Below are 109736 nucleotides of genomic sequence, written 5' to 3' on the forward strand. Positions count from 1 at the left end.
CCACTCGCTGCGGTCGAAATACACTTCGTTGCGGCGAATCTTGCCCGCATGGTCCAGTTGTACCAGGCATACGCCGACCACGGTCAACACCTCACCGCCGACCGGGATGTCCGCGCGCCATTTGTTGAGGAAGCCATCCTGCATGGGGATGCCCTCGACCTGCGTCCAGACCCACGCCGGATTGCGTGCCAACAGGCGCTCGAAATAGCCCAGCAACGCGGGCTTTCCCCGCAGCCCTTGGGGTACGGCAGGGTCGAGATAGAAGGCATCCTCGGAATAGAAGGCAGCCAGCCGCTGAGGATCGTTGCCGGTCCAGGCGGGCAGCCACGCCAGCGCAAAGCGCCGCGCCTGCTCCGCATCGAGGGCGTTCATCGTGATGTACCGGGCCGACCCGGAACGCGCGTCATCGGTGCGCCGCCTTGCGGGTACCGCTGTCGATGGCCTTGAGCAGCGCTGCACCAAGCACCGACTTGAGCACGCCGCCGAGGACGAAGGGGGCCACGCCCACGGCGATCGCTTTCTGCACGCCAACCATCGCGGCCAGCCAGGCGCCGCCGAGCAGCAGGCACAGGGCGTTGCCGATCAGCATCGCCGCGAAGGCCAACACGACGCGCCCGCCATGCCAGCCGCGTTCGACCAGCCAGCCGGTCAGCGCGCCGGCCACGGGAAAAGCCAGCAGGTAGCCACCCGTCGGTCCCAGGAAGCGCGCCAGACCTCCCGTGCCGCCGGCGAACACCGGCAAGCCGAGCGCGCCCTGGGCCAGCCAGACGAGGATCGTCAGGCCACCTAGGCGCCAGCCGTACAGTGCGCCGACCAGCGTGACGGCCAGCGTCTGCATGGTCATTGGCACCGGCACCATAGGCACGCTGACGTGGGACGACGCGGTGAGCACGAGGGTGCCGAACAGCACCGCCAGCACCTTGGTCGCGTTGGACTGTCCGCGCAGCCAGCGGGTTGTGTCGAGGGTCCCGAGGGTTTGGGTCGAGGTTGGGGTCATGGGTTCTCCTTCATGAATGGCGGCACTGGCCGCCGAGCGCATCCTTGCGCGGACACCGGAAACGTCATCGATCCTGCTTGCCCTGCAGGCAGATCAGGGTTTGCTGGCCGAGCGCCACCTGGGCCCGTCCCTGCTCGGTGACGCCGAAGACTTCGAGTTGGCAGATGGTCAGGGTGCGTCCGGAGCGCACCACCGTGCCGACCGCTTCGAGGTAGTCGCCCTGCGCGGGGGCGAGCAGGTTGATCTTGAACTCGACGGTCAGCACGGAGCTGTCCGGTGGAAACAGCGTGAAGCCCGCGTAGCCACCGGCCGAGTCGGCGATGGCGCTGGTGCCGCCGGCATGGAAGTAGCCATGCTGCTGGGTGAGGGTTTCGCGGAACGGCAACCGGATGCTGACCCGCCCGCGCGCAACCTCGTGCAGTTCGGCGCCCAGGTGGTGCATCAGGCCCTGGCGGGCGAAGCTGTCGCGGACGATTCGCTCGACCTGGGGATCGAGCGGCAAGGATGGGGCGGCTTGGGTCATCGTTCTAAGGTTCCTTTGCAGTGGAGAGGGGGTTGAATCGAGGTGGCCGCTTCTCCAGGAATGCACGCATGCCTTCCTCGTGGTCGGGCAGCGAAAGGGTGTGGTGGAAGGCGGCCCGCTCGCGGTGCAGTCCTTCGTCCATGGGCAGGCTGGCGCTGGCACGCGCGGCCTGCTTGATCAGGACCAGCACCTCACCCGACAGCGACGCCATGTCGGCGGCGAGCCGGCGGCCCTCTTCGAGCAGGTGATCGGGGGGCACGATGCGCGAGACCAGCCCGCTGCGTTCGGCCTCGCGGGCGTCCATGCGGCGCCCGGTCAGCAGCAGGTCCAGCGCCTTGGCCATGCCGAGCAGGCGCGGCAGGCGCTGCGTGCCGCCCGCACCGGGCATGGTGCCGACGCGAACCTCCGGGTGGCCGAACACGGCGTTCTCGGCCGCCAGCACGATGTCGCACATCTCGACCAGTTCGCAGCCGCCGCCGAGCGCGAAGCCCTGCACCAGCGCCACCACGGGCTTGGGGAACGTGCCCAGCGGCGCGCAGCAACCGGCGAAGTCAGTGGCCCGCGCCTGCTCCGCGCTGATGCCCAGCATTTCCTTGAGATCGGCACCGGCCGCGAAGTGTTCGCCTTCGGCGCGCAGCAGGACCACCCGCACGGCGGCGTCGGCCGCCAGCCTGTCGAGGTGCGCGGCCATCGCATCGGTCAGTGAGCGGCACAGGGCGTTGCGGGCTGCCGGCCGGTCGATGACCAACTCGGCATAGCCGTCTGGGTGCGACGCGCATCGAATGAAATCGGAAGACATGGGTTCTCCTGCGAGGAACCGCCCGAAGTGCCGGGCCGTCATCGATTCGGCAGCGCCGGGCAGTACCTGCGAAGTCTGCTGCGCGATGACGCTTGCGGCCAAGCGCGAATATCTCAGGTGGGACTGAAAATTTCTCGCTGGAGCCGACGCCATGCCCGGCCCAGAATCAATTCGCGGACGGGCCTCGTCTTTCCCTCAACGCCCCGGTACTCCCCGTCCCAGCGAACTCCCATGGAACATACCGCCCTCGTGGCGCTGATCGTCTATGCCTTCGTCATGTCGATCACGCCCGGTCCCAACAACGTGATGCTGATGTCCTCGGGCCTGCTCTTCGGCCTGGGCCGAACCTGGCCGCACCTGCTGGGCATCCCCGCGGGCGTGATGGTGCAGCTCGGGATCACCGGCGCCGGCCTCGGTGCGGTGTTTGCCCTCGAACCTCGCCTGCAGGTCGCATTGAAGGTCGTGGGCAGCCTCTACCTGCTCTGGCTGGCCGCGCGCCTGTGGCGCGCGGCCGAACTGGAGGAGACCGAAGCCGGCCGGCCCATCGGCTTCATGCAGGCGTTGGCCTTCCAGTTCGTCAATCCGAAGGCCTGGCTGATCTCGGTGACGGTGGTGTCCACCTTCCTGCCGCCGGGCGAAGGCTACGCACTGCGCCTGCTGGTGGTCAGCCTGGTGTTCGCCGCCATCGGACTGCCCTGCATGCTGGTCTGGGCCGCCTTCGGCGCCGGCCTGCGGCCCTGGCTGCGCGACCGCGCCGTCGCTCGCGTGGTCAATCGTGCGATGGCGACCCTGGCCGCCCTGACCGTTCTTCTCTTCTGGATGTGATGCCATGACGACACTCTCTCATGATCAACTCCGGGCCCATGCGCTGGCCTGGATCGACGACTGGAACCGGCGCGACGTGCCGGCGGTGCTGGCCGCCTACGCCGACGATGCACTGTTCGTGAGCGCGCTGGCCCAGCCCTATACCGGTGGCACGCGGGTACAAGGCAAGGACGCGCTGCGCCGCTACTGGCTGGCCGCGCTCGCCGACAGGCCGGACCTGCGGTTCGAACTCATCTCGGCCATCTGCGATGTCGAGGCGCAGACCGTCGTCGTCCATTACGTGGCGCAGGCCTGCGGCAAGCGCACGCGCATGTGCGAGATCATGCGCTTCGAGAACGGGCGGCAGGTCCATGGCGAGGCTCTGCACGGCGTCCCCGCCGAGGAGGACACACCATGACGGCACTGCTGCGCGCCGTCCGGACCGACGACGGCAACCGCTATGACTGGGGTGGGGTCTGCCTGGGCTGGCGACTGCTGGAACTGCAACACATGCAGGTGCGGCAGGAATGGATGCCCGCAGGCGGCGCCGAAGCACCCCACTGGCACGCCAGGGCGCACCAGTTCTTCTACGTGCTCAGTGGCCACCTGCGCCTGAGCACGCCCGACCAGGACGTGTTGCTGGAAGCTGGTCAAGGCGTGCATGTCCCGGCCGGCAATCGCCACATCGCCGCCAATGGTGGCGACGAGGATGTGCATTTCCTGGTGTTCTCCAGCCCAAGCACACAGGGCGACCGCATCGAATCGACCTCAGCCGCCGATCCGGATCGCCATCGCGGCGAGGAGTCTTCGTCATGACCGTTTTCGCCATCGCCCAACTCACCATCCACGACCGGACCGCCTACGACCGCTACCAGGCCCGCTTCATGGAGGTGTTCCGCCGCCACCGGGGACGTCTGCTGGCTGCGGACGAGCAGCCTCGCACCATCGAAGGCACCTGGCCGCACCAGAAGCTCGTGCTCATGTCCTTTCCCGACGAAGCCGCCTTCCATGACTGGGCGGAATCGGCCGAGTACCAACGCATTGCCCAGGATCGCAAGGCCGGCGCACAGGCCGTGGTACTGCTGGTTCAGGGTCTCGCGGTGAATGGCTGAGCCTATCAACATTCGCGCCGCCGACGGCTATGCCCTGGGTGGATTCGCCTGGCGCCGCCCCTGCGATCCACGACATCCGCATCCAGTCGCGGTCATCAACGCGGCCACCTCGGTGCGCTGCCGGTACTACGCGCGCTTTGCCGACTGGCTCCACAGCCACGGATGGGACGTGGTGACCTACGACTACCGCGGCATCGGCGAATCGCGACACCGTGGTCTGCGTCGGCTGCAGGCCGACTGGATCGACTGGGGGCAGCACGATTTCGAGGGTGTGCTGCAGTACCTCGCCTGGCGATTCCCCGGCCAGCCGATCGACGTGGTCGGCCACTCCGCCGGGGGCTTCGTGATCGGGCTGGCCGCGTCCGCACACCGCGTGCGGCGCATCTTCACCATGGGGGCGCAATACGCCTACTGGCGCGACTATGCGCCCGCCGCGCGCCGCGCCATGTTCCTGCGCTGGCACGTGGCCATGCCGCTGCTGGCGCGGGTGATGGGCTACGTGCCGGCCAAGCGCCTGGGATGGATGGAAGACACCCCCAAGGGCGTGGCGCTGGACTGGGCGCACATGGGGCCCCGCTTCGAGGGCACGGTGCGCCGCGGCCGGGAGACGCTGGAAGGCGAGCCCGAAGCCGAAATGCTGGCACGGCGCTTCGGCCAGGTGCGCGCACCGATCCTGGCGCTGGGCATCGAGGACGATCCATTCGGCACGGTCCCGGCGCTGGACCGCCTGCTGGATTACTACACCGGCAGCGAACGCCATCACCTGCGCTTGGCTCCCGCGGCCATAGGGCAGGCCGAAATCGGCCATTTCGCCTTCTTCCACGAGCGCTTCCGCGAAGCACTGTGGCCCCTGGCGCTGGACTGGTTGCGCACTGGCGAGCCACCGGCCCGCCTCCTCGGCGCACTGAAGCATCGACCTGCGGAGGATCCGCAAGCAACGGGAGGCACGACATGAACACGAACCACGCCCCCTCGACAGCATCGGCAAACGAGCGCCGATCGCTCTGGATTCCGATCCTGGCCGGCGGACTGATCATGGGTTTGGCCCTCGGTGTGCGGCACGTGCAAGGCTTGTTTCTGCTGCCGGTGACGATGGATCGCGGCTGGTCGCGCGAAATGTTCGGCTTCGCGATGGCGGTGCAGAACCTGACCTGGGGTCTCGCCCAACCCTTCACCGGGATGATTGCCGACCGCTACGGTTCGGCCAAGGTCATCGCGGGCGGGCTCGTGTTCTATGCGCTGGGGCTTTTCTTCATGGTTCAGGCGCACAGCCACGTGGCCTTTGTTCTGGGCGCTGGCGTGTGCGTCGGCATCGCGCTGTCGGGCACGGCATTCGGTGCGATCTACGGCGCGCTCAGCCGCCTCGTGCCGGCTGAGCGCCGCAGTTGGGCACTGGGGCTGGCCGGCGCCATCGGTGGCCTCGGGCAGTTCGCCATGGTCCCGGTTGCGCAGGCCTTGATCGGCGGTTGGGCCTGGACGGGTGCGCTACTGATTCTGTCAGTGGTCATGGCGTTGCTGCTGCCGCTGGCGTTCCCGATGCGCGACGCAAGCATCTCGAACGCGGTGGTCGGCACGGAGCTGTCGATGAAGGCGGCGATCGGTGAAGCCTTCCGCCACCGCGGCTTCTGGCTGCTGAACCTGGGCTTCCTGGCCTGTGGCTTCCAACTCGCCTTCATCGCCACGCACCTCCCAGCCTACCTGCTGGACCGGGGCCTGGCCGCCACCGATGCCGTTGCCGCGCTGGCGATCATTGCGCTGACCAATGTGGCCGGCACCTACCTGCTGGGGCTTTGGGGTGGCACGCTGCGCAGGAAGTACCTGCTTGCAGGCCTGTACCTGGCGCGCACGGTGGCGATGGCCCTGTTCGTCCTGCTGCCGCTCAGCACCTGGGGCGTTTACCTGTTCGCTGCAGTGATGGGGTTCCTCTGGCTCGGGACGGTTCCGCTGACCAATGGCCTCGTGTCTCAGATCTTCGGCGTGCGCTACATCACCACATTGTTTGGTTTCGTCTTCTTCGGCCACCAGTTGGGATCATTCTTCGGTGTCTGGCTTGGTGGCCGCATGTTCGAGGCCACTGGGTCGTACCTGAGCATCTGGCTGCTGGCGATTGCGCTGGGCCTGCTGGCGACGGTTCTGCACTGGCCGATCGACGACAGGACCATCGTTCGCGCCGATCCACGGTTGGCGACTTCATGAGGCAAGGCCGCGAATGGTTCAGGCGCTGGGCACCGCTGGCTGTGCTGCTGGCTGCGGGCGTGCTGGTGTTCCGCGCCTGGCTGTCGATGGAACTGCTGTGGGTGTGGTTGGAGCAATGGTCCTTCTGCGGGTGAGCGGGACCTGACGAGAACTTCGCACGACCATGAGCGCTGATCGTGTCGCTGACTGGCCAAGCTCAAGTGGCTGGCCGTTGCCTCAACCACTCGACGACATCGTCGGCATTCCGGTCCGGCGGGAACACCGGATAGAACACATGCTCGATCACGCCATCGTGCGTAATCAGGGTCAGCCGCTTGAGCAGCGCCAGGCCTTGCACCTCGAAGACCGGCAGACCGAGCGCGGTTGCAAATGAAAGGCGATGGTCGGACAGCAAGGGAAAAGGCAGGTGCAGGCGCGCCACCGCCTCGCATTGGTACGCGGTGTCCTGCGTGGACACGCCGAACAACTGGGCGACGCCCAAGGACTTCAGTTCGGCGAAATGATCCCTGAAGGCACAGGATTGCGGGGTGCAGCCCCGTGCTCCTGGAATCTCGTCCCAGCCTGGAGGCAGTGCGGCATCCGGCCGGCCCGTCATCGGGAAGAGATACAGCACCGTGCGTCCGCGTAGGCGGGAAGGATCGACACGGCCGCCATCCGTCGATGCCAGTTCAAGCGTGGGCAGGCGCATGCCCTTCAGGTGGCGAGCCCCTCCATCGTCCTCCGGCTGCGGAAGACGCGACCAATCGACCTGCTGCAGGTTGTTCATGGCTTCACCACCGCTCGTTACCGGCCAGCCAAAGCACGTAGCTCTTCCAGCCGGCGGGCTCGGCGAAGCGCGTGTAGGCCCGGATGGCATCGGGGTTGTCCTTGGGGACCAGCCAGCGCAGATGAATCCAGGTGCGTGATCGCCCGGTATCGGCGATGGCCGTGATGAGCCGCTGCGCGAGTCGTTTCCCGCGCGCGGCGGGCAGGACGTACAGGTCGTCGAGCTGGCCCGACCGCCCTCCGGAGATCGCCTCGGGCAGATCGAAGAACACTGCGAAGGCGACGAGTTCGTCGCCGAGAAAGCCACCCAGCACTTCCGCGATCGGATCGGCGATCAAGGCATTGGCACGGGCCAGTGCATTCGCCCCGGCGCCTTGCTCGTGACGCATTTCGTCGCCATAGGCGGCCAGCAGGGAGGCAAGCGTAACGGCGTCATGGGCAACGAGCCGTCGAAGCGTCACACTGTCATCCGACAGGGCGTGCTGATCGCACGGGGGTGCGGCATTCATGTGTGTCATGCCGTCAAGACCTTCGGATCGTCGGCGTCATCCTCCGGCGGACAGTGTTCACGCAGCCAGGCGCGCAAGGCGTCGAGGCGCCGGTCCTCGCCCAGGGCGGGTGGATACACGAGGTGGAAATCCCCACCGGCCGGGACCTCATGGTCGAACAAAGGCTCCAGCAAGCCTGCCCGCACCGAGCGCTCTGCGAGTTGTGCCACCACCAGGCACAGCCCCGTTCCTTCGCTGGCCGCCTGCAGCGCGAGGCCGCAGGAATCGACCTGGGTGATCAGGGCGGGGTGTTGCGGACCGGCCGGCAGGGTCTGCAGCCATTGCTCCCAGTGCAGTCCATAGCGGGAAACGAACAGGTGCGCCTGCGCCAGTTGCGCCAATCGTCCCTCGGGGGTGGCGGCCAGCGAGCCGGCCCTGGCATAGACGCCCAGGGTGCCGGCAAACAACGTCTCCGAAACCAGTCGGGGCCACGGCGGCTCGCCGAACCACAGGCCCACGTCGGCGGTGCCTGCCGCCAGATCGGCATGGCCTTGGACGGTGGTGATGTCGAGCGCCGATTCGGCGGTCCCGAACGGATAGGCGGCCAGCCGCGGCGCTAGCCAGTTGATGGCGATCGCCGGCAGCGTGTGCAGCCGCAGCGGGCCGTCCAGCCGTTCGTCCCGCAGCGTCTGAACCGAGGCGGCGATGTGGGAGAAGCCCGCATTCAGAGTCGGGGCCAGGCGGCGGCCGGCGTCGGTCAGCTCCACGGCGCCACCGACACGGCGCAGCAACTCGACGCCCAGCAGGTCTTCCAGCGTGCGTAACTGGTGGCTGACCGCCGAGGGCGTGACCGCCAGTTCCAGGGCGGCGTCCTTGATCGACAGATGACGCGCGGCGGCTTCGAAAGCGCGCAGGGCATTCAGTGGTACGGGGATGCGCATGGGCCCCTCATCTTCCGCAAGGCGTCGGCGTCATCGTTCTGTCCCGCCGCATCCGGCGACGGCGGCGGACTGCCGCGCCGGGGCGGGGGCCCGCTGGGGGCGCCGCAGGTACCAGGCCAGCGCGGCAATGATCAGCGCGCCCCCCGCCAGAGCCCCGCTCCCGGGCGCCTCGCCAAAAGCCAGCCACACCCAGAGCGGTCCCAGCACCACGTCCAGCAGGCTGATCAGTCCCGCTTCTCCCGCCGGAATGCGCCGGCCTCCTTCAAGGAACAGCAGGAAGGCCAGGGCCATGGCGACGATGCCCAGCAGCGCCAGGCTCGACAGCGCCTTCGGGTCAGGAATCTGCCGCGACATGAAGGGCAGCGCCGCCACGGCGCAGAGCAGGCACCCAAACGTGTTGATCTTCACGATGTCCAGCCCGGGATGGCTTTTGACGACGATCAGGAGTCCACCGAACGCAGATGTCATCAGCAAGGCAAGCAGGCTGCCGAGGAGATGGCCACTGCCGGTCGGGACCCCCACGACGATCGCCACGCCCGCCAGGCAGCATGCGCTGGCGGCGATGACGCGCGGGGAAAGCGGCTCGCCCAGGAACAACCGCGCCAGGCCGGCAGCGACCAGGGGCAGGCAGGCGTAGATCAGCAGGACGTTGGCCACCGTGGTCAGTGTCAGCGCGGCGATGTACGCCACCGTCGCCGTCGATACGAGGAGGGTGGCCCCCCATCCAGCGGCACCGAACGTGCTGCCTCGTTCGCCGCGTCCGCGCAAGGCCAAGACCGCGGCCAGCGCCAGGCCCGCGAACAGGGAACGCCAGCCGACGATGGTCCATGCGTCCAGATCCGTCAGCCGGACGAACAGCCCGGCCGAACTCCAGCAGACCGCCGCGAGCACAACCATGACGAAACCGATCCATCGACGAGACACCCCACTTCCTCCCTGTCAGGACATTGAAGCCACCGGGCTCGCGCAGGCGGCAGCGGATCGAGGCTTCGCCGCTGGCGACGCGGTGCTTTGCGCGGGCCCGTCCTTGGCACTGCCCGTGTCGGCCGTCGTCCGTTCTTGCCCTCCGTGCCGGGCTTGCTCATCGACCTGCTCGCGCAGCCAACCGCGCAGGTTGTCCAGCCGTCGGTCCTCGGACAGCGCCTCGGGATAGACGAGCCAGAAGCCGACGCCCGCGCTCACAGGGTGGTCGAAGACCGAGGCCAGGCGTCCGAGCCGGACGGCACTCTCGGCCAGTTCGCAGACAGCGATCGACACGCCGGCCCCATCGGCGGCCGCCTGCATCGTCAGGCCGCCCGAGTCCACGCGGGTCACGACAGCCGGCTCGAACGGTCCACCGGGCAGGCTGTCCATCCAGCGCCGCCAGCTGAGGCAATGCCGTGACACGAACAGGTTGGCGCGCGCAACCTGCTTGAGGCGTTCCCGGCGCGAGCCGGTGGCAAAGCCCGGGCGGGCGTACAGATCGATGGTGGCCTCGAACAATAGGTCAGCCTGCAGGCCGGCCCACTGGCCGTCGCCATACCAGATGCCGGCATCGGCCACGCCGGCGGCCAGATCCACGTCGTCCTGCGTGGTGGAGATGTCCAGCGAGAAGCCGCGCCGCTCGAACGGATACAGGCTCAGGCGGGGCGACAGCCAGTTGGTCGCGAAGGTCGGCAGCATGTTCACGCGCAGGGGCCCGTCGCGCCGCTCCTCGCGCAAGCTGCCCACACCCTCGGCGATCAGGGCAAAACCCTCGTTGAGGCCGGGCGCCAGCCGGCGGCCGGCGCTGGTCAGTTCCAGCCGCGTGCCGATGCGGCGCAGCAGCTCAACGCCGAGCATGTCCTCCAGCGTGCGCAACTGGTGGCTGACCGCCGAGGGCGTGACCGCCAATTCCAGGGCCGCGTCCTTGATCGAGAGATGGCGCGCCGCAGCCTCGAAGGCGCGCAAGGCATTCAACGGGACAGGGATGCGCATGGGGGATTCACCCTCCTGGAAGTCATTGGTCGTTCATGGACTCATTAAACCGGAAATCGTCGTCTCTACGCTCGCCGACACGAGGACCAAAACTCAGCATCGTCTGAGATTTGCTCACTCGTGCCGACGGCGAACCGGCCGCACACTGACGCCATCGACAACCTGTACGGCGGTGCGCACCATGCTCAATTCCCTTGACGATCGCGATGGCCTGATCTGGCTCGATGGCGAGTTGCTGCCCTGGCGCGAGGCGCGCCTGCACGTGCTCACGCATGCGCTGCACATGGGCGGGGCCGTCTTCGAGGGCATGCGCGCCTATGGCGGCCATGTCTTCCTCAATGCGCCTCACCTGGAACGCTTCCAGCAGTCCGCCGCGCTGCTGGACTACCACCTGCCGTGGTCGCAAGGCGAACTGACACAGGCCATCGAGGCGGTGCTGTGGGCCAACCAGCTCGACGACGCCTACATCCGCCCGGTGGCCTGGCGCGGCGCGGAGAGTGTTTCCATCGCTTCGCCGCGCGCCCGCATCCACGTGGCGATCGCGGCCTGGGACTGGCCCACGGCGGCATCCCAGGGCCGCGCCGAGGAAGGCATCCGGCTGCAGCTGGCGAGTTGGCGGCGTCCCCGCCCCGACACGGCACCCACCGCGGCCAAGTGCTCGGGGCTGTACATGATCGGTACCCTTGCGCGCCATGCCGCCGCAGCGGCGGGTTGCGACGACGCACTGCTGCTCGACAGCGAAGGCCGGGTCGCCGAGACCACGGCAACCAACCTGTTGATGGTCCATGACGGGGTGCTGGTGACCCCATTGCCGACCTGCTTCCTCGACGGCATCACCAAGCGACACGTGATGGGACTGGCGCGCCAGCGCGGGCTGCGGGTCGAGGAGCGGACCGTGACGCTGGACGAACTGCGCGCCGCCTCCGAGGTATTCACCGCCGGCACCTCGGTCGAACTGCAGCCGGTGGTGGCGCTGGTCGAGGACGCGGCGACCACCGAATGGCCCGTGGGGCCGGTGACGCGACAACTGATCCGGGACTTTCGCGCGTCCGTGACCGAGGCGAGCCAGGTCGGCCGGACGCTGCGGGAACGGGAGACCGGCTTGTTGGAACGGCGCCCCTGGCCCGCTCGCGTCGCCTCCGCCTTGCAGGCGCCGTAGCGCGCCATGGACCGGTACGCAGACGGACCCGCGAGAGGACAGGCACGATGCCATGCAGACTGGCTTCATACACGCCCCAGACAGTCGCGCAGTTGCGCGGCAAAGCGCGCCGCGTCCCCGGGTTCGAGCGTCGAGACCGTGACTCGCAGCGCGGGGGCCGCGGGCGCGATCGCGAAGGCATCGCCGGTTCGCACGGCCCAGCCGCAGCGTGCGAGGCTTTGCGCGGTGCGGTGAACGTCACGGTCTTCCGGCAACGGAATCCACACATTGAACCCGTCGCAGGGCTGCCTGGCGGCGATACCCACGGCGCCGAGTGCATCGATCAGGGCCTTGCGACGCATGGCGTAGGCGGTCTTGGCCGCATGCAGGCGCGCCATGGCCGCGTCGGATCCGAGCAGGCCGCGCACGGCCGCCTGCAGCAGGTGGCTGACCCAGGTCGTGCCGGGAGCCAGTCGCATGCCGAGCCTTGCGGCGGTCCCCGCATCGGTAGCGATGAAGGCCAGCCGCAGGTCCGGGCCGAAGCCCTTGGACACGGAGCGCACCAGCGCCCGCCGCGTGGTGGCCGCGGGCGCGATGGAGAAGTACGGCGTCTCGGACAGCAAGGCGAAGTGGTCGTCCTCGATCACCAGCACGTGCGGATGGCGGGCGAGCACGCGGCGCAGTTCGCGGGCGCGCTGCTCGCTCAGGCCGCAGCCGGTGGGGTTTTGCGCCCTTGGTGTGCACAGCACCGCCTGGGCGCCATTGGCCAGCGCCGCTTCCAGCGCCTGCGGGCGCATGCCGTGCGCATCCATGGCCACGGGCACCGCTGCCAGGCCCGTGCTGTGCAGGATGTTGAGGCTGCCGAGGAAGCACGGGTCCTCCACCGCCACCTTGTCGCCGGCGACGAGGTAGGCAGCCAACAGACGCTCGATCGCATCGACCGCACCATGCGCCAGCACCAGACCGTCACCCTCCCGGAGATCCGCTCCGAACCACTGCCGCGCCAGCCGTTCGAGTGCTGGGTCGAGTACAGGCTGGCCATACAGCGCGGGCCGGTAGCCGCTGGCTGCCAGCGCCTGCAATGGATCGGGCAGCCAGGCCGGGTCCGGATTGCCGCTGGCCAGATCCGCCAGCGCCGAGCCGGGCTGCAGGCCCTCCTGCTCACCGAGACGCGGCGCTTGCCGGATCACCGTTCCGTTGCGCCCCAGCGTCTCGGCAATGCCTGCGGCCACCAGCTTCCGGTACGCGGCGGCGACCGTGTTGCGGTTGACGCCCAGTTGATCGGCCATCTCGCGCACGGACGGCAGTGTCTGGCCCGCGGCAAGCTGGCCCGCATGTGCCTCGCGGCGAATGCGCTCAAAGATGTCCGATGCGGTCTTTTCTGCCATTCCCGTTTGTCCCGTGACAATGTATATTTTGTCCTATGACAATGTTAGCAGCACGGAGAACCCCTTGTCCATGAACGCGCAGACGCATCCCTGGCCCACCGCACACAGCGTCGAGGACTTTCGGCGCAATCTGGCGGCGGTGCATCGGCGCATCGCCGATGCCTGCTCCCGCGCGGGACGCGATCCGTCCGATGTGCGCCTGCTGCCGGTCAGCAAGACCGTGCCGGAGGAGCGCATCCGTCTGGCCTACGCCGCCGGCTGCCGCGACCTGGGTGAGAACAAGGTGCAGGAGGCGCAGCGCAAGGCCGAAGCGATGGTGGATCTCGCCGACCTGCGCTGGTCGGTCATCGGCCACCTGCAGACCAACAAGGCCAAGGTCGTGGCACGCTTCGCCAGCGAGTTCCAGGCTCTGGACAGCCTGCGTGTGGCGGAGGCGCTGGACCGTCGCCTACAAGCCGAAGGGCGCGCGCTGGATGTGTTCGTGCAGGTCAATACCTCGGGCGAGTCCAGCAAGTTCGGCTTGCCGCCTTCCGAGGTGGCCGGCTTCGTCCGGGCGCTGCCGGGCTTCTCCACCCTGCGCGTGCGAGGCCTGATGACACTGGCGTTGCTGTCGGCCGATCCGGCGCGGGTCCGTCCCTGCTTCGTGCTGTTGCGCGAACTGCGTGATCGGCTGCGCCAGGAGGCGCCGGCGGGCATCGGCATGGACGAACTGTCGATGGGGATGTCCGGCGACTTCGAGCTGGCCATCGAGGAAGGTGCCACCGTCGTGCGCGTCGGTCAGGCCATCTTCGGCGCTCGCGCGACGCCGGACAGCCACTACTGGCCCGACGACGACCGGGCTGCGACATCGACCGCATCGGAGCAGATCGCATGAAGACCGCCCTGGCCCTGCGCCACATCCATTTCGAAGACCTCGGCACGCTCGAACCGCTGCTGCGCGAGCGTGGATTCGACGTGCGTTACCTCGACCCCGCGACCGACGACCTGGCCCGTGAGGAGGCCGCGGCAAGCGATCTTCTCATTGCACTCGGTGGGCCGATCGGCGCCTTCGACGAGCGGGCCTATCCCTTTCTTGCCGACGAACTGCGTCTGCTCGAACGGCGCTTGGCCAGCGGCCGGCCGCTGCTCGGCATTTGTTTGGGCGCGCAATTGATCGCGCGCCTGCTCGGCGCCGCCGTCGCCCCCATGGGCTTCAAGGAGATCGGCTTCGGCGCGCTGACGCTGACGCTGACGGATGCGGGCCGCCGCTCGGTGCTGGCACCGCTGGCCGGCGTGCTGGTGCTGCATTGGCACGGCGACCGCTTCGAGCTGCCTGAGGGCAGTGAACTGCTGGCGAGCACCGAAAGCTGCGCGCAACAGGCCTACGCGGTCGGCAACCGGGTGCTGGGTCTGCAGTTCCACTTGGAAGCCGATGCCAGCCGAATCGAACGCTGGTTGGTCGGCCATTGCTGCGAGCTGGGCCAGGCCGGCATCGATCCGCGCACGCTGCGCGCGGATGCCGAGCGGCATGGGGCAACGCTGAAGGCTGCGGCCCACCGCACGATCGGCGCGTGGCTGGACCGGCAGCAGGACACGGGGGTGCGTCCTGAATGACAGTGACCCAACCTGTGCCCATCGATGTCATCAGCATCCAGTCCCAGGTGGTCTACGGGCGGGTCGGCAACAACGCGGCGATTCCCGCGTTGGAAGCCTGCGGGCTGCTTACGACCGCGGTGCCGACCGCGCTGCTCAGCAACACCCCGCACTATCCCTCGGTCCATGGCGGCGCGGTGCCCGACGCGTGGTTCGCTGGCTGGTTGGATGACCTGGAGGCGCGCGGCATCCCCGCGTGCGCTCGCGTTGTGCAGGTCGGCTTCCTCGCCTCGCCGTCGCAGGCACGGATCCTCTCATCCTGGTGGTCGACGATGCGCGAGCGCCACCCGCAACTGCGCCTGCACCTGGATCCGGTCATTGGCGACTACGACCAGGGCGTGTATGCGGCGGCCGGCATGGCCGAGGCCTGGCGCACGCTGCTGATTCCAGAAGCCCACGGCCTCGTCCCCAATCGGTTCGAGCTGGAACAGGTCACCGGCAGAACGCTGCAGGGTCTGGCGGATTGCCGTGAGGCCGCCCGTGCGCTGTTGCGCGGCCCCACCCAATGGGTGGTGGTGACCAGTGTCCAGGATGATCCCGAAGGCGCCGTCGTCCAGACGCTGCTGGAGACGCGGGAGGGGGTATCGCGCCTCTTCGAGCATCCCCACGTGCCCTGCGTGGTGAAGGGGGCCGGCGACTACTTCGCCGCGCGCCTGACCGGCCATTGCCTGCTTGGCATACAGATGCCTCAGGCCGTCGAGCGCGCCTGCGGCGATACCGCCGAGCAACTGACCCGCACCCGGCGCCTGGGCTGGGAGGAGATGGCGATACACGCGATGGACTGGAGTGTCCGGCCATGAACGCCTACCGCCTCGTGATTTCCCGGCATGGCCGGCTGCTGGGTCAGTTCTACAGCGAAACGCCCTGGGCGGGCGACGCGATCCGCGACTTGCTACAGCGACTTCCCGAATGCGATGGCTATCGCACCGAACTGTTCGTCGCGCGCGAAGAGCGCCGCTTGTTCGAAAGCGGTCCTGGCGGCCTGAAGCTCCTCGGTCGCGAGCCCTTGTTCCAACCCTTGCCGATCACGGCGCTGCTGTCCGGCACGGCGCCCGAGGAGCCGTTCGCGTGAATCAAGCTCCCGGCCTCACGTACGCGTAGGTGGCGCGATGGAGCTGAGACACCTGCGCTGTTTCGTGGCAGTGGCCGAGGAACTGCACTTCACGCGTGCGGCGGTGCGGCTCCATATCGAGCAGTCTCCGCTGTCGCGCACCATCCGGGAGCTGGAGTCCGACCTCGGCGCCACGCTGTTCGAGCGCAATCGGCGCGGCACCCAGCTCACCTGGGCGGGCCAGGTCCTGCTGGAAGATGCCCGCCGCGTGTTCGCGGTGCTGGAACAGGCACGAACCAACGTCCGGGCCGCCGCCACGGGCTATCGCGGCATGCTGCGCCTCGCGCTGTCGGACGGTATCGCGCAGACACGCCTCGCGGCACTCCTGGCCCTGTGCCGGGAGGAGGAGCCCGATGTGGAAATCCGCCTGTTCGAGACGCCGCTCGCATCGCAAGTGCGCGGGTTGCGCGACGACACTTTCGATGCCGGGTTTGCGCAGTCCGACGAGGCTGGAGAGGGCATCCTGTGCGAAGCGGTCTGGTCCGATCCCATCCTCGTTGCCATTCCGACGCGCCATCCTTTGCTGGCCTTCAGGCAGGTCCCTCTGGATGAACTGCTGCGCTATCCCCTGATCAAGTGCCACCCGGAAACCTGCGAGGGTGCGTACCGGCAGATCAAACGGCTGCTCCGGACGGCCGCCATCCAGCCACGGATCGCAGAGCGGGTCGCGACACTGGAATTGATGCTGACGCTGGTGGCCGCAGGCTACGGACTGGGCTTCGCCACGGCGGCGCAGATTTCAGTCTGCCGTCACCCCGAGATCATCGCGCGGCCCCTGTCGGACCCGTCGGCATGCATGACCACCTACCTGTTGCGGCCGGACAGCGAGCCCTCGGAACCGCTGCAGCACTTCATCGAACGCGCCATGCTCTCGCGTGACGACAGTCCCGCCGTCGATCCGATCTAGCCCTGGGCAACCGCGTGCGTCGCAGCGCAGGCCTTCGTCGGGGACGCCGCGCAGGTGCCATGGCAAGCCATGGGCGACCGAGCGGCCCAACGTGCCGCCGCGTCTACAGATGCAGGGTGCCGCTGGCGACGGTCACGGCCTGTCCGCCGACGCGCACCGTCAGTTCTTCGCTGTTGCGCGTCCATTCGACATGGATCAGGCCGTCGCGTCCCATCTCGATGCCTTGCTCCGCAAGGTAGCCCCCCTGGAGAGCCGATGCGTGCCGGTGCCTTGCCAGAAATGCCGCGACACACCCGTTTCCAGACCCGCAGACGGGGTCCTCGGCCACGCCTTCGCCTGGCGCAAACGTGCGCAGGCGCAAGCGTACCGGCGCGTCGGCCTCGTGCTCGGCAAAGACGGTCACGCCGACAGCGCCCGATGCGCGGCAGCGTTCGGCGATGCGAGGCAGGTTGGGACGCAGCGACGCCAGGGCGGCGACGCTGCGCAGCTCGGCGATCAGCCACGGGATGCCGGTGGAGACGACCTCCACCGGCATCGCGGCCAGCATGTTCGCATCGCAGCCCAGCAGGGCCGACACTTCCCCAGGACCGATGGCTGTGTTGCGGAACTGCGGGCTGGCCTGGGTCATCCAGTAGATCGGCGAGCCCTCGGTCGGAAGGACTTCGACAGGCACGATGCCGATGCCGCAGGCCTGCCGCAGCAGAATTGCATCGGCCAGGTCGCCACGGTGCGCACGCACAGCACTCGCAGTGGCGATGGTGGGATGCCCCGCGAACGGCAGCTCGCTGGAGGGCGTGAAGATGCGCACACGATAGTCGGTGTCGGGCGATTCCGGGGCCAGCACGAAGACCGTCTCGGACAGGTTCATCTCGCGCGCGATCCGCTGCATGGTCCGCGCATCGAGATCGTCGGCATCGAACACGACGGCAGCCGGGTTGCCCCTGAGCGGCTGGCTCGTGAACACATCGACTTGCAGGAAGGACTTGTTCATAGCTTCTCCAGGTTCGGTCGCACCGCCTGTGCTCGGTTGCGTGCGCGTGGCCGGACACGAATCACGCGGCCAGGGCCTTGGCGCCGCTCGACGGTCTCCACAAAAGCATCCATGCGGCGAATCCGAGGAAACCGATCCCCGCCAAGCGCGTGCAGCGCTGGCGCCAGACGGAAGTGCCCAATGCGCCCTGCACCCGGCTTGCAATGGCGGCATAGCCGGTCAAGGTGGCGCCGCTGAGGATTACGAAGATCGCGGTCAGGCCAATGAACTGAGGGATGAGAGCCTGGTCGGCCCGGATGAACTGGGGGAAGAAGGCGGTGAAGAAGAGGATCGACTTCGGATTGGATGTCGCCACCAGGAATCCCTCCTTCGCTAGCGCGAAGGCCTGCACCGGCCCTGCGTCATGGGCACCGGGGTCCGGCGGCCGAGTGTGTCTGCCCTGCACAAGCAGGCGAAGACCGAGGTACGCCAGGTAGGCGGCGCCGGCCAGCCGCAGTGCGGTCATCGCGTGGGCGGATGCAAGCAGGAACAGGCCGACGCCCCACGCGGCCGCAGCGGAAACCACGAGCAACCCCAACATGTTGCCCAGTGTCGACCACAGGCTCGCGACCACGCCCTGGCGAGCGCCATTGCGCATCGCCAGCAGGATGGCCGGACCGGGCGTAAGGATGGACACCCAGGCCGCCAGGACGTAGGAAATCAGGAGCGGGATATCGGACATTGCGAACTCGGGGGGGTTCTTCGTCGGTTGTGAAGGAAGTGCACTTCGACGATAGCCAAGGCCATTCGAGCTGACCATTGAGCTTTTCTCGATGCTTGCTGAGACCTTCTCACTCGGCAATTCAACGCATCGGTCTTAAGGTTTCCAGCCAGACAACCTCACCCCGGATATCCGCGCACGCCACCATGAGCCACCTTCAGACCGTTCGCCTCTTGATGCTTCCCGGTATCGGCAATTCCGGGCCGGAGCATTGGCAGACGCGCTGGGCGTCGCGCCAGGAGTATGGCCGGCGATTCCAGCCTGCCGACTGGGACAGGCCGGACCTGGCCGACTGGCTGCAGGCACTTGATGCGGCCATCGACGAGTGCGGCGCGCCCGTCGTCCTGGTCGCACACAGCCTTTCGTGCCTGCTCGTCGCGCACTGGGCATCGCGGCCGGGGATCGGAGAAGACATCCAGCATCGGATCGCCCAGGTCCGGGGCGCCTTCCTCGTTGCCGTCCCTGACCCCGGCGCACCGGCGTTTCCGAGCGAGGCGAGCGAGTTCGGCCCGCCACCGACCGAACCCCTGCCGTTTCCCGCACTGGTGGTCGCCAGCAGCGACGACCCCTATGGCTCGCCGGAGCACGCCCGGCGCATGGCCATGGGTTGGGCAGCGGGATGCGTGGAAGTCGGCGCCCTTGGGCATATCAATGCCGCCAGCGGTTTGGACGACTGGGACACCGGCTGGCATCTACTGCATGCATTCGGAGCGGGGCTGCGCGTCCAGATGCCGGCATCGAATCGACCGGGAGCGTGAGCATGCGTGCGTATCGCTACCTGACCGGCATCGACGACGCGGCGTTCTGCCACCGCGTCACCGCGGCCCTGAACAGCGGCTGGGAGCTGTATGGCGAGCCGAGTCTGACCTACGACGCGGCGCGTGGCGCAGTGATCTGCGGCCAGGCCATCGTCAAGACCATCGAATCGACGACGTACAGCGAGTCACTGGACTTTTCTGTGCTCTGACGGAGATCCCCCAATGGATGTATCGACCGCGATCCTGGGCTTCACGCTGACGGCGCTGCTGCTCACATTGACCCCCGGCCTGGACACGACGCTGGTACTTCGCACGGCCGCTGTGGAAGGGGGGCGCAAGGCGATGAGGGCGGGCGGCGGCATCGTGACCGGCGTGCTGATCTGGGGGCTGATCGCGGCCCTCGGGCTCGGCGCGGTGCTCGCGGTCTCCCGACTCGCCTACACCCTGCTGCAGATCGCGGGCGCGGCCTATCTGCTCTGGCTCGGCTGGAAGTTGATCTCTGGCGCGCTCAAGAGCCGGCCGGCGCTGCCCGCAGATGATCCGCCGCTCGTGCGTGGCGAGCGCTGGTTCCTGCGCGGTCTGCTGACGAATCTGCTCAATCCCAAGGTCGGGGTGTTCTACGTGAGCCTCCTGCCACAGTTCGTTCCCGCCGATGTGCCGGTGGTCGCATTCAGCGTGCTGTTGGCCGGCATCCACGCCGCGATGGGACTGCTCTGGTTCGCCGCACTGGTGCTGGCCACGCGGCCACTGGCACGCTGGCTGCGCCGGCCCACGGTGCTGCGCTCGCTCGATGCGCTCACCGGCCTGGCGCTGATGGGGTTTGGCTTGCGCCTGGCCCTGTCCAGGCCGACGAGCTGAGGCGCGAGCGGCATGGACATCGGAACCTTCCTGCTGCTGGCCGGCGCCGGCATGATCGGCGGCATCTGCAATGCGGTGGCCGGCGGCGGCACATTCTTCACCTTTCCCGCGCTGCTGGCTGCCGGCGTACCACCCGTGGTGGCCAACGCCACCAGCGCGGTGTCGATATGGCCGGGGCATGCGAGCAGCCTGCTCGGCTATCGCAGCGAGCTCGGGCGCCACCGCGCCGCGTTGCGGCGCAGCCTGCCCGTGGTCGGTGCCGGTTCGCTGGTGGGCGCCACACTGTTGGTGTTCACCGGAGATGCACAGTTCAGCCGTCTGGTGCCGTGGCTGATCCTCGTCGCGACCGTTCTGTTCGCCCTGGGACCCTGGCTGCGCCAGGCCATCGAGCGGCATGCTCGCGGTCAGGTGCCGCACCTGGTGGCGGCGGGAGCGGAGTTCCTGACCGCACTCTATGGCGGTTACTTCGGCGCCGGCCTGGGCATCATGCTGATGGCGATCCTGACCTTGCTGGGTGTGCGCGATGTCCAGGAGGCGAACGCCGTCAAGAATGCGATGGCTACCGTCGTGACCAGTGCTGCGGTGATGCTCTTCGTCGCTACCGGGTCCATCGCCTGGGCGCAAGGCAGTGCGGTCCTGCTGGGCGCGATCGTGGGGGGCTATGCCGGCGCGCGGTTGGCGCGCTGGATTCCGCCGCTGGCCCTGCGTTGGACGATCGTGGCGACCGGCCTGACGCTCGCGGCGTACTTCGGGCTGAAGGCGGGCGCATGATGGATCGCTTGCAGCGGGCGCGCGACGCCTACGCCTGTGCTAGTACGGCGCTCCCCTGCATCGTCGATGGCGGGCGATGCTGCTTTCCGCGCTCCGCTGCGTTTTCGGACACGCGGCGCCGACCCTGCCACCCGCCTGGATCTGCCAACCCGACTCGACCGACGGGGTGGCGTGTCGATTCAGTTGGCGAACTTTCTGTGAGGAGTCCATACGATGAATCCACTCGATGCACTGACCGCGCTCTGGTCGCTGGGCGGGCTGCCGCCGCAGGCGCTGGCCGGGATCGCGCTGACGGGCAGCGACCCGGTGTTTCCCTCGTCCTTCGCCGTTGGCACCGCCGCGCAGGCCAGCATTGCCGCGGCCGCGCTCGCCTCCTGCGAACTGGGCCATGAGCGGGGTGTTCCGCGCCAGCGTGTCGCCGTGGACATGGCCCACGCCGCCGCCGAATGCACCGGCTGGTTCACGCTCGACGGTCAGGAGCCCGAGCTGTGGGACCCGTTCGCCGGCCTGTACCGCTGCGCCGATGGTCACGTGCGTGTCCACACCAACTTCCCGCACCACCGCGATGGCGCGCTGCGCCTGCTGGGCCTGGACCCGGCAACTGCCACACGCGCCGACGCCGAGCAGGCCCTGCGGGGTTGGAAGGCGCTGGACTTCGAGCAGGCCGCGGCCGACCACGCACTGGTGGCCACGGCGTTGCGCAGCTTCGCCGAGTGGGATGCCACGCCCCAGGGCCAAGCCGTGGCAGCGCAACCGCTGATGACGATCACCCGGATCGCCGATGCGCCGCCGCGCACACTGCCGCCCCTGGCGGCCGATGAACGGCCGCTCGCCGGCCTGCGCGTACTTGACCTCACGCGCATCCTGGCCGGTCCCGTCGGTGGGCGGGCGATGGCGTCGTTCGGCGCGGACGTGATGCTGGTCAATTCACCGAACCTGCCCAACATCGCCGAAACCAGCCGCGGCAAGCGCTCGGCGCACATCGACCTGCGCAGCGAGGCCGGGCGCGAAGCGCTGTGGCGGCTCGTGGAAGACGCCCACGTGTTCTCGCAGGGATACCGGCCCGGCGGCCTGGCCGCGCTTGGCTTCTCGCCCGAGGCCCTGGCCGCGCGCCGGCCCGGCATCGTCGCCGTGTCGCTGACCGCCTACGGCACGCAAGGGCCCTGGGCCGACCGGCGCGGTTTCGATTCGCTGGTGCAGACGGCGATGGGCTTCAACCACGCCGAGGGCGAGGCAGCGGGCGACGGCAAGCCGCGCGCGCTACCGATGCAGATCCTCGACCAGGCCAGCGGCTTCCTGATGGCTTTCGGCGCCGCCGCCGCGCTGTGGCGACAGTCGCGCGAAGGGGGAAGCTGGCACGTGCAGGTGTCGCTGGCGCAGACCGGGCACTGGCTGCGCGGGCTGGGGCGCATCGAAGAGGGCCTGCGGGCCGGCAGGCCGGACCTCAGCCCCTGGCTCGCCGACGAAATCTCCGGCTTCGGCCTGCTGCGCGCCGTGCGGCCCAGCGCGCAACTGGCGCGAACACCGGCCGGCTATGCGCGACCGTCGGTGCCGCCGGGAACGGATCGCCCGAACTGGTGAGAGCTTGTCCGCAAGCCGAGAATAGATACGGCCGGACCCCTTGAATGAGCGATATCCCAGGTCACCCGGGCGATGCATCGCGTGCCGCACCGATGCCTGCCACGTCAGCCTTACCCTCCCATCTGCAGTGGACCATTGCCTTGGCGGCGGGCGCATCCGTGGCCAACAGCTACTACAACCAGCCGCTTCTCGGCGAATTGAGCCGGGAGTTCGCTCTCTCTGCGGGGACCGTGACCTGGCTGCCCGTGCTCACCCAGGCGGGCAATGCCCTGGGCGTGCTTTTCCTGGCACCACTGGGTGACCGCCTGGAGCGCAAGTCGCTCATCCTGCGAACGCTGGCGGCGCTAGTGCTCTCCCTGGTGCTGGCAGCCGCGTCCTCCGGCTTCGTTCAATTGGCACTGGCGAGCCTCGCAGTGGGTTTGTGCGCCACCGTGGCGCAACAACTAGTTCCCTTGGCCATCCACCTGGCGCCCTCCAACCGCAAGGGACAGGTGCTCGGCGTGGTGACGGGCGGCATCCTGGTCGGCATCCTGCTGGCCCGTGTGATGAGCGGCTGGATGACCGAGTTCTGGGGCTGGCGGTCCGTCTTCGGTTTTTCTGCGGCACTGATGCTGGTACTGGGCTTTCGGCTGGCATGGACGCTGCCGGTGGTGCCGCCGTCCTCCGATCTCGGCTATGGACGATTGCTGCTCTCGATGTGGCATTTGGTGCGCAAGCACGCTTCCTTGCGCCAGGCTGTGGCTATCCAGTTCCTGCTGTTTGCCAGCATGATCGGCTTCTGGGCAACGTTCGCGCTCTGGCTGGAGCGGCCGCCACTGCAACTCGGCGCGTTATCTGCCGGCCTGTTCGCGCTGGTCGGCGTGTGCGGCGCGTTGGCTGCACCGGCGGCTGGCCGTTTTGCCGACCGGCACGGACATGACGCAGTCGTCCGTGCAGGCGCGGTGGGAACCGCAACGGCATTTGCCGTGCTGTATCTGGGGAACTCATCGATCCCCGCACTCGTCCTCGGCATCTTCTTGCTCGACGTGGCCGTGCAGTCGGCCCAGGTGGCGAACCAGACCATGGTCTATGCGTTGGACGCGGGTGCGCGCAGCCGGCTGAACACCGTGTTCATGGGCGCGATGCTGCTTGGCGGGGCCTTCGGCGCTGCTGCAGGCGGGTGGGCCTTCACTGCGCATGGATGGGCCGGGGTCTGCGCCTTTGGCATGCTCAGCGCCACCATTGCGTGGGGCCTGTCTCTTCGGCTAAACCAATGATGACAAGTGAATTGACAAGCCGTCTGCTGGTCGAAGCAAACCCTGACATGACGCCGATGCCATCTCAGGTGGTCATTTCGGGGTGCTCCGGCGGCGGCAAGTCGACCTTGCTCGGGGAACTGCGTCGGCGTGGTCATGCGACCGTCGCCGAACCCGGGCGGAGGATCATCGCCGAGCAGATTCGACAGGGCGGCAACGCCCTGCCATGGACCGACATGGCGGCCTTTCTGCGCGAGGCGCTGCGTGTCGCTGCCATGGATCTCGAAGGCGCGATGCGGGAGGCTGGTCCGGTTTTCTTCGACCGAGGGCTGATCGACGCCGCTGCGGCGCTTCAACGACTCTACGGGGTACCGTTGGCGCAAAGTCTGGGCGAATCCCGCCCCTATGGACGGCTCGTGTTCCTCGCTCCGCCCTGGCCGGACCTCTATTGCGCCGACGAGGCGCGGCGGCACGGCTTTCCCGAGGCTGAGGCGGAATACGCCCACCTGGATGCAACCTACCGGGCACTCGGCTACGAAGTCAGGTTGCTTCCGCGCGCCAGTGTGGCCGAACGGGCCGACTTCGTTCTCCAGGCGATTCATCGCTGCTGAAGGCGAGACCGACTTGTGGCGGCCGCCTTGGCTGTCGATCCGAACGCGGCCTTGCCGCAGGCGCACTCGCAGGCACCGTTTGGGGTGATCACGCGATGACAGGGATGGCGAAAACGGGGCGAGGCGGCTTCCGGTTTGTTTCTCGTGTCGAAGCCGGATTTCGGTTCGACTGTCACCGGATTGGCTTCCCTCCGGTGTTGTCTCATGGACTCTTGCGCTGTTTCTCATGCCACTCGCACCCGCCCAGCATGGCTTGCCGCGGGCATTGCCATCCTGACGTTGGCCACCCGCGCCGCTTCGGCGGAAGTATGGGTCGTTACCGACTCGCATCATCCGGTCCTTGGCCAGGCTGACCGACACCTCATCTTGGACGCGGCCGCGGTGCTCGAAGGGGAGCTGGCCGACAACCTGCCCACCGATCCTGAGCGCGCCAGCGCCATCGTCCAGCAACGCCTGAAGCTGGGCGGTACAGACCTGCAGCGAAGGATCGGCACCGCCTACCAGGGCGTTGCCGATGCCTGGAGCCTTGGCGTCGCCAAGGTTCCGGCCATCGTGGTGGATCGCCGATACGTGGTCTATGGCGAGACGGACGTGGCCCGTGCGGTTTCCCGCATCGACCAATACCGGAGGACGCAGCCATGACGAGGCGTCCGTTCGCATCATCCCGGCGCCAGCGGTTGGCCATCGCAGCGCTGTTGCTGGGGTGTTCCGCATCGTCCTTTGCACTGAACACCGCCACCATCGTGGCCTCCACCCTGTCACCGGATTGCCTGGAGTACCGCGTCACCGGCATCTGCTACTGGCTTTATTGCACCTGGACGGGATGCACCGTGCGCACCTCGGTCAAGGTGCGTCACTACATCCCGGATGCCGTGGTATCGAGCTACTCGAACACCGGCGAGAACCCTTGGGTCGAGGTGCGGGCGATGAGCCTGCCGAACCCGACTGCGAAGGCCGGTGGCGACGGCACCACCAACGAGGATCACGAGAACAACCTGGCGAAGTTCAAGAACGCCGACGTCATCGGCCATCCCGGCGGCCATGTGTTCAGCCAGTTCGCCAGCGCCTCCGGGTACACCTGCGAGGGTGCCGGCACCGCCTTCATGCCCTATCTGCTGAGCACGCTCGACACGCTGGCATGGCGCTACAACATCCCCGAGGCGCTGTATCCGGAAGCACTGATTCCCGGCCGGCGCGAGATCGGCACGCGCACGGGCCTGAATCTCTGGGGCAACGTCTATCCGCGTGGCGGCTTCCTGCACCAGGTGGATGACCACAAGGCCGCGGCCGTGGTCGCCCAGCGCGCGGGTGACATCGTGACGCGCCGCAACCAGATCCACGTGTACCAGCCGCTGCTCGCCAGTTCGCGCGATGGCTACTGGCCGGCCGGCGCCCTGATGGAAACCGATGCAGCCACGGGCAAGTGGCAGGAGTTGACCCCCACGCTGTCCAGCAGTTGCGCGGTATTCCCCCACGGCAATGCCAAGGTGCAGGCCCGGCAGGGCGACTACGCCTGGGCATTGTGGCGTCCCTATAGCTGCTGCCAGCGCCGCGGCCAGGTGTTCCTCGGCAGCGTCGATTTCCAGTGAGGCCCGATGCCATGACTTCTCCGCTCCCGAACGCCCGCCGCCTCACGTCCCTCGCATTGGCCGTCATCACAGCGCTGTGCTGCTCCGGTGCCGGGGCGCAGACCAGCGTCAACGAGTACGGCGTCCAGCATCAAGGCAGCGTGATCGGCGATGACGTCCTCTACAGCATTGGGGGCGGTCGCGCGGTGTCCATGAGCGGTGCGGCCAACATGCACTCCATCGGCGTTGGCGTCGGCTGGAACAGCAACCTGATCTGCGGCGACATGAGCATCACAACCACGCTGCAGAACCAGTTGAACGGCATCACCAACGGCTTCCAGGCCATCATGTCCTCGGTGATCCAGAACGCCACCGCTGCCGTGGCGTCGCTGCCCGCCTTGATCATCCAGCGCGCCGATCCAGGGCTGTACAACCTGTTGACCAATGGGGTGCTGCAAGCCAGGCTGGATTTCGATCGCAGCAAGCTGACCTGCCGTGCCATCGCCAACCGCATGGCCGACATGGCGGGTGGGCAGCTCGGCTGGGACCAGCTCGCCGAAGGCATGGCGCTGAAGCAGGCCGTCGCGAGCACCGATGCGGTCTCGGCGATCGACGACGCCGAGGCGAACCGTGGCAACAACGGCGTTCCGTGGGTCGGCGGAGACAACGCCGGCGGTGCGGGCCAACGTCCGGTGCGTGTGGTCGGCGACGTGACCCGTGCCGGCTACAACCTGCTCAACGGCCGTGGCGTCGGCGATGCCAGTTCGATTCCTCAAGCCAGTTGTGGCGGCAACCTGGCATGCCAGACCTGGAGTTCGCCCGATGCCGCCGCGGCCTGGGCCATTCGCGTGCTGGGGGAGCAGGAGCAGCGCACCTGCGATGCCTGCACCAAGACCGTCACCACGCCGGGCGTTGGCCTGACTCCGCTGATCCAGGAGGAATACGAGGACAAGCTGCAGGCCCTGCAGGAACTGGTCGCCGGCAGCCGTCCAACCACGGCCCAGAACCTGCAGGCGGCGAGCAGCGGGTCGCTGCCCATCACCCGTGGCGTGATCGAGGCACTGCGCGACGAAACGGACCAGGACATCCTGGCTCGGCGCCTGGCCTCGGAGGTTGCGCTGGCCAGCGTGCTGGAGAAGGCGCTGCTGTTGCAACGCACACTGCTGACCGGGCGCAAGGAGCCCAACGTGGCCGCCAACGAACTGGCCCAGAAGGCCGTCACGCACGAAAGCGACATCCTCGATCGCGAGATTCACAACCTGAAGACCGAACTGGAACTGCGCCGCGAACTGGCCAGCAACTCGCCGATGGCGATCATCCAGCGGCACAGCACCCGAGCGGCGGGTTCGCGCGGCATCTACGAGGGCGATCCGGTGCGCAACCGCGTCGATGAACTGCAGCAGCCGCCGTCCGGCGGAAGCCATCCATGAACGCCGGCAGGTGGCGCCTGCGCTGGCTGTCCAGCCGGCGTGTCGGCGTGGCGTTGTTGTGGGCATTGCTGCTGCTGATCGCCGCGACCGTCGTGAATGCAGTCGGCATCCGCATCGCAGGCGGCATCGACGGCTGGCAAGCATGGATGGCAGCGCAATCCGGAGCCTTCCTGGCCTGGCGACTGTTGCTGTACGCCGGCACTGCCTGGGGTTGGCTCTGGATGCGCCGTCGCCTGCGCGCGCGGGAACCGGAGCGAGTTGCCGGGCAGCGGCTGCTGCGCGCGGAGGTTGCGGCCATCGTCGCCGTGATTGCTCTTGAAGCCAGCCTGCTGATGCAGGCGCGGTAGCGCGGGGGCCGCCATGACGCTGTTTACGACCGACTACCTGGAGTACTACCTGACGCTCGTGTCCTGGGTGGTCCACAATGGCATCTGGTCGGTGCTGGTCGCCAGCGGCATGTTCGCAATCCCGTTCCTGGCGATCGTCATCCAGGAATGGCTGAAGGCCCGCGCGGAAGGCGCCGACGAGGGCAACAAGGGCGTGCTGTCCTCGGTTCGCATCGAGAACCGCGTCTTCGTCGCCATCGTGGTGATCATGTTCGCGGGCATCCCCTTCATCGATGTCGATTTCAACACCATTAAGTACGACCGCTCGCGTTCGACCCAGTGCCAGGTGAATGTCCCGGAGCCGACCGATACCGGCTGGTCGCAATCGTTCAGCACGATCAACAACCAATCGGCCAAGGTGCCCGTGTGGTGGTTCGCCATGCACGCGATCTCGCGCGCGATCACCGGCGCCTCTGTCGCGGCCATTCCCTGCGGCACCGACCTGCGGCAGATCCGCATGGACATCGACGCGACCCGCATCGACGACCCGGTGCTGGCCCAGGAGGTCAGCGACTTCACCCGCGACTGCTATGGCCCCGCTCGCGCCAAGCTGTTCATGACCCGGCCCAGCCTCAGCGAGGAGCAGATGCACGACGTCACCTGGATCGGCTCCAGCTACTTCGTCGGCACCGCCGGCTTCTACGACAGCTACCGCTCCAGGACACCTCGCGATGCCTGGCCGTTCGACGCCACGCGCGACGCTGGCCTGGCCCAGGTGCCCAACGGGGGCGGCTACCCGACCTGCCGGCAGTGGTGGTCCGACGCCGGCCACGGCCTGCGGGCACGACTGCTGGCCCAGGTCGATCCCAACCTGCTGACGCGACTGGCCGGCTGGGCGGGCTTCCTGAGCCAGGCCGAGGTCAACGACTCGGTGATCCGCGCCGTCGCCAGCCCTCGCCAGCAGAAGCTCAACCGGGGGGCGGTCTACACGGACTACGGTGGCCAGATCGACATGACGCTGCCCAACATCGTCACCCGCGCCGCCAGCGACGTGGGGCTGACCGTCGGATCACTGGGCTATTTCCCGGCGATGGACGTGGTGCGGCAGGCGCTGCCGATGGTGCTGTCCCTGCTCAAGATGGTGCTGGTCATCTGCATCCCGCTGGTGCTGCTGATCGGCACCTATGACCTCAAGACCGTGGTCACGGTGAGCGTGGTGCAGTTCGCGCTGTTCTTCACCGACTTCTGGTTCCAACTCGCCCGCTGGATCGACTCGACCATCCTGGATGCGCTCTACGGCTGGGGGTGGGGCTGGAATCGGCCGCACACGAACTTCGATCCGCTGGTGGGCCTCAACAACGCCTTCGGGGACATGCTGCTGAACTTCGTGATGGCTACGATGTTCCTGGTGCTCCCGGCATTCTGGATTGGCGCATTGACTTGGGCTGGGATTCGGGCCGGAACTGTCGCAAATGCGTTCTCGGCAGGCACCAAAGACGCGGGCAATGCAGGCAGCAAGGGGCCAGGCGTCATGTCGAGGAAGCTGAAATGACTCAGCGATGAACGGCTTCAATCGTCTTCGCTGTACATCTCGTGAGAGGTGTCGTTGTAGAGGTTTGGATCGTAGCCAGGCGTTTGACGTAGTTCATCCAGACTCGCAGGAAATTGCAGATCGAAATCGTCGTCGCCCTCCGGCGTCTGCTCCGTCATCCTTGCTGCAACAAAGAGAGCGACCAGCAGCAGCGCCACCCAGACCGCGACGTACAGCAACACCCCGAGGATTGCCAGCTTGACCCCCCAGAACAGCACCGTTGCACTGCCTGCCGGCAGCCCCTGCGCCATCAGCCACCGATGTGTCCGACGCTCCGCGCGCAGGCAAACGCCCCATACGCCGCCCAGCCGGCGACCGAGTCGCGCTGCGGTGGTCATGCGAGCGGTGTGCTTCATCGTCGGCTACCTCATGGTCGTTCCACGGTCGTTGGGCAGGGCGGCGCCGGTCTCCTTCATGCCCGCCGCGCCGCGAATGCTTCGGCGGTCATGATCAAGCCGGGAAAGTCCTCTCGCATGGCGAGAATGTCTGCATCGCCCATGATCAACGCATCCGCCTTGCCGACATGCGCGAGCACCACGAACACCTGGTCCTGCTCGTCGCGGCAGACCGGCAGGTCTGGCCATGGCGCCGGCAGTTCCACCACATCGGCGTAGGGCAGAAAGTCCGCCAGCAACTCCTGCTGTTCCAAGTTTGACAACTTGAACTTGGGATAGGCCAGGACGCGCAGGAGTTCACTGGCCGTTTCCCGGCAGACCAGTGGCTGCAACTGCTGGTGCTGCCAGGCGTGGCGTATCCAGGCCAGGCGTCCGGCACTGAAGATCAACGCCGACAGCACGATGTTGGTGTCGAGGACGACCCTGCGCATCACTGCCGTGCCCAGGCCACGGCATCCTCGACGTCCTGCTCGGTGATCCCGAGTTGCTCCAGCTTCTCGCGCACGGCCTGGGCCTTCTGGACCCGCACCGGCGTCAGGACGATCCGACCGCCTTCGACGGTCACGTCGAAGTACTCCGCCGCATCCACGCCGGACACGGCCGCCTTGGGCAGCGTGATCTGGTTTTTCGAAGTGAGCTTGGCAAGCATGGGAGGCCTCCGTAAGTTTCAAAGGAAATCTTACTTCCTTACTTCATTCCCGACAAGCATGCCTCCGGGCTCAAGGTTTCCAGGGCTCGCTGCGCTTTCAGCGCCGGTTGAAACGGCCTGATCCGGTGAAAACACAGTGCTTGTTCCGCCCGATCCTGGAGCGCACGGGCTCCGCATTGATTGCGGCACACGAAGCCGACTGCCCCTATACCAAAGGGCTTGTCGAAGGCCAAAGGGCTGGGGAAGGAGCAAGGGAATGGCCTCAAGGGGAAAGGCCCTACCCGAAAAGGCCAAAAGGCTCCTCCGGCCAGCCCATCACCAGGATGTCGCCATGCTTTCGCTGTTCCAGCGCAAACGGGTGCCGCCGGCCGCCGCGCCGCCTCCCCCCGAGATTGCCAAAGGGTTGACCCGGCCGCAGTCGGCCGCATCGTTGCTGGCAGAGCCACGCCGGCAGCGACTGCTGGAACACATCTGGCAGCGCACCTCGCTGTCGCGTCGGCAGTTCCGCTCGCTGTACCTGGCGCCGCTGGAGCGCTACGCCGAGTTGGTCCAGCAGTTCCCGGCCTCGGAGGCGCATCACCATGCCTGGCCGGGCGGCATGCTGGACCACGGCCTGGAGATCGTGGCCTACGCGCTCAAACTGAGGCAGTCCCACTTGCTCCCGGCCGGCGCCTCGCCCGAGGCCCAGGCCGCGCAAGCCGAGGCCTGGACCGCCGGGACCGCCTACGCCGCGCTGCTGCACGACATTGGCAAGATCGCGGTCGACCTGCACGTCGAGCAGGCCGATGGCGTGGTCTGGCACCCCTGGCACGGGCCGCTGCGGCAGCCGTACCGCTTTCGTTACCGGACGGATCGCGATTACCGGCTGCATGGCGCCGCCACGGGACTGCTCTACACCCGTGTGCTCGATGCCGGCATCTTCGACTGGCTGAGCAACTATCAGGACCTGTGGTCGGCGCTGCTGTACGTGCTGGCGGGCCAGTACGAGCATGCCGGCACGCTGGGCGAGTTGGTCGTCAAGGCCGACCAGGCATCGGTGGCCCTGGCGCTCGGCGGTGATCCGGCCAAGGCCATGGCGGCGCCGAAGCATGCGGTGCAGCGCAAGCTGCTGGATGGCCTGCGCTACCTGCTGCGCGAGGAATTCAAGCTGAACCAGCCCGGCGGCCCGTCGGATGGATGGCTGACCCACGACGCACTCTGGCTCGTCAGCAAGACGGTCAGCGACAAGTTGCGCGCGCACCTCCTGTCCCAGGGCATCGAAGGCATTCCGTCAAACAACACCGCTGTCTTCACGGTGCTCCAGGACCATGGCATCGTGCAGCCCGCCCCGGATGGGAAGGCGATCTGGCGGGCGACCGTCACGAGCGGCACCGGCTGGTCGCACAGCTTTACCTTCCTGCGCCTGTCGCCGGCCTTGATCTGGGAGTCGGGCGAGCGTCCCGCACCGTTCGCCGGCACGGTCACGACGGAAGAGCCCCTCCCTGGCGATGAGGCAGCGCCGGCTTCCGCCGGCATCCCGGCCACCTCACCGCCCCCTCGGGTGGCGGATTCCCCGGCGGGGATCGCGGACCCGATCTCCGATCTGCTGTCGATGCTCGATGCGTCCGACGCAGCCACCGTCGGTGCATCGTCCGCCGGCGCGGAACCGCCTTCGTCATCCACCACCGCAACTGCGTCTTTGCCCGATTTGACGCCGACCAGTCCTGCCACGATGCCGGCTCCCGCGAAGGCCACGCCGTCCGGGGAGGACTTCATCGCCTGGCTCAAGCAAGGCATCGAGTCGCGCAAGCTCATCATCAACGACGCGAAAGCACTGGTGCATACCGTCGATGGCACGGCGTACCTGGTCAGCCCCGGCGTCTTCCAGCGCTACGTGCAGGAACATCCGGAGATCCAGGTGCTGGCCCGGCAGGACAATCTGCACGACTGGCAATGGGTGCAGAAGCGCTTCGAGAAGCTGGGGCTGCACCGCAAACAGGGCAGCGGCCTGAACATCTGGACCTGCGAGGTCACCGGGCCGCGCAAGTCGCGGCGGTTGCACGGCTATCTGCTGGCGGCGCCTTCGGCATTGTTCGCGGAAGTCCCGCCGGACAACCCTTACCTGTCCCTGGCACGGAATTCAGCGCCCCCGGGCACAACGCAGGCCGCATACTTGCGACCAGATGGCTGACCGGCCAAGCCCGCGTTGCCGGGCTATTCGGTGGTGTCCTGTTCCCCGGACAATTGCGCCTCGGTCGCGGCCATCAGTGCCGCGGCCGAGCAACCCAGCCCCTTCGCGATCCGCAGGATCAACACCAGCGTGGGCATGTGCTCGCCGCGCTCGATCTTGCCCATGTGCGACCGGGCGATGCCCGCCTGTTCCGCAAGCACCTCCTGGGCAAGCCCCTGCGCGGTCCGTACCTCGCGCACGGCAACGCCGAAAGCGCGCGCTGGCTCGCTTTCATAGGTTCTTGTCCCTGCGGGTCTCCCGCGTTGCACCGATCGCTTCTGCATCAACAGAAGCGTCACGCGCAAAGCGAATCTAAACCACGTTAAACTTATCTCATTGACTGGTCGCGCCCGGTTTTTCCCAGTGTCGGCGTTGTGCAGGTGACACGATGATCGCTCCCGATCCCTTGAACATTGCCCTGTCGGACTGCCTGGCCTATCCCCGGTTGTCGGTGCCGATGGCGGAACATCGTCGGCGCCATCCGGACCACCCCATTCGCCTTCATGAAGAACGCCTGGAGGATCTGCATCGAGGAGTGCTCGCGGGGGCTTTCGAAGCGGGCCTCTGCCAATCGCCCACAACCCCTGAAGGCATCGATGCCCGCCCCGTCTGGCGCGATGCGCTGGCCCTGGCCGTGTCGGCCCATCACCCCTTGCTGGCCTTCGCGTCAGTGTCCCTGGAGCAGGCGGCCGACTACCCTTGGATCGCCCTGGATGGCCGCGACTGTGTCGGCTACTGCGAGCAGATCGACTCATTGCTGACGGCGGCCGGCGTCGTCCCCTCAGCGATCATGAAGGCCACATCGTTCGGGTTGATGATGACCTTGGTGGCCGCCGGCTACGGCGTCTGCCTCGCACCCGTCGCCCGCATCAAGGGCCATCGTTCCCTCGGCGTTTTCCAGCGTCCGTTGCAAGAGGGAGCGCTGACGCTCACCACGTATTTCCTGAGCCGTCGAAATACGGACAGCCCCCGCCTGTAGCCGTTCTTCCAAGCACTCCAGGCAAGCGCCTGACCGAACTTCGACGCGACCCTGGCTTCATCAGACTCCAGGCGTCGCTTCGGCGGCATCGGCAGCGACGGCTTCGCGCACCAGCCGCTGCACGCTTTGCCGGACCTGCTCAGGGAACTCGGTCGTCACGACTGGCTCGCTCGCCTGCATGCACTGTGCGACCACCAACCGCGCGGCAAGGTGCAGGTTCGTTGGATTGACGGCTTCGATGGCCGGCAGTGTCCCGAGAGCCTCGTACGAGCGCAGAAGAGCGTGGTAGATGTCCCAGGTGTCGATACCCCGTGGCAGTTGCTTCAGGACGGACTGGACCAGCCTGCGCTTGAGCGGATCGAGTTGCCAGTCCGGCACCCGCTGCCCGCGATGCCCCATGTGGATCGACAGCAGGTTGCCGGCCTGGATCTCGTAGGTGATCCAGCGGCGCGACTTGCCCGCGAGCTTGGCGTAGTCCGCCACCGAGAGGTTATGTGGTGCCTCGAAGGTCTCCAGCACTTGCAGGCGTTCGCGCTGCGCCTCCGACAGGCGCGGCCGAGCGTACTCTGGCATGCGCACGGCCGACAGCCGCTGCACCGATGCCGGCGCTTCAAGTTGGTCGGGCGTTGGCGCGATCACGACCAGTTGCGGCGCGGTGAGGTCGACCACCGGCGGCTGCACGGCCGCCTGGCCGGCGATGGTCGGCAGGCCCTGAAGCGTGATGGTCAGATGCCGGCTGGCAACCTCGACCTGGTTCTGCTCGAACAGGTCCAGGCGATCGGCCCAGTCCTGCATCATGACGCGGCGCTGCTCGACGTATTCGGCATGGTTGTAGGTCGCGCTGATCCTGTCTGGATCGGCATGCGAGAGTTGGGCGTCCACCCACTTCTTCGGGTAGCCGAGTTCGTTCAGCGCCGTCGAGATCGTTGCCCGGATGCCATGCCCCGTGAGCTGGTCCTCGTAGCCCATGCGCTTGAGCGCGGCGTTGAGCGTGTTCTCGCTGATCGGGTTCTTCAGGCACCAGTCGCCGGGGATGAGATAAACCTGGGCCGGCTTGAAGTTGTCGAGCAGGTGGCGAACGATCTCCTGCGCCTGCACCGACAGCGGCACGATGTAGGGTGGGATGTCGATCAGGCGCTTGCGCTTCTTCCTGGTGAGCAGCTTGCGCTGCTTGAGCCTGGCTACGGGGATGATCCACAGGCCCCGGTCGAGATCGAACTGATCGGGCGTGGCGAAGCGCAACTCGCCAGTGCACACACCGGTGAGCATCAGCAGCCGCAAGCCCAATTGCGTGTTCAGGCGACCGCGGTACTTGCGCAGCGTCTGCAGCATGACCGGCAACTCGTGCATGCGCAGGAACGGGTTGTGTTCGACCGGCGGCAAGGGCAGTGCGACCACTTCCAGGTCCCTGGACGGGTTCTCGCCCATGTTGGGAATCGCCACCGTGGCGTAGGTGAACAACTGGGTAAACCAGGTCCGCAGCTTCTCGGCCACCGACAGCGAGCCGCGCTTTTCCACCTTGCCGATGATGTCCAGCAGGTGCGCACGGGTGATCTCGTAGATGGTCAGGTGCCGCAGCGACGGAAACACGTCTTTCTTGAAGACGCGCCCGATCTGCTCCAGGCTGGTCTGCCGTCCTTCCTCCAGCGAGAGACGGCGATGGGCCAGCCATTGCTCGTAGACGGCCATGAAGGTGTGCTCGCCGGCCAGGACGATCGCGTGCCGCTTGCGCTTGCGTTCGCTGTGGGGATTGACGCCCTTGGCGAGCAGCGAGCGGGCTTCATCGCGCAGCGCGCGGGCGTCCTTCAGGGAAAGCGCCGGGTAGTTACCGAGGGTGATGCGCTCGCGCTTGCCAAACCACGAATAGCGGAAGTGCCAGGCCTTGGTGCCGATGGCGGAAACGTAGAGATAGAGGCCGTCGAAGTCGGCCAGCGCGTATGGCTTGCCGGTGCACTTGGCCTGCCGTGCCATGAGGTCCGAAAGCATGATCCCAACTCCTTGAAAGCGAGTTGAGTGCCATGTTTCCCATCGGGTCCCGGCTCCTCCAGCAACAATGCGGCAAGGGAAGCTCGCGCATTGTTTGGGCCACTTTTTGTACCAGTTTGGACCGGCTGTCAGTGGATTTGGCTGGACGTCACTGGATCGAATATCCTGAAAAAATCGAACCGTGACAATGACTTGCAACACTCCATGGACGTCCTTGGAACGCCCTGGAAAGTTGAAGTGGAGCGGGTGATGGGAATCGAACCCACGCTATCGGCTTGGGAAGCCGAAGTTCTACCATTGAACTACACCCGCCCTGGGAGGTGGCGATTTTACGTGCCGGAGGCGGCTTGAATCAAGCCGCAGCGGGATCGGGCCAGTCCCGCTCCGGCCGCCCGGCGCCGCCCATCATGGTGTTGGCGCCTTGCCGATGGGATGGTGCTTGGCCCACTCGCTGGCCAGCCGCTGGCCTTCGGCCAGTTGCGCGGGCGTCAGTCCGGCCGCGACCCGGTCACGGTTGGCAACGAACTCTGGCGCGCCCGACACCGCGGCGAGATTGAACCATTTGTAGGCCTCCAGCTGATTCTGCGGCATGCCATGCCCGGCCAGGCTGAGCCCGCCGAGTCCGTCCATGGCCGAGACATTACCTTGCTCGGCAGCCTTCAGGTACCAGCGGGCCGCCTCGGTGTAGCTCTGAGCGATGCCCTTGCCATGCTCGTAGCGGTAGCCCATGTAGTACTGGGCATCGGGCAGGCCCTGCCCGGCGGCTTTCATGTACCAGCGGGTCGCCTCGTTCCGGTCCTGGGCAACGCCCTGGCCGCGGCCGTAGAACTGGCCCACCTTAAACTGCGCCTCGGCATAGCCGCTGTCCGCCGCCGCCCGGTACCAGCGCAAGGCATCGGTCAGGCTGACCGGCACGCCCACCCCGCGTTCGTAGAGACCGGCCAGGATGTACTGCGACCTGACATCGCCCTTCTCCGCGGCCTTGGTGCACCAATAGAGCGTGTCCACCGCGGGGCCGCCGGGTTTGGCGGGAGTCTGCATCTTCAGCCTGCCGATTGCCCGCAGGCTGTCCGAACACTGGCTGGCTTCGCTGCCGGCGTTCGCCGGCGCCGCTGCCGGGGGAGTATTGAGGCCCAGGGGATCGGAAGGCAGTCCGGTACAGGCGGAACAGGCCATCAGCGGAAGCAGCAGGGTGCGCTTGAGGATTTGCATGTCGATGGATCGGGTGGGCAATGTCGGGACAGTTCGGGATTGTAAGCGATGCAGGATGGCGTCGCGTACAGGCAACGAGGTCCGGACTCAGTCGGGCCCGACGCGATCGACCAGGCCTGCCTCGCAATTGCCTTGCCGGGGCGCCGCGCGGTCCAGGGTCTCCCACAGGTGCGGCGCCGCCGTCGATGGCTGGCGCAAGGCGATGCGGATTTCGCTGACCAGCCGGCGATCCCCGTCGGCCTCGCAGTGCAACCCCAACGCCGCGCCGGTTCCGGCACCGAAGCCCTGCTCGAAGGCGGCGCGCAATTCCGCAAGGCTCACACGCTGCCCGCGTCGCGCCGCCACCAGATCCCGCACGGGGGAACGATTGACCTGATCGACCAGCGCCAATGCCGTCCGGAAGTAGGTTTCGGCGTCGCTGCCATAGCAGCTGCCATGCCTGACCCACTCGTGCCGATCCAGCCCCGAGGCCACGCCGGGCATCCGTTCCTCCAGCCGCTGGCGGGTCTCGGGTTGCAGCGCCACCGGGGGCAGGGCCTGCCAGCGGTGGTGCTCGTCCAGCATCCGGAGCGTCGCCGGTATCCGGCAGTACTCGCGGCCAAGGGGCTGCGGCCAGAGGCCGTGCAGGCTGAAATGCGCGGCGTCATGACGTTCGGGCGTCTGGGTGCGGCATTCGGTTTTCTCGGGCCGAATCTCGCAGAAGGCCGGCTGCCAGCTCAGCGCCAGCAGCAACCAGCTCTGCTCGGAGGTCTGCCCGGATGGCGCCTCCGGGCTGGCGGCAACGCCCGGCTGCCAGTCGCCGCAGCCCATGGCCACCCAGCGGGTTTCCGGCCGGGCGCCGGGGATGCGAACCTGCACGAATTCGCCACCCGGACGATTGAAGCCGAGCATCGCGTAATGTTCACCGGGACGGATGGCAACCTCATCCGCCGGACCGCGGATGCCGCGTGTGGCGGCACAGGCCTGCCGGGCCAGGAATTGCCCCTGAGCGGGTTCGAAGGCCGGCGCAGCCGGCGTGCCGGCCAGCAGCAGGCCGGCAAGTGCCGATCGGTGGACGCGCGGTCGGACGATGGCCATCCCCGGCGGAACGGCTCAGCCGATCAGCCGCAAACCGGACGGCAGCGACTCGCCCACCATGCGCTGCTCGTCGGCCTCGCTGAGCGCCTGCACCTCGGCCACCAGGGACACCCAGGACTCGGGCGCCCGACCGGCACGCAACGCCTCGATCACGCGCGCCCTGAGCGCGGCATCGATGTCGCGCTCGCGGTCGCCGCTCCTGCGCGCCAGCAAGGTGGCGGCGAAGGCGGCCGGCGGCTCCCGGCGGAAATCGCGTTGCAGCACCCGCTCCAGCCAGGCCTCGATGGTGGCCCTGGGCACCACGGCATGCGGACTGCCGTACCACGGCACCCGCCCGCCGATCCGGCCCAGCGCCCACCAGCAGGCATCCGGTTCGCCCGGCCTGGCGAGACGCTCCAGAAGCCAGCCGCCCACCGTCGACTTGGTCTCCGCCGGCAGGCGTTCCAGGATCGCCACCAGGCGAACCATGTCCTCATAGGAGCGTTTCTTGCCTAGGGTGGCGGTATTGCCGCGCTTTGCGGTTTCCGGGTTGAGGTAGGGCGCGATGTCGTCCAGCAGGATCAGCTGCCGGGCCTCGTCGAGTCCGCCGGCCACACGCCGCCAGAGTGTCCACCATGCCGACCAGTTGCGGGTTTCGTTGACGAATTGCAGGCCCTGCCCGTAAATGGCGAACAGCTGGTCGCTGCGCCAGTCATCCAGCGGATAGCCAAACCCCGGCCGCAGGCAATAGCCGGCCAGGCTGAACCAGACCCGCTCGTGATCGGGACTACGGCGACGGTGCGGCAGGCCATCCAGCAGGACGGCGAACAGATCGCGCAGCAGTGGCGTCCCCCAGCCGTCGCGCGGCCCCAGTATCTTCTCCAGCCGCGCCCGCAAGCCCTTGACGGCCTTGGGGTCGGTCGCCTTGCTCTTCCTGCCGTATACCTCGCGAATCGCCGCCACCGCCGGCTCCAGCCGCGGGTGCTGCGAGGTGAGATCGGCCGACACGACCGGCGAGCGGCCGCGCAGCTGGAACTCGATGCGCCAGCGTTGGGCCGGGTCATCGAGCGCGACGCACTGGAGATCCAGCGTGCCCAGCTCGCTGAGGGACGCCGCCACCCGGACGGCACGCTCCCGCGGCCCCGCCGGATCGTCGGCGGCCAGGGCAACCGCCAGCGGCGGAAGTGTCTGCAGGTGCTCGTCGTCGGCCAGCACCACGGCGCCGGCCTCGGGGCGCGCGTCGTCGCGGGCCACCAGCAGGGTGAAGCGGACCGGCGCCCCCAGCGTCAGCAGAAAGCCGCGATCGGTCAGCACGATCTCGTGACCCTCCTCGGTGCCGCGTGGCAGGATGCAGACCGTCTGCGGCCGACCGTCGGCAGCCGCATCGACGGCGAGGAAATAGCTGCGCGCGGCGCCGCCGCCGATGCGCTGCACGGCATGGCCGCGACGCGCCAGCCCGTAGGCCACGGCGCCGAACGCCACCGCCTGCTCGGGCCGGTCGTTGGCCAGGCACAGCGGCTCCCGCCGGCCCCAGGTGCGCAGCTGCTCGATGAGCCGCCTGACCACCAGCGGGCTGCGGAAGACGCCGCCATTCAGCAGCAGGGCATCGGGAACCGGTATGTCGGCCGCGCTGCCCAGCGCCTCGCGGGCCGCATGACGGTGTTCGCCGAGGAAGGCGGCCAGATGCCGGGTGACGGCGGGATCGGCCACATAGGGCAGGCCGAATTCGACGACGCCGCTGCGCTTGCGCTCGGGCTGCTCGCCCAGGCCGACGAGCGGGAAGAAACCGTCCAGGACCAGCGCCTGTACCGCCTCGCGGCGGAGTTCGGCGGATCGAGCCGAGCCGATCAGGCGGCTGCCACTGCCCAGCAGGGTGACAGTGACAGCCTCCGGGGCGTCGCCGGCCAGCAGGCGCTCCTTGGCCAGGCGGCACTGTTCGACCAGCTGCGACAGCTCGCCGGCGGAGAACCTGCCCTCCTCGCCCAGCAGCTGCCGCTCGACCTGGTGCGCCAGTGCCAGATCGATGTTGTCGCCACCGAGCATGAGATGGTTGCCGACCGCGATGCGGTTCAGCTGCGGGACGGATGGGCCGGGACTGACGCTGATCAGGGTCAGGTCCAGGGTGCCGCCGCCGATATCGACGACCAGCAGCAGGCTGGCCGCCGCCAGCTGCGCCTGCAACCGGTGCCGATGCTCCCAGAGCCAGTCGTAGCAAACCGCCTGGGGCTCCTCCAGCAGCCTCACGCGCGGCAGGCCGGCCAGACGCGCGGCTTCCAGCGTCAGGGTCCGGGCCGACTCGTCGAAGGACGCCGGCACCGTGATCACCAGCGCCTGCCGCGCGAGCGGCGCGTCGGGATGGCTGGCGTCCCAGGCCGCGCGGACATGGGCCAGGTAGCTGGCACTGGCGTCGACCGGCGATATCCGGGGCACGCCATCCGCCGCTCCCCAGGGCAGAATCGGCGCCGCACGATCGGCGGCGGGATGCGACAGCCAGCTCTTGGCGCTGGCGATCAGCCGGCCGGGCGTGCGGGCGCCGAGCCGCCGGGCCAGCTCGCCGACGACGGGCCGATGATCCGCCGCCGCCCCGGTGGGCCAGGGCAAGGCCAGATCGCTGGCCGGCAGCTCATCCGGCGCAGCGTGATAGCGGACGGAGGGCAGCAGTGGCAGGGCCGCGATCTCGCCGGGCCGGACGAGCTGCTCGATGGCGAAGGCGCCGATCGCCGGATCCGCCTCCCCGTCCGTCAGCGGACAGGCGGCGACCACGGTGTGGGTCGTGCCAAGATCGATGCCGACCAGCCAGGCGGGGTCGTCCTGAGGCGCCATGATGCCGCTCGCTCCGGGGGCGGGACTCAGGCCACCGCCTCGGTGGCGGATTCGCCCTCGGCGCGGACGTCGAACTCGACCTTCCAGCGCTGCCCGCCGGTCTTGGCCACCGCCTCCAGCTGCAGGGTGCCGACTTCCGTCACGCGCGCGGCCAGTTGCACCGGCACGATGTCGCCAGGACGGTGCTGCTCGGCCGACAGCACCACCTCGATTTCCGGCAGTTCCTCCAGCTCGCCCTCGGGCCACCAGTCCAGGCGGGTGCCGACGACATCGTCGCGGCGGACGGTGGAGGCATAGAAGCGGAAATGCACCGGCTCGCCGACGACGACGCCGAACTCGTAGGGCGGCAGGTCGGCCTCGGTGCCCTCCTCCATGCCGAACGGTGCGATGCACAGCGCCTCCAGCGGCGGCGGGAAGCCGGGCACGGCCGGCATGGCGCTCTCGACGCCGACATAGTAGGCCGCCGCCGTGCCGCCGCGAATGCGGACGCCACGACCCCGGCGGACACAACCATAGAAGGCGGCGCCGCGCGACACGGCAAGATCCAGATCGCCGCCTTGCAGCAACCGGACAGCCGGAGCGGCATCCTCGGCCAGCCAGCCGTTCAGCACCTCCAGCAGGCGACCGGACAGCACGGCCGACTTGAACACGCCGCCATTCAGCAGCACGGCGGTGGGATGCAGGAAGCTGGCATTGCCGTCCGGCTCGAAGCCGGCCAGCTCCCGGGTCGCGCCCAGCTGGCGGCTGAGGAAGGCGGCCAGATGCGCGGTGACACGGGCGTCCTGGGCATAGGGCAAACCCAGCGCGGTAAGGCCGGTGCGCGCCTGCGCGACGGGATGATCGCCCAGTTCCACCGGCGGGAAGAATCCCTCGACCAGGGCCTGGTTGACTTCCTCGCGGGTCAGGCTGGTGCGCAGGGCACCGCCGATGAGCGAGGATCCCCGGCTGGGCACGACGATGGCGACCTCGTCCGGTGCCTCGTCCGACAGCAGGGCCTCCTTGGCGTCCCGGCAGGCATGGGTCAGCGCCTGCAACTGCCAGGGCTCCAGGCGCTTGCCTTCAGCCTGCAACTTGCCGCGGAGCACATAGGCAAGCGCCAGATCCATGTTGTCCCCGCCCAGCAGGATATGGTCGCCGATGGCGATACGGTTCAGGCTGAGGTTGCCGTCATCCTCCGTCACGGCGATCAGCGACAGGTCGGTGGTGCCGCCGCCGACGTCAACGACCAGGATGACCTCGCCGGGCTTGACCTGCTCGCGCCAGCCGCCGGCGCTGGCCTGAATCCAGCTATACAGCGCCGACTGCGGCTCCTCCAGCAACACCGCCTGGTTGAGACCGATGGTGCGGGCCGCCTCGGCCGTCAGTTCGCGGGCAGCCGGGTCGAACGAGGCCGGCACGGTGATCACCATATCCTGTTCCGCCAGCGGCGCGTCGGGGAAGGCCTGATCCCAGGCATCGCGCATGTGCCGGAGGTAGGCGATGGAAGCGTCCAGGGGCGACACGCGCGGGACCTCTTCCGGCGACTGCAACGGCAGCAGGGCCGAGCGGCAATCGACCCCGGCGTGCGACAGCCAGCTCTTGGCGCTGGCCACCAGCCGGATCGGCGTCTTGCTGCCGAGCTGGCGCGCCAGTTCGCCGATGACATGCTCGGGCTGACTGTCCCAAGGCAGAACCCTGTCGGACGCTGCCAGTTCGGCCTCGTGCGGCAGATAGAGGAAGGACGGCAGCTGCTTTTTTTCATCGATGACGCCGGGCGCGGTGAGCTGCGGGAGGTCCAGGACCGTCAGGGCCACCTGTTCGCCATCGACCTCGTCGAGGGCGGCGTAGGACACCACGCTGTGGGTGGTGCCCAGGTCGATGCCCACGGCATAGCGGATGTCTTCGCTCACAGTTCCACCTCCGCCGGCGCCAGGACGTGCGCATCATGGCCGTCGGCCAGTTTGGGCAGATTGACCCGGCTGGCACGCCAGCCGCGATGGATGAGCGCGCCGGTAAACGGCGGCTCGCCGACGATATGACCGGAGACCCGCACCGACGAGGCATCGAAGCCCTTGGGCAGGGTGACGCGGCTGCCTTCGGACTCGGTGCGCACCGGCTCCAGCTCGAAATGCTGCTTCAGCACCCGGCGGCACCCCTCGTGCACGACGCGCACGGCGGCACCGATGTCGGCATCGGCATGCCGGGCAATGTCCTCCTGCACGAAGTCGATGAAGCGCGCCTCCTGCTGCAACAGGCCAAGTAGCTGCAACGCGGCATCCGGCGTGGACTCGCGAATCACCACCGGCTTGACGGGCTCGCTGCGGGCCGGCTGGGGAGGCGGGACGGGCTGGGGCTTCGGGGCGACCGGCGGGACGGGCGCAGGGGCGGGTACGGGCAGTGGCGCCGGCTTCCGCCTCAGGGCCACGATCGCGATGATGGCGAGCAAAAGGCTCAGCAACAGCGACACGGCGGCCAGGCCGGCCAGGCCGACATGGACGACGTCCAGTGTCGCCGGTATCAGGTTGATGTCAATTTCCATTCGTTACCTCGCAGCATGAAACCGCCTTGCCTGCAGGCAAGGCGGGGTTGTGGTTCTCTCTTCGGCAGACGTGGCCGGGCAGCACCGGCCCGGGCGGTCAGGGATGGGTTTCCGAATAGCGCGCCGCCTGCGCCTGCATGACGACCCGCACCACCTGCTGGGCCGCCCGCGAGCGCTTGCTGCGGACATAGCGGTCGGAAATGGCGCCGGGCACCTTTTCGGCGTCGAAGGCGGACGTGATGGCCGTCAGCCTGGATTCGCAGTTGCGCAGGATAAGGTCCGTGACCCGACGCGAATCATCCTTGTCCTGGTAGTGCGCTCGCGTCTCGTCGTTCAGGCATTTCTGGTAGGCCTCGACGCCCTGGTTGACCTTGGCCAGGGTTGCCTCGCTCAGCGTGGTGGGCTGCCATTCCTGCTGGAGCTCGGGCTCGGCGGCTGCCCGGACGCCGGACGGCCCGGCGAGCATGAGAAGGGCTGCCAGCAGCAGCCCCGGATTCGGGATGCGTAGGGATGTCATGTCGGGAAATGTCGTCATGGTCAGGGTTGGGGGGCAATTTCGAAGACGACCAGCTCGACCTCGGCCTCGCTGACGTTCTCCGCCGTCATGACGGCGCCGCTCTCCCAGAAAACCTGGCCGGGACCGTACTCCCGCGCCAGTCCGCCCTCCTCGATCTTGACGCGGCCCTTGACCACATAGCGGGGCCCCGGTCCCTCATGGACATGCTGGGGCGTCTTGTAGCCCTTGGGCAGGGTCAAGCGGAACACGCTCGCCCTGACCTTGTTGCTCGGCAACTCGACCGACTGCTCCAGCAGGGTTTGCCGGGGCGGCATGGGCACTTCCTCGGCGCACACGGGACCGGACAACCCCAGAGCCAGCCAAGAGCTCAGCAGGATCGATGAATGACGCATGGCGTTCACCTCACGTTGGCAGCATTGAACGGGCGGAAGATTCCAGGGAAGCGGCGGAAATCTCCCGGATGTCGGGGATGTGGGCGCGCCGCTGCAGCCACATGACCCCCAGCAAATCCCAGATGCCGACCCACAGCCGATGCCAGGTGCCGTACTTGGACTGCCCGCGCAGGCGCGGACGATGATTGACCTCGACCGACTGTACCCGGGCGCCCGCGCGCTGCGCCAGGGCGGGCAGGAAACGGTGCATGTGATCGAAATAAGGCATGGCCAGAAACAGGTCGCGATCGAACAGCTTCAGGCCACAGCCGGTATCCGGGGTCGCGTCCTTCAGCAGTGCCGCGCGGATGCCATTGGCAAACCGCGAGGAAAACCGGCGCCAGCCCGTGTCCTTGCGGTGCCGGCGGTAACCGGCGATCAACGCCCAGCCGGCCGTCTGCCTGAGCGCCTGCCAGGCATCGAAAAGGGCTGGAATGTTGGCGGGATCGTTCTGGCCGTCACCGTCCAGGGTCGCGATGACCGATCCGTTCGCGGCAACGATGCCGGTCCTGAGCGCCGTGCTCTGGCCGCAGCATTGCCGATGCTGGATGACGCGCAGATGCGGAAATTCGGGCTTCAGGGCGATCAGGCGCGCCAGGGTGTCGTCGCTGCTGCCGTCATCCACAAACAGGATTTCACAAGGGCCCAGCCCTGCCACGGCGGCATCGATCTCCTCGATCAGGGGGCGGACATTGTCGGCCTCGTTGTGGACCGGCACCACGATGCTGAGTCTTTCCTGCATGCCGCTACCCCCTACCAGGCGTTGCGGTAGCGGACAATCGGTGCGGCATCCGCCCCGGCAGCCGCGACTTCGCCGATGACGGCAGCGGTCTCGCCGGCCCCCTCGAGCATGCGGAGCGCCTCGGGCACATCGCCGGGCGCCACGATCACGATCATGCCGATGCCGCAGTTGAAGGTCTTCAGCATCTCCGCTTCGGCGACACGGCCCTGCGTCTTCAGCCAGTCGAACACGGGCGGGCGCCTCCAGGCGGCAAGATCGACCTGCGCCTCGGTGCCTTTCGGCAGCACGCGGGGCAGATTCTCGGTAATGCCGCCGCCGGTGATGTGCGCCAGCGCATGCACCGGCAGCGCCTGCATCAGCCGGAGCAGACTCTTGACGTAGATCCGGGTCGGCGCCATCAGGCAATCCAGCAGGGGCCGGCCATCGATATCCGGCAGCGGTCGACCCGCGGACAGTTCCAGGATCCTGCGGATCAGGGAGTAGCCATTGGCATGCGGGCCGGAGGAAGCGAGTCCGATCAACCGGTCGCCGGCCCGGACGCGGGAGCCATCGAGAATGGCGGACTTTTCCACCACCCCGACGCAGAAGCCGGCGAGGTCGTAATCGCCCGCGGCGTACATGCCCGGCATCTCGGCCGTTTCGCCGCCGACCAGGGCGCAACCTGCCAGTTCGCAGCCGCGGCCGATGCCGCCGATGACCGCGGCGGCAACCTCGACATCCAGCTTGCCGGTGGCATAGTAGTCGAGGAAGAACAGGGGTTCGGCACCCTGGACGACGATGTCGTTGGCACACATGGCGACCAGGTCGATGCCGACGCCCGCATGTCGCCCGGACTCGATGGCCAGCTTGAGCTTGGTGCCGACCCCGTCGGTGCCGGCCACCAGCACGGGCTGCCGGTACCGGTCCAGCGGCAGTTCGAACAACGAACCGAATCCGCCGAGGCCGCCCAGCACACCGGGCACGCGGGTTCCGGCCGCCACGGGCTTGATGCGTTCAACCAGGGCGTTGCCCGCCTCGATGTCGACACCGGCGCTGCGGTAGTCCAGGGATACGTCGGTCTCGGTGGAATTCAAGCTCAGGGTCTCCGACCAGTGGAGGTTATCGCCGGCCGCCGCAGCGGGGCGAATGAACCGTGGGGTTGCATAGGAAGCTCATCGGGCAGGGTGCCGGAATGATTGTGCTATTTTACATGCCTCGCACGCTTCGACGCCTACCGGAGCCGGAATGCTGAGATTGCCAGCGCGCCACATCCCCAACCTGATCTCGATCGCTCGCATTTTCCTGGTGCTGCCGGTCGTCGAGGCATTGCTGACGCGCCAGTTCGACCGCGCGCTGGTGTGGTTCACCGTGGCCGGCCTGTCCGATGGGGTGGACGGCTTCCTGGCCCGCTATTTCGGCTGGCAGTCGCGGCTGGGCTCGTATCTCGATCCCATCGCCGACAAGCTGCTGCTGGTCTCGAGCTATCTCGGCCTGGCCTGGCTGGGCCTGATTCCCGGCTGGCTCGCAGCGCTGGTCATCGCCCGCGACGGCATCATCTTTCTGGGGGCCCTCGCCTATTACTTCCTGCTGGAGCCGTTCGACGGCCAGCCTTCCCTGCTGAGCAAGCTCAACACCTTCTGCCAGCTGCTGCTGGTCTTCGTGATTCTGGTCCAGCCCCACTGGCCGCGCCTGTCGACTGCCGGCATTCCGACGCTGGTCGGCGCCGTCACCCTGACCACCACGCTCAGCGGCCTGCTGTATGTCCTGACCTGGAGCCGCCGCTACTGGCAGCGCCGACGGCATCTCTCCGTCTGAACCATTCCGGAATCCTGAGTACCCGGGTGCCGGGTGGTGGCGGATTCTCCGGATCAAGCGGAAGCCCCCATCTGTCGCCTGTGCCCGGTGCGGGCGGGCGACGATCGTCACTGCATGGGCACGCAATAGAACGGCACGTCGCAGTCGTAATTCCGCTGGCTCTTGCGATCGTGGCAGACATCGGCTGCATCGCAGCTTCCGCCATCGAGCAGGATCATCTCCCGGGTCACCTTCCCGGTCCTGGCCTGCCCGGGGGACGGGGCAGCAACCCTGGCCACCGGTGATTCGGCGGGCTGCTGCGAGCAGCCCGCGACCACCAGGACCAACCCATAGGCGACTATCTGTTTCATGGCAGTCATCCAGCTGGTTGCGAAGGTCGGCACGAAGCCGGTTCGTTGTCCGGGCGCCGTTCCAGAAATTGGGTCTCCCCGGACATGGCGGCAGGCATGGCATGGTTCTGCTGGGCCTGAATGGCGGTGATCACCACGGTATTGATGATGTCGTCAACGGTACACCCCCGGCTCAGATCGTTGACCGGCTTGCGCAGACCCTGCAGGATGGGGCCGATGGCGATGGCGCCGGTCTCGCGTTGCACCGCCTTGTAGGTATTGTTGCCGGTATTGAGATCGGGGAAAACAAATACGGTCGCATGACCGGCCACTGCCGAGTCGGGCATCTTCAGGGCGGCAACACCCTCGTCGACGGCGGCATCGTACTGGATGGGTCCCTCCAGCGCCAGTTCCGGGCGCAGGGCATGGGCGATGCGCGCCGCCTCGCGCACCTTCTCCACCTCGGCGCCCACACCGGATTCACCGGTCGAATAGGACAGCAGGGCGACACGGGGCTCGATACCGAAGACTTGCGCCGTATCGGCCGAACTGACGGCAATCTCGGCCAGCTGCCGGGCGGTCGGATCCGGATTCACCGCGCAGTCGCCATAGACGACGACGCCATCCTCCAGGCACATGAAGAATACCGAGGAAACGATGGAAAACCCGGGACGGGTCTTGATAATCTGCAGAGCCGGACGGATCGTGTGCTGGGTCGTGTGCACGGCGCCGGAAACCATGCCGTCGGCGTCGCCATGGTAGACCATCAGGGTGCCGAAATAGGCGACATCCTGCAGGCAGTCGCGGGCGGTATCCAGCGTCATGCCCTTGTGGCGGCGCAGGCTGTAATAGGTCTGGGCGTAGGTTTCCAGCAGGGGACTGCGCGCCGGTTCGATGATGCGGACGTGCGCCAGGTCCAGATCGATCCCATGCGTCCGGACGGCCTGCTCGATCGCTTCCCGGCTGCCGAGCAGGATGATGTCGGCGATGCCGCGCGCCAGCAGGTCGGCGGTGGCCTTGAGAATGCGCGGCTCGCTGCCTTCCGGCAAGACAATGCGCTGGGGATGGCTGCGGGCCTGCTGGACCAGGTTGTAGGTGAACATGCGCGGCGTCATGCCGCCGGCAGGCAAGGCGTCGAACTGCCGCACGATGCAGTCGAGATCGGTATGTCGCTCGAACAGGGCAAGCGAACGCTGAATCTTGTCCTGATCCTCCGGCTTGATGCCGGCATGGATGCGCTCCAGCCGTGAGGCGACCGTGTAGGTATCCTCGCCGACGCTGAGAATGGGCAGCGACTCCCGCAACCCCTCGACCAGCTGGAAAACCTCCGGATCGGGCTGGATTCCGGAGGTCAGCACCAAGCCCGCCAGACGCGGATAGTTGACCGAGCGATCGGCCTCGATGATGCCCAGCAGGACATCGGCACGATCGCCGGGGGTCAGGATCAGCTGGTCGCTTTCAAGCCAGGCCAGGAGGTTCTGCAGATGCATGGCGGCAACCAGATAATCGCTGACCAGGTTGTCCAGCCGCTCGCGCCCGAACAGCACCCGCGCGCCGAGCTGCTCGGCCACCTCGCGAACCGTCGGCGCCTCCAGGACACGATCGAAGGGAAAAACCGCCACCAGCTTGCCGGCCACGCCGAGCTCATCGGTCAGACCCTGCCGCAACGGCTCGATGGCCTCGGGCTGGGCCTTGTTGAGAACCACGCCCGCCACCTGGCAGCTCTTTTCCTCGTAGGCGTCGACGGCAAGGTGGATGGCATCGATGGATTCGCGCACGGTGCGGCCGGAAGCATTGCCGACCACCAGCACCGGCGCGGCCAGGTTGCGGGCGATCAGTGCGTTGAGGTCGAACTCCAGCGCCGGGACATGGCCGAGAAAGTCGGTGCCTTCGATCAGGATGAACTCGTATTGCCGTTCGAGGCGTTTGTAGCCCTCGATGATGCGCTCGAGCACCTCATCCTCGCGGTGATTGCCGAGCCGCTCCTGAAGTGCCGGCAAATACCAGGCAAACGACTCCTCGTAGGTCTGCGGCAGGTTGAAGTGACGCAGAATCAGGTCGATGTCCTCGTCGCGGGGACCATGGACGGGCTGCTGGATAACCGGGCGGTAGAAGCAGACGCGGGTGGTCTGGCGCAGGGCCAGTTCGACCAGGCCGAGAGCGATGACAACCTTGCCGCTACCGGGTTCGGCCGTGCTGATGTAGACGGAACGGGTCATGAAGGAGGTTTCCTGTGAAGCGGGGCGCGGCAACCGCGCCTAGGCCTTGCGCCGATGCGATTCCAGCGCCTCCAGCGACTGGCGGGCGATTTCCGCCTCTTCATCCGTGGGCACGATCAGTATCCTGACGGGCGATTCCATCGCCTGGATTTCGGCCACGCCCGCCGGTGGATGGCGATTGGCTTCCGCATCGAGGCAGAAGCCCAGGTGTTCCAGCCCTCGGCAGGCATGCTCGCGCACCGGTGCCGCATGCTCGCCGATGCCACCGGTGAAGACCAGGGCGTCGAGCTGTGGCAGCTGCGCCCGATAGGCGCCGATATAGTGCCGCAGCCGATGGGCATACATCGCCAGGGCGAGATCCGCGGCCGGATCTGCCCCGGACGCGGCCAGAACGTCACGCATGTCGTTGGTGCCGGCGATTCCCTTGAGACCACTGTCGCGGTTCAGCCAGCGGGAAACCTCGGCGGCGCCCGCGCCCAGCTGCTCCTGCCAGTAAAGCAGCACGCCGGGATCGATATCGCCACAGCGGGTTCCCATCATCAGCCCGGCGAGCGGTGTCATGCCCATGGAAGTGTCGATGCTGCGACCGTTGTGGATGGCGCAGGCACTGGCGCCATTGCCGAGGTGCAGGACGATGAGGTTCAGTTCGGCACGCGGCCGGCCCCAGTGCTCTGCCAGATACCGGGTAATGTAGGCGAAGGAAGTCCCATGAAAGCCATATCGGCGGATGCCGTGCTCCCGGTACGCCGCGGAGGGAATCGCATAGCGGAAGGCCGCTTCCGGCAGCGTCTGGTGAAACGCGGTATCGAAGACGGCCACCTGCGGCACAGCCGGCCACTGCTGGCGGCAAGCCTCGATCCCGAGCAGATTGGCGGGATTGTGCAGGGGTGCCAGGACCACCGCCCGGCGGATCGCGTCAAGCACGGGCTCATCCACCACCACTGCCCGGTCGAACGCTTCGCCGCCATGCACGACACGATGGCCTACCGCTCGCAGTTCGCCGGCACCTAGGCAGCCCTCGTCCTCCAGCCTCTGCACTATTTGCCGGATGGCCTGACGATGATCCTGTATCGGAGAATCGGGCTCGCCGATGCGCTGGATCACATCGGATGCCAGCGGATGACCATCCTCGATCCGATCGCTCCGGAACAGGCGGTACTTGACGGAGGAGCTGCCGGAATTGAGCACCAGCACATTGGAGGTCATGGCATCGCCGGGGAAATATTGACAGGGGTGGAGCCTATCATTGTCCGGTGGCATCCACTATCGGGGCAGCCATCGACAGAGTGTTGCCATCGATGTGATGCGGGATTTCCCCGGTGGATACCCGAGTCTGGCAAAATGCGCGCCTTTGCCGTCGGCAGCCGGACGGTTTGCTCGCGACCGAGAGGGAGCCGCGTGCCTGCCACGGTCAGCCTTTTCACCCCCATCACAGCCAACCGCCGATTCTCCGAATGGACATCCTCCTGCTGCTCAAGGCCCTGATACTCGGGCTGGTCGAAGGCTTTACCGAATTCCTCCCGATTTCCAGCACCGGCCACCTGATCCTGGCGGGCGACCTGTTGGGGTTCAACAACGAGCGGGGGAAACTGTTCGAGATCGTCATCCAGTCGGGAGCGATCCTGGCGGTCTGCTGGGAATACCGCAGCCGTCTCTGGGGGGTGGCCAAGGGCCTGCCGGGAGAAAAATCCGCCCGGCAATTCGTCATCAACCTGGTGATTGCCTTCCTGCCGCTGGCAGTGCTCGGCCTCGCCTTCGGCAAGGCCATCAAGGCCCACCTGTTCCAGCCGATACCGGTCGCGCTGGCGTTCATCCTCGGCGCGCTGGTCATCATCTGGGCGGAGAAGCGCACGCACCGGATCCGCATCCAGTCGGTCGACGAGATGAGGGCCATGGATGCCCTCAAAATGGGCCTGGCCCAGGCATTTGCCCTCATCCCGGGGACCTCGCGCTCGGGCTCGACCATCATCGGCGGTTTGCTGTTCGGACTTTCCCGCAAGGCCGCGACCGAATTCTCATTCTTCCTGGCCATTCCCACGCTGATCGTTGCCACGCTCTATGAGCTATATAAGGAGCGGGCGCTGCTGAACCTGGACGATTTCGGCATGTGGGGGATGGGCTTCATCTCGGCCTTCGTCTCGGCTTTCGTTTGCGTGCGCTGGCTGCTGCGCTATATCGCCAGCCACGATTTCACGCTGTTTGCCTGGTATCGCATTGCCTTCGGGCTCGTCGTCATCGCCACCTGGCAGTGGGGACTGGTCGACTGGACGCAACCCTGAGCCCGGTTCGGGCCGCTTCATGCGTGCCCGGAACCGAATAAATCGTGGTAGTTTCGGGTCGTAAGCTCGGCCATGCGCTCGAGGCTCAGGCCGCGCAATTCCGCGAGGGAAGCGGCAACATAACGCACATAGGCCGGATAGTTCGGCTTTCCCCGCTTGGGAATGGGCGCCAGATAAGGGGAGTCCGTCTCGATCAGCACGCGGTCTTCCGGCAGTTTCCTGGCAATCTCGCGTAGTGACTCCGCATTCCGGAAGGTAAGTATTCCCGACAGCGAGATGTAGAAATTCAACTCTAGGGCGGCTCGTGCGGTATCCCAATCCTCGGTAAAGCAGTGCAGCACACCGCCAACGGCATCGGCACCCTCCTCCCGCAGGATCGTCAGGGTATCGAGCCGGGCCTCGCGCGTGTGGATGATCAGAGGTTTGTTGGCCGTGATCGCCGCCCGAATATGGGTTCTGAAACGCGATTGCTGGGCTCGCCTGTCCGCTTCGCCGCGAAAATAGTCGAGACCGGTTTCGCCGATCGCAACCACACGGGAGTCGCGTGCCAGTTCCACCAGTTCCTCGACGGTCGGTTCGTGACAGTTTTCCTCGTTGGGGTGCACCCCGACCGATACGGCAATTTCCCGGTGGGGTTCGACCAGTGCGCGCATGGCCGAATATTTCTCCAGCGTGATGGAAACGCAGAGCATCTGCTGCACGCCCCCGGCGACGGTCTCTGCGACACAGCGACCGAAGTCCTGGTCATAGGGGCCGAGATCCAGGCGGTCCAGATGGCAATGTGAGTCGACCAGCATAGGTTGCTCTCAATAGTATGTTGGCGGTTGGGAGAAGACTGGTTTTCCGGTCCGATAAGCAAAAAAAGCCCCCCATCTGACGATGGGAGGCTTTGGTGATCCGCGAGGATCGGGGTACCGGGACGAACCCGGCACCCACCGTACCTTACATGAAGGACGGGATCAGCGGCGCGTCGATCTGGCTGATCTGACGGTTGCCCTGTGCATCGAAGAAGAACAGCAGACCGGCGAAGCGGCTGTCCGGATCGTAGATGATGTCGGACAGACGATACACTTCCCACGCCGCGTCGGATGCGGTCACCTCAACGGTGCGGGTCTCACCCGCAGCGATCGGGCTGTTGTCGCTGACTTCCAGACCGTCTTCCGCCAGAAGGTCTTCCGGATAGCCGGTGGTGTCCTTGTAGACGTCGGAATCCAGGAAACGAACGGAGGCGGTGTAGAACTCACCCAGACGGACAGCCTTGTCACCGTTGTTGGTGATGGTCAGCTTCATGCGCATTGCACGACCCGGAACGCGGTAGGTTGCGTCTTCCACCTTGACGGCAATGGTGGACTTCTCGTCAACCGCCGGCTTCATGCCACGCATCGTGCCCGCCTGCAGCGGGATGGTGATCGGGTACTTGCTGTTGGCGGTCGACATCGCGAAGATGACGATCAGCAGGGTGGCGGCTGCGAAGCCCATGCCAATCTTGCGGTCGGTGCCGGAAACCAGTTCGTTGGCACGGCCAGCGTTGACCAGCAGGAAGCGGGGCAGGAACACCGGACGGCGGATCCAGTAGATGATCCAGGCCAGGCCGAAGGCATACCAGAAGGCGTGCCAGAAGTAGGTGTTCTCGAGGTTGTAGGTCTCAAGGTCAATGGTCTGACCGGTCAGGGTGGTGAGCGGGTTCTTGAACTCGCCCATGGAGCCTTCGATGGTGATCCACTTGCCCGGGCCGATGATCGGACCGCCGCCTTCGACGTTCATCATGGTGTGGACGTGCCAGTCACCCGGACGACGTGCCTTGAGGACGACCTTGAAGTCGTAGGTCTTGCCGATTTCCAGACGGACCGAACGCGGTACCAGCTGGCCACCAATGTAGGATTCCTTGCGGATGAACACGGGACCGGGGATACCGATGTTCAGGAACGCCGATTCCGGTGCGTCAACGGTCTCGGGCCAACCTTCGAAGACGTGGAACTTGCCGGTGATTTCGACAGTTTCGTTGACCTTGACCTTTTCCTTGGACCACTTCAGGTCGTACCAGTGGATGGTACGCATACGCATGAAGGCGGCCTGGGACTTTTCACCGTGGGCAGCGGCATTCGGGGCGTAGAAGCTGGTCGCGGCAAAGGCGGTCAGCAGGCTGACCATGGACCATTTGGCGATCCGGTCTTTGAGTAGTTTCATGGTTCTTCCTCTCTCGAGTTTTCGGGTGTACCGCGCCGGAATATGCCGGGCGGTCGTTGTCGTTCGTGGGTTCGGCCGTCTCTTAGGACTGCTTGATGAAGCGGACGTTGGCGAACCAGCGGCCTACGAAATGCCACATGAAGTAGATCAGGATGGACATGAAGGCCGAGAAGAAGGCGGATACCGGTGCGACGTCCTTACCGAAGGTACGCAGGGTGCCCTTCTCTACCATACGGATGTACTCGGGGGTGCCGGTACGTACGTAGTTGTAGCCCTGGATGTCGGCGATGGACATCAGCATGCCGTTGTATTCCACCGGTACGTGCAGCGGGGCGATGATCGGCCAGTTGCCCGGGTAGAAGATGAGGCCCCAGCCCATGGCGCCGATGATGGCGGTGAACAGGTAGCTGCCGGACAGGAGCAGTACGGTGTCGAGCAGGATCGCACCCGGGGTCAGGATCGCCGGGAAGACGAAGTTGACGGGGAAGTAGGTCCAGCCCCAGAAGTTGAAGTAGCGGTTGACCCATTCACCGAACAGCAGGGCCAGTACGCAGACGGTGGCACCCCACGGCTGACGGAAGCGCTCCCACAGGAAGTACTGGACGGCAGCCGGGAAGGTGACCAGTACGATCGGGGTGACGGTGACCCACAGACGACGGTCTTTCCAGTCGGACCAGAAGTCCCAGTCACCCATGGTGAGCATGGCGTGAATGTGGTAGGAACCACAGACGACGAAGAAGAAGACGAACAGGCCCAGCCAGTCGACGGTCCGGGACACTGACACCGCTTCGGCATGGGACCGTACGGCTGAGTTAAGTGCGCTCATGTATACCTCCAAAGGTTGCTTTTGTTGTCGTTCGGGCGGCGGTGGCCCGCCGCCCAAACCAGTGGCCGGGGCCCGTCGTCCGCAAGACCGTGGCCTTGCAGCCGGCGGGCCGCCGGTTTTCCGCTTACTTGGCGATCAGACCCTGATCAACGGCTTCACAGACAGTGTTGCCGATCAGGTTGCCGAAGCTTGCGAAAACTTGCAGCAGGACGCCTGCGATGGCCAGCGCCAGCCAGCCGAAGAAGACAAAGCCGTAGTGCAGCGGGGCGACGAACAGCTCTTCCATGAACCAGAAGGTGTGACCCCACTCGTTCAGGCCGACGTTCGGCAGAATCATGAACGGACCGACGACAGTCACCAGGTACGGCAGCGACAGACCGTCCGCGAAGAAGGGCAGACGGGTCTTGGCGTACAGGAAGGCGCCAAAGCCGGTGATGATGTAGATCGGGTAGCTCAGGTAGAACTCGATGATGTGCGACGGGGTGAAGTCGGTGTCGCGCACGATCGTCTGGTGCCAGGTGCCGTCCTGCTCGGTGAAGTACGAGGCACCCCAGTAGATGGCATTCGCATAGGCGAACAGCCAGATCAGGTGGGTCATGTTGCGACGCAGTTCTTCACGCGGCTCGACCGCGGCCAGGTTGCGGTCGCGGGTCTTCCAGATGTAGCCCCACAGGATGGAGGCGGTGACCACTTCCAGTACGATTTCGGTGTACAGGAAGTTCATCCAGTAGGTCTCGAACTCCGGTGCGAAGGAGTCCAGGCCAGCGGACCAGCCGTACACGCCTTCATACCAGCGTACCCACATGTAGAAAACAAAATAAATGGCGAACGCAAAGCTCAGCCATGCCTTGTCCAGCAACGGCTTGTCCGCCGCGCCTACACCCGCAGTTGTTACTGCCATAGTCGTTACCTCTTGTGTTTTGACTTGCGGTGCGTTGCCGCACCCTTGAGCTTCAGTCCTTCGATGTTGACGACCCCAGTCTGTCGCTGTGGCCGTACCCCGGTCCTCAGAGTGAGGCGCAGTCTACCACCCCGCCCCCGCCTGTCAATAAAAAATGCGACATTTTGTCGCACCAATTGAATTTCAACACGTTACAATTCGAAGGGCGGATACGGATGCCCGAACGGCTCCGCTCAGCCGGCTTTTTGTCAATGGCTTGTCAACCGTCGGCGATACAATACCTCGCCTGCCCCTGGTGCCGTCCCGCTTTCGTCCACATGCCGCATCTCCTCGATTTTCTGCTGGTCGCACTGATCCTGACCCCCGCAGCCCACGGCGAGGAAGCCTCGGCCATCGGGCCCCTGGCTGAATCCTGCGCGGCCTGCCATGGCGTGCATGGCGAGGGGCATGGAGTACTGCCGGCACTGCGGGGACGGTCATTCGGGGTACTGAGCAGCGTTCTGCTGGACTACAAGACAGGCCGTCGACAAGGTACCGTCATGCCGCGTATCGCGCGGGGCTACGGCGATGATGAGCTCGTGCAGCTGGCCAGGCATTTCGCCCGGCTGCCTGTGCCGGTCCATTAGTCGATGAACCGTCGGCGCTTCATCCAGCTTGCCGCGGGATCGCTTGCCCTTGGCGCCTGCCGGCCTGGCTCGGGTGTGCGTCCCCGGCTGGACAAGGCCCATATCGTTGTCGTCGGAGCCGGATTCGGCGGTTTGAATGTGGCCCGGAGCCTGAAACGGTGGGCGCCGGAACTGCGTGTCACCCTGGTGGAACGACACCGCCACTACGAGCGCTGCCTGGGCTCGAATGCGGTGATTGCCGGTCTGGCCTCGCCGCAAGGTCTGGTGCAAAACTACTTGGCCGCGGGCGAAACGCTCGGTATCCGGATGGTGAGAGCCAATGTGCTCGCAGTCGACGCCACGCGACGATTCGCGAGGCTGGAAAACGGCGATGCCCTGCCCTATGACCGGTTGGTGGTCGCGCCCGGCATCGACTTGCGCTGGGATGCCATCGCGGGATACGACGAAACCGCCAGCCATGGCGTGCCCCACGCCTGGAAGGGTGGCCCGCAGACCCGGCTGCTGCAGGCCCAGTTGGCTGCGATGCGTCCGGGCGGGACCATTGTCATCACAATCCCGGACCTGCCCTACCGCTGCCCTCCGGGTCCCTATGAGCGTGCCTCGCTGATGGCGGCCTATCTGCGGCGACACAACCCCTCGGGCAAGATCATCCTCCTCGACGCCAAAACCCGATTCTCCAAGCAGGCGGCCTTCCAGCAGGCCTGGCGTTCACTCTATCCCGGAATGATCGAATGGGTATCCGCCGAGCAGGAGGGCGATATCGACCATATCGATGTATCGCGGCGGGTTGTGCATACCGAATTCGGTCGACATGCCGCCGATGTGCTCAATGTCATCCCGCCCCAGCGCGCCGGCCAGCTGGCGTGGCAGGCGGACCTCGCCGATGCTTCCGGCTGGTGTCCCGTCGAGCCACTGACGTTTGAATCGAGCCGCCAGCCTGGCATTCACGTGATCGGGGACGCCGCTGCGGTCTCGCCCATGCCGAAATCGGCCTTTGCTGCGCAGGCACAAGCCAGGGTCTGTGCGACGGCCATCATCGCCTCGCTGAGCGGTCTCCCCTCGCCGCCGCCACGGCTGATCAACCATTGTTACAGCTTCGTAGCGGCGGATCAGGCCATTTCCGTCACCGGGGTCTACGGGTACGAGCCCGACGGGCACCGTCTGTCGACCCTCGCCAGCGGCGAGACGGCACCCGATGGCGACTGGCGCCGGGAAGCAGTGTACGCGCGCGACTGGTACGCGCTACTGCTGGAGCAGACGTTCGGCTGACGTGGTGAGGCAAAGGAGACCTGGTCGCCCAGGGGTTCCAGGTGCGTGACCACCCGGGTGTTGGCCAGGGCCGAGGCGATGGCCTGTTCGATCTCCTCGGCAAGCGCATGCCCCTGCCGAACGCTCCACTCCCCCGCTACCAGAACATGCAGGTTCACGAAGCGGTTGTGGCCCGAGGCCCGGGCCCTGAGATCGTGGAACTGGATACCCTGGCGGGCATAGTCGTCCAGGATGGCTTCGATGCGGGATTGCTCATGCCGGGGCAGGACAGTGTCGAGCAGGCCGGCTATCGAACGGCGGATCAGCTGGATGCTGGACCAGACGATCTGGATGGCGGCCAATCCGGCGATGGCGGGGTCCAGCCACAGCCAGCCGGTTCGCAGAGCGCCCAGCAGCGCCAGAAGGATGGCCACCGTTGTCCAGACATCGGCAAGCAGATGATGGCCATCCGCCTCCAGCGTGATCGAGCCATGGCGCCGCCCTACGCGGACAAGGGTCAGACCGACAGCGCCGTTGGCCAGACCGGCCAGCAGCGACACGGCAAGCCCCAGATCGAGCGCCTGCAGGGGCTGCGGCGTCAGCCAGCGCTGCCAGGCCGTCCAGGCAATGCCGCCGGCCGCACGAGGATCAGCCCGCCCTCGAAGCCACTGGCGAAATACTCCAGCTTGCCATGCCCGAAAGGATGGCCGGCATCGGCTGGCCTGGTGGCAAACCACAGGACCAGCAAGGCGACCACCGCCGCCACCAGGTTGAGCACCGACTCGGCCGCATCCGACAGCAGGCCAACGGAACCGGTGACCCGGTAGGCATAGGCCTTGAGAGCCATGGTCAGCAGGGCCGCGGCAATGGAAAGCCAGGCGAAGCGCGTGAGGGATCCAGGTTTCATGAATCGCCGTCAGGCAGTCCCGAGCGCCTTGGCCAGAAGCGGGCGGATGGTGTCGGAAAACGGCAGTTGGAGGGCGAAGTCGTGCCCCCGTTCGGACATCTTCCTCCAGGTCTTGCGGACGATCTCGACCAGCTTGTCAGGATCCTGGCTGGCGGCGAAACCGGCAAGATGATGCTCGAGAAACACCAGGCAGATGACATCCTCCAGTGTCTGGACTTCCGGGTCGGTCTTGAGTCCCCGCTTCTGGACGATGTACCCGACCCGTTCGATATCCGCCGCCCCGTAACCCGCGGCGGCCATCAGTTCGGCCAGGTGGTCGGCATGAAAGCGGTAGAGATAGGTGCGCCATTGTAGATAGCCCTCGCGCGACGCGGGATAGGTATCGCGCGGCACCTCCCAGCGCCGGATATGCTGGCCCCGGGCGGCGATCTTGAGATGCTCCGAGGCATCCGGGCAAATGCGCTGCAGCCAGGTCGACATGCGCTGGCCATAGAGCCATTCGCGCGGCCGCTCGACGCCGTCGGCGATTTCCGTGTGCGGGTCGGCAGCGTTTGCCCGGTCGATGAGTTCCAGTACGTGGCCAAGTTGAAGGGCAGTCATCGTTCAGAGTGCAAGGTGGTGAGGTCGAAAGTGGGGTCACTGAGCATTTTAGCGGGCCGCGCCGGGCCTGAGGCTGTGGTGTAAAATCGGCTCATCAAGCGAGGGAAGCGATGCATATTCTGGTCAGCAACGATGACGGATATTCCGCCGAGGGACTGAAGACCCTGGCCAAAGCGCTGAGTTCACAGGTCGACGTTACCGTGGTGGCGCCGGAAAGCAACCGCAGCGGCGCCAGCAACTCCCTGACACTGGAAGTGCCGCTGCGCATCAGTCGGGCGGAAAACGGCTTCCTGCGTGTCAACGGCACCCCCACCGACTGCGTGCACCTTGCCATCACCGGGCTTCTGGACCGGGAACCCGACATGGTCTTTGCCGGCATCAACCATGGCTCGAATCTGGGGGACGATGTCATCTATTCCGGCACGGTGGCCGCCGCCACCGAAGGGCGTTTCCTGGGGCTGCCGGCCGTCGCCATTTCCCTGGCCTCGTCGACACCGCACCACTTCGAGACCGCCGGCCGCGTCGCACTTTCCCTGCTGGAGCGCATCCGGCGCCATCCCCTGCCAGCGGACACCATCCTCAACGTCAACGTCCCCGATGTACCCTGGGAAGCCCTGCGCGGGTTCAAGTCCTGCCGCCTGGGACAACGCCACCGGGCCGAACCCGTCATCCGCACAGTCGATCCGCGCGGCCGCGAGATCTACTGGGTCGGCGCCGCGGGGCCTGAACAGGATGCGGGTCCGGGCACCGATTTCCATGCCATCCGCGAAGGTTTCGTGTCCGTCACGCCGCTGCAGATCGACCTGACCCGCTATGACCGCATCGAGACGCTGGCGGGCTGGCTCGATGACCTGGACGATTGATGAATCCACGCTTTGCCGGCATCGGCATGACGTCCCGGCGCACCCGGGAACGCATGATCGCCCGCCTCAGGGAACAGGGTGTCGCCCATCCCGATGTCCTCCGGGTCATGCTGGAAACGCCCCGCCACCTGTTCGTCGAGGAAGCCTTGGCCAGTCGGGCCTACGAAGATACGGCCCTGCCCATCGGCTTCAATCAGACCATCTCCCAGCCCTACATCGTGGCACGAATGACCGAGCTCTTGCTGGAATCCGGGCCGCTCGACAAGGTCCTTGAAGTCGGCACCGGCTCGGGTTACCAGACGGCAATCCTGGCGCAACTGGTCAAACGGGTATATTCGGTGGAGCGCATCTATCCGCTCCAGCAGCGGGCACGTCAGCACTTGCAGGAATTGCAGCTTCGCAATGTGCGGTTCAAACATAGCGACGGTGGCTGGGGCTGGGAGGAATACGCGCCCTATGACGCGATCCTCGCCGCGGCTGCACCGAGCGAGATTCCGGAAACCCTGCTGGCACAAATGGCCCGCCGCAGCGTGATGATCATCCCGGTCGGCCAGGGTGACCGCCAGATACTCAAGCGAGTCACCCGCAACGAGTCGGGTTTCCGGGTCGAGGATATCGAGCCGGTCAATTTCGTCCCGTTCCTGCCCGGCATCCTCTAGCCGCCCTGGCGACCACTCTTGAGTGCGCGCTGAAGGGCATCGGCCATGGCACCGCCGACCGGGGCCTGAGCCGCCCGAGCTTTCGCCCCGGTATCTCCCGACCGGACCGCGGGCCGGACCTGCCCCCGGCCGGAATCCTCGGCGGTCACGGCCGCACGCTTCATGCTCAGCGAGATCCGCTTGCGTGCGACATCGACTTCCAGCACCTTGACCTGGACCACATCGCCGGCCTTGACCACCTGCCGCGGATCCTTCACGAAACTGTCGGCCAGGTGCGAGATATGGACCAGGCCATCCTGGTGCACCCCGATATCGACGAAGGCGCCGAAATTGGCCACGTTGGTCACCACCCCCTCCAGCGCCATGCCGGGCTCAAGATCGGCGATGCCGGAAATTCCCGCCTTGAAGCGGGCGGTCCTGAACTCCGGGCGAGGATCGCGACCGGGCTTCTCCAGTTCCCTGAGAATATCCGCGACCGTCGGCAAGCCGAACCGGTCGTCGGTGAAGCTGGCGGCATTGACACTGCGCAGAAAAGCGGAATTGCCGATCAGATCGCGGATATCCCTGCCGCTTTGCTGGCGCAGGCGATCCACCACCGGATAGGCCTCGGGATGCACGGCGGAAGCATCCAGGGGATTGCTGCCGCTCATGATGCGGAGAAAGCCGGCCGCCTGCTCGAAGGTCTTGTCGCCGAAGCGCGGCACTTGCCTGAGATCCTCGCGCCGCTGGAACGGCCCGTTGCGATCGCGGAAGTCGACGATATTCTGGCTCAGGGTGGGCGATAGCCCGGAGACATACTGCAACAGTGAGCGGGACGCGGTGTTGACATCCACGCCCACCGCATTCACGCAATCCTCGACGACGGCGTCCAGACTCCGGGCCAGTTGCGCCTGATTGACGTCATGCTGGTACTGGCCGACACCGATGGCCTTGGGATCGATCTTGACCAGTTCGGCCAGCGGATCCTGCAGCCGGCGGGCGATGGAAACCGCACCCCGCAGGGACACATCGAGCGCCGGGAATTCGCGTGCGGCCAATTCCGAGGCCGAATACACCGAGGCTCCGGCTTCGGAAACGACAATCCGGGTCAAACCCAGCTGCGGGTGCCGACTCGTGAGATCCGCCACCAGCTGATCGGTCTCGCGCGACGCCGTACCGTTGCCGATGGCAACGAGATCGACCCGATGGCGGGCCGCCAGGGCCGCCAGCGTGGCCATGGACGGCTCTCGGTCATGACGCGGCGCGTGCGGGTAGATGGTCGCCGTTTCCAGCAACTTGCCGGTAGGGTCGATGACAGCCACCTTCACACCGGTGCGCAACCCCGGATCGAGCCCCATCGTGGCCCGCGGACCTGCCGGCGCCGCCAGCAGCAGATCCTTGAGATTCATGGCGAAGACCCGTATCGCCTCGTGCTCGGCAGCCTCCTTGAGGCATTGCTTGAGATCGAGATCGATGCGCGGGAACAGCTTGATCTTCCAGGCATAGCGAACGCAATCGGCCAGCCAGCGATCGGCTGGGCGAGCTCGATCGGCAACGCCTTCCTGTCGCCCGATCCGTCCCATTGCGGAGGCATGGGCTGCATCCTCGTCCGCGCCTGGCCTGAGCGTCAGCTCCAGAAACCCTTCCTTGCGACCGCGGAACAGCGCCAACACCCGGTGCGAGGGAAGCTTGGCGATGGCTTCCTCATAGGCGAAGTAATCGCGGAATTTGATTCCCTCATCCTCCTTGCCCGCGATCACCCGGGAAACGAGCAGGCCCTCCTGCCAGATTTTTTCGCGAATTTCCGCCACCGTGGCCGGATTCTCGGCAAAACGTTCCATCAATATCTGGCGAGCGCCATCCAGGGCGGCCGCACCATCATCGACGCCATGTTCCGGATTGAGATACCGGAGGGCTTCCTGTTCGGGCGATTTCTCCGGATTGTTCAGCAAATCCAGCGCCAGGGGCTCGAGTCCCGCTGCGCGCGCAATCTGCGCCTTGGTGCGGCGCTTGGGTTTGTAGGGCAGGTACAGGTCTTCCAGCCGGGTCTTGGTATCGGCCGCCAGAATGGCCTGTTCCAGTTCGGGCGCCAGCTTGCCCTGTTCGCGGATGCTGGAAAGAACGGCCTGCCGGCGTTCATCCAGCTCCCGCAGGTAATCGAGGCGCGACGCCAGGGCGCGCAGTTGGGTATCGTCGAGTGCGCCGGTTGCCTCCTTCCGGTAGCGCGCGATGAAGGGAACCGTCGCCCCCCCGTCAAGCAACTGGATGGCGGATTGAACCTGATGACGTTTGACGCCAAGTTCCTCGGCGATCTGGGAAGCTATATCCATGGAGAGCCTGTCCTTGGAGAAACCGATAACAAGATGACAAACAGCAAAAAGGCCACATTAAGCGGCCCTTTTGCGCAACAGCAAGCAGGTGATCAGGGGCGACCGTCGGCGGCGCCTTCCTTTTCGGGAACCAGCATGTCGGCGCGGCTGATGCCAAGCCGTACCGCCAGCGCGCTGGCCACATAAATGGACGAGTAGGTACCGACCACGATGCCGATGATCAGGGCCAAGGCAAAGTTGTGGATCACATCGCCTCCCCAGATAGCCATGGCGATCACGGTCAGCAGGGTCAGAAACGAAGTCATCAAGGTACGGCTCAGGGTTTCATTGATGGACAGATTGACGACCTCGATGGTGTCCGAACGGCGGATCTTGCGGAAATTTTCCCGAATGCGATCGAACACCACGATGGTGTCGTTGAGCGAGTAGCCCATGATCGCAAGCACGGCGGCCAACACACTGAGATCGAATTCCCACTGAAACAGCGCAAAGATGCCGACAATCATGACGATGTCGTGGAGGGTCGCCAGGATCGCTCCCGCCGAGAAGCGCCACTCGAAGCGCCAGGCCACGTAGACCAGGATACCCAGTGTAGCCATGATGAGGGCGAGTATGGCGCCTTCGGCAAGGTCGTCCCCGACCTGCGGGCCGACAAACTCGATGCGGTTGATGTCGGCGCGATTGCTGGAGCCCTCGTTGATCGCGCCCAATACTCTGGGCCTGATCTCCTGGTTCGTGACATTATCCTGCGGCGCCAGCCGGATCAGCACTTCCTTGGAACTGCCAAAGTTTTGCACGGTTGGATTGTCGAATCCGGCCTTTTCCAGGCGCACGCGCAGATCGGGCAGATCCACCGGGTTTCCGAAGGCGGCCTCGATCACCGTGCCACCGGTGAAGTCAACGGCATAGTTGAGGCCACGGGCAAAGAGCGAAACGATGGCAACCAGGCTCAGAATCGCGGAAATGGTGACCCACAGGCCACGTTTGCCCATGAAGTCGATATGAAAAGGCTGCACGGGGGTTGTCCTTTCGACCATGGCGGTCATCTCCTCGTAAATATCGTTGGTCGAATCAGATCCAGAGCTTGTCGACGCGGCGCTGACCGTAGATGAAGTTCACCATCATGCGGGTACACATCACGGCGGTGAACATCGAGGTGAGAATGCCGATGGTCAGAGTGACGGCAAATCCCTTGATGGGTCCCGAACCGATGCCGAACAGCATCAGGGCTGCCAGCAGTGTGGTGATGTTGGAGTCGAAGATGGTGGCAAAGGCGCGTTCGAAACCGGCATAGATGCTGGCCTGTATCGAGGAACCATTGCGCAGTTCCTCCTTGATGCGCTCATAGATGAGCACGTTGGCGTCGACGGCCATGCCGATGGTCAGCGTGATACCGGCAATGCCCGGCAGGGTCAGGGTGGCCTGCAGTGCGGACAAGATCGAGAGAATCAGCGCGACATTGAACAATAGCGTCATCACCGCGATCACACCGAAGACCTTGTAGTAAAGCATCATCACCACCCCGATCAGGATGAAGCCGATGATGAACGAACGGGTACCCTGCTCGATGTTCTCCTTGCCCAGACTCGGGCCGATGGTGCGCTCCTCGACGATGTCGACCGGTGCCGCCAGTGCGCCGGAACGCAGCAACAGCGCCAGATTGCGAGCCTCGTCGGTGCCATCCAGGCCGCTGATCTGGAAACGCTTGCTGAAACGGTCACGAATGGTGGCAATGTTGATGACCTCTTCCACCGTCTTCTTGGTGGTCACCTTCTGGCCGTTGACGTCCTTGGTCTCGCTCTTGTTCTCGATATAGACCACCGCCATCGGCTTGTTGATGTTTTCCTTGGTGGTCTCCGCCATCTTGCGGGCACCGGGGCCATTCAGGGTAATGAAAACCGCTGCGGAGCCGGATTGCTGCTCGATACCGGAGGACGCATCGATGATCTGGTCACCGGTCACGATGATCTTGCGTTGCAGCAGCACCGGGCGGCCATTGCGGTCCTTGTAGAGCTTGGAACCGATAGGGGTCTTGGTTTCGTCGGTCGGCGTCGGGTGTTCGGTATCGACCATGCGGAATTCCAGCGTTGCCGTGGCGCCAAGGATTTCCTTGGCGCGCGCCGTATCCTGCACGCCCGGCAACTGGACAACGATGCGATCCTCGCCCTGTTGCTGGATGACGGGCTCCGCCACACCCAGTTCGTTGATGCGGTTCCTGAGGGTTGTCACGTTCTGGGCGACCGCCAGGCGCCGGATCTCGCGCACATCGGCATCGGTCATGCGGCCCTTGAGCACGGTGCCGTCATCGTCGAACAGCAGGCCGCGAACCTCGCGCTTCAGGGTCGTCTCCGCCTGGCCCAGGGTTGACGCGTCAGGGAACTTGACCTCGATGACATGGTTGTTGCGATCCACCGAGGTGTATTGGATCTTGCTGTCGCGCAGCAGCGTGCGGATATCCTCCAGGTAACGCTCCTCGGCCTGCTTGATGGCCGCCTCCATATCGACCTGCATGAGGAAGTGCACGCCACCCCGGAGATCCAACCCCAGATACATCGGCGCTGCATTGATGGCCCGCAGCCAGCCGGGCGTCGCCGGCGCCAGGTTCAGCGCCACGGTATAACGCTCGCCAAACTGGTTCTCCAGGGCGTCGGACGCCTTGAGCTGGGCATCGGTATCGCCAAGGCGCAGCAGGAGCCTTTTGTCACCGAGCTCGACGGATTTCGGCTTCAAACCGGCATCAGCCAATGCCGTCTCGGCTTGCTTGACCAGCCCCTCGTCGAGGGTGGAGCCTCTCAATGGCGACAACTGGACGGAAGGATCTTCGCCATAGAAATTCGGCAGGGAATAAATCACTGCCACGGCAAGCGTGAGAAGGATGAGGATATTTTTCCAGAGCGGAAAATGATTTCGCATGATGGCCGCCTAGTAGCGCAATGACACCGATGCCAGCCCGGATGAGAGCCGACTCAGCTTTTATCGTTTTTCTTTCGGGTCTTGTAGGTACCCTTGGGGAGTAGCGAGGCAACGGCATTTCGCTGGACATGTACCTGGACGTTGTCAGCCAGTTCCAACTGCACGAAATTCTCGTCGAGATCGACAATCCGGCCCAGCAAGCCCCCGGTGGTCACCACCTCGCTGCCCTTGCCGAGGGAGTCGACCATCTTCTTGTGTTCCTTGGTCTTCCGTTGCTGCGGGAGAATGAAAAGGAAGTAAAAGGCGACCATGATGCCAAGCGGCAGAATCAGGCCGACGAAACCCGGGTCCTGGGCTCCCGCACCCGGGGCGGCCTCGGCCAAGGCATCAGCAATGAAAAAACCCATGATCTAGCTCCTCATGCGGGCGATAAAGTAACGGATTATGCCATAAAAGCCTGTGCCTCATGGCGCAGGCGATAGAACTCGGACACGAAGTCGTCCAGCCGGCCTTCGCCGATAGCCGCCCGCAAGCCAAACATAAGTTCCTGATAATAATGCAGGTTGTGAAGGGTGTTGAGCCGCGCCCCAAGCATCTCGCCACATTTGTCCAGGTGCCGCAGATAGGCGCGACTGTAATTCCGGCAGGTATAGCACGCGCATTCGGGATCCAGCGGGCGCACATCGTCCCGGTAGGTGCGATTGCGAATCCGCAGGGTGCCGTGACGGGTGAACAGGTGACCGTTGCGGGCGTTGCGGGTCGGCATCACGCAATCGAACATGTCGATACCCACCCGTACCGCCTCGACAATGTCTTCCGGCGTGCCCACCCCCATCAGGTAACGGGGTTTGCCAGTGGGCAACGCGGGAACCACAGCTGCCAGAACACGCGCACGGTCCTCCTTGGGCTCGCCGACCGAGAGACCACCGATGGCGTAGCCATCAAACCCGATCGCCTGCAACTCGCGCGCAGATTCCAGACGCAGTTCCTCGTAGACGCCGCCTTGGACGATGGCAAACAAGGCTGCCGGGTTGTCACCATGGGCGCTGCGACTGCGCGCAGCCCAGCGCAACGACAAGCGCATCGAATTCGCTGCCTGTTCGTAGGTGGCAGGATACGGCGTGCACTCATCGAAAATCATGACGATATCCGACCCGAGGGCACGCTGCACTGCCATGGACTCTTCCGGACCCAAGAATATCTGGTCACCATCGATGGGCGACTGGAACATCACGCCGGCCTCGCTGATCTTGCGCATGGCACCGAGACTGAAGACCTGGAACCCACCCGAATCGGTCAGGATCGGGCCGCTCCAGTGCATGAAATCGTGCAGATCGCCATGTCGCCGGATGACCTCGGTCCCGGGTCGCAGCATCAGATGGAACGTATTGCCGAGAACGATCTCGGCACCCAGTTCGCGCAATTCCTCCGGTGTCATGGCCTTGACCGTCCCATACGTACCGACGGGCATGAATGCCGGCGTATGGACCACGCCACGCGGGAAATGCAATTCACCGCGACGCGCGGTTCCATCCGTGCCAGTGATGCTGAATTTCATCTTTTCAGAAAACCAAAACAGGCCTTGACTGCCGTAGGTGCAGAGCATCCCGACGCGAGCAGAGACAAAAAACCCGCTAAGCCTTGCGGCTAGCGGGTTTCATGGATTGCCTAGGATGCCCTAGGACATTCAATTGGTGCCGATGGTCGGATTTGAACCGACACGACTTTCGTCACCACCCCCTCAAGATGGCGTGTCTACCAATTTCACCACATCGGCCAGAAAACATCGGGCAGCAACAGACGGTGATCAGTTGTTGCCTGCCGGCTGCGCGGGAGGTGCCACCGCAGGAACATCGCTCCTTGCCGGCGCGGGCGGATCCATCGAAACGGGGGGAAGATCACGCTTTGCGGCATCCTCCGTCACGGGAATATCCATGATGTCGGACTGCTTATTATCCTGATTACCTGCCAGGTAAGCAAGGGTCAGACTGGTAAGAAAGAATACCGTTGCCAGAATGGCGGTAGTCCGGGACAGAAATGACGCGGCGCCGCGCGCGCCAAAAACCGAATTGGATGCGCCTCCGAAGCCGGCTCCGGCATCCGCACCCCGGCCCTGCTGCAACATCACCAGTCCCACGATCGACAGCGCGATCAGGATGTGAACGACCATTAAGACCTGATACATGACGGATTCCGTTAAGCTGCGAGGCAGATGGCCAGGAAGGATTGTGCATCCAGAGAAGCGCCACCGATAAGGCCGCCATCGACATCAGGCTGCCCGAAGAGTTCGGCTGCATTGTCGGGTTTGACGCTGCCACCGTAGAGAATCTGAACCTTGGCGGCAACATCGGCGTTGCGCGCCGCAATCTGGGCGCGGATATAGGCGTGCACTTCCTGTGCCTGCTCTTTGCTCGCCGTACGACCGGTCCCGATGGCCCATACGGGTTCGTAGGCAATCACCGCATCCTGCAGGGACTCGACACCGCAAAGGTCCAGAACCGCGCCGAGCTGTCTGTCGATTACGGCGAATGTGGCATTGGCTTCACGCTCCTCCAGGGTCTCGCCGACACAAAGAATCGGCGTCACCCCGTGGGCAATTGCCTTGGCATAGCGAGCGGCCACCAACGCATCAGTTTCACCATAAATCGCACGACGTTCGGAATGGCCCACGATAGCCAGCGAGCAACCGAACTCCCGCAGCATGGATGCCGAAATCTCGCCGGTGAAGGCACCCTGATCCTGATCAGCGACGTTCTGGGCGCCCAGCCGGATCAATTTCCCGGCGACAGCAGCAGAAGCTTCTGGAATGAAGATGGCGGGGGGACATACGCCTACATCGGTCGCGCACCCGTCCGGCAGCCCGGCAAGAATATCCGCCAACAGTTTCTGCGAACTGGTACGGGTTCCATTCATTTTCCAGTTACCGACGACCAACGGGCGACGAGCCATGCTGCTTCTCCGAACAAGACACAAATAAACCGTGGAATACTACAGAGCACCGCTTGGCATTTCAAGCCGGACGCCGCCGCCGTCACGTCTTACCGGGAACGCCACCGGTAGCAACCAGCGAACCCAAGAGGGTTTTCGCTACACTGTCGCCCCCAACCACCACGAAATACAGCCTGCTTGCCGCCCGCGTCACCGAATCGCCCATTCGCCATCGCCCTGATGGGCCCCACCGCCTCGGGCAAAACCCGCTTGGCCATCCAGTTGGCCGGGGCGCTGGGGGGGGAAATCATCAGCGTGGACTCCGCACTGGTTTATCGAGGCATGGACATCGGCACGGCAAAACCCGATCTCGCCGAACGTGCCGGCGTCCCGCACCATCTCATCGACATCCTGGATCCGTCGGAGCGCTACTCCGCCGGGCAATTCCTGCGGGATGCCCTGGCCAAAATGGACGAGATCGTTGCCCGCGACCGAATCCCGATCCTGGCGGGAGGCACCATGCTCTACTTCAGCGGCCTGCTGCAGGGGCTGTCGATGCTGCCCACCGCCAACCTGGCCGTGCGGGAAACGATCGACGCCGAGGCCGCGATCCGGGGATGGCCCGCCCTGCACGCGCAACTCGCCCAGGTTGATCCCGACAGCGCCCGCCGCATTCATCCGAACGATGCACAGCGGATCCAGCGGGCGCTGGAAGTCCATCGCCTCACGGGAAGGCCGCTGAGCGAGCACTTCGGGACTCCGCCCGCCGCCGACACGCCCTACCGATTCTGCAGGCTCGTCCTGGCACCGACCGATCGCACGGCGCTTCAGCAGCGCATCCGCATACGGTTCCTGGCGATGATCGAACAGGGTCTGATCGGCGAAGTGGAAAGACTGCACCGCCGCGGCGACCTCGATCCGGACATGCCCGCCTTGCGGGCCGTGGGCTACCGCCAGGTGTGGGCCTACCTCGAAGGCAAATTCGGCCACGAGGCGATGATCGAGCGCGCCATCATTGCGACGCGGCAATTCGCCAAGCGCCAGATGACCTGGCTGAAGCGGGAAACCGGGGCTCTCCACCTTAGCTCGGGAGACACCGATCTGCTTGCCAAGACGCTCGAGGCCATCGAGCACCTCCGAGACAAGCAGCGTTGAATGGGTTACCGGCCGCCCCGAAAGGCACGCCCCCAGGCATCGGCGGCAAAGATGGCATCGCGAATGGCATCGGCCGTTACCTCGAAGGCTTCGTTATGCGCGGTCTCGCCCGCCGCCACGGCGCGCTCGGCGATAGCGGCGGCCCGCGAGGGGGTGAGGTTTTCAAGCCCCAGATCGCGCAGGGTCGTGGGCAATCCCACCGACCGGCAGAATCCGAGGACTTCCTCGATCAGGCATGAATCACGACCTTCCAGTACCAGTTGAACCAGCGTCCCGAAAGCCACCTTTTCGCCGTGATGGCGGTCATGGGTTTCCGGCGCAGCCGTCAAGCCATTGTGCACGGAATGGGCGACCGCCAGGCCGCCGGACTCGAACCCCAGGCCGGACAGCAGCGTATTCGCCTCGACGATACGCTCGAAAGCCGGCGTGATGGCATGCACCTGGGCCGCGGCCACCGCCGCGACACCATCCGCCAGCAAGGTCCGGTAGCAGAGATCGGCCAGGGCTGCGGCAGCGATCGTGCTCGCGCCCCCAACCTGGTTGGCCTTGCAGGCCAAGCGGGCCGTCTCGGCCTCGAAGCGGGTAGCCAAGGCATCCCCCATCCCGGAGATCAGCAAGCGAACCGGTGCCTGGGCGATGACGGTTGTATCCACCAGGACCAAGTCGGGATTGCGCTTGTAGAACAGGCACTTCTCGAACTGGCCATCGCTCGTGTAGACCACCGATAGCGCGCTGCATGGGGCATCGCTGGCCGCCGTGGTCGGGCAACAGGCAACCGGCCTGTCCAGTTCGGCCGCAACCGCCCGGGCAGCATCCAGAACCTTGCCGCCACCGGCACCGACGATCAACCGGGCATCGAGGCGGGTAGCCTCCCCCTTGCCCCCGGCGATCTCCTCGGCCGAACATTCACCGCCAAAATCGAGCACCGCAAAGGGGATCCCGGCCGCCTCGAAGCCGTTTCGCCAGATGTTCTCCAGCAATCGACGGGCACTGCGGCTGGCGATGATCAGGGCCTGCCCCCCATGCCCCAGCCTGAGCAGCTCGGCGGGAAGATGGCGGGTTGCCTCGCGCCCCTGGACATAGCGCGCGGGAGAACAGAATACCGACAGCATGCCAGCCACCTACCTTTCTCTCCTTCCGTTGATTCCGCCGCCGGTGAGCATCATGCGACGCGGGACAAGCCTGGCAAGACAGTTCCCCAGAGGCTAGGCCGTCCGGGCCAACCGGGCAACTGCATCACGGGCGACATCGCTGAGGCCACCGCCCCCCATCTCGAGATGCTGGATGATGGCCACGCGCATGCGCCGTTCCCAGAAACGCTCGAGGTGGTCGACCATGCCCTTGACCGCTGCCTCGTGATCGGGCTCGGCGCTGAAAAAGTCGCTGATATTGTTGGCCATCTTAACCAGGTTTTCTGTATCCATGATGCCGAAAGAGATTACGCTCAGGACGCCGGTAACGGCTCGTTGAAGAGCAGGGTGAGAAGAAAATCATTAACCATGGAAGAGGCGCTGCGGGTGCGCATACACCACATGGCTATCGTCGCGCGCAAAACCGACCAGTGTCAGCCCGGCTTCCTCGGCCAGTTTGATGGCGAGCCCCGTAGGTGCCGATATCGCCGCCATCAGGCCAACACCAACCATGGCGCACTTCTGCACCATCTCAAAGCTGGCACGACTGGTGACAACGACATAGCCTGCCGCAAAATCAACCCGCTGTCGGGAGAGCGCACCGATAAGCTTGTCCAGCGCATTGTGCCGGCCGACATCCTCGCGAAGCTGCAACAGCCCTTGGCCCGGCACCACCCAGGCCGCCGCATGAACGGCCCCCGTGAGACTGTTCAGTCGCTGCCGGTCACGCAGCTGACGCAATGCCCGGATCATCTCGTCCGCCTTGACCGTCACGGTTGAGCGTACCGGTGGCGGCTTCTTGATCGCCTGCTCCAGGGTTCTCGCTCCGCAAAGGCCGCAACCGGTGCGCCCGGTAAGGTTGCGTCCCTTGTCGCCAATCGCTTCGCAACGCGCCGGTGGCACTTTCAGGCGGACCTCGATACCCTCCGCGCGCTCGTAAACGCGAACCGATTCAACCTCCGAGCACCGGGAGATGATGCCTTCGGTAAGACTGAAACCAAGGGCGAAATCTTCAAGGTCCAGTGGTGTGGCCAGCATGACCACATGCGGCTCCCCGTTGTACATGAGCACGATCGGCGCCTCCTCGGCAACACAATCGTCGATGTTCTCGGCGGTCGGGCCTCGCCATCGCTGAACCGGGCGGACCCGGTAACCGGGCCACCCGAGTTCAGGAGCAAGCGCCTCCATCCCGCCCGGATTACTCGGCGGTTGCCAGCCGATGATCCAGCAGGCCCTGCTGTTCCTCGCTGAATTCGCGGTACTGACGCTGCCACTCCGAAGGTCCCGCCACCTTGGTCACCTGGACCGCCGTGACCTTGTATTCAGGGCAGTTGGTGGCCCAGTCGGAATTGTCGGTGGTAATGACGTTGGCGCCGGATTCGGGGAAATGGAAGGTGGTGTAGACCACGCCCGGCTGCACCCGCTCGGTGATCGTCGCACGCAGCACGGTCTCGCCGGAGCGACTCTTGATGCCGACCCAGTCGCCGTCGTTGATGCCGCGATCCTCGGCATCGTGCGGATGGATCTCCAGCCGGTCCTCGGCATGCCACATCGAATTGGCGGTACGGCGGGTCTGGGCACCGACATTGTACTGGGACAGAATGCGCCCAGTGGTCAGGATCAGCGGGAAACGACTGTTGGTGCGCTCCTGGGTAGGTACGTACTCGGTGAGCATGAAGCGCCCCTTACCACGCACGAAGGTATCGACATGCATGGTCGGCGTGCCTTCCGGCGCTTCGTCGTTGCAAGGCCACTGGATGCTGCCCAGTTCGTCCAGCTTGGCGAAGCTGACACCCGTGAAGGTGGGCACCAGACTGGCGATCTCGTCCATGATCTCCGAGGCATGGCCGTAATTCATGGGATAACCCAAGGCGTTCGACAGCAGCTGGGTCACCTCCCAGTCCTCATAGCCTGCCAGCGGCGGCATGACCCGGCGTACCGGCGAAATGCGGCGCTCGGCATTGGTGAAGGTGCCGCTCTTTTCCAGGAAGGAAGCGCCTGGCAGGAAGACGTGGGCGAACTTGGCGGTCTCATTGAGGAACAGATCCTGTACCACCACGCACTCCATGGCACGCAGGGCAGCATGCACATGCTGGGTGTCGGGATCGGACTGGGCGATGTCCTCGCCTTCACAGTACAGCCCCTTGAAGCTGCCATCCAGCGCCGCACCGAACATGTTCGGGATGCGCAGACCCGGCTCGGACTCCAGCGCAACACCCCAGACAGACTCGAACAGGGTACGGGTAGTGGTGTCCGAAACGTGGCGATAGCCAGGCAGTTCATGCGGGAAGGAGCCCATGTCGCAGGAGCCCTGCACATTGTTCTGGCCACGCAACGGATTGACGCCGACGCCTTCGCGACCGATGTTGCCGGTCGCCATGGCCAGGTTGGCAATGCCGATGACCATGGTCGAACCCTGGCTGTGCTCGGTCACGCCCAGTCCGTAGTAAATGGCCGCGTTGCCACCGGTGGCATAGAGACGCGTGGCTTCGCGTACCAGATTAGCCGGAACGCCGGTGATTGCCTCGCTGACTTCCGGCGAGTTGTGCTCCTGGCTGACGAAGGCCCTCCACTTGTCGTAGGACTCCGACTCGCACCGCGCATGAGCGAATTCGTCGTTGGCAAGCCCTTCGGTGACCACCACATGCCCCAGTGCGTTGATCAGGGCCACATTGGTGCCTGGACGCAGCTTGAGGTGATAGTCGGCCTGGACGTGCACTGAACGGACCAGGTCGATATCGCGGGGATCGGCGACGATCAGCCGTGCTCCCTCGCGGATACGGCGCTTCATCGCCGAACCAAAGACCGGATGACCGTCGGTCGGGTTGGCTCCGATCACCAGGATGACATCGGTCTTGCGGATGGAATCGAAGGTCTGGGTACCGGCCGACTCGCCCAGGGTCTGCTTGAGACCGTAACCGGTCGGCGAGTGACAGACACGGGCACAGGTATCGACGTTGTTGTTGCCGAAGGCGGCACGTACCAGCTTCTGCACCAGGTAGGCCTCCTCATTGGTGCAGCGGCTGGAGGTCAGGCCGCCGACCGAGCCACGACCATACTTCGCCTGGATGCGCTTGAACTCGGATGCCGCATAGCCGATCGCCTCCTCCCAGGAAACCTCCTGCCAGGGGTCGGTGATCTGCTTGCGGATCATCGGCTTGGTAATGCGGTCCTTGTGCGTGGCATAGCCAAAGGCGAAACGGCCCTTGACGCAGGAGTGACCGTGATTGGCATGGCCATCCTTGTTCGGCACCATGCGCACTACCTCGGCACCCTTCATCTCGGCCTTGAAGGAACAGCCCACGCCGCAATAGGCGCAGGTGGTGATGATGCTGTGCTCTGGCTGCCCCTTCTCGATGACGGACTTTTCCATCAGGGTGGCGGTCGGGCAGGCCTGCACGCAGGCCCCACAGGAAACGCACTCGGATTCCATGAAGGGCTGATTCTGGCTGGGCGACACCTTGGAGTCGAAACCACGGCCGTCGATCGTCAGCGCGAAAGTGCCCTGCACTTCCTCGCAGGCGCGCACGCAGCGTGAGCAGACGATGCACTTGGACGGATCGAACTGGAAGTAGGGGTTGCTGGTGTCCTTTTCGGCCTTGAGGTGATTCTCGCCCTCATAGCCATAGCGGACCTCGCGGAGCCCGACCGCCCCGGCTATGTCCTGCAATTCGCAGTTGCCGTTGGCGGAACAGGTCAGGCAGTCCAGCGGGTGATCGGAGATGTAGAGCTCCATCACACCGCGCCGGACGTTCGCCAGTCGCTCGTTCTGGGTACAGACCTTCATGCCTTCGGCCACCGGCGTGGTGCAGGAGGCCGGCAGGCCACGCCCACCCTCGATCTGGACCAGACAGAGGCGGCAGGAGCCGAACGGCTCCAGACTGTCGGTGGCGCAGAGCTTGGGAATCTGGATACCCACGCTCGCCGCTGCGCGCATGACAGAAGTGCCTTCCGGCACGGTGACGCGGAAACCATCGATCTCCAGCGTGACAGTGTTCGGCGACTCGCTCGCCGGGGTTCCAAAATCACAATCTCGTACAGCCATGATCTGCCTCCTGGGTGTCAGATGCTCAACTCACGCGGAGTGTCTGTTATCGCAGGTCCACGCGAACCGATTCCTGCTGCCTGTCCTCTGGCCCTGTTCCTGTTTGTTCAGGCCGCCTTGCTGGCGGCGTTGTTCACCCCGAAATCCTCGGGGAAATGATTCAAGGCGCTCAAGACCGGGTATGGTGTCATGCCGCCCAGCGCGCACAGTGAACCCGCCAGCATGGTTTCGCCGAGCTCCCGCAGCAGGGCAATGTTGCGCTCGCGATCGATACCGGCACGTATCTTGTCGATGACCTCGACGCCACGGGTGGAACCGATGCGACAGGGTGTGCACTTGCCGCAGGACTCGATGGCACAGAACTCCATGCCATAGCGCGCCATCTTCGCCATGTCGACGGTGTCGTCGAAGGCGACGATACCGCCGTGCCCCAGCACCGCCCACTGCGCGGCGAACGCCTCGTAATCCAGCGGCGTATCGAACTGCGACTCCGGCAGATAGGCGCCCAGTGGCCCACCCACCTGAACCGCACGAATCGGCCGGCCGCTCGCCGAGCCGCCGCCATAGTCGTAGAGGATTTCCCGCAGGGTCACGCCAAAGGCCTTTTCCACCAGACCGGGCCGCTTGAGATTCCCGGCCAGCTGGATCGGCAGCGTGCCCCGGGAACGACCCATGCCGAAATCGCGGTAGTAGGTGCCGCCTCTGTCGAGGATGATGGGTACGGATGCCAGGGAGATGACGTTATTGATTACCGTCGGCCGCCCGAACAGGCCCTTGATGGCCGGCAGCGGGGGTTTGTAGCGCACCAGCCCGCGCTTGCCCTCCAGGCTTTCCAGCAATGAGGTTTCCTCGCCGCAGACATAGGCGCCGGCGCCCAGACGCACCTCCAGGTGGAAGGCCCTGCCACTACCCAGCACATCATCGCCCAGGTAGCCCGCCGCGCAGGCGGCTGCGATCGCCTCGTTCAGTGCCACATGTGCATGGGGGTATTCGCAGCGCAGGTAGATGTAGCCCTGCGTCGCGCCCACGGCGAGACCGGCGATGGTCATGCCCTCGATGAGCACGAAGGGATCGCCTTCCATGATCATCCGATCGGAGAAGGTTCCGGAATCGCCCTCGTCGGCGTTGCAGACAATGTACTTCCGGTCGGCAGCCGCATTCAGGACGGTACGCCACTTGATACCGGTGGGAAATGCCGCCCCGCCGCGGCCCCGCAGGCCCGATTCCGTGACCTCTTCGACAATGTCCGCAGGCGCCATGGTCAGCGCCCGCCTCAACCCCCGGTATCCCTCATGGCTCAGGTAATCCTCAAGGCTGACGGGATCGGTAATGCCCACGCGGGCGAAGGTCAGGCGCTCCTGCTGCTTCAGGTAGGGAATGTCGGCGGTGAGACCCAGCCCCAGCGGATGCGCTCCACCTTCCAGGAAACCGGCCTCGAACAGACTAGCCACATCGCCCGGGGTCACCGGCCCGTAGGCACAGCGACCGGCCGGGGTTTCCACTTCCACCAGCGGCTCCAGCCAATAGAGGCCACGCGATCCGTTCCGGACCAGCTCGATGGAAACGCCACGGCGGCCAGCCTCCAGCTGGATAGCCTCCACGACACGCTCGGCGCCAAGCCCCAGCGCGCTGGAATCTCTGGGTATGTAAATCTTGCTCATGAACTTGCCTGCGCCGCATCAAGGATTTCGTCGAACCGCTCCGGGGTCACTCGGCCGTAAACATCCTTGCCTACCATGATCGAGGGTGAGCAGGCACAGTTGCCGAGGCAGTAGACCGGCTCCAGGGTAAAGCCGCCATCAGCGGTATTCTCGTGATAATCGACCCCCAGACGCTGCCTGGCATGCTCTTCCAGAGCCTCCGAGCCCATGGCCTGGCAGGATTCGGCACGGCAGACATAGACGGTCTGACGCCCCGGCGGGGTCTCGCGGAAATAATGGTAGAAGGTGATGACACCGTGGACCTCCGCCCGGGAGAGATTCAAATCGCGAGCGATGACCGGCACCGTGTCGGGAGGCACGTAACCCAGTCGGTCCTGGATGGCATGGAGGATAGGCAGCAAGGGACCCGGCTTGTCCTTCAATCCCTCGATGATGGCCTTGACGTCCTCGTAATAAGACGGTTGTGCTGTCATTCCTGCTCCCTGCCCACGACCGGCCCGCCCCTGCCCAAGAGATCGGCAGCAGACGACTGGATCGAGGCTGATCGGTTGTTGAATGGGCCGGATTCTACTCGCTGTCCCCGGTTCTGAAAACCACTTTGTTGAGTATTTTACTCGGTTTTTCGGCCTGCGCGGATGGTTTCGCCAAAAAATCTTTTCACCACCAGGAGACAGTCTCCACAGCCGGCCTCCCGGACCGGACCCAGCCGCGGCACATGGTACCCACGGGTACAATACCCGGCCCAATTCCGGTTATAGCCTCCAGCCTGATGAGCAAACGCAAGCCGCCACTCTCCCTCGAAAACATCATCGAGTCGCTGACCCGCTTCGTCATCTCCCGCGGTCAGAAACTGTACTTCAGCGTGATCGAGTCCACCGGCCGCCACAAGCGGGACATCCTGGTGGCACGGGTGGAGCATGCCCGCGACAGTCTGGAAGAAGCCAAGGCACAGTTCCAGACCGCGCTCGACCGATTCAGCCAGCTCACGCGATTCGACGGTGGCGACCTCGAGGACGTCTACCGGCAACTCAAGATCGAGTACGACTACAGCAATGCCAAGGCGCTGGCGGTTCAGGATCGCATCGATGCCGTGGAGGATGTCGCCCTGGCGCTGTTCAACGAATGGGAGGCGGAACTGGACCAGTACACCAACCGCAGCCTGCGCAGTAGCAGCCGGCAAAAGCTCCGGCTCACCCAGCAGCACTATGGCCAGCTGATCAACGCCATGCGCCGGGCCGAGGGCAAGATCGACCCGGTGCTGCATGCCTTCCAGGATCAGGTGCTCTACCTCAAGCACAACCTGAACGCCAAGGCCATCGCGTCCCTCCAGCATGAACTGAATGCCATGACAGCCGGTGTCTCGGGGCTGATCGGCGCCATGGAGCGGTCCATCTCCCGCGCCAACGCCTTCGTGGAATCGCTGAATGGCACTCAGCCCAAGGCTTTGCCCGCCGAGCGGGGCTAGCCTCGCCGGCCTGCTGGTTCTGGGCGTGGCCAGCGGAGCGCAGTCCGCTGCTGCCGATACGGGAGGCTGGCAGTATGGCGCGTACCTGGATGTCTCCTACGCCGATGACCTTGGCGGCGATCGCACAATCGAGTGGCGCAGCAAGCTGACCACGCGGCGACTCAACGCCTTCGACCCCAACATGGGGATGATGTACCTCTACAAACCACCTGACGAAAGCTCACGCTGGGGTCTGGAGCTTGGCCTGCAGGGCGGCGACGACATGGATGCGCAGAAGCCCTCGAAATCGCAGAACCCCTTGCCCGGCGCCGATGTCCTCAGCGTGTTCTCGCGCGCCAACGTGTCCTATCTGGCCGACATCGGCAACGGGCTCAAGCTCCAGGCCGGGCTGATGAACAGCTTCATTGGCTTCGAATCGATGTACGCGGGTCAGAATCCGAACTATACGCGCAGTTGGATGGCGGACTACTCGCCCTATTTCCTCATCGGTGCCGGCGCCGAGTATGCCGTACTCGGCAACCTGAGCGCCGGCCTCTACCTCCTCAGCGACTACGACTACCTGGCCTTCGTGGGCGATCAGCCCAAGTACGGCGCCCAGCTGAAGTGGCGGCCTCAGGCTAGCTGGACACTGACCCAGAACCTCTTCTTCGGGCCCGAGCAGAAAGAAACGGCCCTGAGCTACTGGCGAGGTTTCTCCGACACTATCCTGGAATGGCGCAGCGACGAGATCCTGCTGGCCATGGCCTACGACATCGGCACCCAGAAACTGGCCACCAGCGGCCTGCAGACCGTGTGGATGGGCAGTGCCATCTGGTCGCGCTGGCATATCGATGGCCCCTGGTCGCTGGCCTTGCGACCGGAAATCTACTGGGACCCGGATGGCCAGCTGACCGGACTGGAGCAATTCATCAGCGCCGTCACCCTCACCTCGGAGTACCGGACAACGCTAGTCGGCCCCTCCGCCGCCACCGTACGCATGGAATTCCGGCATGACACCTCCATCGGACCCGAGGGCGGTTTCTTCAACGCCGCCGGCAACCAGCCGCTCCTGGTACCGGGACAGAACCTGCTGTTTTTCGCCCTGATTCTGACCTACGATGAAAATCAGTAAAAAAAAGGGCACCCAAGGGTGCCCAAGCAAGAGCCACTCAAGAAAAAACCTGATCAGGGGTTGTAGGCCTTCTCGCCATGCTCGTGGATGTCCAGCCCCTGCCGCTCGACCTCCTCGCCGACACGCAGCCCCAGCGCAAGATCGACCACCTTGAAGGCGACCCAGGAGACGACAGCCGACCAGAGCAGCACCGTGCCGACACCCCAGCACTGGCTGATGAACTGTGACTTGAGATCGTAATCACCGATCGACTCGGTGATGTAGTCGTAGACACCGGTGCCACCCAGCGCCGGCGCGGCGACGATGGCGGTGCCGAGCGCCCCGACGATGCCACCGATCCCGTGCACGCCGAAGACATCCAGGGCGTCGTCGTAATAGAACATGCGCTTCAAGGTCGACACGGACCAGAAACAAGCACCGCCGGCCGCCAATCCCAGCACGATGGCCCCCATGGGACCGGACCAGCCACATGCCGGGGTGATGGCAACCAGCCCCGCCACGGCACCCGACGCCGCGCCCAGCAGACTGGGCTTGCCACGCAGCGTCCATTCCGCCGCGACCCAGGCCAGGGTGGCCGCCGCCGTTGCCAGCAGGGTATTGATGAACACCAGGCCGGTGGTACCGTTGGCTTCCAGGTTGGAACCGGCATTGAAGCCGAACCAGCCAACCCATAGCAGGGACGCTCCCACCAGGGTCAGGGTGACGCTGTGCGGCGCCATCGACTCCTTGCCATAGCCGATGCGCTTGCCGACCATGACGCAGCCGACCAGACCGGCCACGCCGGCATTGATATGCACGACCGTGCCGCCGGCAAAATCGAGCGCCCCCTTCTGGAACAGGAATCCGGCGGTCTCCCCGGCCGCCGCGGCCGCCGCGGGACTGACATAGGCGTCGGGGCCGGCCCAGTACCAGACCATGTGCGCCATCGGCAGATAGGCGAAGGTGAACCAGATTGCCACGAACAGCAGCACCGCCGGAAACTTCACCCGCTCGGCGAAGGCGCCGACGATGAGCGCCGGCGTAATGCCGGCAAAGGTCAGCTGGAAGGCGATGTAGAGATATTCCGGAATCACGACGCCCTTGCTGAAGGTGGCGACCGTGGATTGCGGCGTGACTCCGGCCAGGAAGGCCTTGTCGAGGCCGCCGAAGAAGGCATTGCCCTCGGTGAAGGCGATGCTGTAGCCGTACAGCGCCCACAGCACGGCCATCAGCGAGAAGATCACGAACACCTGCATCAGTACCGACAACATGTTCTTGGCACGCACCATGCCGCCATAGAACAGGGCCAGCCCCGGTATCACCATCAGCGTGACCAGCACCGTAGCCACCACCATCCAGGCGACATCGCCCTTGTCGGGGACCGGGGTTGCCGACTCGGCAAGAACCAGGCCTGCAGGCCCAAGGCTCAGCGCGATAGCCCCCAGCACTTGAATCGATTTTCTCATGGCGCCCTCTCCCTTACGTATCCTCATCATCGCTCCAGAAAGACCCGCTCTCGCGTCGGCAAGGCCCGGGCGAAAGGATCGCCCAGACCCCGCTCCTAGGCTCAGCTGACGGATTCGCCATGCAGGCTGATATCCAGCCCCTGCGCCTCCTCGTCAGCCGTGCTGACACGCAGGCCAATGACCGCCTTGATGATGAAGAGGATCAGCGCCGACACCACCGCCGTGTAAACGATGGTGACGGCCACCCCGTAAACCTGCAGGGCCGCGCTTGCCGCCTTGCCGGCCGGATTGACGCTCGCATCGGCGAAGACACCGGTCAGAATTGCGCCGATGATGCCACCCACGCCATGGACGCCGAATACGTCGAGCGAATCGTCATACCCCAGTAGCTTCTTGACCGGCACCGCAGCGATATAGCAGCCGATGCCGGCTATCAGGCCAATCAGCAGCGAACCGGTTGGGTTGACGAAGCCAGCCGCCGGCGTAATCGCGACCAGTCCGGCCACGGCCCCGGAGACGATGCCGAGCAGGCTCGGCTTCCTGGCGACGATCCACTCCGCGAACATCCAGGCGAGCGCCGCGGCCGCCGTGGCCACCTGGGTGTTCAGCATCGCCACCGCCGCCAGTGCATTGGAGGCGACGGCGGAACCGGCATTGAAGCCGAACCAGCCCACCCAGAGCAGGGAGGCACCGATCATGGAGAGCGTCAGATTGTGGGGCGCCATGGAGACGGTGCCATAGCCCTTGCGCTTGCCAACGATCAGCGCGGCCACCAGGCCGGCGATGCCGGCATTGATGTGAACCACGGTGCCACCGGCGAAATCCAGCACGCCGGCGCTGCCGAGAAAGCCCCCGCCCCAGACGCTGTGGGCGACCGGGATGTAGATCAGGATCAGCCAAAGTCCGCTGAACCAGAGCAAGGCGGAGAACTTCATGCGCTCGGCGAAGGCGCCGACGATCAGGGCTGGCGTGATGATGGCAAAGGTCATCTGGAACATGATGAACAGCCATTCCGGAATCGTCCCCGACAGGGACGTGGCGGTCACCCCCAGCAGAAAGACCTTGTCGAGACTGCCGATCACCTGATTGAGCGCTTCGTTGCCATTCGGCGTCAGCGCCAGCGAGTAACCGAACAGGAACCAGAGCACCGTCATCAGACAGCAAATGGCGAAGCACTGCATCAGAACCGACAGCACGTTCTTTTTCCGGACCATGCCACCGTAGAAGAGCGCCAGGCCGGGAATGGTCATCAGCAGCACCAAGGCCGTGGAGGTCAGCATCCAGGCGGTATCGCCGCTGTCCAGCCTGGCCTCATCGGCCAGGGCGGGGTTGGCCGCAAACAGGGCCGTCAGCGCGATGTGCCCCAGGGGGGCCTTCGGCGGCAGATACGGAGACAAGCGCGAGGGGAAGGGAAATCTGCTCATGGGTCTACCCTAGTCGTTTGAAAACGGATGGAATCAGAGCGCGTCGGCACCGGTCTCGCCGGTGCGGATGCGGATGACCTGTTCCAGGTCGAAGACGAAGATCTTGCCGTCGCCGATCTTGCCGGTGTTGGCAGTCGCCGCGATGGCGTCCAGCGCGGCATCCAGTTGCGCGTCGGTCACCGCGCACTCGAGCTTGATCTTCGGCAGAAAGTCGACGACGTACTCGGCGCCGCGATACAGCTCGGTATGGCCTTTCTGGCGCCCGAACCCCTTGACCTCGGTCACGGTGATACCGGTGATGCCGGCTTCCGACAGCGCCTCGCGAACATCGTCTAGCTTGAATGGCTTGAGTATGGCGGTCACTAACTTCATGGCTGATTTACTCCTGCGTGAGAATGGGATGGTGAGCTCGTACATACCCGAAGCAGAAGACGTGCCAGCCTGCGGGGGAGTTGACGGCAAGGCACGGGAAACCGCCCCGCCTGCGCGGCGAAACGCGGATTGCATGAAGCTAGAGAGGCGATACCCGGCATTTTGGGCCCGTGACACCGGCCAGCTGCGCCGCCCATGCCCCAGAATGGAGCACGCGCCGCCTGATGGTGAAAGGGCTGAGAGGCTGTCGCCCCGATGCGGCGCGCCCGCCAGCCATGCCCGGATGCGACAGTCCCCTGCTGGCCAGTCGCGGCGCGGCTCACGGGCCGGACTTCAAGAACCCGGAACGAAACCAGGGCCGATCGGCGGGCAGAAAAAAACCACCTGCCTTGCGGCAGGTGGTTCCAAGGGCTCATCGAGCGAAGGAAATTGGGGAGCTAATTTTTTTCCTTCACCTCGACATCCTTGATAGCTTTCTTGATCTCGTCAGCCGCATCGCCGGCGAGGTTGCCCTTGGCATCCTTGCGGGCGTGATCCAGTTCCTTGATCGCATCGGTGTCGGCCTTGGCCTTGGCGTCCTCGCCGGTCCACGACTTGTACCCCTGCACGTAGGGTTTCTTCTTGTCCTCCTCGATCAGGGCCTTTTCCGCGGCATTGATCTCCTGGATGGCCTTTTGCTCGTTGCCGGTGCGTGCATCCTGCTCCGCTGCCTTGAGGGTCTTCTCGATGGCCTCGCCACCCGCGGCGCCGACCGGCTTCTTCTCGGCACAACCGCCCAACAGGGTCAGACCCGCCAGCAGGCAAGCCATGACGCCGACAAAATGTTTCGCTTTCATAAATCGTGTTCCTCCGAATGCCTGGGAGTGGTCTTAACTTACGCCGATCAGAACGTGATCACCACATCCGCCGAGAAGGTGAACTGGGTATCGGTCATTTTTTGCGGTGTCGATCCCATGAATGCCTGGTCGTTGGACGACCAGTCGTAACGAACATTGGGACGCAACATGACCCATTTCAGCGGCTTGTAGTTGAGACCCGCGGTCAGGCCGTAATAGTCGGCGCCCGGCGTGTAGCCCCCGTTCGGGACGTAAGCGGCATAGTCGGCACCACAGGCGTAAGTGCTGCCAACCCCTTCCTTGTTCAGGTTGAAGCTGCCGGGGCAACGCTGCGGCCCCAGAACGCGGAAACCGTTGTTGTCACGGAACCACTCCATACGGATGCCAGCGCCGAGGTTGTCCTCGATGTCGTACATCAGATACTGGTTGATGCCATACCAGGTTGCGTTCTCCAACCCGCCGGGCTTGTTGTTGGAGAGACCGTTGCCGGTAATCACATCGTCGGCAAAGCCCATGTCATTCTGCAGGACATAGTGCAGGGTGTTGTCAAGGAAGTTCGCCTTGCCGACCAGGCTGTACATCGCCCAAGGGCTGCTGGCGGTGGCGGAACGCGCGCCGGCGGTGGAACCCAGGTTGATGGAGTAGGCCTTGTCGTCACTGGTCCAGGTCACACCACCGAGGAAGTTCCAGTTGCTCAGCTGGGTATTGAAGTTGCCATCCCAGCCGCCGGTGGCGCTCCCGGTGACAGCGCCGGCACTGAGGCTCCAGTTGTCATCGAAGGCATAGGAACCGAGCAAGCCGGTATGGGTGAAGGGCTCGCCATACTGCATGGTGTAGGCATGCGTGTAGAAGAAGTTATCCGGCGCCGTGACTACCTCATAGCCCAGAATCGTGTAGAAGTGACCGGCCTTGATGGCGAGACCGTTGCCCACCGGCAGATTCATTTCGAGATAGGCCTGCGGGAACGCCAGCCCATAGAAGCGCTGATCCCAGCTGGTCAGGTGCAGGTCCCAGTTGCCCCGATTGAGCGGCTGTCCCGATCGCGGGTCGAGGGTCGGAACACCATAGGCCTGGGTGAAGATGGCATCGGAACCGTACATGATGTCGAAGCGACCGCCGAAATCCCAGTCGTCGCCATTGACGTTGATGGCCCGCTGGACAAAGCCGTACAGCTGATTCATCTGCAACTCACCGTCACGATCACCGAAGGTGACGGGACCATTGAAGCCATCGGCAGGATTGTTGGCGTTGGCGGTGACGCCGGCCTGGACCCAGCCGCCCCAGGTAATTCCCCAATCCTTCATGAACTGTGGATCGTTGCTGCCCAGGGCGTAATCGAAGAACCCGGTGGTCTCTTCGATATCCTCGGCCCTGGCCGTGACCGCCACCGCGGTCGCCAGCAAGGCGGCACATCCCACTAACCGCGGCGCTACCGGGAGTCGATGTTTACGCATGTCTTTCTCCGAAAATGTGAGGTTCGTCCCGTTCAAAGCACTTGGCGTGCCAGCCAGGGAAAAAACCGATAAAACAGCAACGAGCCTTGGCTTCCTTGCAACAGGCCCCGCCGAATCAGTGCAGTCATGCACCAAACCAGGCCACATCGCGGTGACATATCCTACGGCTTGTTACCCGGGTCCTGAATTAGAATGTCGGCCATGATCACGCCGTTGACTGTCCTGCAGACCACCTTTGGCTATCCTGCTTTCCGCGGTCTTCAGGGTCTCATCGTCGAGGAGGTGCTTGCCGGCCGGGATGCCCTGGTGCTCATGCCAACCGGTGGCGGCAAGTCCCTGTGCTACCAGATACCGGCGCTGATCCGGCCCGGTACCGGACTCGTCGTCTCGCCCCTGATCGCCCTGATGCAGGATCAGGTGGAGGCACTGCGCCAACTCGGCATCCAGGCCGCCTTCCTGAATTCCAGTCTCGCACTGGAGGAACAGCGGGATGTCGAGCGCCAGTTCGCGGCCGGCCAGCTGGACCTTCTCTACGTCGCCCCGGAGCGCCTGAACACCGAGCGGTTCCTGTCGCTGCTGACGCGAACGCCGATCAGCCTGTTCGCCATCGACGAAGCCCACTGCGTCTCCCAGTGGGGACACGACTTCCGCGCCGACTATCTGCAACTGTCGCTGCTGCATCAGCGCTTCCCGGAGATCCCCCGCATCGCCCTGACGGCCACTGCGGACGAGCGCACCCGGCAGGAAATCATCGCGCGGCTGGCGCTGGAACAGGCGCGCGTCTTCTGCAGCGGCTTCGACCGGCCGAACATCCGCTACACCATTGCCGCCAAACGCCAGGCACGGGCGCAGCTCCTGCACTTCCTCCGCGCCGAGCACGCGGGCGACGCCGGCATCGTCTACTGCCTGTCGCGAAAAAAGGTCGAAGAAACCGCGGCCTACCTGTCCGACCAGGGCTTCACCGCCCTGCCCTATCATGCCGGGCTCGCAACCGGGACGCGCCAGGAACACCAGCGGCGCTTCCTGATGGAGGACGGCATCATCATCGTCGCCACCATCGCCTTCGGCATGGGGATCGACAAGCCCAATGTGCGCTTCGTCGCGCATCTCGACCTGCCCAAGAGTCCCGAGGCCTATTACCAGGAAACGGGGCGCGCCGGACGCGATGGCGAGCCCGCCGATGCCTGGATGGTGTACGGACTGCAGGATGTCGTCACCCTGCGGCAGATGGTGGAGGCGTCGGATGCCGATGAACGCCACAAGCGCGTGGAACGCGCCAGGCTGGACGCCATGCTGGGGTTATGCGAGGTGACCTCCTGCCGTCGGCAGACCCTGCTGCGCTACTTCGGCGAGGAGCTCCCGGAGCCTTGCGGCAACTGCGACAACTGCCTGTCCCCTCCGGCCACCTGGGACGGCACCGAAGCCGCGCGGATGGCGCTGTCCTGCGCCTATCGGGCCAACCAGCGCTTCGGCGCGCACCACCTGATCGATGTGCTGCTGGGCAGGAACAACGAGCGCATCGAGCGCCTGGGGCACCGCCATCTCAGCACCTATGGCATCGGCAAGCAGCTGGACGAAAAGCAATGGCTGTCCGTGTTCCGCCAGCTCATCACCCTGGGATACCTGAACATCGACCACGAAGCCCATGGCGCTCTCAGGCTGACCGAAGCGGCGCGTCCCATCCTGCGGGGTGAAATCCCCCTGCGGCTGCGGCTTGACGAGGACAAGCGGCTGGCCCGCCGCCAGGCCTCCCAGACCGGCACCCTCCTGGCCGATCCCGACCATCACACACTCTGGGACGCGCTGAGGGGACTCAGGAAGCGCCTGGCGGAAACGCAAGGCGTGCCCCCCTATGTGATCTTCCAGGATTCGGTGCTGCTGGACATGGTGCAGCAACGGCCCCGCACGCTGGCGGAGATGGGCCGGCTATCGGGCGTCGGTCAGAAAAAGCTGGAGCGGTACGGTCAGGATTTTCTCGCACTGATCCACCGGCACCCCTCCCCGGATCAGCGACGCGAGCTGAGCGCCACGGCGGCCGAATCAATACAGCTGTTTCGGCTGGGCATGACCGCGGAGCAGATCGCCACCCGCCGGGCGCTCAAGGCCAGCACGATCCTGGAACACCTGGCCCAGGGCATACAACAGGGACAGGTCGCCATCGGCGACGTCGTCGATCTGAAAGAGGAAGAGCTACAGCGGATCAGGCGGGTATGGGAAGGACTGCCGCAAGAGGAGCAGCGGGGCGTCAGGCCGCTCTTCGAGGCCTTCGAAGGCCGCTACGACTATGGACTCCTGCGCTGCCTGCGGGCCGAGTGGAGCCGCGCTGTCCGGGCAGGCTGAGCTTGCGGCAACTCGGCTAGTTGTAGCGATACAGATAGCCCAACACCTTGGAAACGTAATTGCGGGTCTCGTCGAAGGGCGGGATCTGATAGCCATACTTGACCACATTCTGTTCGCCGGCATTGTAGGCGGCGACCGCCAGCCGCACATCGGAACCGAACATGCCCAGCAAATCCCGGAGATAGCGGGCGCCGCCGAAGACATTCTGCTCCGGATCATAGGCATCGCGAACCCCGTAGCGGGCTGCCGTGCCCGGCATCAGCTGCATGAGTCCGATCGCCCCCTTGTTCGACATCGCCGCCGGGTTGTAGGCCGATTCGGCATGAATCACCGCATGCAGCAGCGCCGGATTCAGGCCATGCCGGAAGGCGGCACGCTCGATCAGATCGGCATACTGCATGCGCCGCAGATCGAGGTTGCGAGCCTTGTCGCCCTGAATCTGGAGCTTGGCCGAAACCAGCATGGGCGGTGCCGCGGGCATCGCGGTCTGCACGTCAGGCAACAGCTTGCGCCCGGATCCCAGCGAGATGGTGACCGGCCGGGTATCGCGGGCCGGTGTCTTGATCACCAGCTTGTAGCCCCGGTGCCGGGGCTGGTCCGTGTAGATCACCTGGCCATTGGGCGTCACGAATTTGTAGACATCGGCCAGGACGGGACCGCTCGGCGTCGTGGTGCAGATGGCCAGCAATCCCAGTTCAAGCAAGCGCTTCAGCGTCATCCGTCAGCGAGATCGTGAGGGCAAACAGCCTGCAGTTTACATGGATCGGCGCACTTGGGAAGCGCGCGATGCCCTGGCGCCCGGCAGCGGACAGAACCGGCTGGCGGCCAGCAGGCCACTCGTCAGGCATCCTCCCGGAAGCAGGCATGCACCCGGCTGGCGGCCTCGCGGGCCCGCTCGCAGGCAGTTCCGATGTCCTCCCCGACCGCCAGCGCCACCCCCATCCGCCGACGGACATGGGATGCGGGCTTGCCGAACAGCCGTACCGCCGTGCCCTGGACCATCAGCGCCTGGTCCAGCCCACGGTACGCCACATTCTCGCCATCGACGCCGCCATAGATCACGGCGCTGGCGCCCGGCTGCCGCAAGGCTGTGGATACCGGCAGCCCCAGGATCGCCCGCGCATGCAGCTCGAATTCGCTCTGGGCCTGGGTAATCATGGTCACCATGCCGGTATCGTGCGGGCGCGGACTGACCTCGCTGAACCAGACGCGATCGCCCTGCACGAACAGTTCCACCCCGAACAGCCCCAGCCCCCCCAGGTTGTCGACCACCGCCCGCGCGATGCGCCGGGCTTCGGCCAGGGCGGTGGTGGCCATGGGCTGCGGCTGCCAGCTCTCGACGTAGTCGCCGGCCTCCTGACGATGGCCGATGGGCTTGCAGAATACTGTCTCCACGCCGCCCTGCGCCGTCCGGGCGCGGACCGTGAGCAGGGTGATCTCGTAATCGAAGGCGACCCTGCCCTCGACGATGACGCGCGTGTTCTGCACCCGACCGGCCGTCTGAGCGTGCCGCCATGCCGACTCGACATCGGCCAGCGAGCGGAGCAGCGACTGTCCCTTGCCCGAGGAGGACATGATGGGCTTGACAAAGCAGGGGAACCCCACCTGCTCGGCGGCTGCGCGCAACCCCGGCAGCGAATCGGCGAACACGTAGGGCGACGTCGGCAACCCCAGCGTTTCCGCCGCCAGACGCCGGATACCCTCGCGATTCATGGTCAGCTGCGCCGCGCGCGCCGTCGGGATGACCGTCGCCAGGCCCTCGGATTCGATCGCCGCCAGGGCATCGGTGGCAATCGCCTCGATTTCCGGGACGATGAGATGCGGCCGCTCCTCCGCCACCAGCCGCCGGAGTGCGGCCGGATCGGTCATGTCGACCACATGATGACGATGCGCCACCTGCTGGGCCGGCGCGCCGGCATAGCGATCCACGGCGATAACCTCGACGCCGTAGCGCTGCAGGCTGATCGCCACCTCCTTGCCGAGTTCGCCGCTGCCCAGCAGCATCACGCGGGTCGCGCCGGGCATGAGGGCTGTGCCGATGATCATGATCGGATTCCGAGAGTTGGAAAAGATGGCGTAAAGTGTAGCGGCATTCGCAAACCGGTGTCCGAGCCCCGGATCCGGACACGGCGATCCGCCGCCCCGGGCATGGCGCGCGGGCAGTGAAGCCTGCCGCCCCCGTCAAGTCCGCGCATCGGAAATGCCAGAATAATGTGGCCGGATCAGGGTGGCGCATGCGACCCTCTTCCGCCCACGCAATCGATAGACCGCACACACGGAGCATCATGAGTCTCAAAGCCAGCCTTGTTCGTACCGCCGTCAAATGGACCCCGAAAGCCCTGATGCTCTGGGTGGGAAACCGGGTTCTCACGGGCATTGCCCGGTTGGGCGACATCCAGATCGATCTCGACCACCGCCAGATTTACGTGCGAACCACCCTGGTCGGCGAGGCCGAGCCCATCGAAGTCTGGCTGGAGGATTTTGCCGTCGGCCACGATGGACAAACGCATTACGCGATCCTGCGGCAGGCACGCGCCAACAAGCCTTGGCTCACCAACCTGCTTGGGCGCATTACCCACCGGGCCTTCCCGATCCCCGAACTGCCGCAGCTGCGCCCGCATATGGCTCTGGTGACGGAACTGCTCAAGGAGCAGCCCGGCGCTCCGCTCCGCCTTCGATAGCCTCCGGGACCATGGGAAGACAAGCTCGCCCGCGCAGCCCCCTCGGGTGGCTGGCGGGAGCGCTGACACTGCTTCTGAGCCTGCCCGCGCAGGCCGACGAGGATGAGGGCTATATCAACCTGTGCCTGACTGCCTGGGGCGATCATCCGTTCAAGGGCATCCCGCACTACCAAAAATACTCACCGATCGTCAACATTTTCGGTATCGGCCAGAACACCGACGATCTGGCCGCAACCCGGGAACCGGCGCTGGTGCTGATCGACACCGGTGTCAACCTGATGGGCGGGACCACCATCCGCCTGCTGAACCCGAACGGCTGGTACTGCTTCCGCTCCAACATCAACATCATGGGCAAGGTCACCATCAAGGCCCATTGCAACGCGCACATTGCCTCTGCCAGCGAGGGACTGACCTTCCTCGGCGAGGATCAGCACAACCAGAGCACGACGGTCATGGGCTTGACCCATGTGGAACTCATCGGCTGCGAGGAACCCGGCGCAACCCAGGGCAGGCATGGCGATGAGCAGCCACGCCGCCGCCAGCGGCAAACGCACGGGCGCGCGGCGGAAACCAGCGATGCAGAGTGATCGTACCAGCCTATCCGGCAAGAGCGGCAATTCCTGCCGTCAACGCCCCTGGGCCAGGCCTTCCCCGCCCAGCAATTCCGGCCCCGGCGGCGCCCATTGCAAATTGATGGCATCGTTGCCATGGAGGCGGATCAGCTCCATGACTGACCCGTCCTCCTCCTGGGCATCGTTGATGCCATACATGAAGTCGTAGTAGTCATGGTCCTTGCCCAGCCAGCGAGTCCTGGCCACGACGAAGAACTCGCCATTGCCGACATTGGCAAAGCTGAAATCGCCATCCTCGTCGCAACGCGTGGTGCGGGTGGTCGCATAGAACGGCTCGGCGCCAACGAACTTGATCTCCGGTTCGCGACTATCCATGCGATAGGCGGCATTGATCGTTCCATAACGACCCGTATCGAGCTGATAGAACTGCCTGGCCCACTCCCGCGCATAGGCCGTGGCCGGCACCAGACTGACCACGTTGTTGGCGCAGGTCACCAGCGTGCCGCTGGCCAGGCCAACCATGATGCGGCCGCTGACCTGATTGGTGCCCGGCGCCAGCATGGCGCTCGCCTTGGCTGAATCGAACGGCACATCGATGCGGGCAGGCTGCTGACTGGCGCAGGCCGCGAGTGTCAGTGTCAGCACCACCATCGCGAGGCAGAGAGGCTTGTTCATGGCTGTTCCTTGGCAAGGAGAGGGAAAGACCCTGAATTCTGACAAAACCCGGACAGGAAGGCACCTGCCCTGCGCCGACTGGCACGCCCCGTGCGTATGGTGCCCACCTGCGGAAGGCGGGCGACCGACACCCGGTCCTCGCAGGGGAATCCAGCATGCTGATCATCCCAGCCACGGCCGGAACTTTCCCGAAACCCTGCTCTTCCAAGGGCCGTTCGCTCGGTTACCTGGACAGGCAATAACAAGACAGGAGAGGCAGGGAATCAACCATGAACACCAAAAAGGACCGACTCATCACCCGCGAGCTGCTCGATTGCTATCGCCGTGACATTTATAGCTCCCACCCGGTTTTCTCCGATCGGGCCAAACAGTCACTGAAAGAGTGCATCGAACGCGGCGGTGACTTCGACTGTGAAGCCACCCGCATCAACGCCATCAATCTTTACAGCACACTGGCCGAGCAGTCCTGAAAGCCCGATTGGAGCCCTGATCCCGCGTGACCCGGCGTCTTCGATCCGGGTCGCCCAACCATTGCCTTTGTCGGGTTTTCGCTAGAATGCCCTCCACGCGACCCCGGGTTTCGCACGGGGTCCAACAATGTGGAGGACACGATGAGTCTGGAGGTTTTGCAAACTTTCGCCATGAGCCGCTGGACGGCGCCCTTCGAGGGCATTCCGCAGGGTGGGCTGGAGGGGCAGATGGAAAGCGGCAGGGTCTTGTATTTCCCATCCCTGAGTTTCGCCCTGGAGAATGGCGAACAGCGCTTTCTGGCAGAGCATTGGGCGGACATCAAGGCCAAGAACATCAGCTACCGCGGTACCGATCAGCCCTTGCGCGGCGCACTCGGAAACGCCAAGGATCTGGCGGAGCTGCGGGCCATGCTGGCGCGGTTCGCCGAGCAGTCCGAATCCCTGGTGCACGGCCTGTTCCCACGCTACCGACCGCACCTGCGACGCGGCTTCACGTCCTACCGAACCGCACAGGTGGAGGCCCGCGTCACCAGCTGGCGAAAGGACGACACCCGGCTACATGTCGATGCCTTCCCCTCCAACCCGACCGGCGGTCTGCGCCTCCTGCGGGTATTCACCAACCTCAATCCGTTCGGCAGACCGCGGGTCTGGCGTGTGGGGGAGCCTTTCGCCGCCCATGCCGCCCGGTTTCTGGCGCAGGCCAGGAAACCCTGCCCACTGTGTGCCTGGGGGCTGGAAAAACTGGGCTTGACCAAGTCGCGCCGCACCGCCTACGACCACTACATGGGACAGTTGCATGACCTGGGCAAGGCCGACCTCAATTACCAGCGCAATTCCCCGCAGACAACCGTCGAGCTGGCCGCCGGCAGCACCTGGGTGGTCTTCTCCGACCAGGTTCTGCACGCCGTCATGGCTGGCCAGTACCTGCTGGAGCAGACGTTCTACCTGGACCCCCTGAACCTGGTCGAACCGGCATCGGGACCTCTCGCCATACTCGAGGGGCTGACCGGCCGCCCACTGCGCACCTAGCGCCAAACCCCTCCTCCTCCCCCCTAGCCCGGAAGCCGCATGTTCCAGAAACCCGCCGACACGCAGACACCTATCCTCGAACCCCTGGCCCAGCGCTGGAGTGGCCGCGCCTACGATCCGGCCCGGCCGGTCGAACGCAGCCAACTGTTGGCAGTCCTCGAAGCGGCTCGCTGGGCGCCCTCCTGTTTCGGCTACCAGCCGTGGCGGCTGCTGATCTGGAATCGCACCGAGGACGACGGAAGCTGGCAGCAGGCTTTCGCCTGCCTGTCAGAAGGCAATCGCGCCTGGGCCGGGCAGGCGCCGCTACTGTTGCTGGCCTGCGCCGAAACCCAGTTCGCCGATGGCCGGCCCAATCGCTGGGCGCAATACGACACGGGTGCGGCGATGATGAGCCTGTCCGTCCAGGCAACCGCCCTGGGCCTCATGGTGCACCAGATGGGAGGATTCGATGCCGGCCGCATCCGCGAGCAATTCGCCATCCCGGATACCTTCGACTGCATCGCCATGTTGACGCTGGGTTATCAGGTCCCGAGGGACCTGATCCCCGCCGAGCTGCAGGAGAGGGAACTGGCCCCGCGCTCGCGCCGGCCACTGGGCGAATCGTTCTTCGAGCATCGCTGGGGCGCGGCACTGAAAACCTGACCCGGGAGCAAGACTGGTTCGCCGCCATCTCGGATCTGCCATCGGCGCATGGGGGACGTCACTACGGGATCCCTCCATCCCTTGCCCGGCTCGATGAAGCTGATAGCGGCGCCGGCAGGCCCGGCTTTCCGCGGATGCGTCCCGCGGCCTGGCAATGCCTTCCGCGATCCCCCGGTCGCTTGCAGGCTTTTTTCCATCCAACCACCCGCTCCACGCCCGTTAGCCGAAACACGATGTATTCCGCCCTGTTCAACCGCATTCTGGCCGGTCTTTCCGTTCGCGTCCCCGCAACCGGTCTTGGCCTGTTCCGGGTGGCCTTCGCCCTGGTAGCGCTGCAGGAGATCCTGTTCCTGTTCCATTTCCGGCACCTGATCTTCGACCCTGTGCCCTACCTGGACAGGGCATCGCCGGTGCTGCACGTGCTGCTGCTGGCGTGGATGGCGGTCGCGGCCTGCCTGGTGGTGGGGTATCACACGCGCCGCATGGCGGTCGTCAACTACCTGTTCTGGGTGACCTTCGTCGTCTTCACACCGATGTGGCAGGATTTCGATGGCGGCTTTGACCAGTTGATGACCGGCAGCAGCTTCCTGCTGATCTTCCTGCCCGCCGAACGGGCCTGGTCACTGGACAATCTGCGCTGGGCCTGGCGCTATTCGGTGCCGGGGCACCGCTACACGCCGCCCCGTACGGTCCCGCTTCTGGCCTATGTCCTGCCGCTGGCCGTGACGCTGGGACTGGTGTACTTCGACTCCGGGCTACACAAGCTGGCAGCGGAATTCTGGCGCAACGGCATGGGCGCCTGGCTGCCGCCCACCATGCCCTATTACATGTCGCCACTGGACATGAGCTGGCTGCTCAACCGGAAATGGCTGGAAATGGCCATCGGTTACAGCGTGATCGGCTTTCAGCTGATATTCGTGTTCCTGTTCTGGTTCCGGCGCTTCCGCATCCCCCTGCTGCTGATGGGGGCCAGCTTTCACATCGGCATCATCCTGTCGCTGAACGTCTACCCGTTCGGTTTCGCGATGCTGGTGCACTATCTGCTGCTGGTACCGTTTCGCTGGTGGCGCACCCTGGGCCATTGGATACGGACGCCGGCACCGTGCCTGACGGTGTTCTACGATCAGGATTGCCCCCTGTGCAACCGTACCGCGATCTTCGTCGAGCACTTCGACCTGCGCCGCGCCGTGGACTTCCGCGGCCTTCAGAGCCATGCCCACGCCTTTCCCGCACTGGCCGGGATCCCCGAGACAACGCTGCTGACCGACCTCTATGCCCTGGACCGACACGGACGGCTGACCGCCGGTATCGATACCTACCTGCAAATCCTGGGTCAGCTCGGTTATACCGCACCGTTGGCCTGGATCATGCGTCTACCCGGCATTTACCAACTGGCCCGGGCAAGCTACCGGCGCATCGCCGACCAGCGGGAGCGCCTGCCCTGCGGCGAGCATTGCCCGGCGCCGTCCGCACCTGCGGTGGTCGACGAGCGCCCCTTCGCCGGCTTCTATACCCGCTACGCCGGCACCGACCGGCAGATGGCGCGGCGCATCACCAAGGCGCTGGTGCTGGTCGGCATGCTGCAACTCAACAGCACGATCCACTACGGCATCCTCTATCGCTGGGCCGGGACACGTCCCGGCGATCCTGCACTGGCCCTGCTGGATCAGGCCAGCGATGCGGTCATCAACCTGTCGCATGCCTTCCTCGGTATCTCGCCGCACGCCCTGTACCTGCACGATCATTTCGACGGCTACAACACCATCGTCGCCCTGACCTACCGCGATGCCTCGGGCCGGGAAACCTGGCTGCCATTCATCAATCAGGAAGGTCGCCTGCTCTCGCCCAACTGGGGTCGCGTGCAGTCGATGTGGGCCAACGTCGCCATCACCTCGCACATGAGCCGCGACCGGCTGGAGAAATTCGCCAGGAAGATCACCGCGTTCTACGGAACGGCGATGGGCATCGACTTCTCGCAAGCGGAGTTCGTCATCAAGGCGAAGCAGATAACGGTCCCGACCCGCTGGGAATACGACCTCCGCCACCGCAACATGGCGGCACCCTGGCGCGATATCGGCACCCTGACCTGGAGCGCCGAAGGCGTCCGGCTCGAACTCGCCGAACTGCCCGGACCCGGCAGCCATCGTCAGCGGGACACACGGGCATCCGGCATGCCGTTGCGCTAGGGGTGAAGCTGGCGGCGCAGGGCCTCCAGCGCGCTCTCGCTTTTCTCGATCAGCCGGTGGATGGTTTCCGCCATGGGCACCGGGCTCGGCATCGGGCCGCCCTGGACCACCCGGAAAGCGCCGTCGATACTGCCCGTCGCGCACCGCCAAGGCAGCAGTCCCACGTCAGTGGGCGTGAATTCGATCACCGGCATCTCGCCCGTCATGGCAAAGGTTTCGGCCAGGGCGGGCATGTCGATCCGTCCACCGCAGGCAGGTAGCGCCGCCCCCATCAGCATCCACTGAACGGGCACGCCAACCTTGACCACCGGCTGTTCCGCCAGCGGACCGGGCTGCTCGATGAGGGTATGCACCGCCTGACTGCCTGCCGACGGGGCGACACCGTGACCTGCATGCAGGTCGGTGCCACTGTCCAGCATCGCGTAACCGCGCTGCAGCATGATAATGCCCAGCATCACGACGATGACGCCGGAGGCCCGAACCAGCCTGGGTGCGAACTGACGGGACAGGGCGCTGGCAAGAAAGCCGAACCCCACCATCAGGGGTAAGGTGCCCAAGCCGAAGACGAACAGCATCTTGGCGCCCTCGACCGGGTTACCTGTACCGGCCGCCATGACATACATGGCCTGCAGCGGGCCGCAGATGATCATGAGACCATTCAGCAGACCGATCACGAAAGGATTGGTATTGCGTCGCAGGGCTGCGCCCACCCAGCGCATGATGAAGCCGGGCGTGCGGATCTGGAATCGGGCCAGCGGGGCAAAGACACGCAGGGTACCCAAACCGAACAGCACCAGAAAAACGCCCGCCGTCAGCCCGGCCACGCCGCGCATGAAGGGGGTGAAGGTCACGATGGCGCCCAGCGCACCGAACAGTGCGCCGATGACGGTATAGGACAGGGTCTTGCCCACCCCGTAATAGAGGTGCGTCAGATACTTCGCCCGCCCTTCCGCAGCCTGCCTGACCGTGTATCCCACCACCAGGGCACCGCACATGCCGGCACAGTGGAATCCCGTCAGGGTTCCGGCAATGAACAGCAGCGCCAGACTCAGCGGTTGGCCATCCTTGGGGGTCTCGAACTGACTACCGAGGAACTGGCTGAAGTTGAGGATGAAGTAAAGACCCGCAATCAGCAACAGAATGACGAAGAAACGCAAAAGCCGGCCCCAGAGACTCAGCCCCGGGTGATGGGCAGTGTTGGCACTCATTTATCGAATGAGAATGAGGGGAAGATTCGGTGGCCAGAGTGGTGGACCCTGGGCTGCACCGCAGGGGGTCCTTTGCAATTACAGCAGGATACATGCCTGACCTGGCAAATCGAGCAGGGCTGGCTTTTACGGAGAGATCGGCCAGAAATCAAGGCGCCGCTGCGTGATATGCCACAGCCGACTCCGGCATTTCCCACATGTCCTGGATGGACGCGAACGATGTCTGATGGCGGAGGCCGCGCGGGACGCGGCTTTCACGAACTGGCACGGAGGTTGTTTCAACTTGCGCGGCCAATATGCGCTGTCAAACCCCCAACCCCGGAGAGTTCGCTCATGAGTTCCACCAAGGCCCTGATCGCCGCCCCGACCAGTCCCCAGCCCGGCCCCATGCTGCTGGGCACCGGGCTGGCTTTCGCCTCGCTGATCCTGTTGCCGGCTGTTGCCACCCAGCTGGGTATGGGCGCAGCGCTGACCGGTGCCCTGCGCATCGCGCTCATGCGGGCGTCCAGCCGTGTGATAAGTGGCGCCAACGGTTCCGGCGAAACCGCGCCCGCAGGGTTCAGCTGTCATTAACTTTGTTATGAGAACAATATCGTTGCCTCGTTTCAAGCCAAGACCGCTCACCACCCCGCGGCCTTGGAACCAGACGCCGGGGTGATATAAGCTAGAGATGAATTCTGCACCGATCCCATGCCCCTTGCTCTGAGACGGAGGATCCCGCGGTGAATACCGAACCTCGCAACTGCGACCTGTGCCAACTTCCGATCGAGGTTCCCGGCTACGAGTTGAAGACCCTTTCCGGCATCAAGCAATTCTGTTGCGAGGGCTGTCAGGGGATCTGGCAGATGCTGCACGAAGATGAAATCCTCAAGGAGGAGCCCTCCTAGATTTTGCCTTTGATGCCCCCATCCACGCCTCATTTATAATCAGGTAGTGCGCTGACCTGTCTGCCGGCGGCCTTCGACCGGACGAGGATACCGGAAGCACAGGCCCGGCCAGTCACGCGCAGGACCCCTATCACCACCCTGTCAGGAGGGACAATGGCACACGTTCACGGGGCTGCGGCCAAGGCTGCTGCGCATGGCCATGCCGCCATGGGGCATGCTGCGGGCAACATGGGATCCATGATGGCTCCCATGGCGTCCAGCGGTCATGCCATGACAACGGTGGGCAAACATGCCGGCGCAGCGGCTGTCGGCATGGCAGCCGCTGCAAATTCACAAGCGAGGAAAGGTTTCATGAGTATCTTGGCAAGACATCCGTTGCTGGTTTTCGGCCTGGGCGTCGCCGCAGGCTTCTATGCGCACAAATATCGCAAGGAAATCATCGAGTCGGCCACCCGCCTCACCGAGAAGGGCAAGGACTTTGCCTTGAACCAGAAGGAAAACCTGGAAGACCTGGTTGCCGAATGCAAGGAGTGCGCGGATGACGCCGCCTCCGACACCAGTCCAGCCTGACGTTGTCGCTGCCACTGTTCCGGATTGAGTCCGATGTCCATCCTGCGTGAAATCACCCTGCGTTATCGAGCGGAGGGCCATGTGCGCTTCGACCTGCCGAAGAGCCTTTGCGATGCTGCGGTGGCGGCAACCATCGTGAAAGGCCTTGCGGCACGCGAAGGCATCTACCGGGTGGACTTGCAGCCTCGCTCCGGCAAGCTCTCGATCCGCTTCCTGCCGGCGGTCTGCGATATGTCTCAGGTGCTGCAACGCCTGCGCGATGTCATCCTGGCGCAGCCAGTCCCCGCGATCCCCAGGGGTGCGTCGCAGGCCATGGTGGCGCGTGCGAGCTCACGGGCGTTGGCGCTCCCGAGCAACGCCGGGAGCGGATTCAGTCACTGGCTGCGCGAAAAGGTCCGGGAACTGCGGGAAACGCTGATCGCCATGCGCATCCTCGCCAGTCGGGCATTCGGCTCGCTCAACAGCACCCTGACGCAGCGACCACGCTGGGTCAAGGAATTCCTGAACGATCTCCTGATGCTATACCTGATCAAGCTGCACTGGCATCACATCCTCACCGAATGGTTGCCCAACCCCTGGAAACATCGCTACGAGTGGGCCGCCACCCTTTATCTGGTGCATCTGTCGGTTCAGGCCCGCATGGCGCAAAACGCCTGATAACCCTTGCCGGCATCGACTTGCAGGAGTGACGCGCATGGCAACCCCTTCGAACCCTCGTCATTTCCGCATCGAACATCGGCTGCGGCGACGATTGCGCATCGCCGTCCCGGATCTGCGCAAGGATCCGGAGCGGCTCTATGCCCTGGAGATCCTGCTACGCAAGCGCCCGGCGATCCGGGCCGTCCGATCGATTGGGGGGCTGGGCGGGCTGGTGATCGATTACAACCCGACCGGTTTGCCCGAGAGCAACCTCTGCACCCTCCTCGATGCCGTCATCCCCAACCTGGGCAGGGTCCGCCCACCTGCGATAGAGACGCTGGATGCACTCCCCCGCTCCGGCAAGGAGCGGGAGATTCACTTCGCGGTCGAAGGCATCAGTTGCGCCTCCTGCGGCCTGCTGATTGAGCTGATCCTGCGCCGCGACCCACGCGTCCGCCGGGCCACCATCAACCTCGCGTCTGAAACCGGGGTGGTGTTCGGCGACATCCCCCAGGAAGCGGTCTACGAAGCGGTCAACCGGGTGGGTTACAAGGCGCTGCCACTGGATACCGTAGCCCAGCGCAAGGTGCTGATGGAGCGCGAGGAACTGCGCCTGAAGGAAGCCCGGCGACGGGCTGTCATCGCCGCCATCCTGAGCCTTCCGGTCACGGTCATCGCCATGGCAGAATGGCCAGGGCGCTTCTGGCGCTGGACGCAGTTTGTGCTGAGCACACCCATCGTCTTCTGGTCAGGCAAGCCTTTCATCGACAAGGCCGTCAAACTGGCCCGACAGCGCGCGGCCAACATGGACAGCCTGATCGTCCTCGGGGTCGGCGCGGCCTATGTCTACAGCACGGCGGCCCTGTTCTTCCGTCGTCCCTATCTGTATTTCGATGCCGCCTCCGGGATCATCTGCTTCGTGCTGCTGGGCCGTTACCTGGAGGAAAAAGCCAAGGGACGGGCGCATGCCGCCATTCGCCGCTTGCTGGATCTGCAGCCGCAGACCGCCAACCGGGTCCGGAATGGCCAGGTGGTTCAGGTTCCGGTCGACGACCTGGTCATCGGCGATCTGATCCTGATTCGTCCGGGCGACAAGATCCCCACCGACGGCGTGGTGACGGAGGGGCTTTCCACGGTCGACGAGGCCATGCTGACCGGAGAAAGCCTGCCGGTTGTCAAAGGCCCGGGCAACGAGGTGGTGGGCGGCTGCATCAACGGCAATGGCGCCCTTTACGTCCGGGTAACAGCGGTCGGCGCCGACACCGTGCTGGCCGGCATCATCCACATGGTCGATCAGGCCCAGTCTTCCAAGCTGCCAATCCAGAAGACCGTCGACCGTATTTCCGCCGTCTTCGTACCCAGTGTCATGCTGATCAGCGGGGTGACGCTCACCGCCTGGCTGCTGGCTGGTGCCGGATTCACCACCGCCTTCGCCACCGGCATCACCGTCCTGCTGATCGCCTGCCCCTGCGCCCTGGGACTGGCGACACCGGCAGCCATCATGGTCGGTACCGGTCAGGCGGCACAGCGGGGCATCTACATCCGCAACGGCGAGAGCCTGGAAACCGCGACCCACGTCGACACCATCATCTTCGACAAGACCGGTACCATCACCGAGGGCAAGCCCTACGTGACGGATTTCATCAATGTCTCGTCTCTCGGCGAGGAGACCGTACTGGGCCTGGTGGCCTCGGCCGAAATGCGTTCCGAGCATTTTCTCGGCAAGGCACTGGTGGAGTACGCCCAATCCCGCCACTGCCAATGGCCGGACGCCGATACCTTCGAGGCCGTCCCCGGTCGTGGCCTGAGGGCACAGGTCGACGGGCACACCCTGATCGTCGGCAACCTCGCCTGGATGCAGGAACTGGCCATGCCGCTGACCCCGTTCGGGGAACGTCAAAACAGCCTGGCGGCCGATGGCAAGACACCGGTTTTCTGCGTGATCGACGACAAACCGGCCGCCCTCTTCGGCATCGCCGACCGTCCGCGGGAGCAAGCCAGCGAGGCCATCCGCCGGCTCCATGCGCTGGGGGTGGAAACCATCATGGTAACGGGCGATATCGAGGCGGCCGCGCGGTACGTGGCCAAGCGAGTCGGTATCGACCGGATCGTGGCGCAGGCCCGCCCCGAGCACAAGCTGGAGATCGTCCGCAGTCTCCAGGCAGACGGCAGACATGTCGGCATGATCGGCGATGGCATCAACGACGCACCGGCCCTCGCGGCGGCCAACGTCGGTTTTGCCATCGGTACCGGCACCGATGTCGCCATCGAAACGGCAGACCTGACCCTGGTCAACGGTGATATCACCAAGGTTGCCGATGCCCTCGAAATCAGCGGCGAGACACTCAGGATCATCAAGCAGAACCTTGCTTGGGCCTTCGGTTACAACACCCTGGCAATTCCCATCGCTGCCTTCGGCAAGCTCAATCCGATGATCGCCTCGCTGGCCATGGCCTTGAGTTCCGTCTCGGTAGTGATCAACTCACTCCGCCTGCAGCGCAAATAATCATGTCCCGGCCGGGTTGCGCCCCCCAAGCAGCGCAACCCGGCCCGAGGCAAAACGTCAGACCACGCCGTAGATCAACGGCGCCAGCCCAGGGCTCTCCAACCCCTCGATCATCTGGTCCACCAGATGTTCGGCCTGGCGCTTTTCCTCGCGCGAAAGCTCCCGGTAGATGCAGCGATAAATGGCATTGAAAGCCTGTATGTCGTGCTGCGTATAGGGTACTGCCAGGCTACGGTAGAACAGCATCAACTCTTCATAGCCATCGGAATGAAGGGGCCAAACATTGGACTGAACTGACATCGGTTCACCTCATCGAGGGTTCTGGGTTGAAAGACGGCGTATCGCTGAATTTCCAGGAATCAGGCGGTGTCACGAACCACCCGCCCCGTACTCATGCAACGAACAAGCAGATACCATGCCACTCTTGGCCAGCAGGCGGCTAAGCATTTGATAAAGACCATGATGGCAGCTGGAACCGCTTCCGATGACTTCGCCATCGCCAATCCGGGAGCCCGGGAGAGCACCGGAATGCCGTTTTTGGCACACACGATGTGGCATATCCCGCAGCTTGTGAACAAGACCCCGCGCGGCGGGCACCCCTACCCAGCCGCCCCGCTCATGCAAGAATAAACATCTTATAGAACAGCTACTTGAAACCAAAAGGGACGTCAGATGCATGCAGGCCCAGCCAGCCCCCAGATGCGATAGACACGAATCATCCACGATGTTATCCACAGGCACTGCGGGATTGCATCGCCATATCCGCTGAATATGCGCTCTCCGCTCCGGGAGCGATAACAGGAAGCCGGCTATTTTCATATGGCGCTGAAATTGCATCATGATTGGAACGCCTCCTTGCAGACATGCGCCGCGGGGCAGACATCACCATCATCGTTCCGAGGAAGCCCATGGAGAAAAAGAAACCCCACAAGATTGCAATCGGTCACCGGTACGGCCATTGGACCATTCTTAGCGAAGCCCAGCGACTGGGTGGCGATACACGCTACCTCTGCCGATGCGTCTGCGGACTGGAAAAGCACGTTTCGGCCATCACCCTCCGCAATGGCTCCTCCACCAGTTGCGGCTGCCGGCGCGAGGAACGCCCCCCGCGCATCGCCGATTTCGAATTGCAGACGACGCCGCCCGAGATTCAGGAAGTCTTCAACCTGATCAGCGCGGGATGCCTGCCACCTGCCGACCAATTCAGCATGACGGACGGAGCCCCTGCCTGGACTCTGGCGACGATGGCGCGCATCCTGGGTATCGATCGCGACAAACTGATCCAACATCTCTCCGATGCGGGACCGCGCTTCCTGGCGGCATCGCGCGGTAACCTGATCGATTCCCACCCTGCCGCGGTCTGATGCGCAGGCATTGCATGCCGCAGCCCCACCATCCCCGGGCGAATCCTTGAGCCAGCGCCATATCCGCCCCTGTGTGCTGGGCTCGCCGGGAACGGTCCCAGCACATCGCGGCGCATTCCTCGAATTTGGCCCACACGTCACCCAAGTCATCACGGAACCGGTGACCCATTCACAGACCATGTGGCAGAAAAATTATCCGGAATCAAAAAACGCCCTTGACAAAGCTCTGCTTATTCCCCAAAATGCGTAGCTTCACAGCCGATTGAATTAACGGCAAAACCTCATGCCGAGGTGGTGAAATTGGTAGACACGCATGTTTCAGGTACATGTGAGGCGACTCGTGGAGGTTCAAGTCCTCTCCTCGGCACCAAGCTATACTCCGATAGTTTCTCGTCAGAAGCATAAAAACCCGCCGTTTTATACGCGGGTTTTTTTATGCCCGATGATCAGCCCACAATCGATTCACAGGTTTGCGCGCCGCCAGGAAAAACCATACCAGGTGGGCGTGAGCCGTGTCCTTCCCTATTGTGCAGGGACGGATACGTCAAGTGTGGAGATGGAGGCGGTGCCCTCCCGGGAAGGCACCGCAGATCCGGACGGTGCGAGCCGTATCGCCTCAGTCGAAGGGATGCCTCAGAACGATGGTTTCGTTACGATCAGGGCCGGTTGAAAGGATGTCGACCTTGACCCCAACCAGCTCCTCGATGCGCTGGATGTAGTTGCGTGCCTCGATCGGCATACGGTTCAGATCGGTGATCCCTGCCGTGGACACGGACCAGCCCGGCAGGCGCTCCAGCACCGGCTCGCATTGGGCATACGCTTCGGCACCAATCGGAACGCTATCGATATGCTCCCCGCGATACCGATAATGTGTACAGATGGCGAGTTCATCGAGACCATCCAGTACATCGAGCTTGGTGAGACAAAGTCCTGACAGGCTGTTAAGACGCGCCGAGCGCCGCATCAGCACCGCATCGAACCAGCCACAGCGCCGCGCCCGCCCGGTGGTGGCACCGAATTCCGCTCCTCTCGAGGAAAGATGCTGGCCCTGCGCGTCGAACAGTTCGGTGGGAAAGGGACCGTTACCTACCCGGGTGGAATAGGCCTTGGTGATGCCCAGCACGTAATCGAACTCCAGCAGCCCCACACCCGTGCCCGAAGCGGCGCCACCGGCGGTCGTATTCGAGGACGTCACATAGGGGTAGGTGCCGTGGTCAATATCGAGCATGGCACCTTGGGCGCCTTCATAGAGTACATTCTCGCCTGCCGCCCGCAAGCCGTGCAAATCGCCGGCGACATCCCCGAGCATGGGCTTGATTTCCTCACCGATACGTTGCAACTGCGCCAGCGACTCGGCAACGTCCAGCGGTTGCTCACCGAAGTAGCGGCTGAGTACGAAGTTATGGAAATCGAGCAGCTCCCTCAGCCGCCCCTCGAGCAATTCCGGATGGAAGAGATCACCCGCGCGTATGCCGCGCCGGGAGACTTTGTCCTCGTAGGCCGGCCCGATGCCGCGACCCGTAGTGCCGATCGCCTTGGCTCCCCGGGCCTTCTCCCGCGCCTGGTCCAGGGCGACATGGATGGGCAGGATCAAGGCACAGGCTTCGCTGATCACGAGCCGTTCCCGCACCGGGATCCCGGCCCGCTCAAGCACGCCGATTTCCTCCATCAGCGCCTCGGGTGACAGCACGACGCCGTTGGCGATGTAGCAGTTCACGCCCTCGCGCAGAATCCCCGAAGGGATAAGGTGCAGGACCGTCTTCTGGCCGTCGATGACCAAGGTATGGCCCGCGTTGTGGCCTCCCTGAAAGCGCACGACGCCTGCGGCGCGCTCGGTCAGCAAATCGACCAGCTTGCCCTTGCCTTCATCGCCCCACTGCGTGCCGATTACGACGACATTTTTTCCCATGATGCTGTCTTTCTTGTTCTCAATTGGTCGTGGGCGCCGGTTCAACCAGCCGCCATTGTCCGTCCTGCCGGCGAATGGTCCGATGGCCATCCGACCGGGCCGAAATCGCTGGTTCATCCCCGAGTGACTGGATGACCGTCACGCCCCGGTCGCGCAGGGAGCCGATGAGTTCATCAAGCGCAGGGTCGTCCTCCAGCGGCGCGTAAACCGGGTTGGCGCTACCGCCGGGCAGCACCTGTGGAACCGCCAGACGGACCAGGGTCCGCAAATCGGCGCTGAAACCGACGGCGGGACGGGCGCAGCCGAAAACCCGGCCGATGTCATCGTAGCGGCCACCGCGGGCGATCTCCCGGCCCAGCCCTGGCACGAAGGCAGCGAAGACAACGCCGGTGTGGTAGTGATAACCACGCAACTCGGCCAGATCCAGGTTCAGGGGTATACCCGGGAAGCGTCTGGCGAGTCCCTGTGCGATAACCTCAAGCTCATCCAGGGCGATGCGGATCTCGTCGCCCCCCGGCCTGAGCAGCTCTCGCGCCCGCGCCAGAAGGTCCGGGGAGCCGTTGAGATCGAGCAAGGCACGCAGCATCGCGGCTTCCGTCCTGGCGATGCCCAGTTCAAGCAGAAACTGATCCAGGTCGGTGGCATCCTTGCGCTGCAAGGTATCGAAGACCCGGGCTTCCTGCCGGGATGACAGTCCCGCCTGCCGGGCAATCGCGCGATAGACGCCGACATGACCCAAATCCAGATGGATGCCTTCGATGCCGGCAACGGTCAGACTTTCCAGCAGCAGCCGGATGACCTCGATGGCGGCCGCCGTGCCCTCGACGCCATACAGTTCGGCGCCGATCTGCAGCGGATTGCGGCAGGAATCAAGGTGTTCGCTCTGGGCGCGGAATACGGCACCCAGGTAACAGAGCCGCGTGGGGACACCGGGTGCCGCAGTCCTGGCATCGATGCGTGCCACCTGGGGTGTCATGTCGGCCCGCAGGCCAATCAGGCGGCCGCTGGCGGGATCGGCCAGCTTCAGGGTCTGCAAGTCCAGTTCGTGCGCGGTACCGATCAGCAGCGAGTCGAGGAAGTCAACCACCGGCGGCATCACCCGTCGGTAACCCCAGACGGAGAAGCGGTCAAGCAGTCGCCGGGCAAGCTGTTCCAGCGCTTCTGCCTCATCGGGAAAAATCTCTTCAACCCCTTCGGGCAACAGCCAGCGGTCCTGCGGGAGCATGATTCAGGAAAGATCGGATTGGAAGCCAAGAGTGGAATGGTACTGGATGCGCATGGCGCGCATCCAGCGAAAGTCTAACGGACCCCTAAGCGGTGTCCAGGCAGAATGCCTCGGATTCGGGCATCCGCTCAGCGAGTCTTGCGGAAATACTTGAAGAACTCGGAATCGGGCGAGATCACCATCAGGCTGCGATCATCCTTGAACGCCTGGCGGTAAGCCATCAGGCTGCGGTTGAATTCGAAGAACTCCTGATTCTTGCCATACGCCTGCGCGTAGATATCGGCGGCGGCGGCATCCCCCTCGCCACGGCGGATTTCCGCGTCGCGGTTAGCTTCGGCGACCAGCACGTCGCGCTGGCGATCGGCCTCGGCCCGGATCTTTTCGGCAGCCTCCGCGCCGCGCGAGCGGAACTCGCGGGCAACCCGGGCGCGCTCGGCCTCCATCCGGCGATAGACGGAGGAGCTGACCTCCTCGGGCAGATCGATGCGCATCACCCGGATATCGACCACCTGGACACCCAGCCCCGTCACGGCGGGATTGACCATCCTGGTCAAGGCGTCCTGGATCCGGCCGCGGTCTGAAGACACCAGTTCGCGGATGGTGCGCTTGCTGAACTCGTTGCGCATCGCATCCTTGGTGATCTGATCGAGACGGATGTTAGCCTGCGCCTTGTCGCCGGCAACCGAGGTATAGAACTTGGTGACATCATCGATACGCCATTTCACGAACCAGTCGACGATGACGTTCTTCTTCTCCGAGGTCAGGAAGCGCTCAGGCTTCGACTCCAGCGTCAGGATGCGTTTGTCGAACCGCTTGACCTGCCGGTAGGGCAGCTTGAAATGCAGGCCTGGCGCGTAGTCGGTACCAACGATTTTCTTGAATTCAAGCAACACCGCCTTCTCGGTTTCGGAAACGGTGAAGGTCATCGTCGTCAGCAGGACGAGCAGGACGATGCCGCCGCCCCAGATCAAGGTGTTCTTATTCATGGCTGTTGTTACCCCGGCTTTCGCGTCCCCGGGCAGAGGAAGCTCGCGCAGATTTGCTGGGCTGATTGCCCGTCAGGTCCGGTACGGCCGTCACGCCGCTGTCCACGGCGGTCTCCGGCGCGACGGCTGGATGCGACCGTTGCAGCTTGTCGACGGGAAGATAGAGCAGGTTGCTGGCATTCTGGACATCGACCACCATGGCACCCGTCTGTCCGAGAACCTCCTGCATGGCATCCAGGTACATGCGCTCGCGCGTGACGTCCGGCGCCTTTTCATACTCCGCCAGCAATTGCAGGAAACGGGAGGATTCGCCTCTGGCCCGCGCGATGGCCTTCTGCTTGTAGGCCTCGGATTCCTCCATCAGGCGCGCAGCGGTACCGCGGGCCTTGGGAACCACCTCGTTGGCATAGGCTTCCGCCTCGTTCTTCAGGCGCTGCTCGTCCTCGCGCGCCTTGATGGCATCCTCGAAGGCATTCTGCACCTCGTCGGGCGGCTGGGCATCCACCAGATTGACATTGCTGACGCGGATGCCCGTCCGGTACTCATCGAGGGTTTCCTGAATTTCGCGCTTGATTTCATCGGCGATGTTGCTGCGCCCTTCGGTGAGCACGAAATCCATGGTGTTCTTGCCGATCACCGCCCGCTGCGCGCTTTCGATCACTTGCTTGAGCGTCGGGTCGGGATCGGCGACGTTGAACAGGTACTGCTGAGGGTCCTTGATCTGATACTGGACCGCCAGGCGGATATCGATGATGTTTTCGTCCTGGGTCAGCATCATGGCTTCCTTGGGTACCGAGGCCAGCGATTGCTGGCGACCGCCGGAGCGATAGCCCACTTCGACGAAGCGCTGCTGCTCCATGTTGACGATCTCGACCTTCTCGATCGGTCCCGGGATATGCCAGTGCAGCCCCGGCTGCGTCGTGTCGACATAGGCGCCAAAGCGCGTCACCACGCCCCGGCTGCCTTCGTCGACCAGGTAAATGCCGGTCAGCATCCACAGGCCCAGCACGATGGCGGCCACCAGCGCGGCCAACTGGCCAGCAGCCTGGCCGCCACCGCTCCCACCGGGGGCGCGCCCGCCGAACAGAGATCTGAGCTTGTCCTGCAGGCCCTTCAACACCTCATCGAGATCTGGTGGTCCAGGCGGCTGCTCGCGGCCGCTCCAGGGATCCTTTTTGTTACTACCCGGTTCGTTCCAGGACATGCTTTCTCCCCATAGGCTTGGGACCACATCGACAGGTGGCCTTGGATGATGCTTGCAGTGCGTCCCGGGAGACCTGCAACCCGGGGCTGTTTTCAATCGTGGCTCGCGGCTGCTTCGGCCGCATGCGATGCTTCCGGACCGGAAACATCGGCATCGGTTGCCCCGGCCTCCGGCCTGTTGTCGAGGAATGTCAGATGGTCGGACTGTGCCTCGACGGACATCCGCCAGCCGCCCTCGGGATCGACCTCGTCGCGCAGCACCCTGGCACTGCGGTAGAGGCGTGCCCGCACCGCGCCCTCATGAGCCATCAGGCGCAGCTCACGGAGCTGACGGTGGCCCGAAAAACGCTGGCGCAAGGTCTCGAGCAGCAGTTCCAGGCCTTCGCCCGTGAGCGCCGACAGCCATATCTCCACCACCTGACCATCCTCGCCGACCCGCACCATAGGCGCCGGGTTTTCCAACCGGTCGATCTTGTTGTATAGGCGAATCCTGGGTACATCGCCGGCACCGATCTCCTCGATCACCCGCTCGACCTCCGCGAGCGTCTCGGCCAGCTGCTCGTCACCGGCATCGATCACATGCAGCAGAAGATCGGCCTGCACGGTCTCCTGCAAGGTCGACTTGAAGGCCGCCACCAGCTCATGCGGCAGATCGCGTACGAATCCCACCGTATCCGCCAGGATCACCACCGCGTCCGGTCCGAGCGGGAGCCGTTTCAGGGCGGGATCCAGTGTGGCGAAGAGCTGGTCTGCCGCATAGACGCTCGCCCCGGTCAGGGCGTTGATCAGGGTGGATTTGCCGGCATTCGTGTAGCCGACCAGCCCTACCACCGGCACCGCGGAACGCTTGCGCGAACGACGGCCCTGCTCGCGCTGCTTGTCGACCTTTTCCAGCCGCTTCTGGATCTGGCTGATACGCTTGCCGATCAGGCGCTTGTCCGTTTCCAGCTGGGTTTCGCCCGGGCCGCGCAGACCGATGCCACCCTTCTGCCGTTCCAGGTGAGTCCAGCCCCGGACCAGTCGGGTCGACAGGTGGCGCAGCTGGGCCAGCTCCACCTGCAGCTTGCCTTCGTAGCTCTGCGCCCGCTGCGCGAAGATGTCGAGGATCAGACCAGTCCGGTCCAGGACCCGCACCTGGAGAGCCTTTTCGAGGTTCCGCTCCTGGCTGGGCGACAAGGGATTGTTGAACAGCACCAGCTCGGCTTCCTGCTCGGCAATGCATTGCGTCAGCTCCTCGAGCTTGCCCTTGCCGATATAGGACCGGGGGTCGGGCTGATCGCGCTTGCCGATGACGGTCGCCACGGGAACAGCCCCGGCAGAACGGGCCAGCTCCTTCAGTTCCGCCAGCGATCGCTCGTCGATCCTCGCACCGCTCTGGACGAGCACAGCCCTCTCCCCGGACGCCGGACGATCAAACATATATGCCGGAGGATATCCCGGTCATCACCGCTCTGAATCGGCAAGCGGTCGTATCAGACCTCTTCCTCCACTTCCTCGCCGCCCTGCGAGAGCCTGACCTGGCGGGCGGGCACGATGGTGGAAATGGCATGCTTGTAGACCATCTGGCTGACGGCATTCTTCAGGATGATCACGTATTGATCGAAGGAGTCGATCTTGCCCTGCAACTTGATGCCGTTGACCAGGTAGATCGACACGGGAACATGTTCCTTTCTCAGCGCATTCAGGAAGGGATCCTGCAAATTTTGACCTTTAGACATTCCTTTTCTCCGTCTTTATTGGTTGGCTTCTGTAATCAGAACACGTCTTATCTCGCCGGCATTTAATCAGAACTTGCGAATGCCTGTCATCCAGCCCGGCGTAGCAGCTCTGTTGCGCAGTCAAGGGAAGCAACGCTCAGGCCAGTGCCTCCGCAACGGCAGCCGCGAGCTTCTCCGCCAGACGATGCACCTTGTCGCCATCGGCACCTTCAACCATCACCCGCACAACGGGCTCGGTCCCCGAGGCCCGGAGCAGAACCCGCCCCTCGCCGGCCAGTTCGGCCTCGACCTCGCGCGTGAGGCGCTGCACGCCATCGTGCTGGCGCAGATCGACCCTGGCGGCCACCTGGACATTGACCAGACGCTGGGGATATTTATCCATGCCGCCGCGAAGCTCGCTGAGGGACTTGCCGGTAACCCGCATGGCCTCCATGACCTGCAGGGCGGCAACGATCCCATCGCCCGTCGGAATGCGGTCGCGACAGA

114 protein-coding genes, 3 tRNA genes and 1 pseudogene (2 of these 118 only partly in view) are annotated in these 109736 nt (G+C 64.9%); 50 read left to right on the plus strand and 68 right to left on the minus strand.

What is annotated here, in order from left to right; genetic code table 11:
* The 4 genes from ACH5N8_RS11260 to ACH5N8_RS11275 form a co-directional block, all read right to left on the minus strand.
* Positions 1-372, minus strand: the 5' portion of a protein-coding gene (locus tag ACH5N8_RS11260) for a nuclear transport factor 2 family protein (protein WP_151181160.1). The gene continues 51 nt to the left of window position 1, outside the view; 372 of the gene's 423 nt are visible here — the first part of the coding sequence; the start codon lies at positions 370-372; its stop codon lies off the left edge, out of view.
* 31 nt (positions 373-403) lie between these two features.
* A complete protein-coding gene (locus ACH5N8_RS11265; RefSeq protein WP_217980118.1) occupies positions 404-997 on the minus strand; it encodes a biotin transporter BioY in 594 nt (197 codons plus the stop codon).
* A gap of 64 nt (positions 998-1061) precedes the next feature.
* Positions 1062-1520, minus strand: a complete 459-nt coding sequence (locus tag ACH5N8_RS11270) for a PaaI family thioesterase (RefSeq protein WP_024889590.1) — start codon at positions 1518-1520, stop codon at positions 1062-1064.
* Positions 1521-1524: 4 nt separating this feature from the next.
* Positions 1525-2319 carry an enoyl-CoA hydratase/isomerase family protein gene (locus ACH5N8_RS11275; RefSeq protein ID WP_088929045.1) on the minus strand — a complete coding sequence of 265 codons (795 nt, stop codon included), beginning with the start codon at positions 2317-2319 and terminating at the stop codon, positions 1525-1527.
* A gap of 231 nt (positions 2320-2550) precedes the next feature.
* Between ACH5N8_RS11275 and ACH5N8_RS11280 the strand changes: the two genes are divergently transcribed.
* The 7 genes from ACH5N8_RS11280 to ACH5N8_RS11310 are packed head-to-tail and all read left to right on the plus strand — an operon-like array spanning position 2551 to position 6565.
* Positions 2551-3144 carry a LysE family translocator gene (locus ACH5N8_RS11280; RefSeq protein WP_020649404.1) on the plus strand — a complete coding sequence of 198 codons (594 nt, stop codon included), beginning with the start codon at positions 2551-2553 and terminating at the stop codon, positions 3142-3144.
* A gap of 4 nt (positions 3145-3148) precedes the next feature.
* The gene (locus ACH5N8_RS11285; protein WP_026353018.1) at positions 3149-3541 is read left to right on the plus strand and encodes a nuclear transport factor 2 family protein; all 393 of its coding nucleotides are present in this window, start codon (positions 3149-3151) and stop codon (positions 3539-3541) included.
* The gene (locus ACH5N8_RS11290; protein WP_073658556.1) at positions 3538-3939 is read left to right on the plus strand and encodes a cupin domain-containing protein; all 402 of its coding nucleotides are present in this window, start codon (positions 3538-3540) and stop codon (positions 3937-3939) included. Before ACH5N8_RS11285 ends, ACH5N8_RS11290 begins: the two co-directional genes overlap by 4 nt.
* Positions 3936-4235, plus strand: a complete 300-nt coding sequence (locus tag ACH5N8_RS11295) for a DUF1330 domain-containing protein (RefSeq protein WP_073658555.1) — start codon at positions 3936-3938, stop codon at positions 4233-4235. Before ACH5N8_RS11290 ends, ACH5N8_RS11295 begins: the two co-directional genes overlap by 4 nt.
* The gene (locus ACH5N8_RS11300) at positions 4228-5190 is read left to right on the plus strand and encodes an alpha/beta hydrolase family protein (protein WP_483281371.1); all 963 of its coding nucleotides are present in this window, start codon (positions 4228-4230) and stop codon (positions 5188-5190) included. Before ACH5N8_RS11295 ends, ACH5N8_RS11300 begins: the two co-directional genes overlap by 8 nt.
* Positions 5187-6431, plus strand: coding sequence for an MFS transporter (locus ACH5N8_RS11305; protein ID WP_483281372.1), 1245 nt, complete (start codon positions 5187-5189; stop codon positions 6429-6431). The genes ACH5N8_RS11300 and ACH5N8_RS11305 overlap by 4 nt, the downstream gene beginning before the upstream one ends.
* Complete coding sequence (locus tag ACH5N8_RS11310; RefSeq protein WP_153962035.1) at positions 6428-6565, plus strand: hypothetical protein; 138 nt, start codon at positions 6428-6430, stop codon at positions 6563-6565. Before ACH5N8_RS11305 ends, ACH5N8_RS11310 begins: the two co-directional genes overlap by 4 nt.
* 62 nt (positions 6566-6627) lie before the next feature.
* Here the strand turns inward: ACH5N8_RS11310 and ACH5N8_RS11315 are convergent, their stop codons facing one another.
* From ACH5N8_RS11315 to ACH5N8_RS11335, 5 genes are read right to left on the minus strand one after another with little or no spacing between them, the layout of a single operon-like run.
* A complete protein-coding gene (locus ACH5N8_RS11315) occupies positions 6628-7197 on the minus strand; it encodes a peroxiredoxin (protein WP_483281373.1) in 570 nt (189 codons plus the stop codon).
* A 4-nt stretch (positions 7198-7201) separates the two neighbouring features.
* Positions 7202-7705, minus strand: coding sequence for a GNAT family N-acetyltransferase (locus ACH5N8_RS11320; RefSeq protein WP_483281374.1), 504 nt, complete (start codon positions 7703-7705; stop codon positions 7202-7204).
* Between the two features lie 5 nt (positions 7706-7710).
* Positions 7711-8625, minus strand: coding sequence for a LysR substrate-binding domain-containing protein (locus ACH5N8_RS11325; protein WP_483281375.1), 915 nt, complete (start codon positions 8623-8625; stop codon positions 7711-7713).
* Positions 8626-8655: 30 nt separating this feature from the next.
* A complete protein-coding gene (locus ACH5N8_RS11330) occupies positions 8656-9549 on the minus strand; it encodes a DMT family transporter (RefSeq protein ID WP_483281376.1) in 894 nt (297 codons plus the stop codon).
* Between the two features lie 15 nt (positions 9550-9564).
* Positions 9565-10581: a LysR substrate-binding domain-containing protein gene (locus tag ACH5N8_RS11335; RefSeq protein ID WP_025513300.1), complete on the minus strand. Its 1017-nt coding sequence runs from the start codon at positions 10579-10581 to the stop codon at positions 9565-9567.
* A 181-nt stretch (positions 10582-10762) separates the two neighbouring features.
* Between ACH5N8_RS11335 and ilvE the strand changes: the two genes are divergently transcribed.
* Positions 10763-11740: a branched-chain-amino-acid transaminase gene (gene ilvE, locus ACH5N8_RS11340; protein WP_009463302.1), complete on the plus strand. Its 978-nt coding sequence runs from the start codon at positions 10763-10765 to the stop codon at positions 11738-11740.
* Between the two features lie 65 nt (positions 11741-11805).
* Here ilvE and ptsJ read toward each other — a convergent pair whose 3' ends face one another.
* Complete coding sequence (gene ptsJ, locus ACH5N8_RS11345; RefSeq protein ID WP_483281377.1) at positions 11806-13107, minus strand: MocR-like B6 salvage transcription factor PtsJ; 1302 nt, start codon at positions 13105-13107, stop codon at positions 11806-11808.
* A gap of 70 nt (positions 13108-13177) precedes the next feature.
* Between ptsJ and ACH5N8_RS11350 the strand changes: the two genes are divergently transcribed.
* From ACH5N8_RS11350 to ACH5N8_RS11370, 5 genes are read left to right on the plus strand one after another with little or no spacing between them, the layout of a single operon-like run.
* Entirely contained in the window at positions 13178-13981 is an 804-nt protein-coding gene (locus tag ACH5N8_RS11350; RefSeq protein WP_146537902.1) for a YggS family pyridoxal phosphate-dependent enzyme, read from the plus strand.
* Positions 13978-14700 carry a glutamine amidotransferase gene (locus ACH5N8_RS11355; protein WP_483281378.1) on the plus strand — a complete coding sequence of 241 codons (723 nt, stop codon included), beginning with the start codon at positions 13978-13980 and terminating at the stop codon, positions 14698-14700. The genes ACH5N8_RS11350 and ACH5N8_RS11355 overlap by 4 nt, the downstream gene beginning before the upstream one ends.
* Positions 14697-15539 carry a PfkB family carbohydrate kinase gene (locus ACH5N8_RS11360; protein WP_483281379.1) on the plus strand — a complete coding sequence of 281 codons (843 nt, stop codon included), beginning with the start codon at positions 14697-14699 and terminating at the stop codon, positions 15537-15539. Before ACH5N8_RS11355 ends, ACH5N8_RS11360 begins: the two co-directional genes overlap by 4 nt.
* Positions 15536-15811 carry a hypothetical protein gene (locus tag ACH5N8_RS11365; protein WP_483281380.1) on the plus strand — a complete coding sequence of 92 codons (276 nt, stop codon included), beginning with the start codon at positions 15536-15538 and terminating at the stop codon, positions 15809-15811. The genes ACH5N8_RS11360 and ACH5N8_RS11365 overlap by 4 nt, the downstream gene beginning before the upstream one ends.
* A gap of 37 nt (positions 15812-15848) precedes the next feature.
* Positions 15849-16757 (plus strand): LysR family transcriptional regulator, encoded by a 909-nt coding sequence (locus ACH5N8_RS11370; RefSeq protein WP_021205427.1) that lies wholly within the window; start codon positions 15849-15851, stop codon positions 16755-16757.
* Positions 16758-16860: 103 nt separating this feature from the next.
* Here ACH5N8_RS11370 and ACH5N8_RS11375 read toward each other — a convergent pair whose 3' ends face one another.
* Both ACH5N8_RS11375 and ACH5N8_RS11380 read right to left on the minus strand, forming a co-directional pair.
* Positions 16861-17748 (minus strand): PhzF family phenazine biosynthesis protein, encoded by an 888-nt coding sequence (locus ACH5N8_RS11375; RefSeq protein ID WP_483281381.1) that lies wholly within the window; start codon positions 17746-17748, stop codon positions 16861-16863.
* Positions 17749-17809: 61 nt separating this feature from the next.
* Entirely contained in the window at positions 17810-18469 is a 660-nt protein-coding gene (locus tag ACH5N8_RS11380; protein ID WP_196785200.1) for a LysE family transporter, read from the minus strand.
* A 185-nt stretch (positions 18470-18654) separates the two neighbouring features.
* Here ACH5N8_RS11380 and ACH5N8_RS11385 point away from each other — a divergent pair, with 185 nt between their 5' ends.
* The 12 genes from ACH5N8_RS11385 (at position 18655) to ACH5N8_RS11440 (ending at position 29198) form a co-directional block, all read left to right on the plus strand.
* Positions 18655-19266 (plus strand): RBBP9/YdeN family alpha/beta hydrolase, encoded by a 612-nt coding sequence (locus tag ACH5N8_RS11385; protein WP_483281382.1) that lies wholly within the window; start codon positions 18655-18657, stop codon positions 19264-19266.
* A 2-nt stretch (positions 19267-19268) separates the two neighbouring features.
* Complete coding sequence (locus ACH5N8_RS11390; RefSeq protein ID WP_264315518.1) at positions 19269-19475, plus strand: DUF1737 domain-containing protein; 207 nt, start codon at positions 19269-19271, stop codon at positions 19473-19475.
* Positions 19476-19488: 13 nt separating this feature from the next.
* Positions 19489-20124, plus strand: coding sequence for a LysE family translocator (locus ACH5N8_RS11395; RefSeq protein WP_483281383.1), 636 nt, complete (start codon positions 19489-19491; stop codon positions 20122-20124).
* 12 nt (positions 20125-20136) lie between these two features.
* Entirely contained in the window at positions 20137-20895 is a 759-nt protein-coding gene (locus tag ACH5N8_RS11400; protein WP_020649379.1) for a sulfite exporter TauE/SafE family protein, read from the plus strand.
* Between the two features lie 213 nt (positions 20896-21108).
* Positions 21109-22476 carry a CoA transferase gene (locus tag ACH5N8_RS11405; protein ID WP_483281384.1) on the plus strand — a complete coding sequence of 456 codons (1368 nt, stop codon included), beginning with the start codon at positions 21109-21111 and terminating at the stop codon, positions 22474-22476.
* A 44-nt stretch (positions 22477-22520) separates the two neighbouring features.
* Positions 22521-23732, plus strand: a complete 1212-nt coding sequence (locus ACH5N8_RS11410) for an MFS transporter (protein WP_483281385.1) — start codon at positions 22521-22523, stop codon at positions 23730-23732.
* Positions 23733-23779: 47 nt separating this feature from the next.
* Entirely contained in the window at positions 23780-24322 is a 543-nt protein-coding gene (locus ACH5N8_RS11415) for an AAA family ATPase (RefSeq protein ID WP_483281386.1), read from the plus strand.
* Positions 24323-24526: 204 nt separating this feature from the next.
* On the plus strand, positions 24527-24964 hold the full coding sequence (locus ACH5N8_RS11420) for a TIGR03757 family integrating conjugative element protein (protein WP_483281387.1): 438 nt from the start codon (positions 24527-24529) through the stop codon (positions 24962-24964).
* Positions 24961-25911, plus strand: a complete 951-nt coding sequence (locus ACH5N8_RS11425; protein WP_483281388.1) for a TIGR03756 family integrating conjugative element protein — start codon at positions 24961-24963, stop codon at positions 25909-25911. The genes ACH5N8_RS11420 and ACH5N8_RS11425 overlap by 4 nt, the downstream gene beginning before the upstream one ends.
* A gap of 11 nt (positions 25912-25922) precedes the next feature.
* Positions 25923-27320, plus strand: coding sequence for an integrating conjugative element protein (locus tag ACH5N8_RS11430; protein WP_483281389.1), 1398 nt, complete (start codon positions 25923-25925; stop codon positions 27318-27320).
* The gene (locus ACH5N8_RS11435) at positions 27317-27667 is read left to right on the plus strand and encodes a hypothetical protein (protein WP_483281390.1); all 351 of its coding nucleotides are present in this window, start codon (positions 27317-27319) and stop codon (positions 27665-27667) included. Before ACH5N8_RS11430 ends, ACH5N8_RS11435 begins: the two co-directional genes overlap by 4 nt.
* Positions 27668-27680: 13 nt before the next feature.
* Positions 27681-29198 (plus strand): conjugal transfer protein TraG N-terminal domain-containing protein, encoded by a 1518-nt coding sequence (locus ACH5N8_RS11440; RefSeq protein ID WP_483281391.1) that lies wholly within the window; start codon positions 27681-27683, stop codon positions 29196-29198.
* Between the two features lie 17 nt (positions 29199-29215).
* On the opposite strand, the gene ACH5N8_RS11445 is transcribed toward ACH5N8_RS11440, so the two are convergent.
* Genes ACH5N8_RS11445 through ACH5N8_RS11455 form a run of 3 tightly spaced genes read right to left on the minus strand, consistent with a single transcriptional unit; the run spans position 29216 to position 30281 of the window.
* On the minus strand, positions 29216-29593 hold the full coding sequence (locus ACH5N8_RS11445) for a DUF3742 family protein (RefSeq protein WP_483281392.1): 378 nt from the start codon (positions 29591-29593) through the stop codon (positions 29216-29218).
* 56 nt (positions 29594-29649) lie between these two features.
* Positions 29650-30063: a putative toxin-antitoxin system toxin component, PIN family gene (locus tag ACH5N8_RS11450; RefSeq protein ID WP_483281393.1), complete on the minus strand. Its 414-nt coding sequence runs from the start codon at positions 30061-30063 to the stop codon at positions 29650-29652.
* The gene (locus ACH5N8_RS11455; protein ID WP_021205410.1) at positions 30063-30281 is read right to left on the minus strand and encodes an AbrB/MazE/SpoVT family DNA-binding domain-containing protein; all 219 of its coding nucleotides are present in this window, start codon (positions 30279-30281) and stop codon (positions 30063-30065) included. Before ACH5N8_RS11455 ends, ACH5N8_RS11450 begins: the two co-directional genes overlap by 1 nt.
* Positions 30282-30612: 331 nt before the next feature.
* On the opposite strand from ACH5N8_RS11455, the gene mobH reads away from it, so the two are divergent.
* Positions 30613-32451, plus strand: a complete 1839-nt coding sequence (gene mobH / locus ACH5N8_RS11460) for a MobH family relaxase (RefSeq protein ID WP_483281394.1) — start codon at positions 30613-30615, stop codon at positions 32449-32451.
* Between the two features lie 23 nt (positions 32452-32474).
* Here the strand turns inward: mobH and ACH5N8_RS11465 are convergent, their stop codons facing one another.
* Complete coding sequence (locus ACH5N8_RS11465; RefSeq protein ID WP_483281395.1) at positions 32475-32774, minus strand: helix-turn-helix domain-containing protein; 300 nt, start codon at positions 32772-32774, stop codon at positions 32475-32477.
* A gap of 104 nt (positions 32775-32878) precedes the next feature.
* Between ACH5N8_RS11465 and ACH5N8_RS11470 the strand changes: the two genes are divergently transcribed.
* Positions 32879-33469: a LysR family substrate-binding domain-containing protein gene (locus tag ACH5N8_RS11470; RefSeq protein WP_483281396.1), complete on the plus strand. Its 591-nt coding sequence runs from the start codon at positions 32879-32881 to the stop codon at positions 33467-33469.
* Positions 33470-33529: 60 nt separating this feature from the next.
* Here ACH5N8_RS11470 and ACH5N8_RS11475 read toward each other — a convergent pair whose 3' ends face one another.
* The 11 genes from ACH5N8_RS11475 to purM form a co-directional block, all read right to left on the minus strand.
* Complete coding sequence (locus ACH5N8_RS11475; protein ID WP_483281397.1) at positions 33530-35455, minus strand: tyrosine-type recombinase/integrase; 1926 nt, start codon at positions 35453-35455, stop codon at positions 33530-33532.
* Positions 35456-35693: 238 nt separating this feature from the next.
* Positions 35694-35767, minus strand: a tRNA-Gly gene (locus tag ACH5N8_RS11480).
* A 93-nt stretch (positions 35768-35860) separates the two neighbouring features.
* Complete coding sequence (locus tag ACH5N8_RS11485; protein WP_483281398.1) at positions 35861-36667, minus strand: tetratricopeptide repeat protein; 807 nt, start codon at positions 36665-36667, stop codon at positions 35861-35863.
* Between the two features lie 87 nt (positions 36668-36754).
* Positions 36755-37744, minus strand: a complete 990-nt coding sequence (locus tag ACH5N8_RS11490) for a ribonuclease T2 family protein (protein WP_483281399.1) — start codon at positions 37742-37744, stop codon at positions 36755-36757.
* A 15-nt stretch (positions 37745-37759) separates the two neighbouring features.
* A complete protein-coding gene (locus ACH5N8_RS11495) occupies positions 37760-40546 on the minus strand; it encodes an Hsp70 family protein (RefSeq protein WP_483281400.1) in 2787 nt (928 codons plus the stop codon).
* Between the two features lie 26 nt (positions 40547-40572).
* On the minus strand, positions 40573-42435 hold the full coding sequence (locus ACH5N8_RS11500) for an Hsp70 family protein (protein ID WP_483281401.1): 1863 nt from the start codon (positions 42433-42435) through the stop codon (positions 40573-40575).
* A complete protein-coding gene (locus ACH5N8_RS11505; protein WP_483281402.1) occupies positions 42432-43064 on the minus strand; it encodes a DUF2760 domain-containing protein in 633 nt (210 codons plus the stop codon). Before ACH5N8_RS11505 ends, ACH5N8_RS11500 begins: the two co-directional genes overlap by 4 nt.
* A 97-nt stretch (positions 43065-43161) precedes the next feature.
* On the minus strand, positions 43162-43581 hold the full coding sequence (locus ACH5N8_RS11510) for a hypothetical protein (protein ID WP_483281403.1): 420 nt from the start codon (positions 43579-43581) through the stop codon (positions 43162-43164).
* 20 nt (positions 43582-43601) lie between these two features.
* A complete protein-coding gene (locus ACH5N8_RS11515; RefSeq protein WP_460026288.1) occupies positions 43602-43973 on the minus strand; it encodes a cupin domain-containing protein in 372 nt (123 codons plus the stop codon).
* Positions 43974-43983: 10 nt separating this feature from the next.
* Positions 43984-44754 carry a glycosyltransferase family 2 protein gene (locus tag ACH5N8_RS11520; protein WP_483281404.1) on the minus strand — a complete coding sequence of 257 codons (771 nt, stop codon included), beginning with the start codon at positions 44752-44754 and terminating at the stop codon, positions 43984-43986.
* A gap of 11 nt (positions 44755-44765) precedes the next feature.
* A complete protein-coding gene (gene purM / locus ACH5N8_RS11525) occupies positions 44766-45827 on the minus strand; it encodes a phosphoribosylformylglycinamidine cyclo-ligase (RefSeq protein WP_483281405.1) in 1062 nt (353 codons plus the stop codon).
* Between the two features lie 151 nt (positions 45828-45978).
* Between purM and ACH5N8_RS11530 the strand changes: the two genes are divergently transcribed.
* Positions 45979-46548 carry a CDP-alcohol phosphatidyltransferase family protein gene (locus ACH5N8_RS11530; RefSeq protein ID WP_483281406.1) on the plus strand — a complete coding sequence of 190 codons (570 nt, stop codon included), beginning with the start codon at positions 45979-45981 and terminating at the stop codon, positions 46546-46548.
* A gap of 107 nt (positions 46549-46655) precedes the next feature.
* On the opposite strand, the gene ACH5N8_RS11535 is transcribed toward ACH5N8_RS11530, so the two are convergent.
* From ACH5N8_RS11535 to ACH5N8_RS11545, 3 genes are read right to left on the minus strand one after another with little or no spacing between them, the layout of a single operon-like run.
* Positions 46656-46898, minus strand: coding sequence for a hypothetical protein (locus ACH5N8_RS11535; RefSeq protein WP_460026284.1), 243 nt, complete (start codon positions 46896-46898; stop codon positions 46656-46658).
* Between the two features lie 5 nt (positions 46899-46903).
* Positions 46904-49096, minus strand: coding sequence for a phosphate acetyltransferase (gene pta, locus ACH5N8_RS11540; protein WP_483281407.1), 2193 nt, complete (start codon positions 49094-49096; stop codon positions 46904-46906).
* 39 nt (positions 49097-49135) lie between these two features.
* Complete coding sequence (locus ACH5N8_RS11545) at positions 49136-50302, minus strand: acetate/propionate family kinase (RefSeq protein ID WP_483281408.1); 1167 nt, start codon at positions 50300-50302, stop codon at positions 49136-49138.
* A gap of 248 nt (positions 50303-50550) precedes the next feature.
* Between ACH5N8_RS11545 and ACH5N8_RS11550 the strand changes: the two genes are divergently transcribed.
* On the plus strand, positions 50551-51375 hold the full coding sequence (locus ACH5N8_RS11550; RefSeq protein WP_483281409.1) for an undecaprenyl-diphosphate phosphatase: 825 nt from the start codon (positions 50551-50553) through the stop codon (positions 51373-51375).
* Positions 51376-51392: 17 nt separating this feature from the next.
* Here ACH5N8_RS11550 and ACH5N8_RS11555 read toward each other — a convergent pair whose 3' ends face one another.
* From ACH5N8_RS11555 to amoC, 4 genes are all read right to left on the minus strand, one after another.
* Positions 51393-52172, minus strand: coding sequence for a TatD family hydrolase (locus ACH5N8_RS11555; protein WP_483281410.1), 780 nt, complete (start codon positions 52170-52172; stop codon positions 51393-51395).
* Positions 52173-52317: 145 nt separating this feature from the next.
* Positions 52318-53562 (minus strand): bacterial ammonia monooxygenase, subunit AmoB, encoded by a 1245-nt coding sequence (amoB, locus tag ACH5N8_RS11560; RefSeq protein WP_483281411.1) that lies wholly within the window; start codon positions 53560-53562, stop codon positions 52318-52320.
* Positions 53563-53644: 82 nt separating this feature from the next.
* Entirely contained in the window at positions 53645-54388 is a 744-nt protein-coding gene (gene amoA, locus ACH5N8_RS11565; RefSeq protein ID WP_483281412.1) for a bacterial ammonia monooxygenase, subunit AmoA, read from the minus strand.
* 124 nt (positions 54389-54512) lie between these two features.
* A complete protein-coding gene (gene amoC, locus ACH5N8_RS11570; RefSeq protein ID WP_483281413.1) occupies positions 54513-55289 on the minus strand; it encodes a bacterial ammonia monooxygenase, subunit AmoC in 777 nt (258 codons plus the stop codon).
* Between the two features lie 317 nt (positions 55290-55606).
* On the opposite strand from amoC, the gene ACH5N8_RS11575 reads away from it, so the two are divergent.
* Complete coding sequence (locus ACH5N8_RS11575) at positions 55607-55915, plus strand: c-type cytochrome (RefSeq protein ID WP_483281414.1); 309 nt, start codon at positions 55607-55609, stop codon at positions 55913-55915.
* A gap of 3 nt (positions 55916-55918) precedes the next feature.
* On the plus strand, positions 55919-57184 hold the full coding sequence (locus ACH5N8_RS11580) for an FCSD flavin-binding domain-containing protein (protein ID WP_483281415.1): 1266 nt from the start codon (positions 55919-55921) through the stop codon (positions 57182-57184).
* A gap of 89 nt (positions 57185-57273) precedes the next feature.
* Here ACH5N8_RS11580 and ACH5N8_RS11585 read toward each other — a convergent pair.
* From ACH5N8_RS11585 to ACH5N8_RS11595, 3 genes and pseudogenes are all read right to left on the minus strand, one after another.
* A pseudogene (locus ACH5N8_RS11585) lies at positions 57274-57792 on the minus strand (cation diffusion facilitator family transporter); the annotation flags it as partial.
* Positions 57762-58070 (minus strand): cation diffusion facilitator family transporter, encoded by a 309-nt coding sequence (locus ACH5N8_RS11590; RefSeq protein WP_483281416.1) that lies wholly within the window; start codon positions 58068-58070, stop codon positions 57762-57764. The pseudogene ACH5N8_RS11585 and the gene ACH5N8_RS11590, both read right to left, overlap by 31 nt.
* Positions 58071-58079: 9 nt before the next feature.
* Complete coding sequence (locus ACH5N8_RS11595) at positions 58080-58670, minus strand: DUF4202 domain-containing protein (RefSeq protein WP_483281417.1); 591 nt, start codon at positions 58668-58670, stop codon at positions 58080-58082.
* A 110-nt stretch (positions 58671-58780) separates the two neighbouring features.
* Here ACH5N8_RS11595 and surE point away from each other — a divergent pair, with 110 nt between their 5' ends.
* Together surE and ACH5N8_RS11605 are read left to right on the plus strand one after the other, a co-directional pair.
* Positions 58781-59533: a 5'/3'-nucleotidase SurE gene (gene surE / locus ACH5N8_RS11600; RefSeq protein WP_460026895.1), complete on the plus strand. Its 753-nt coding sequence runs from the start codon at positions 58781-58783 to the stop codon at positions 59531-59533.
* A complete protein-coding gene (locus tag ACH5N8_RS11605) occupies positions 59533-60192 on the plus strand; it encodes a protein-L-isoaspartate(D-aspartate) O-methyltransferase (RefSeq protein WP_460026894.1) in 660 nt (219 codons plus the stop codon). The genes surE and ACH5N8_RS11605 overlap by 1 nt, the downstream gene beginning before the upstream one ends.
* Here the strand turns inward: ACH5N8_RS11605 and ACH5N8_RS11610 are convergent.
* From ACH5N8_RS11610 to tpiA, 8 genes are all read right to left on the minus strand, one after another.
* On the minus strand, positions 60189-62501 hold the full coding sequence (locus ACH5N8_RS11610) for a Tex family protein (RefSeq protein ID WP_483281418.1): 2313 nt from the start codon (positions 62499-62501) through the stop codon (positions 60189-60191). The two genes, ACH5N8_RS11605 and ACH5N8_RS11610, sit on opposite strands and share 4 nt — an antisense overlap.
* A gap of 92 nt (positions 62502-62593) precedes the next feature.
* The gene (gene secF, locus ACH5N8_RS11615) at positions 62594-63538 is read right to left on the minus strand and encodes a protein translocase subunit SecF (RefSeq protein WP_483281419.1); all 945 of its coding nucleotides are present in this window, start codon (positions 63536-63538) and stop codon (positions 62594-62596) included.
* Positions 63539-63572: 34 nt separating this feature from the next.
* Positions 63573-65414, minus strand: coding sequence for a protein translocase subunit SecD (gene secD / locus ACH5N8_RS11620; RefSeq protein WP_483281420.1), 1842 nt, complete (start codon positions 65412-65414; stop codon positions 63573-63575).
* 53 nt (positions 65415-65467) lie between these two features.
* Positions 65468-65821 (minus strand): preprotein translocase subunit YajC, encoded by a 354-nt coding sequence (gene yajC / locus ACH5N8_RS11625; RefSeq protein WP_460026890.1) that lies wholly within the window; start codon positions 65819-65821, stop codon positions 65468-65470.
* Between the two features lie 35 nt (positions 65822-65856).
* Positions 65857-66972, minus strand: a complete 1116-nt coding sequence (gene tgt, locus ACH5N8_RS11630) for a tRNA guanosine(34) transglycosylase Tgt (protein ID WP_483283185.1) — start codon at positions 66970-66972, stop codon at positions 65857-65859.
* A 134-nt stretch (positions 66973-67106) separates the two neighbouring features.
* Positions 67107-67191 (minus strand) — tRNA-Leu (locus tag ACH5N8_RS11635).
* A 30-nt stretch (positions 67192-67221) separates the two neighbouring features.
* Complete coding sequence (gene secG, locus ACH5N8_RS11640; RefSeq protein WP_483281421.1) at positions 67222-67599, minus strand: preprotein translocase subunit SecG; 378 nt, start codon at positions 67597-67599, stop codon at positions 67222-67224.
* An 11-nt stretch (positions 67600-67610) separates the two neighbouring features.
* Positions 67611-68363 (minus strand): triose-phosphate isomerase, encoded by a 753-nt coding sequence (gene tpiA, locus ACH5N8_RS11645; protein ID WP_483281422.1) that lies wholly within the window; start codon positions 68361-68363, stop codon positions 67611-67613.
* Positions 68364-68582: 219 nt separating this feature from the next.
* Here tpiA and miaA point away from each other — a divergent pair, with 219 nt between their 5' ends.
* Positions 68583-69497, plus strand: coding sequence for a tRNA (adenosine(37)-N6)-dimethylallyltransferase MiaA (miaA, locus tag ACH5N8_RS11650; RefSeq protein WP_483283186.1), 915 nt, complete (start codon positions 68583-68585; stop codon positions 69495-69497).
* A 5-nt stretch (positions 69498-69502) separates the two neighbouring features.
* On the opposite strand, the gene ACH5N8_RS11655 is transcribed toward miaA, so the two are convergent.
* From ACH5N8_RS11655 to ACH5N8_RS11680, 6 genes are all read right to left on the minus strand, one after another.
* Entirely contained in the window at positions 69503-70609 is a 1107-nt protein-coding gene (locus ACH5N8_RS11655) for a glycerol dehydrogenase (RefSeq protein WP_483281423.1), read from the minus strand.
* A gap of 93 nt (positions 70610-70702) precedes the next feature.
* Positions 70703-70921, minus strand: coding sequence for a formate dehydrogenase subunit delta (locus ACH5N8_RS11660; protein WP_483281424.1), 219 nt, complete (start codon positions 70919-70921; stop codon positions 70703-70705).
* Between the two features lie 69 nt (positions 70922-70990).
* Entirely contained in the window at positions 70991-71815 is an 825-nt protein-coding gene (fdhD, locus tag ACH5N8_RS11665; protein WP_483281425.1) for a formate dehydrogenase accessory sulfurtransferase FdhD, read from the minus strand.
* Positions 71816-71825: 10 nt separating this feature from the next.
* Entirely contained in the window at positions 71826-74672 is a 2847-nt protein-coding gene (fdhF, locus tag ACH5N8_RS11670; RefSeq protein WP_483281426.1) for a formate dehydrogenase subunit alpha, read from the minus strand.
* A gap of 107 nt (positions 74673-74779) precedes the next feature.
* Positions 74780-76333 carry a formate dehydrogenase beta subunit gene (locus ACH5N8_RS11675; RefSeq protein WP_483281427.1) on the minus strand — a complete coding sequence of 518 codons (1554 nt, stop codon included), beginning with the start codon at positions 76331-76333 and terminating at the stop codon, positions 74780-74782.
* Positions 76330-76806: a formate dehydrogenase subunit gamma gene (locus ACH5N8_RS11680; protein WP_483281428.1), complete on the minus strand. Its 477-nt coding sequence runs from the start codon at positions 76804-76806 to the stop codon at positions 76330-76332. The genes ACH5N8_RS11675 and ACH5N8_RS11680 overlap by 4 nt, the downstream gene beginning before the upstream one ends.
* A 296-nt stretch (positions 76807-77102) precedes the next feature.
* Between ACH5N8_RS11680 and ACH5N8_RS11685 the strand changes: the two genes are divergently transcribed.
* Positions 77103-77798 carry a DUF2959 domain-containing protein gene (locus ACH5N8_RS11685; RefSeq protein WP_460026881.1) on the plus strand — a complete coding sequence of 232 codons (696 nt, stop codon included), beginning with the start codon at positions 77103-77105 and terminating at the stop codon, positions 77796-77798.
* A complete protein-coding gene (locus ACH5N8_RS11690) occupies positions 77758-78909 on the plus strand; it encodes an outer membrane beta-barrel protein (RefSeq protein ID WP_483281429.1) in 1152 nt (383 codons plus the stop codon). Before ACH5N8_RS11685 ends, ACH5N8_RS11690 begins: the two co-directional genes overlap by 41 nt.
* Positions 78910-78962: 53 nt before the next feature.
* Here ACH5N8_RS11690 and ACH5N8_RS11695 read toward each other — a convergent pair whose 3' ends face one another.
* From ACH5N8_RS11695 to ACH5N8_RS11715, 5 genes are all read right to left on the minus strand, one after another.
* Positions 78963-80354 carry an ammonium transporter gene (locus ACH5N8_RS11695; protein WP_483281430.1) on the minus strand — a complete coding sequence of 464 codons (1392 nt, stop codon included), beginning with the start codon at positions 80352-80354 and terminating at the stop codon, positions 78963-78965.
* Positions 80355-80455: 101 nt separating this feature from the next.
* Positions 80456-81778, minus strand: a complete 1323-nt coding sequence (locus tag ACH5N8_RS11700; protein ID WP_483281431.1) for an ammonium transporter — start codon at positions 81776-81778, stop codon at positions 80456-80458.
* A 33-nt stretch (positions 81779-81811) separates the two neighbouring features.
* Complete coding sequence (locus ACH5N8_RS11705) at positions 81812-82150, minus strand: P-II family nitrogen regulator (RefSeq protein ID WP_460026877.1); 339 nt, start codon at positions 82148-82150, stop codon at positions 81812-81814.
* Positions 82151-82587: 437 nt separating this feature from the next.
* Positions 82588-82986 carry a small metal-binding protein SmbP gene (locus ACH5N8_RS11710; protein WP_460026876.1) on the minus strand — a complete coding sequence of 133 codons (399 nt, stop codon included), beginning with the start codon at positions 82984-82986 and terminating at the stop codon, positions 82588-82590.
* 47 nt (positions 82987-83033) lie between these two features.
* Complete coding sequence (locus tag ACH5N8_RS11715; RefSeq protein ID WP_483281432.1) at positions 83034-84440, minus strand: porin; 1407 nt, start codon at positions 84438-84440, stop codon at positions 83034-83036.
* 192 nt (positions 84441-84632) lie between these two features.
* On the opposite strand from ACH5N8_RS11715, the gene recQ reads away from it, so the two are divergent.
* Positions 84633-86780: a DNA helicase RecQ gene (gene recQ / locus ACH5N8_RS11720; protein WP_483281433.1), complete on the plus strand. Its 2148-nt coding sequence runs from the start codon at positions 84633-84635 to the stop codon at positions 86778-86780.
* Positions 86781-86796: 16 nt separating this feature from the next.
* Here the strand turns inward: recQ and ACH5N8_RS11725 are convergent, their stop codons facing one another.
* On the minus strand, positions 86797-87498 hold the full coding sequence (locus ACH5N8_RS11725; protein ID WP_483281434.1) for a lytic transglycosylase domain-containing protein: 702 nt from the start codon (positions 87496-87498) through the stop codon (positions 86797-86799).
* 122 nt (positions 87499-87620) lie between these two features.
* Positions 87621-88826, minus strand: a complete 1206-nt coding sequence (gene purT, locus ACH5N8_RS11730) for a formate-dependent phosphoribosylglycinamide formyltransferase (protein WP_483281435.1) — start codon at positions 88824-88826, stop codon at positions 87621-87623.
* Positions 88827-89065: 239 nt separating this feature from the next.
* Here purT and ACH5N8_RS11735 point away from each other — a divergent pair, with 239 nt between their 5' ends.
* Both ACH5N8_RS11735 and ACH5N8_RS11740 read left to right on the plus strand, forming a co-directional pair.
* Positions 89066-89461: a hypothetical protein gene (locus ACH5N8_RS11735; RefSeq protein ID WP_483281436.1), complete on the plus strand. Its 396-nt coding sequence runs from the start codon at positions 89066-89068 to the stop codon at positions 89459-89461.
* Between the two features lie 11 nt (positions 89462-89472).
* Entirely contained in the window at positions 89473-90048 is a 576-nt protein-coding gene (locus ACH5N8_RS11740) for a hypothetical protein (protein WP_460026870.1), read from the plus strand.
* Positions 90049-90087: 39 nt separating this feature from the next.
* Here the strand turns inward: ACH5N8_RS11740 and ACH5N8_RS11745 are convergent, their stop codons facing one another.
* A complete protein-coding gene (locus tag ACH5N8_RS11745; protein ID WP_460026869.1) occupies positions 90088-90708 on the minus strand; it encodes a YajG family lipoprotein in 621 nt (206 codons plus the stop codon).
* A 269-nt stretch (positions 90709-90977) separates the two neighbouring features.
* On the opposite strand from ACH5N8_RS11745, the gene ACH5N8_RS11750 reads away from it, so the two are divergent.
* The 4 genes from ACH5N8_RS11750 (at position 90978) to ACH5N8_RS11765 (ending at position 95035) form a co-directional block, all read left to right on the plus strand.
* Positions 90978-91178 carry a hypothetical protein gene (locus tag ACH5N8_RS11750; protein WP_460026868.1) on the plus strand — a complete coding sequence of 67 codons (201 nt, stop codon included), beginning with the start codon at positions 90978-90980 and terminating at the stop codon, positions 91176-91178.
* A gap of 141 nt (positions 91179-91319) precedes the next feature.
* On the plus strand, positions 91320-92207 hold the full coding sequence (gene kdoO / locus ACH5N8_RS11755) for a Kdo hydroxylase KdoO (RefSeq protein ID WP_483281437.1): 888 nt from the start codon (positions 91320-91322) through the stop codon (positions 92205-92207).
* Between the two features lie 39 nt (positions 92208-92246).
* Positions 92247-92849, plus strand: a complete 603-nt coding sequence (locus ACH5N8_RS11760) for a nitroreductase family protein (protein ID WP_483281438.1) — start codon at positions 92247-92249, stop codon at positions 92847-92849.
* Positions 92850-93082: 233 nt separating this feature from the next.
* Entirely contained in the window at positions 93083-95035 is a 1953-nt protein-coding gene (locus tag ACH5N8_RS11765; RefSeq protein ID WP_483281439.1) for a DCC1-like thiol-disulfide oxidoreductase family protein, read from the plus strand.
* Here ACH5N8_RS11765 and ACH5N8_RS11770 read toward each other — a convergent pair.
* On the minus strand, positions 95032-96243 hold the full coding sequence (locus ACH5N8_RS11770) for a sulfite exporter TauE/SafE family protein (protein ID WP_483281440.1): 1212 nt from the start codon (positions 96241-96243) through the stop codon (positions 95032-95034). The two genes, ACH5N8_RS11765 and ACH5N8_RS11770, sit on opposite strands and share 4 nt — an antisense overlap.
* 333 nt (positions 96244-96576) lie before the next feature.
* Between ACH5N8_RS11770 and ACH5N8_RS11775 the strand changes: the two genes are divergently transcribed.
* The 5 genes from ACH5N8_RS11775 (at position 96577) to ACH5N8_RS11795 (ending at position 100845) form a co-directional block, all read left to right on the plus strand.
* A complete protein-coding gene (locus tag ACH5N8_RS11775; RefSeq protein WP_460026863.1) occupies positions 96577-96816 on the plus strand; it encodes a hypothetical protein in 240 nt (79 codons plus the stop codon).
* A gap of 149 nt (positions 96817-96965) precedes the next feature.
* Positions 96966-97130 (plus strand): heavy metal translocating P-type ATPase metal-binding domain-containing protein, encoded by a 165-nt coding sequence (locus tag ACH5N8_RS11780; RefSeq protein WP_483281441.1) that lies wholly within the window; start codon positions 96966-96968, stop codon positions 97128-97130.
* Between the two features lie 153 nt (positions 97131-97283).
* On the plus strand, positions 97284-97700 hold the full coding sequence (locus ACH5N8_RS11785; protein ID WP_483281442.1) for a hypothetical protein: 417 nt from the start codon (positions 97284-97286) through the stop codon (positions 97698-97700).
* A 33-nt stretch (positions 97701-97733) separates the two neighbouring features.
* The gene (locus tag ACH5N8_RS11790; protein WP_483281443.1) at positions 97734-98357 is read left to right on the plus strand and encodes a cation transporter; all 624 of its coding nucleotides are present in this window, start codon (positions 97734-97736) and stop codon (positions 98355-98357) included.
* Positions 98358-98394: 37 nt separating this feature from the next.
* Positions 98395-100845, plus strand: a complete 2451-nt coding sequence (locus tag ACH5N8_RS11795) for a heavy metal translocating P-type ATPase (protein ID WP_483281444.1) — start codon at positions 98395-98397, stop codon at positions 100843-100845.
* A gap of 57 nt (positions 100846-100902) precedes the next feature.
* On the opposite strand, the gene ACH5N8_RS11800 is transcribed toward ACH5N8_RS11795, so the two are convergent.
* Positions 100903-101091, minus strand: coding sequence for a hypothetical protein (locus ACH5N8_RS11800; RefSeq protein ID WP_483281445.1), 189 nt, complete (start codon positions 101089-101091; stop codon positions 100903-100905).
* A 662-nt stretch (positions 101092-101753) separates the two neighbouring features.
* Between ACH5N8_RS11800 and ACH5N8_RS11805 the strand changes: the two genes are divergently transcribed.
* Together ACH5N8_RS11805 and ACH5N8_RS11810 are read left to right on the plus strand one after the other, a co-directional pair.
* Entirely contained in the window at positions 101754-102209 is a 456-nt protein-coding gene (locus tag ACH5N8_RS11805; protein ID WP_460026857.1) for a hypothetical protein, read from the plus strand.
* Positions 102210-102494: 285 nt separating this feature from the next.
* Positions 102495-102579: transfer RNA gene (locus ACH5N8_RS11810), tRNA-Leu, on the plus strand.
* A 246-nt stretch (positions 102580-102825) separates the two neighbouring features.
* Here the strand turns inward: ACH5N8_RS11810 and ACH5N8_RS11815 are convergent.
* The 7 genes from ACH5N8_RS11815 to glmM all read right to left on the minus strand — a co-directional run.
* A complete protein-coding gene (locus tag ACH5N8_RS11815; protein ID WP_483281446.1) occupies positions 102826-104118 on the minus strand; it encodes an adenylosuccinate synthase in 1293 nt (430 codons plus the stop codon).
* A gap of 19 nt (positions 104119-104137) precedes the next feature.
* A complete protein-coding gene (locus ACH5N8_RS11820; RefSeq protein WP_483281447.1) occupies positions 104138-105343 on the minus strand; it encodes an ATP phosphoribosyltransferase regulatory subunit in 1206 nt (401 codons plus the stop codon).
* A gap of 128 nt (positions 105344-105471) precedes the next feature.
* Positions 105472-106329 (minus strand): protease modulator HflC, encoded by an 858-nt coding sequence (hflC, locus tag ACH5N8_RS11825; RefSeq protein WP_460026854.1) that lies wholly within the window; start codon positions 106327-106329, stop codon positions 105472-105474.
* Complete coding sequence (gene hflK, locus ACH5N8_RS11830; protein ID WP_483281448.1) at positions 106322-107533, minus strand: FtsH protease activity modulator HflK; 1212 nt, start codon at positions 107531-107533, stop codon at positions 106322-106324. The genes hflC and hflK overlap by 8 nt, the downstream gene beginning before the upstream one ends.
* A gap of 92 nt (positions 107534-107625) precedes the next feature.
* Positions 107626-108951, minus strand: a complete 1326-nt coding sequence (gene hflX / locus ACH5N8_RS11835; protein WP_483281449.1) for a ribosome rescue GTPase HflX — start codon at positions 108949-108951, stop codon at positions 107626-107628.
* A 53-nt stretch (positions 108952-109004) separates the two neighbouring features.
* Positions 109005-109250, minus strand: a complete 246-nt coding sequence (gene hfq, locus ACH5N8_RS11840) for an RNA chaperone Hfq (RefSeq protein WP_460026851.1) — start codon at positions 109248-109250, stop codon at positions 109005-109007.
* 136 nt (positions 109251-109386) lie between these two features.
* A protein-coding gene (glmM, locus tag ACH5N8_RS11845; protein ID WP_483281450.1) for a phosphoglucosamine mutase crosses the window boundary here: on the minus strand, positions 109387-109736 show its end. It continues 991 nt past the right edge of the window; 350 of the gene's 1341 nt are visible here — the last part of the coding sequence; its start codon lies beyond the right edge, outside the window; the stop codon is at positions 109387-109389.

The sequence above is a fragment of the Methyloparacoccus sp. NF-16 genome (assembly GCF_056880625.1).

Excerpts from the sequence above, each read along its gene's own strand:
- ACH5N8_RS11405 (WP_483281384.1), top strand. The coding sequence starts at position 21,109 with ATGAATCCACTCGATGCACTGACCGCGCTCTGGTCGCTGGGCGGGCTG.
- ACH5N8_RS11325 (WP_483281375.1), bottom strand. The coding sequence starts at position 8,625 with ATGCGCATCCCCGTACCACTGAATGCCCTGCGCGCTTTCGAAGCCGCC.
- ACH5N8_RS11375 (WP_483281381.1), bottom strand. The coding sequence starts at position 17,748 with ATGAACAAGTCCTTCCTGCAAGTCGATGTGTTCACGAGCCAGCCGCTC.
- ACH5N8_RS11510 (WP_483281403.1), bottom strand. The coding sequence starts at position 43,581 with ATGACATCCCTACGCATCCCGAATCCGGGGCTGCTGCTGGCAGCCCTT.
- yajC (WP_460026890.1), bottom strand. The coding sequence starts at position 65,821 with ATGGGTTTTTTCATTGCTGATGCCTTGGCCGAGGCCGCCCCGGGTGCG.
- ACH5N8_RS11770 (WP_483281440.1), bottom strand. The coding sequence starts at position 96,243 with ATGAGTGCCAACACTGCCCATCACCCGGGGCTGAGTCTCTGGGGCCGG.
- amoC (WP_483281413.1), bottom strand. The coding sequence starts at position 55,289 with ATGGCAGTAACAACTGCGGGTGTAGGCGCGGCGGACAAGCCGTTGCTG.
- amoA (WP_483281412.1), bottom strand. The coding sequence starts at position 54,388 with ATGAGCGCACTTAACTCAGCCGTACGGTCCCATGCCGAAGCGGTGTCA.
- ACH5N8_RS11350 (WP_146537902.1), top strand. The coding sequence starts at position 13,178 with ATGAACGCGCAGACGCATCCCTGGCCCACCGCACACAGCGTCGAGGAC.
- ACH5N8_RS11435 (WP_483281390.1), top strand. The coding sequence starts at position 27,317 with ATGAACGCCGGCAGGTGGCGCCTGCGCTGGCTGTCCAGCCGGCGTGTC.
- tpiA (WP_483281422.1), bottom strand. The coding sequence starts at position 68,363 with ATGGCTCGTCGCCCGTTGGTCGTCGGTAACTGGAAAATGAATGGAACC.
- ACH5N8_RS11535 (WP_460026284.1), bottom strand. The coding sequence starts at position 46,898 with ATGAAACAGATAGTCGCCTATGGGTTGGTCCTGGTGGTCGCGGGCTGC.
- ACH5N8_RS11700 (WP_483281431.1), bottom strand. The coding sequence starts at position 81,778 with ATGAGCAGATTTCCCTTCCCCTCGCGCTTGTCTCCGTATCTGCCGCCG.
- fdhD (WP_483281425.1), bottom strand. The coding sequence starts at position 71,815 with ATGGAGGCGCTTGCTCCTGAACTCGGGTGGCCCGGTTACCGGGTCCGC.
- ACH5N8_RS11490 (WP_483281399.1), bottom strand. The coding sequence starts at position 37,744 with ATGGCCATCGTCCGACCGCGCGTCCACCGATCGGCACTTGCCGGCCTG.
- ACH5N8_RS11790 (WP_483281443.1), top strand. The coding sequence starts at position 97,734 with ATGTCCATCCTGCGTGAAATCACCCTGCGTTATCGAGCGGAGGGCCAT.
- ACH5N8_RS11740 (WP_460026870.1), top strand. The coding sequence starts at position 89,473 with ATGGGAAGACAAGCTCGCCCGCGCAGCCCCCTCGGGTGGCTGGCGGGA.
- ACH5N8_RS11390 (WP_264315518.1), top strand. The coding sequence starts at position 19,269 with ATGCGTGCGTATCGCTACCTGACCGGCATCGACGACGCGGCGTTCTGC.
- ACH5N8_RS11470 (WP_483281396.1), top strand. The coding sequence starts at position 32,879 with ATGATCGCTCCCGATCCCTTGAACATTGCCCTGTCGGACTGCCTGGCC.
- ACH5N8_RS11660 (WP_483281424.1), bottom strand. The coding sequence starts at position 70,921 with ATGGATACAGAAAACCTGGTTAAGATGGCCAACAATATCAGCGACTTT.
- ACH5N8_RS11455 (WP_021205410.1), bottom strand. The coding sequence starts at position 30,281 with ATGCTTGCCAAGCTCACTTCGAAAAACCAGATCACGCTGCCCAAGGCG.
- ilvE (WP_009463302.1), top strand. The coding sequence starts at position 10,763 with ATGCTCAATTCCCTTGACGATCGCGATGGCCTGATCTGGCTCGATGGC.
- ACH5N8_RS11360 (WP_483281379.1), top strand. The coding sequence starts at position 14,697 with ATGACAGTGACCCAACCTGTGCCCATCGATGTCATCAGCATCCAGTCC.
- hflC (WP_460026854.1), bottom strand. The coding sequence starts at position 106,329 with ATGAATAAGAACACCTTGATCTGGGGCGGCGGCATCGTCCTGCTCGTC.
- ACH5N8_RS11410 (WP_483281385.1), top strand. The coding sequence starts at position 22,521 with ATGAGCGATATCCCAGGTCACCCGGGCGATGCATCGCGTGCCGCACCG.
- ACH5N8_RS11820 (WP_483281447.1), bottom strand. The coding sequence starts at position 105,343 with ATGCTCCCGCAGGACCGCTGGCTGTTGCCCGAAGGGGTTGAAGAGATT.
- ACH5N8_RS11370 (WP_021205427.1), top strand. The coding sequence starts at position 15,849 with ATGGAGCTGAGACACCTGCGCTGTTTCGTGGCAGTGGCCGAGGAACTG.
- ACH5N8_RS11775 (WP_460026863.1), top strand. The coding sequence starts at position 96,577 with ATGAGTTCCACCAAGGCCCTGATCGCCGCCCCGACCAGTCCCCAGCCC.
- ACH5N8_RS11745 (WP_460026869.1), bottom strand. The coding sequence starts at position 90,708 with ATGAACAAGCCTCTCTGCCTCGCGATGGTGGTGCTGACACTGACACTC.
- ACH5N8_RS11695 (WP_483281430.1), bottom strand. The coding sequence starts at position 80,354 with ATGAGAAAATCGATTCAAGTGCTGGGGGCTATCGCGCTGAGCCTTGGG.
- secG (WP_483281421.1), bottom strand. The coding sequence starts at position 67,599 with ATGTATCAGGTCTTAATGGTCGTTCACATCCTGATCGCGCTGTCGATC.
- ACH5N8_RS11285 (WP_026353018.1), top strand. The coding sequence starts at position 3,149 with ATGACGACACTCTCTCATGATCAACTCCGGGCCCATGCGCTGGCCTGG.
- ACH5N8_RS11430 (WP_483281389.1), top strand. The coding sequence starts at position 25,923 with ATGACTTCTCCGCTCCCGAACGCCCGCCGCCTCACGTCCCTCGCATTG.
- ACH5N8_RS11610 (WP_483281418.1), bottom strand. The coding sequence starts at position 62,501 with ATGGATATAGCTTCCCAGATCGCCGAGGAACTTGGCGTCAAACGTCAT.
- ACH5N8_RS11805 (WP_460026857.1), top strand. The coding sequence starts at position 101,754 with ATGGAGAAAAAGAAACCCCACAAGATTGCAATCGGTCACCGGTACGGC.
- ACH5N8_RS11705 (WP_460026877.1), bottom strand. The coding sequence starts at position 82,150 with ATGAAGTTAGTGACCGCCATACTCAAGCCATTCAAGCTAGACGATGTT.
- ACH5N8_RS11505 (WP_483281402.1), bottom strand. The coding sequence starts at position 43,064 with ATGGAAATTGACATCAACCTGATACCGGCGACACTGGACGTCGTCCAT.
- ACH5N8_RS11355 (WP_483281378.1), top strand. The coding sequence starts at position 13,978 with ATGAAGACCGCCCTGGCCCTGCGCCACATCCATTTCGAAGACCTCGGC.
- ACH5N8_RS11415 (WP_483281386.1), top strand. The coding sequence starts at position 23,780 with ATGACGCCGATGCCATCTCAGGTGGTCATTTCGGGGTGCTCCGGCGGC.
- ACH5N8_RS11605 (WP_460026894.1), top strand. The coding sequence starts at position 59,533 with ATGAATCCACGCTTTGCCGGCATCGGCATGACGTCCCGGCGCACCCGG.
- ACH5N8_RS11765 (WP_483281439.1), top strand. The coding sequence starts at position 93,083 with ATGTATTCCGCCCTGTTCAACCGCATTCTGGCCGGTCTTTCCGTTCGC.
- ACH5N8_RS11440 (WP_483281391.1), top strand. The coding sequence starts at position 27,681 with ATGACGCTGTTTACGACCGACTACCTGGAGTACTACCTGACGCTCGTG.
- ACH5N8_RS11750 (WP_460026868.1), top strand. The coding sequence starts at position 90,978 with ATGAACACCAAAAAGGACCGACTCATCACCCGCGAGCTGCTCGATTGC.
- ACH5N8_RS11420 (WP_483281387.1), top strand. The coding sequence starts at position 24,527 with ATGGACTCTTGCGCTGTTTCTCATGCCACTCGCACCCGCCCAGCATGG.
- ACH5N8_RS11690 (WP_483281429.1), top strand. The coding sequence starts at position 77,758 with ATGGCACTCAGCCCAAGGCTTTGCCCGCCGAGCGGGGCTAGCCTCGCC.
- ACH5N8_RS11445 (WP_483281392.1), bottom strand. The coding sequence starts at position 29,593 with ATGAAGCACACCGCTCGCATGACCACCGCAGCGCGACTCGGTCGCCGG.
- recQ (WP_483281433.1), top strand. The coding sequence starts at position 84,633 with ATGTCGGCCATGATCACGCCGTTGACTGTCCTGCAGACCACCTTTGGC.
- ACH5N8_RS11800 (WP_483281445.1), bottom strand. The coding sequence starts at position 101,091 with ATGCTGTTCTACCGTAGCCTGGCAGTACCCTATACGCAGCACGACATA.
- ACH5N8_RS11580 (WP_483281415.1), top strand. The coding sequence starts at position 55,919 with ATGAACCGTCGGCGCTTCATCCAGCTTGCCGCGGGATCGCTTGCCCTT.
- hflK (WP_483281448.1), bottom strand. The coding sequence starts at position 107,533 with ATGTCCTGGAACGAACCGGGTAGTAACAAAAAGGATCCCTGGAGCGGC.
- ACH5N8_RS11495 (WP_483281400.1), bottom strand. The coding sequence starts at position 40,546 with ATGGCGCCTCAGGACGACCCCGCCTGGCTGGTCGGCATCGATCTTGGC.
- ACH5N8_RS11555 (WP_483281410.1), bottom strand. The coding sequence starts at position 52,172 with ATGCTGGTCGACTCACATTGCCATCTGGACCGCCTGGATCTCGGCCCC.
- ACH5N8_RS11450 (WP_483281393.1), bottom strand. The coding sequence starts at position 30,063 with ATGCGCAGGGTCGTCCTCGACACCAACATCGTGCTGTCGGCGTTGATC.
- tgt (WP_483283185.1), bottom strand. The coding sequence starts at position 66,972 with ATGAAATTCAGCATCACTGGCACGGATGGAACCGCGCGTCGCGGTGAA.
- ACH5N8_RS11395 (WP_483281383.1), top strand. The coding sequence starts at position 19,489 with ATGGATGTATCGACCGCGATCCTGGGCTTCACGCTGACGGCGCTGCTG.
- ptsJ (WP_483281377.1), bottom strand. The coding sequence starts at position 13,107 with ATGGCAGAAAAGACCGCATCGGACATCTTTGAGCGCATTCGCCGCGAG.
- ACH5N8_RS11310 (WP_153962035.1), top strand. The coding sequence starts at position 6,428 with ATGAGGCAAGGCCGCGAATGGTTCAGGCGCTGGGCACCGCTGGCTGTG.
- ACH5N8_RS11545 (WP_483281408.1), bottom strand. The coding sequence starts at position 50,302 with ATGACCTCCAATGTGCTGGTGCTCAATTCCGGCAGCTCCTCCGTCAAG.
- ACH5N8_RS11575 (WP_483281414.1), top strand. The coding sequence starts at position 55,607 with ATGCCGCATCTCCTCGATTTTCTGCTGGTCGCACTGATCCTGACCCCC.
- ACH5N8_RS11685 (WP_460026881.1), top strand. The coding sequence starts at position 77,103 with ATGAGCAAACGCAAGCCGCCACTCTCCCTCGAAAACATCATCGAGTCG.
- ACH5N8_RS11655 (WP_483281423.1), bottom strand. The coding sequence starts at position 70,609 with ATGCTGTCGGTATTCTGTTCTCCCGCGCGCTATGTCCAGGGGCGCGAG.
- ACH5N8_RS11270 (WP_024889590.1), bottom strand. The coding sequence starts at position 1,520 with ATGACCCAAGCCGCCCCATCCTTGCCGCTCGATCCCCAGGTCGAGCGA.
- ACH5N8_RS11275 (WP_088929045.1), bottom strand. The coding sequence starts at position 2,319 with ATGTCTTCCGATTTCATTCGATGCGCGTCGCACCCAGACGGCTATGCC.
- ACH5N8_RS11520 (WP_483281404.1), bottom strand. The coding sequence starts at position 44,754 with ATGCAGGAAAGACTCAGCATCGTGGTGCCGGTCCACAACGAGGCCGAC.
- ACH5N8_RS11735 (WP_483281436.1), top strand. The coding sequence starts at position 89,066 with ATGAGTCTCAAAGCCAGCCTTGTTCGTACCGCCGTCAAATGGACCCCG.
- ACH5N8_RS11425 (WP_483281388.1), top strand. The coding sequence starts at position 24,961 with ATGACGAGGCGTCCGTTCGCATCATCCCGGCGCCAGCGGTTGGCCATC.
- ACH5N8_RS11760 (WP_483281438.1), top strand. The coding sequence starts at position 92,247 with ATGTTCCAGAAACCCGCCGACACGCAGACACCTATCCTCGAACCCCTG.
- ACH5N8_RS11300 (WP_483281371.1), top strand. The coding sequence starts at position 4,228 with ATGGCTGAGCCTATCAACATTCGCGCCGCCGACGGCTATGCCCTGGGT.
- ACH5N8_RS11315 (WP_483281373.1), bottom strand. The coding sequence starts at position 7,197 with ATGAACAACCTGCAGCAGGTCGATTGGTCGCGTCTTCCGCAGCCGGAG.
- miaA (WP_483283186.1), top strand. The coding sequence starts at position 68,583 with ATGGGCCCCACCGCCTCGGGCAAAACCCGCTTGGCCATCCAGTTGGCC.
- ACH5N8_RS11530 (WP_483281406.1), top strand. The coding sequence starts at position 45,979 with ATGCTGAGATTGCCAGCGCGCCACATCCCCAACCTGATCTCGATCGCT.
- surE (WP_460026895.1), top strand. The coding sequence starts at position 58,781 with ATGCATATTCTGGTCAGCAACGATGACGGATATTCCGCCGAGGGACTG.
- ACH5N8_RS11595 (WP_483281417.1), bottom strand. The coding sequence starts at position 58,670 with ATGACTGCCCTTCAACTTGGCCACGTACTGGAACTCATCGACCGGGCA.
- ACH5N8_RS11515 (WP_460026288.1), bottom strand. The coding sequence starts at position 43,973 with ATGCGTCATTCATCGATCCTGCTGAGCTCTTGGCTGGCTCTGGGGTTG.
- hflX (WP_483281449.1), bottom strand. The coding sequence starts at position 108,951 with ATGTTTGATCGTCCGGCGTCCGGGGAGAGGGCTGTGCTCGTCCAGAGC.
- ACH5N8_RS11680 (WP_483281428.1), bottom strand. The coding sequence starts at position 76,806 with ATGACAGCACAACCGTCTTATTACGAGGACGTCAAGGCCATCATCGAG.
- fdhF (WP_483281426.1), bottom strand. The coding sequence starts at position 74,672 with ATGGCTGTACGAGATTGTGATTTTGGAACCCCGGCGAGCGAGTCGCCG.
- ACH5N8_RS11795 (WP_483281444.1), top strand. The coding sequence starts at position 98,395 with ATGGCAACCCCTTCGAACCCTCGTCATTTCCGCATCGAACATCGGCTG.
- hfq (WP_460026851.1), bottom strand. The coding sequence starts at position 109,250 with ATGTCTAAAGGTCAAAATTTGCAGGATCCCTTCCTGAATGCGCTGAGA.
- ACH5N8_RS11335 (WP_025513300.1), bottom strand. The coding sequence starts at position 10,581 with ATGCGCATCCCTGTCCCGTTGAATGCCTTGCGCGCCTTCGAGGCTGCG.
- ACH5N8_RS11400 (WP_020649379.1), top strand. The coding sequence starts at position 20,137 with ATGGACATCGGAACCTTCCTGCTGCTGGCCGGCGCCGGCATGATCGGC.
- secD (WP_483281420.1), bottom strand. The coding sequence starts at position 65,414 with ATGCGAAATCATTTTCCGCTCTGGAAAAATATCCTCATCCTTCTCACG.
- ACH5N8_RS11715 (WP_483281432.1), bottom strand. The coding sequence starts at position 84,440 with ATGCGTAAACATCGACTCCCGGTAGCGCCGCGGTTAGTGGGATGTGCC.
- purT (WP_483281435.1), bottom strand. The coding sequence starts at position 88,826 with ATGATCATCGGCACAGCCCTCATGCCCGGCGCGACCCGCGTGATGCTG.
- mobH (WP_483281394.1), top strand. The coding sequence starts at position 30,613 with ATGCTTTCGCTGTTCCAGCGCAAACGGGTGCCGCCGGCCGCCGCGCCG.
- ACH5N8_RS11265 (WP_217980118.1), bottom strand. The coding sequence starts at position 997 with ATGACCCCAACCTCGACCCAAACCCTCGGGACCCTCGACACAACCCGC.
- ACH5N8_RS11485 (WP_483281398.1), bottom strand. The coding sequence starts at position 36,667 with ATGCAAATCCTCAAGCGCACCCTGCTGCTTCCGCTGATGGCCTGTTCC.
- pta (WP_483281407.1), bottom strand. The coding sequence starts at position 49,096 with ATGACCCGTTCCGTCTACATCAGCACGGCCGAACCCGGTAGCGGCAAG.
- ACH5N8_RS11725 (WP_483281434.1), bottom strand. The coding sequence starts at position 87,498 with ATGACGCTGAAGCGCTTGCTTGAACTGGGATTGCTGGCCATCTGCACC.
- ACH5N8_RS11710 (WP_460026876.1), bottom strand. The coding sequence starts at position 82,986 with ATGAAAGCGAAACATTTTGTCGGCGTCATGGCTTGCCTGCTGGCGGGT.
- amoB (WP_483281411.1), bottom strand. The coding sequence starts at position 53,562 with ATGAAACTACTCAAAGACCGGATCGCCAAATGGTCCATGGTCAGCCTG.
- ACH5N8_RS11785 (WP_483281442.1), top strand. The coding sequence starts at position 97,284 with ATGGCACACGTTCACGGGGCTGCGGCCAAGGCTGCTGCGCATGGCCAT.
- ACH5N8_RS11320 (WP_483281374.1), bottom strand. The coding sequence starts at position 7,705 with ATGAATGCCGCACCCCCGTGCGATCAGCACGCCCTGTCGGATGACAGT.
- ACH5N8_RS11295 (WP_073658555.1), top strand. The coding sequence starts at position 3,936 with ATGACCGTTTTCGCCATCGCCCAACTCACCATCCACGACCGGACCGCC.
- ACH5N8_RS11815 (WP_483281446.1), bottom strand. The coding sequence starts at position 104,118 with ATGGGAAAAAATGTCGTCGTAATCGGCACGCAGTGGGGCGATGAAGGC.
- ACH5N8_RS11380 (WP_196785200.1), bottom strand. The coding sequence starts at position 18,469 with ATGTCCGATATCCCGCTCCTGATTTCCTACGTCCTGGCGGCCTGGGTG.
- ACH5N8_RS11305 (WP_483281372.1), top strand. The coding sequence starts at position 5,187 with ATGAACACGAACCACGCCCCCTCGACAGCATCGGCAAACGAGCGCCGA.
- ACH5N8_RS11550 (WP_483281409.1), top strand. The coding sequence starts at position 50,551 with ATGGACATCCTCCTGCTGCTCAAGGCCCTGATACTCGGGCTGGTCGAA.
- ACH5N8_RS11290 (WP_073658556.1), top strand. The coding sequence starts at position 3,538 with ATGACGGCACTGCTGCGCGCCGTCCGGACCGACGACGGCAACCGCTAT.
- kdoO (WP_483281437.1), top strand. The coding sequence starts at position 91,320 with ATGAGTCTGGAGGTTTTGCAAACTTTCGCCATGAGCCGCTGGACGGCG.
- ACH5N8_RS11385 (WP_483281382.1), top strand. The coding sequence starts at position 18,655 with ATGAGCCACCTTCAGACCGTTCGCCTCTTGATGCTTCCCGGTATCGGC.
- ACH5N8_RS11675 (WP_483281427.1), bottom strand. The coding sequence starts at position 76,333 with ATGAGCAAGATTTACATACCCAGAGATTCCAGCGCGCTGGGGCTTGGC.
- ACH5N8_RS11590 (WP_483281416.1), bottom strand. The coding sequence starts at position 58,070 with ATGAAACCTGGATCCCTCACGCGCTTCGCCTGGCTTTCCATTGCCGCG.
- secF (WP_483281419.1), bottom strand. The coding sequence starts at position 63,538 with ATGGTCGAAAGGACAACCCCCGTGCAGCCTTTTCATATCGACTTCATG.
- ACH5N8_RS11475 (WP_483281397.1), bottom strand. The coding sequence starts at position 35,455 with ATGCTTTCGGACCTCATGGCACGGCAGGCCAAGTGCACCGGCAAGCCA.
- ACH5N8_RS11365 (WP_483281380.1), top strand. The coding sequence starts at position 15,536 with ATGAACGCCTACCGCCTCGTGATTTCCCGGCATGGCCGGCTGCTGGGT.
- ACH5N8_RS11465 (WP_483281395.1), bottom strand. The coding sequence starts at position 32,774 with ATGCAGAAGCGATCGGTGCAACGCGGGAGACCCGCAGGGACAAGAACC.
- ACH5N8_RS11280 (WP_020649404.1), top strand. The coding sequence starts at position 2,551 with ATGGAACATACCGCCCTCGTGGCGCTGATCGTCTATGCCTTCGTCATG.